This window comes from Pseudoalteromonas sp. A601 (genome assembly GCF_002165575.1).
GTDB lineage: Bacteria > Pseudomonadota > Gammaproteobacteria > Enterobacterales > Alteromonadaceae > Pseudoalteromonas.
On sequence record NZ_MXQF01000015.1, the window covers coordinates 1 to 115343 of the forward strand.

Here is a 115343-nt window from a genome sequence, read left to right on the forward strand (position 1 = left end):
GCAGAAGGGCTTGCCCCGGGGATGTTTATTGACAGCGTTGACATTTATACCTAAGAGCACATATAAAAAAATAATCGTTCTTAGGTCATCAACAGAATAATAATTATCACCAATCACGTAATTAAAATGACGTGCTGTAGCTAGCGCTGCGTGGAATGGTGGAGCAGGATGTCTTATGAAGTGGCAATTATTAATGGCCTTTTTAGGCTACTTAGGATTTATGATCTGGTTTGGCTGGTGGGTGAGTCGCAATGCTAAAGGCGGCGATAACTTTTTATTAGGCGGACGCAACTTACCTTTTTTACTCACACTAGGCACGACCGTTGCCACTATGGTGGGCACTGGCTCGTCAATGGGGGCTGTTGGTTTTGCCTATAATAACGGTTGGGCAGGGATGATCTATGGTTTAGGCGGAGCATGCGGTATTTTACTATTGGCAAAACTGTTTGCGCCAGTGCGTAATCATGAGTTTATGACCATGAGTGAAGAAATATCCTACTACGTTGGCGCTCATCCTTTGGTTAAAAACACCATTGCGGTATTTATTTTTGTTGCTAGCATTGGCTGGTTAGGTGCACATATTTTAGGCGGTGGGATGTATCTTGCGTGGTTGACTGGGTTATCACCGCTTTCGGCTAAGCTACTAATCGCTTTAGGGTTTAGTGTTTATGTGGTGATTGGTGGCTACGTAGCTGTTGTTTGGACTGACTCTATTCAAGCTATTGTCCTGTTTGTGGGCTTTTTTTTAATGGCAGGTGTAGCGCTTTATGAAGTAGGTGGCGTAGCGCAAATGGCAGATGCTCAACCAATCCTTAATCAAAGCTTCTTGTCACTTGATAAAATAGGTATTGTGCAGGGGTTATCATTATTTTTTGCCGTACTCGTTGGTGTGCTCGTTGCTCCTTCATTTCGCCAACGTATCTATTCAGGTAAACATGTAAAAAGTATAAAGCAGTCTTTTTATTTGTCGGGCGGCTTATATTTAGTGTTCGCTATTGTGCCAGCTATTATCGGAATGGCTGCCTATGCGCTTAACCCTGAACTTGAGAACAGTGCATTTTCGTTCCCCTACATGGCATTTGAACTATTGCCCTTTGGTTTAGCTGCTTTGGTTATCATCGCGGGTTTGTCAGCCACTATTTCTAGTGCCAGCTCTGATGCAATTGCTGCGGTGAGTGTTTTAATTCGAGATATCTACAGTTTAGTGTTTAAACGTATGCCCCATGCAAAAGATGTGGTTATTCTTTCGCGAATAGGATTGGTTTTAACCATAGGGACTGCACTGTTACTTGCTCTACTGACTAATGATGTTATTGGCTATATAACAAATATGATCGCAACGCTGATGTCTGGCTTGTGTGTGTGTGTTTTACTCGGTCACTTTTGGCCGCGTTTTAACTGGCAAGGTGCGATTGCTGCTTTAGTCGTGTCGTTGATTGTTTCGCTGGCCATTATTGCAATTCCAACGTGGCAAGCATTTTGGGGCAACCCGATTATTCCAGCTACTTTAGCCTCGGCCTGTATTGCATTTATTATCACTTTGCTAACCCCAATACAAATATGTGATAGTGCGCAAGCTTTGGCTATTTTAAAAGCTCAGCGTGAAGAAATGCAGCATGATTAATCATAAGAGCCACAAAAGAACAGGAATTAACTAATGAAAATAATAATGAAACTAATCTTAGCGAGTGTTTTTTTAAGTTGCTCTAGTTACATTTTCGCTGCTGCAAAAGTGCCCTTAATGCCTATGCCTACAAAGGTAGAACCACTGAGCGGCACAACAGAGCTGAACTCATCTCTCAAAGTGTATATTGCCAATAAACAAATGCCATTATTACAACCGTTGTTAGAAAATTCATTAATAAATAGCTCATTTAAAACGGTAGTGCTGACTGGATCACAGCAGGCGCAATTACATATAAATATCACAAAAGCTGTGAGTACGCTTCCTTATCTAAATATGGATGAAAGCTATAGCTTAGAGATTGCAGATAATAAAGTTAGATTAAACAGCGCTAATCAATATGGCATGTTAAGAGGACTGGCAACGCTATCTCAGCTTTTATTTAGCGCTCAACAACCGCTAAAGTTGGATAATTTTAAAATATATGATGAGCCAACCTACCCTTGGCGAGGTTTGTTATTTGATGGTGTTCGTCATTTTCTACCTATTGCTGATGTGAAACGAACATTGCGAGGTTTAGCCTCAGCTAAATTTAATGTATTCCATTGGCATTTAACTGACGACCAAGGCTGGCGAGTAGAGTTAAATAGCTACCCTAAACTACATAAAACCGCATCTGACGGGCTTTATTATACGCAAAGTCAGATCAAAGAGGTGGTTAGCTATGCAGCTAAATTAGGGATCCGAGTCGTTCCTGAGTTTGATGTGCCAGGTCATGCAAGTAGCATTGTGCTTGCTTATCCAGAGCTTGGTAGTGGAACAACATTAACTGAAATGGAAAGACATTGGGGAGTGTTTAAACCTTTGCTTGATCCTAGTAACCCAGATGTTTACACGTTTGTGGATGAGGTTGTTGCTGAGCTAGCTGGCTTATTCCCTGATCCATACCTACATATTGGCGGGGATGAAGTTGACGACAGTGATTGGCAAAAAAACGTTAAAATACAATCTTATATGGAAGATGAAAACCTGCCTGATAGTGCTGCATTACATGCTCACTTTAATCAAAAAGTGGCCACTATTTTAGCTAAGTACGATAAAAAAATGATTGGTTGGGACGAAGTACTGCACCCTAGTTTACCAAAAAGTACCTTGGTGCAATCATGGCGAGGCCATCATTCATTAGCGGCTATTCGTGAAGCTGGTTATGATGGCTTACTTTCTAGCGGTTTTTATATCGATCAACCACAATGGACAAGTTATCATTATCGTAATCACCCCAATCCACCTATTGAAAAGCGAATCACAGCAAAGCAAGTAATTAGCAGTGTTGATTTTAGCCTTAAGCGCTTAAAAGGCAGTGCAGTTAAAGGTGATGTGACGCTATTTAAAACGAGTGCAAATGAACTAGTGGCGTTAGTTAATATTGTTGGTAAAGGTGGATTTATTTCAAAACAGGTCGTGATGAACGACAGTAATACCTCTGTTTCTATAGACACTTGGATGGGGCCAACAAAATTATTACTTGGTTCAACAAATGGAGAAAATACCATTGCCATGGTAGGTAATACCCCTTACCCATTAGCGGTTAGCCCAAAAACGACATCAACAATGCAAACGCTCGAATCGGCATTATCGCGCCAGCAAGATACAGTGAAAGCGGGTAACGTGCTCGGTGGAGAAGCAACGATTTGGGCTGAACTTATCACTACAAATAACTTAGACACTCGCTTGTGGCCAAGGCTATACGCGATAGGCGAACGTTTTTGGTCATCTGCGCAATTAACGGATGAACGTGATATGTATTCACGATTAATGATAATGGAACGTTTTGCTGATCAGAAAGTAGGGCTATTGCACCAGCTGCAACTAAATAAACGTTTACAAACATTATCTAAAACTTCTGCTGATACCAACGCGTTACGAGTTTTTAGTCAGTTAATTGAACCTGCACATTATTATACTCTACATCACTTGGCGTTTTTACGTGATGAATATAATCAGTATGCTCCGCTTGATAAGCTGGTTGATGTTTTGCCAGTAGAAAGCTTGCAGTTAAAACAACTTGATTTTGCCATAGCGGATTATCAACAGTCGTGTGATCACGAGGATTTAAGTTTAGTTACCAACAAACTAAACAGCTGGCAAATGTTGTTAGAGAAAAACCAGTCTTTATTTTTATCAAATAAGGAATGGCAAGCGAGCTATTTAGAACTGATTTCAGCGTTGAACAACAAAGACCAATTGAATACGCAGCAGGCTATTAAAATCAACAATGGCAGTATAACGCAGGTGGTTCAATCAATTAACGTTTTAAAGCAAGCTAGGTTAAGCTGTGGCCGTTAATTCATTGCTTTAATCTAATATTCTTGAAAATAGAATAAAACAATAGGTTTATGAGCGCGATAGCTATATACTCGCGCGCGCTTAGCTGTGGTCAAATTTAAGTCAGTTACTTTTATCAGCCACTTGCTAAATAGTGAAGTTAAACTGGGTTGCTTTAAAGCATCGTGCCCTGTTTTATATTGTGTTGTTTTTACAGCAATTATTTACGGAAATATAACGTGAAAGATAAGCTTTTAGTCTTTTGGCAAAACCACTCAGATACCCTCATTACTTTAGGGTATAACTTAGTATTAGCATTGGTGATAATTATTGCCAGTGTGTTAATTGCGCGCTCGGTTAAAAGAGCAATCAAAAATTCTAAATCACCACTTAAAAAAGTGGACGATACCTTGCTACCTATTTTATCAAGTGTTGTTAGCTATTTGGTATATGTGATTGCAGGGCTGTTTATCTTAGATATTTTTGGTGTTAATACAGCAAGCTTAATTGCTCTGATGGGGGCTGCAGGTTTAGCTATAGGTTTGGCGCTTAAAAGTACGCTTAGCAATATAGCTGCAGGCATTATGCTATTAATACTTAGACCTTTTAAAGTAGGGGACTTTGTTGATGCAAGTGGTACAACCGGTACTGTGAGTGAAATAAATCTATTTACCACAATATTTAAAACCAGTGAGGGTCTCTATATTGCCTCGCCAAATGGCAAAGTCTGGAGCGGCAATATTAAAAACTTCACCCGTAATGGTAAAAGGCGCATGGATATTGTGGTAGGTATTTCGTTTACAGATTCAATAGATAATGGCTTAAATGTACTTAAAGCAGTCGCCGCGTCAGAGAGCCGATTATTACCAGAGCCAGCCCCAAAAGTTATGGTGACTTCAATTGGTGAAAGCGCGGTGAATATTCAATTACGTGCATGGACGGTGAATAGCGATTATTGGCAAACAGTTTGGGATCTAAATAAACGGGTGAAAGAGTCTATTGAACAAGCGGGGCTAACTATCCCATTTCCGCAGCGCACTTTGCATATCTCGGAGTCGATGGCATCGGCAGTAACCGTTAATAAAGATGTGTAAAACGTAGCTTGTAAATATACCTAAACAAAGCCAGTCAGCAAATACTGAGTGGCTTTACACTATTTGTACTAATAACTATTGGCTAACTGTTAAAGTGACGTCAACATCATCACCCGTGCTGTACCAGTTTAAGCTAGTTGATTATCACCAGCGGTGATGAAGGCAAGCTCAAACTCATATTGATTGTCGGTAATTAAGGTAAAGCAGGTTTAATAAAGTAAATAGTCTCTAAAGAATGCCGTAATGAGCCTTCACTGCAACCATACTTAAAATAGTACTGTTTTAATTTATTGGTTAGGCACGTTATACAATTGCAGTGCCACAAAACATAAAATGGCGGCGATACAGCTATCAAAGACACGCCATCTAAAAGGAGAGCTTAAAATTGTTTTTAGTTTAGGTGCAAATAACACTAAACTACTAAACCAAATAACAGAGGCAATACAGGCGCCAATGGCAAAATGCATAGGCTGTGGTTGCAATGCGCCAATACTGCCAAGCAGTAGTACGGTATCTAAATAAACATGGGGGTTTAATAAACTGATAGCAAAGGCGGCAAGAGCGGTTTGCCAGCCACTTACTTTTATTGTATGGCCAACTTTTAACCCAGAGGTTCCTTTAATTGCACTGTGCGCAGAGCCAAATGCTAAGTAAAGCAACATGGCTATACCGCCCCAAGTTAACCACGGCAATAACGCTGGTAGCCATAGTTTTAACTCATTAGCCGCAAATACCCCCACAATAATTAAAGTGGCGTCGCAAACGATGCAAACCGCAGCTAAAATAAAACGATTAGCCCCTGCCATACATTGACTTAAAATCCAAATATTTTGCGCGCCAATGGCAATAATTAAACTCAGCCCTAACATCACACCAGACAAAAACGACATACCGCAAACCCATTCAATTATTCAATGCCTTGCAGGGTAGGGGGAATTCTGCTACAAATCCAATGAATATATTTTTTGTTATATGCGTAAAAGTCATGATTGATTATCAGTTGCTCAATGCACTTAGTGTTGTAATAAGTGAAGGCGGGTTTGAAAAAGCCTCGAAAAAATTATTTATAACGCAATCGGCGGTAAGCCGGCGTATTCATCAGCTAGAGGCCAAACTAGGCGAGCCGGTATTAATAAGAACCCAGCCCCCATCGCCAACTGCACTTGGCAAGCGCTTACTTAATCATTTACAGCAAGTGTTACAGCTAGAAGTAGCGCTTAATGTGGGGGCTCTCAACGAGCATACTGATTTAAATACACCACTTAGCGTAAAAATGGTAGCCAATGCTGACTCCCTCGCAACATGGTTGCCCGAGGCACTGGCCGTGCTAGACACTGAACTAACCTGTAAACTACGTTTTGAAGTCATTAGTGAAGATCAATCAGTTGCTCATAAAAGAATGAAAGACGGCGAAGTGATGATATGTATTAGCTCATCGCCAGAGCCGGTCAATGGCGGCTTAGTTAGTCCACTTGGGGCAATACGCTATAAAGCGATTGCTAGTCCTGAGTTTATAAAACAGCATAAGTTGACTGAGCTTTCGCAATTAGCACATTTACCGTGTTTAGTGTTTAGCGATCTGGATAAATTACAGCATCAATTTTTAAACGACATTAACGCTGCAATTCCACTTTTTACACATATTTATCCGTCATCTGAAGGCTTTAAACAAGCGATGATCGCAGGGTTGGGCTATGGGTTATTACCTACCTTACAGCTAGGAGATTCATTGGAAAAAGGGGAGTTAGTTGATTTATTCCCAGACTATTACATAGATACACCTTTATACTGGCACTATTGGCAAACCGAAAGTCCGCAATTAAAAACCTTGCGTAAATTTGCACTACAAGTTGCGGCTAAACGGTTAGAGCCTATTAAGTAACCTGAACGCTGGGCAATAAATACCTTAACCAACGTTTAGGTTAAATAAAGAGCTTATCGCTGCCTTAAGTAATATTTAGCTACCGCTAGTTTAGCTATCATTACACTAATAATGGTTTTAAACGTAACTTGTTACAGCTTGGTTCTATTAACACCTAACACCTAACACCTAACACCACCTAACCCACATCAACTGATTTTTATAATCATCAGGTTTAACGCTATTAGTATTAAGGCGATATCTAATAGGGATAAGCTACTCAATTAATTTATAAAACAACACAATACTTTGTAGTTCGCCCAAAGAGTTTAGGCGAACTGCGGTATTTCTGCGACTTTTGTGAATTCTAATTTATGCTATGTATTGTACTTCACCTAGCTGAACGTAGATCATTATTGCAGCTCTAATTGAAAAGGATATACAGAGCCAAGTTCAAGAATTTGTGTGAGTTCATCAAGTGCTTGCCAACTCTCAAGCAACAGGTTTGGATCGGCAAAATCTTCACTACTTAGCTTATCGCGATAATGCTCATTCGCCCATTTACATAATTGTTGGTACTTACTATCCGTTAAAATAACCGCAGGGTTAACAGCTGCGAGTTCTTGCTGATTGAGTGCCACTCTTAGGCGTAAGCAAGCAGGACCACCGCCATTTTGCATACTTTGCTTTAAGTCAAAAAATTGCACTTGATTGACTGGGTTATCAGCGCTGATCATTTCGTTGATAAACGTGTTAACGGTACTGTTATTTTGGCACTCTTGCGGAGCAACTAAGAGCATTTTTCCGCTATTTAAACTGACTAATTGGCTATTAAATAAGTAGCTTGTAACGGCATCTTGAATACTCACTTTCGCCGTTGGCACCTCGATTATGTGTAATGTTTTTTCACCTAAGTAAGCACGTTTTATCTGCGCTAAAGCATCAGCTTGATTTAAAAAAGCTTGTTCGTGGCACAATAATACATTTGCATTGCCGACAGCGATTACGTCATTATGAAATACACCTTGATCAATTACCGCAGGGTTCTGTTGTAGTAAAATCTGGCTACTAGGCTTTAATTGGTGCAATCGACAGATTGCTTGTGAAGCTTCGAGTGTTTGTCTTGCTGGAAATTTATTAGGTTTTGTTAAAGCACTATTAAATGCACTTGCGCCATAAACAAACATTTCCAAACCGCAGCTTGCATGGTCGTCACTCAAACGGGTGTGATTTGCAGCCCCTTCATCACCAAAAAAACCTTGATCGGGTAAATGCGCATGATGACTAAAATAGTCGTTGTTATTGAACATGGCTTCGAGTAACCGGGTCGTGGTGGTAGGTTCTAAAGAGCGATGAAATTTATTATTTAAATTAGCAGCAGTGAAATGTACTTTTTTGTCGAGCGTATCAACAGAAGGAGACACAGTTGCAGCATTGGCAGTCCACATGGCAGAAGCAGAGTAGCATGCACGTAGTAAAATAGGATCAGCCTTGTAGGCTTTGCCAATAACATCACTATCGCGACCGCTAAAGCCTAAACGGCGTAATACATTAATGTCAGGTCGTGCGTGGGGGGCGAAAACACCTTGGGTCAGCCCTAAATCATGCATAGCCTTCATTTTTGCAAGGCCTTGTAGCACCGCCTCTTTGGGATTTGAGTAACTTGTTGCATTATTTAATGAGGCAACGTTACCGTATGACAATCCTGCGTAATTGTGAGTTGGGCCAACAAGGCCATCAAAGTTTACTTCTACTGCTTTATTCATTCTGTTACAACATGGTTGGAGGGTTTATTAAACTATAGCCAAAATTAAAAATATCTTTAGTTTAGATTTGCTAATTCTAGCTCGATAGTTTGTAAGTTTTGCTGCAAACGCTTTTGAGTTGCAAGCAAATAAGCTTTTTGCTGTGATATTTTTGACTGCTGTTGGCGTAATGCTTTGTAGATCACACGTTTGGGTAAATCATACTGTGTCGACGCTTCGGTAATTGTAAGTTGATGTACAGACAGTTTTTTTAGAGCTTCATCTAAATAAGGATAATCACTTAACATATCTGCGCTCCCTTTCTGCGGTGGTGTGTGTATCGTTTGCTTCGTGAACGTGCCAAACACTGATGTCTAAGCGCCACAATAAATATAAAGTGTGATAAAAGTTAGTCATAGCTCGAGCTCCCTGTAGACGAGGTAAATGAAGTTAAAACTCACCATTAATGAGTTACCTTTATCTATAAGGAAGATCTATGCCAGCCTGCATAATTATTTTTAGTTATTTTAGAACAGTGGGTTATGATTTTTTATTATTTTTACTTTATGGCGAAGCACTGATGTAGTGAAAAATACGGTGCGATTTGCACTTTTATGATGCGTATCTATAGTGCTAAGAGAAGTAGAGTCATTCATTATTTATGAACGGGTTTAGATATTGAAAACGTTTTAAAATTAAAGCTAATTCAGACATACAAAACTGTAGCAGATTAAAGTAAGTAATATGCCCTCTTTAATGAGTAGTTACTTATCGTAAGAGGGCGCATATATTAACTAAAACCCTTCGAGTACCAACTTACCCCGTGACTGGTGAGACTCTAATATGGCGTGGGCTTTTAGCAGGTTTTCGACATTAATTTTCCCAAGGTGTTGGCCTAGAGTGGTTTTAATGGTGCCGTTATCAACCAAGTCAGCTAACTCAGTCAGTAACTGATGTTGCGCTATCATATCGTCAGTTTGGAACATTGAGCGGGTATACATAAATTCCCAATGCAGTGAAATACTTTTACGCTTGAGTTTTAAAATATCAAAGCTTGCAGGGTCGTCAATTAAGGCCAGTTTACCTTGTGGCTTGATCACTTTGATTATTTCATCAAGATGTTGATCGGTATGGGTTAGACTAACCACTAAGTCGAACTCTGCAAGCTTATGCTCAATTCGTTGTGTGTCTAAGCTTTGTGAATGATCGAGCACATGATCAGCTCCTAACTCTTTTAGCCATATAACACTTTGCGGTCTAGAAGCCGTACCTACTACGGTTAAGTTAGTCAGCTGTTTTGCCAATTGCACTAAAATAGAGCCAACACCACCAGCGGCGCCAATAACGAGTAATGAAGCTGGTTTTGCATCTTTGGCGCGTGATAGTTGTAAACGATCAAAAAGTAGCTCCCACGCGGTAATACTGGTTAATGGTAAGGCAGCCGCTTCTGGGTTGCTAAGCGAGGCTGGTGCTTTACCTACTATGCGTTCGTCAACCAATTGAAACTCTGCATTACTGCCAGATCGAGTTAGATCACCTGCGTAATAAACACGGTCGCCAACATTGAATAAACTCACATCATCGCCAACGGCTTTAACAATACCAACAGCATCCCAACCAATGACTTTATGGCCGTGCTCTGGAGTCACATTTGCGCGAATTTTAGCATCAACAGGGTTCACTGAAATCGCTTTGACTTCAACTAATAAGTCGTGCCCTTGCGCAGTTGGCATGGGTAATTCGATTGCCTCGAAAGAGTTATCGCTTAGTGTTTTTGTTGCGGCTTGATATCCGATAGCTTTCATAATTAGCTCCTTGGAAGAAAGTGATACCTCACTATAACGTATATCGAATATATAAAAAGAGCAGTAATCATGAATCACTTTCAAAAATTATTTGATAGTTAAATCGTTATTGATTTTATCGAGTAAAGAGATGAGCTGTGTGGCTTCTGATTCTGAAATTGAAGGAAACTTACAGCGTATTTGAGCTGGGATACTTTCTGCTTTTAGTTGCAATTGGGTGCCCGCAGGTTGAAGCTGTATTACTCGTTTTCGTTTATCGTGCTCATCTTTAATTACATGAAGCAGTTTCTTTTCGGTCATTTTTTTTAGGATTTGCGTCATTGCTCCGCCATCAATAGCGGTTTTAGTGAGTAGCTCATTAATACTGATTTTGTCTTTTTCCCACAGTGCCATCATTACCACGTACTGTGGGTAGGTTAAATCAAGTGCCGTGAGGGCCTCGCGATAAGTGCGAACGATGCTATTTGATGCCATATATAAGCGGTGGCAAATTTGATTATCTAGTTTTAATTGTGGGAATTTCATATCTATGCACTCTTTTTCGTCATGCTTATATTTTAATTTGCACACAAAGTATTTGCAATGTTGATTTAATGCGTTTATTATTTTGCATACAAAATAAATTCATTTAATTTAAGTAATAGGAGAAGGTTATGAAAGAATTACAAGGTGTAGCATACACAGCAAATGCAACGGCGACGGGTGGCCGTGAAGGTACTGCAAAATCTGATGATGGCCGTTTAGATGTGGCTTTATCGACACCTAAAGGTCTTGGCGGTGACGATGGCCAAGGTACTAACCCTGAACAATTATTTGCAGCAGGTTATGCCGCTTGTTTTATCGGTGCGTTAAAGCTAGTTGCAGGCCAAGCAAAAGTTAAATTACCCGCTGACACTCGAATAGATTCAGAAGTATCTATTGGTCCTATCGAGGGGGGGTTTGGTATTGCCGTTAAGCTTGCGATATTTGTTGGTGATGTTGATAAAGACACTGCTAATGAATTAGTTGCCAAAGCTCATGAAGTTTGCCCGTATTCAAATGCGACTCGTGGCAATATTGCGGTTGAGCTGTCTGTTATTTAAAGTGTTTAAATACCAACTTAACAACCTGTTAAGTTGGTGTCTCTATAGCCACCTAGCATGACAGATACACTAAGTTAATCATGTTTTTTCAATAATCTACTATATCATTTTCTAATTAGGCTAAACTCTATATGTTGTTTTAATTATAGGATCGAACGAATGCGGCAATTAGCATTATCAAAAAAGTTACTTTGGCTAACTGTAGGCAGTATTTTTATTACTGTGTTTGTATTATCAAGTGTTTTATGGTGGCAGCTATCAAGTAGTAACAAAGTTCTTTCGAGTGAAGCTGAAGAGCTTATTGTTGCTGAAGTTGAAGAAAAACTCACGGCAAATGCAGCAGCCTATGGTGAACGAATTGCAGGTTTTATAAATGAAGCTTACAGAGTTCCGTTTTCATTTGCAGCCATTGTTGGAAGTCAAGATGCTGCGAGTACGCTTAGCCGTGAATCTGTCGTGCAACTTAATAAATCATTGATTGAAAGAAACAGCAATATTTCCTCTATTTACTCGCAATTTGAAGCAAATGGTTTTGACAACAAAGACGCACAATTTACTCGAGGGTATACTCACTCAGTGGCCGGAGCCGGTACTTTAGAAGTTTATTTTACTCGTAGCAGAGAAGGGGTTATAGAGCAGCAGGTTGTTGAGGATGTTGATGAAAAATATGTTACCACTTTAAATGAGTTTGGCCAGCGCGAAGCCGAGTGGTATTTATGTGCAAAAGACACCAAGACCTCTTGTATTATGGAGCCTTACCTTTACGAAATCTCTCCTGGTTACTCAGAAATGATGACGTCGCTAGTTGTGCCAGTGCTTAGAAATGACCGCTTTATCGGTGTAACAGGGGTTGATCTAACACTTCCTGTATTTCAAACCATGACAGAGCAGCTGTCAAAAGACTTATATAATGGCCAAGCCAGAGTAACACTTTTAAGCTCGCTAGACTTAGTAGTTGGCAGCAGTCACTACAAAGATAAATTGGGCCGGCCTTTGAAAGAGGCAGTATCAAATAGCTTAGTAACGAGCTTTGAACGATTAAAAGAAGAAGCGGGCATTCATAAAGTTAATAACGAGTACCTGGTTAATTATCCAATTGCAATTAAGCTGGCAGGCAAACAGTGGAATTTATTGATTGAAGTGCCCACAGAGCTTGCATTAAGTGGTCCTCAAGCATTAGCAAAAACAATGGACGATAATGCCAGCACCCTCGGCGGACTTATTTTAATTACAGGTATTGTCATCGCTGCAGTGGCCTTTTTTGTCATGTTAATCGTTATTAAGAGTATAATTGCACCGCTACAACAAATTCAAAAAAGGGTAGATAACCTGGCTAGCAGTGAAGGTGACCTAACTCAGACGCTTAGCGTAGACTCACATGCTGAATTAATTGCTTTAGCCTACGGGTTTAATGCCTTTTTAGCCAAGCTGCGTGATTTAATTGCCCAGTTAAAAGATGTGTCTGGACAAACGAAAGAGCAGGCACAAACGGCCGCGCATGTTGCATTAGATACTAAGCAAAATGTTCAGTCTCAATTTCAAGAAATTGAAAGTGTGGTAACAGCAATGAATGAAATGAGCGCCACCGCACTGGAAGTTGCGCGAGCATCAGAGCAGTCAGCACAGCAAGCTGACGAAATAAACTCTTTGGTTGTCAGCAGTGAGGCGAGCTTATCATCTGCGGTATCACAAGTTAAAACTATGTCTGATGAAATTCAACAAGCAAATCAAGCGGTCGAGAAGGTCGCCGCACGCAGTAATGACATTACTCAAATATTAGATGTAATTCGCACCATTGCAGAACAAACAAACTTGCTTGCACTTAATGCAGCCATTGAGGCCGCCCGCGCTGGAGAGCAGGGCCGTGGCTTTGCTGTTGTAGCGGATGAAGTCAGAGCGCTTGCGTCAAAAACTCGCTCTTCTACCGATGATATTAGTGGCTTGATCGATAGCCTTCAGCTTGAGGTTGGTAATGCATCTTCTGTTATTGAAAAAGGGGTAGTACGAGCCCAAACAGCCGTTGATGAAACAACCGTTGCATTTGATGCGCTTCATAGCGTAGTGACAAAAGTAGAAGACATAACAGGACAGATCACGCAAATTGCCACAGCAGCTGAAGAGCAAAGCTCGGTAACAGAAGAAATTAACCGTAACTTGACGTTGATTTCAGATGCCGCATCGCAATTAGCTGACCTTTCTACGCAAGCGGGTGATGGTAGCCAAATGCTAAATCAACTGGTTGCCCAGCAAGATGATGAGCTAAATAAACTCAAAACCTAAAATACTCAATAGTGACATGGCAGTCAGTGTTTACTGCCATTTTAACCCTGTTTAGGCTTTAAAGTTGCTTAATAGAGAGAAACATTTGATCAATCAAGGCATCAGCTAACACGTGTGTGTTTGGTCTATTTAAGTAGCTACGTAAGCCTGTAAATTGAATTTGAAAATAGCGCGCATATTCGATTGCAGCAATACGTGTATCAAGCTCTTTAGCGTACTGAGCCTTTTCAAATAGGGTTGTTAGAAATGCCTCAAATTGGTTTGCAAGGTCGTTGCTCAATAATTTTAGTGTTGGCTCATCTTCGGTAAACTCATTATTCGCTTTGACTAACATGCACAACATACTTGGCGCGCATTGAGCATCTTCAATGAGTACCTTTTTCACAAAAGCAGTTAAACCATCAAGTATGTTTTCGTGTTCATCAAGCGCAGCTAAAAGCTGGCTTTGCATAAATTGTGCATAGTCTTTAATTGCTTCACAATAGAGACCTTCTTTAGAGCCAAATGCAGCGTAAATACTGCCTGGGCGCATGTTGATAGCATTTTGCAGATCGCGAGTTGATGTGGCGTTAAAGCCTTTTTGCCAGAACAAATGACCCGCTGTACGTATTACTTCATCACGCTCGAATTTTACTTTATTGACCATTACATAAATACTCTATTTGAACACTTGCTCAATTTTAACTTGAACACTCGCTCAAAATCAAATAGTATGAACTCGAACATACTTAAACACTTTCAATTTGGAGTTAAATAATGGCTGAATTTACTTTATACACGCAAGAAAACGCCCCTGAAGCGGCAAAACCTTTAATGGAAAAGTCAGTAGCAGCGTTTGGTATGCTACCTAATTTACATGCAGTAATGGCACAAGCGCCAACATTGCTTGAAGGCTACCAGGTTCTTCATGAGTTATTTCAAAATACTTCGTTTAATGCAGAAGAGTTAACAGTAGTATGGCAAACAATCAACGTTGAGCATGAATGTCATTATTGTGTGCCTGCACACAGCGCGATTGCAGCGAGTATGAAAGTTGATGAAGGCATCGTTGATGCGCTTGTAAATAAAACACCATTGGCAGATGAAAAGCTTGAAACTCTTCGTGAAACAACACTTGCTATGACGCAAAACCGTGGTGTGATCAGCGATGAGCAAATCGAAAAGTTTTTTGCTGCAGGTTATGCGCAGCAGCAGTTGCTTGAAATTGTGTTAGGTTTATCGCAAAAAGTGATGAGCAACTACACCAATCACCTTGCAGATACACCAGTAGACGAACCGTTTAAAAAGTTCGCTAAGTAAGTATACTTGCGCGGGTGAAAGCCCGCGTTATTTAAATTTCACTTTCTTGCCACTGCGTATATAAATACGCTCTTCGGGCTTGGTCCATTCGCCTTTTTTTAAATAGGAAGTAAGCACAATAAATTTGTTATCGATGTATTCGCTGGTGGAACGAACTTTGGTTATTCCCTCTTTCGAGCCTGTGACTGTTTCGTAAGCGACAAATTTTGTGGGCGATAAGACAGTCATGGTGCCTTTAGTATAAAAGCCTGCGGTAGTGAAATAGTAAAAAACAATTGATTGCTCTTTGCTATCCCAAAAAATCATTGATTCCCCACCATACACCCCTTCATTAATTGAATGCGAAGTGCGAATGGCTTTCCCGTTTAAAGCACGCTCCCACAAACTGACATCTTGAATGGGTGGTTTTCCTGGATCTACTTTAAAGTCAGCTTGCCACGTGCCTAGGTAAGGTTTAAATACAGCAAGCTCTTTTGCTATATCAGCTGAATCATTGGCGATTGCTACGTTAGTCGCTGTTAAGTAAAGGGTTAGTAAAATAGTTTTTAAATATGACATAATTAGAGCTTGTTATTATTTATAGTCTCAGTATAGGTTAACGCTTGTTAATAAAAAAAGTATTATTGTTGTTTTCGAGCAGTTTTTTAGCTGTTTTAGCGATTGGTGGATTTTTAGAATACTGGCCGACGATGCTCTCAAGTGTCTATCTGTTTATGAGTACAATCACTCTTTTAGTTTATAAGTGGGATAAGCGTTTAGCGATAGACACTGCAAATCAAACACTCAGAGTACCAGAGCGCAGCTTGCATATTCTAGCCTTATTGTGTGGATGGCCAGGAGCATTAATAGCTCAGCAGTGGTTTCGGCATAAATCTAAAAAGCGACCATTCATTGCTGTTTTATGGTTAACGATTATTATCAACTGCAGTGTATTGGCTTACTTTTACTATTGGCAATATCACTAATTTAAGTACAGTATTAGGTAATGACGAATTTATAAGATCACCTTTATGGCTTTTTTTTATCGTTGCTACCACTTTGCTTTAAAATGTATTGTTATATTTATCGGTATTCCTAATCCACGTTTGTACACAGGATATAGTGGCTTAGCGCAATGGCTACAAACTTGGCAAACAGAAAAGCCTTTATTAGTCGTAAGCGATGCAACCTTGTTAAAGCTTGGAGTGCTTAAAAATACATTAGCATCATTAGATGAGCAGCAAATAAAGTGGCATTTATATACTGATGTAGCGCCTAATCCAAGCATTGAAAACGTAGAAAATGGCCTTAATGTATATAACGTTCACCATTGTTCAGGTATCATCGCTGTTGGCGGTGGCTCAGTGTTAGATTGCGCTAAACTAATAGCTGCCCGTTCAGTAAAACCAAACAAGTCAGTTAAGCAATTAAAGGGGTTATTTAAAGTATTAAAAAAACTCCCTCCTCTGTGCGCTATTCCAACAACGGCAGGTACAGGCTCTGAAACAACCGTTGCTGCTGTTGTGAATGATCCACAAACACAAAAAAAGTATGCAGCTACCGATTTTTCTTTGGTGCCTAGTGATGCGATTCTAATCGCCGAGCTTACTCAGTCAGTCCCTGATTTTATTACCGCAGCAACCGGTATCGATGCACTGACACATGCAATAGAGTCATACATAGGTAAAATAGGGCTAAACTTTAGTGATCAAAAATCATTGCAAGCGATTGAGCTTATAATCAACAACTTGCCAACAGCTTATAATGATGGAGATAACTTAGTGGCCAGAGAAAATATGTTGTTAGCGTCATTTTACGCAGGACAAGCATTTACTCGAGCATCGGTAGGTTATGTTCATGCCATTGCACATCAGTTTGGTGCACGTTATGGGACCGCGCATGGTTTGGCTAATAGTGTATTGCTCATGCCGGTGCTTAAATTTTATGGTCCAGTTATATACCCTAAACTTGCAGAGGTGGCCGATTACTGTAAATTGACCCAGCCAGATCAAAGCATAGAAGTTAAAGCGAACATTTTACTTACTACCATAGAGCAGTTATTAGAAGTACTCAACATCCCCAAATACCTGCCAGAAATACAATGTGGTGATATTAAAGAGCTAGCAAAAGCGGCATTAAAAGAGGCGCATCCGGATTACCCCGTGCCTGCTTTTATGAACCAAGCACAGTGTGAGGCGATTATTCGTGAAGTGTATATACAACAGCCTTCATAGGCGAAGGCTGTTTGTTAAATATATTTTAACGCTTCAGTTGGGCTTGTGGTTGATTTAATAAGCGAATAATTGGGTTATCTTGGGTTACTTTGGTTTTTAGCAAATAGCCAATCAGTAAGCCTGCAATAAAGCCGCCAATATGCGCGCCATAATCAACTCCATCAGGCGCAGATAGCATACCAAATATATTAATGCCAAGCCAAATCACAAAGAACCAAACAGCGGAGATTTTTTTCTGATATATAATGATCATAAACGTTAAGCTGGCATGTCTAAACCACATTAAATACATACCAAATAATCCGGCTATTGCACCACTGGCACCCACGCTTGGTATGGTTGAACTTGGGTGAACAATAAAACTGGCAAATGATGCAGCCAAACCACAAATCAAATACCACATTAAAAACTTTTTATGGCCGAGTACATCTTCAAGGTTATCACCAATAATATACAAAAAGTACATATTGCCTACTAAATGCATAATTGAACCGTGTAAGAAAACGCAGGTGAGCACAGTCCATAGCTGTTCCCCTTGCGATATTTTACTCGGGTTCATAGCAAATAACTCAAGTGTGGCCATGAAGGTGCCGCTATTGAAAAAATACAATGCAAAAATTATCGCATTAACGGCAATTAGGCCACGCGTTACCCAAGGTGTTTGCTTAGGCTTGAGGTTATATTCAACAGGCATCTGTGTCAAAAATTGAAACAAATACGTTTTCCAGTTAATTTTTTGGTTTAGCTCATTCAAACTTACTTTTAGTTCAGGGCTGTTTTCAACGCTTTCTAATTGATCTTTTTCAATCCAGCTGCCATCACAATGGCGACACACATCAATTTCTGTATGAAAATCTTCGAGTAGATGGAAGCGTTCAAGGTTTTTTTTACAATCAGGGCAATCCAGCTTTGAAATACCCAGTGATTCACCAAAATGAGTTTCGTATTTTTCACCTATAGGTCCTTCATTGATCTCGGCAATCATACGGTTTACTTCGTTTTTTTCAAACCATAAACCACCGCATTCGCGGCAGATATCAATTTCTTCACCGTGGTAGTGGGTTACATCTAATGGGTTATCTTTGCAGTGCGGGCAAATTTTAGTTGGCATGACTAGAGTCCTTTAGTGAGCCGATAATAATATCGTTTTGTTTTAATTCTTGTTGTAAGTGCAAAGCACTTACTTGTAGCTGCGGTAAGGTTTGTTTTTCAATGATGTCGGTAATTTTATTAAGCTCTATTGATGCTTGTCGAGCAGACATTTGTCGCTTTAGCGCAGCGTTAATTACAAACTCAGCGCGGCTATAAAAACGTCTAATTTGCGTTAAAAAGATACTTGGCGTTTCAAGCGTTGTCGGTGAATACTGCATCGTTTGCCAAATGTACTTTTCTAAAGTGGGTTTGTGATATTGCATTTCTGAGCTAGGTGGGCTTTTAGCTAAACGAGCTGCATAGGCCCTAATATTATTTGCGTTATCATTAACTTCATCATAAAGCGACGTACGTAAATAAAAGTTGTCTTCCATTTTGCTGTAGCTATCAAACTTCAAGGCTTGCTCTAAACCACTTTGTGCGGCTAGGTAAACTCCAAAAATAGTTGAAAGCACTAAAAACACTTGGTTTAACCAAAACCCTGTACTTTTAAGCTCTTTATTGTCTACAGTTTTCAAAGCTTGTGCTAGTTTGGGTTTTTTCGCAGGCGCAGCTGCTTGATTTGAGGGATCCAATATTAAGCTCCTTTTATGTTGCTTCCTTTTTGAGCACGTAAGGCTACTTTAATTTATAGATTTAGACAATAAATTATTTAGCTTCTATCGAGGGCACTTAGCATTTTTTAAAATTGGTATTTTGTATTTGAGGTGTATGTGATAGTTAAATTAAACTGCAAAATAATAAATATTGCTCTATTGGTAATTACGTTTTTAATATCAACACAGGCTTATGCAGATATGTTTGGCTTTTTAAAGAAAAAAGATTATGTTTTATCAGCTCCAGTCAAAGGAATTTTACTGAAAGGTGGCAATCCACAATCGGGGGTTGAGGTACTGAGATCACTTACATATGGTAAAGAGTATGTTGATAAGTCAGTTACGGATGAGGTTGGTCGTTTTTCATTTCCTAAAAAAATTATTCGAACGTCTAAACCTAGTAACATGTTTGATAATGACTCTATGCATCAGCATATTTATATTGATAATGGTACGCTAGAGGGAGTAATTGTATGGTATTCAATAATTTCCTTGAACCCGGATAGCCAAACGCTTGTTGAATTATTAGGTAGCCTAGAGTGTGATATCGCACAAGAACCACAGACATATGATATACCAATAGCTGAAAACAATGGTCACACCTTTACTATCTACACAACCTGTAAGCTTTGAAAAACTCATAAAAGTTAACCATTTTCCAATAAAACTGCACCACTTTGTTCTTCACCTAAGTAATCGTCTTTATTATAAATTGGGCACTTGTCCATCGATAAGCAGCCGCAGCCGATACAGCCATCAACTCGCTCACGTAGGCGTTGCATAAAGGCAATACGTTCATCAAGTTGCGTTTGCCACTGTTTAGACAGTGCCGACCAGTCTTTTTTGGTCGGCGTGCGTTCATCGGGCAGTGTGGCGAGGGTTTGTTTTATTTCCTCTAACGTTATGCCCATTGCTTGCGCTGCTTTGATGACCGCAACACGGCGTAACACATCAGGCTTATAACGGCGTTGGTTGCCGTTGTTACGCAAACTGCGGATCAGCCCTTTGGTTTCGTAAAAATGAAGGGCTGAGACTTTTACACCACTGCGCTTGGCGACAAAGCCTACGGTTAAGTTTGCTTCGGTGAGTTTTTTTTGTTGTACGGTCATCGGTATACGTCCTTTTTTCAAAAATATAGTTATTACTTATTGACCTTAACTTAACTTGAGGTTTTAAGCTTTGCTCCATCATAAAAAAAGGAGTGATACAAATGCAAGAGAAATCAACGAATACCACCGCCGTAATTTATTCAAGTGCGCGTAAATCAGGTAACACTAGTACACAAGTCAGCAATTATATAGCTAAGGAAGGCGGGCAAGGCTTTTGTATTGATGACTTTGTTATCTCGCCTTATCGGTATGACAAAAATTACCCTAAAGATGATTTTTACACTCTATTTGAACAGTTGCTGAGCTTTGAGCATTGGGTTATAGCCTCACCTATTTATTGGTATAACACCACCCCACAAATGAAGGCGTTTATGGATAGAATTACTGATTATATGGATGATGAGGCGTTAAAACCTAAGCTAAGAACCTTAAGACAAAAGCAGTTTTCAATTTTGTCTAATGCAGCTTCTCCTTCTGCGCCACATGCATTTATTGATATGTTTAAGCATACATTTAATTATTTAGGGATGACTTTTAAAACGCATTCACATGTTCAGGCTAGTTAATTACTTTAAATAGCGTTAGGGTAGGCTAAACAAAAAGTAAAAAAGGATGATGTATGAAAACGTTACTTACTGGTTTTAGCCTTCTTTTAACTAGCTTTAGTGCTCTAGCGGCAGAGCCTGCACCTGTTATTAAAGACTATGGTTATTTTTATAATGTGCCAAACCATAAATCGGATTTAAGCCAAGCCCAGTTTAAAATAGCGTTTGATGTAGGGGATGGCGCACAAAAGGGCGCGCAAAATAACCATATTAACTCGTTAGCGCGTTTTATAAATATGCATGTTGCTCATGGTGTAAAGCCGGAGAATATTCAGTTGGCTTTAGTAGTGCATGGTGGCGCGAGTGTTGATGTGCTGGAAAACAGCTTTTATAAAGCCCGTTTTGATAAAGATAACAAAACCCAATCTTTGATCAAACAGCTACTTGCTAATAATACCCAAGTGTATCTCTGTGGGCAGTCAGCAACGCATATGAAAGTAAAGCCTGAACAATTAATATCTGGAGTGCAAATGGCACTTTCAGCGATGACTGCACACGCTCAGTTACAGCAACAAGGCTATACACTGAATCCGTTTTAAAAATGAATATTCTTTGCTTTGGCGACTCTAATACTTTTGGAGTCTCCCCGCTTGATGGGAAGCGCCTGCCTGCGCATGAACGCTGGCCGGGCATACTAGCAGAGCGACTAGGATCAGAATATCTAGTTATTGAAGCGGGGCAGCCAAATCGCACATTAGTGAATAATCCACCCTTTAGTGGAGATAAATCAGGGGTTAAATATCTTAAGCCTTACCTTGAAGCGCAGCCATTGGATGTTGTTATTATTCAGCTTGGCACCAATGATTTAAAAGCACGTTTTGCACTCTCTGCTATCGATATTGGCAAAGCGCTTGAGGAGTTAATTTTAGCCATTAAAGCCTTATATCACTGTAAAAAAATACCAAAGATAATCATTATAAGCCCGCCCAAGGTTCATGAAGTGGGAAGTTATAAAAGCATTTACGCAGGTGCAGGTAAAAAAGCTGAACAATTATCCATTGAGTTCAAAGCCGCCGGTGATCGTCACACGTGTGAATTTATTGATGCCTTTTCACTTATCGGTGCTTGTGAAAGTGAGGGGGTACATTGGCCTTATAAAGCACATAAGCTGCTTGCAAAGCAGCTACTATCCTTAGTTTAAAGCAGTGTGCGATAAAGTTCTTTATATGATTTGCCAATTTTAACTTTAGCCTCCGTTGTTAGTTCAATATAGTCATGATTAACAGCAGTCACTTTGTTTTTATTGATTAAATATGACTTACTCAAAAGCAACAATCGTATTTGCTAAGTTAATAGCTGAAATAGGTGATGAAGCAATATTAAAAAGCCGCAGTGTATTAACCACCGCGGCTTTGGGTATTGATACAGGTAGATGGGGGTTAGAATTCGTAGCTGACACTTAAGCGTGTGGTACGCGGCATGATGTAACGCCCATTTGGTGCATCAGCGTTACGTGGATCGCCTTCGGTAATACCTTGTTCATCAGTCAGGTTATCAATTGCCACTTGCAACTTTATGCCTTCCATCGGTTCAAGAATAAAACCCAGATCTAACTTTTCATAACCATCAAGTGTGACGGTGTTTTCGTTATTACCAAACCGATCATCAACCGCTGATAGCGTGCCATATAAAGTGGCATACATACCCGACAGCTCAAAGTCATAACTTGGTGTTACACGCATTTGCCATTTTGGTTGACGCTGGCTTTTATTGTCCTGATTAGATGGGCTTTCTGTGATTTCAGTCTCTTGAATGGTCGAGTTTAAGTTTATTGAAAAGCCAGACGCGTGATTGTAGTTATAATCAAGTTCTACACCATAGGCTTCGTTGGTAAGAATCTCCGCGGGGACTCCTGGGCGGCGTACAAAGGTATCGCCTTTTACTTCGTTGGTAAATAAAGTTGCGAAGAAATCAGTACTTTGGGTTATTAGCTTATAGCCAAGTTCGGCTTGGGTCACTTCTTTAATGAGTTTTTCGCCACCTTGGTAAGCACTGTAGTTATCTCTAAAGTCATCAAAGTAAGGCATTTTGTAGCCGCGGTTAACACGGGCAAATACGCCCATATCATCATTTAGAGAGTAATTTAAACCGGTAGTCCATGAGGTTTTGCTTTCATCATATTGCACGGTTTGATTAATAACACCATCAAGCCCTTCGTCTACGCTGTACTCTACATCATGGCTTTCATAACGCAGACCACCATCAAGGGTGAGAGCTTGGCTTAATTTATATTGTGCTGTGCTATAAAAAGCATTAGTGCGTGCATCACCTGATGAATTAATGTCGTAGTTAAAATCACAGCCTTCGGTGCTTTCATTACAACTAATATCATTGAGCATTTCACCACCCGCTCCAAGAACATGATAGGCGGTATTGCCTAAGCTCCACCAGTCGTTGGCTGAAGTGCTGGCTGTGTAATAGCCGACTGCAACAGAGAGGTCTTCAAATTGCTTTGAAAATGCTAAATCATTAGTAAATGAGCTTATTTCTTTGAGCACGACCCAACGACCCAATTGCTGGACAGGAGTATCACTGTCATAAGTTGTGCCTGTAGCCACGCCTGTTGCAGACTGACCATTATCAGCCACTTTACCTAGTGTTGTTGCGGAGCCAGCTGGCACTAAACCCAATGTATTTGCATCGCCTTTGGTGATATTAAAGCGGTTAGAAAAACTCCAGCCATTGTCAAATTCAAGTTTAATACTCCCGCCAGATACATGGCCATTCCAACCGCGGCCATCGCCAATATCAACTTGGTGCACGTCATTATTTGGCCCGGTATAAATGGTCGCTTGGCGATTTAGCGTGCCAAGTTGGGTATATTCAGCATCAATGCCATTAACATTGAGTGGCGTGGGTAAGTACCATGCGCCATGATCGTCTGTTTGGCGAGTGTAGAAATTCATTTCACCATTATCGAGTTCTTTGGTGATATTTATCGTAAACTGACTGCCTTCCTCTGAGGTAAAGCCTGCATCACGAATACCCGGTGAGCTTTTTACATAACCGCCTACCATAAAGTAAAGGTCATCTGATATTTCTCCGCTGATCACTGCATCAACTCGTTGTAAATCGTAATCAGAGGTGGTGTATTTAAATAAGCCTTGGGTATCTTCACTGCCACGCTTTAAACGAAAGTTAGTGGTTAAGCCCGGTTGGCCGTTAGAAACCACAGGGTTTGGACCGCCACGTAATGCTTCCATGGTTTCAATGGTTTCATCGATTCTAAATAACGATGAGTTTTCTAAAAACGATAACGTTGGTGCTGGGTAAATAGGAGAACCTTCAAGGCTGAGGGTTAAAAATGGTGCGTCGCCACCACCTGGAAACCCTCGCACAAACACATTAGCACCGGATTCACCCCCAGAGCTTTCTACCCACACACCGGGAACGGCTTTAAATAAGTCCGCAGTACTTTTTGGTGATAGTTTAATTATTTGCTCAGCATCAATATTGGTTACAGCGTAACTGGCATCAATTTTACGAACGCCCATACCTGCAGGTGTACCAGAAACCACAATGCGTTCAACTTTTTTATCTGTGGTGGTTTGCGCGCTTGTTGCTGGTTGATCTGCAAGCACAGTTTGACTGGACAGCGCTAAAATAATAGCGCAAGCAAGTTTGCTTGGTGTGTGTGTTGTTGTCATGTTGGTATTCCCATTTTTTGTTCGTTATTTAAAAAAACTATAAATAACAAAGCACTAACTAATTTAATGAAATGTTAATGCTGTGTTCTTTTAAACCTTAGAACTTTATGCAAACGTTTGCAATTATTTTTTAAAACTTTCTGTATTATTTTTATACACGGTTATGTTTATGACTAAATTTAGACCTTGACGCAGCCTAATTTTAATAATGATGGTATATTGCGACTTCACGATTTAAGGAAGGCTTCGTAGTTAGCAATGAATAACAAACAACTAAAGTTAGCGGATCTCGCTAAACTTGCGGGGGTATCAACCTCGACAGTATCTCGTGCGTTAAATGATAACCCATTGATAAAAAAAGAAACCAGAGATAAGTTAAAGCAGTTAGCTAAGCAACATAACTTCAGTTTAAATACGGCTGCGAGCCGCCTTCGCTCACAAAAAACCAATGTTGTAGCAGTGATCATAAATTTCGACAGTGGCACTGAACAATCAATTAATGACCCTTTTTTACTTAAAGTGGTCGGAGAAATTAATCTCGCGTTGAATAAGCAAGGGCTAGAACTTCTGCTGTCAAACTCCTTTATGGCCGGCGATGATTGGGCTAATTACTTTATCAATAGTCGTCGGGCCGACGGCATTATTGTGGTTGGGCAAGGCAAAGATCCAGCAAACATTGAAGCCGCCGCTAATGCCGGCGTGCCCTTAGTTGTGTGGGGGGATCCAAAAACGCCCAGTAATTATCCCATTGTAGGCAGTGATAACTTTGTTGGAGGTCGCCTTGCTACTGAGCACTTATTAGCAGGGGGGGCTAGAAATATTGTATTTTTGGGAGACCCAGGACATGCTGAAATAGGTGAACGTTATCGTGGCTATTTGGCTGCTCTAAATACGGCGAAGGCTATACCGCATGTAGTGTCTATCGATATTACCAGTGGTGCAGCGTACCAAGGGATCAACCAATTGTTAGTTGCAAAAGGCTTGTGCTTTGATGGTATTATGGCCTGCAGTGATATGGTGGCATTAGGCGCTATGAAAGCGTTAAAAGAGCGCTATATTAGTATTCCTAACGATGTTGCGTTAGTGGGTTTTGATGATATTGCCATGGCCGATATTAGTCATCCTTCACTTTCTAGCATTAAACAAAACACTCAGCGAGCTTCAGTGCTACTGGTTGATAAATTATTAGCGCAGTTGCAAGGTCAAGCAGCTGAATCGCAAGTTATTGAAATAAAATTAATTAATCGTCAATCTAGCAAGGGTTAAGCCGATAATCCGTTGAGGAAGTTAGGTTAACTTTGAAATTTAAAATGCAAACGTTTGCATTTTATTTTGCGCTACACTATGCTAAAAGAAATCAACATTAGGTTAACGTGCATGAATCCAATAAGAATAACCATAGCGTTGGCGTGTAGCTATTTCGTGTTCGCTATTTTACTCAATAGTGTTGGCACCGTAATTTTACAAGCCATCAATAGTTTTGACATAACAAAAACACAAGCTTCTGTTTTAGAAGGTTATAAAGACCTTACTATAGCAATAGTGTCGTTTGCTGTTGCATCATTTATTCCTCGGCTTGGCTATAAATTGGCCATGCTTGTAGCGTTGGGATTGGTTGCCTTAATGTGCTTGTTAATGCCTTCAATTGCACAGTTTTATGCGTTCAAAATATTGTTTGCTGTGATTGGTTGCAGCTTTGCGATTATGAAAGTATCCGTTTACTCGGTTATTGGCCAAGTCACTGATAATGCCAATCAGCACTCAGCATTGCTTAACACCATTGAAGGTATTTTTATGCTTGGTGTGTTATCTGGCTATTGGGTGTTCTCATGGTTTATTGATAGCACTAATACGCAAAATACAGCATGGTTGAACGTGTATTATTTGCTGGCTGTGTTAACGAGTATAGCCTTTATTTCAGTGCTTATAGCGCCAATAAAAGCACCGCAAAAAGCAACGTTACGCGGCAGTCAATTAACTGCTTTTGTTGACATGCTAACGCTCACTTATAAACCGTTAGTGGTTATATTTATTATCAGTGCATTTTTATATGTGTTGATTGAGCAAGGGGTGGGAACTTGGCTACCTACTTTTAATAATCAAGTACTTAAGCTTCCTGTTGATGTCAGTATACAACTTGCCAGTGTGTTTGCCGCAGCCTTAGCCTTGGGTCGCTTAGTTGCGGGTCAGTTACTACGTGTCATTGGTTGGTATAGTTTATTGCTTAGTTGCTTAGTTGCTATGGGCGTGCTGGTGCTACTGGTATTACCGCTAACTCATGAAATTGATGGCAGCCAAGTGACGAGTGTATTTGATGTGCCTTTTGCTGCATACATGCTACCGCTAATTGGTTTTTTTATGGCTCCGCTTTATCCGTTACTCAATTCCGTTATGCTCAGTGCCTTAGCTGCACATCAGCAAGCTGCGATGACGGGGTTAATTGTCGTTTTTTCAGCGCTGGGCGGCACCACAGGTTCAATAATCACCGGTTTTATTTTTGATAAATTCAGTGGGCAGCATGCTTTTTATCTTACCTTGATCCCAATTAGCTTATTGTTGATCAGCGTGACTTTATTTAAAAAAATGACAGTAAACTTAGGCTCAGTGCCGGAAAAGGGAATGATATGAATTTTGTAAATAGCCAATTATTTTTAGATGTGCAACTGGCGGCTATATTTAGTGACAGTAAAACATTTGCTGATGCGATTGCTAAAGACAGTTGGCAGGCGGCATGTGAGCGTTATATAAGTATGAAGCCATTAACCGTCCGAGAATTAACAGAGTTTGTAGCGCAGCATTTTACGTTTGAATCAACACAGCTTCCTAATACGCAAAGCAACAACGAGAGTGTACACAGCTATATTGCTAATTTATGGCCGTATTTACACCGCAGTGCCGATGTACCTAAAGCCAGCTCTTTACTGCCACTTAAACACAGTTACATAGTACCAGGTGGACGCTTTCAAGAAATATATTATTGGGATAGTTATTTTACTGCGTTAGGTTTGCAAGATATTGGCGATATAGACAGTATTGAAGCCATGCTTGCTAATTTTATTGATCTGCAAAATCGTAATGGTTGTATTCCGAATGGTAACCGCAGTTACTATAGCTCTCGTTCGCAGCCTCCAATTCTAGCGCTGATGGTTGATTTAATTTGGCAAGAAAAATACCGTAAAAATAATGACTTTGCATGGTTAACGGAATGTGTTGTTGCCCTTGAGCAAGAATATACATTTTGGATGCAGGGTGCTGAGCAACTGAATGAGCAAAGCACATGCTATAGGCGCGTAGTTAAGATGGCTAATGGTGCATTACTTAATCGTTACTGGGATGATCAAGCAACACCTCGACCAGAATCACTGCGAGAAGATTTACAGGATGCATCATCACTGCCAGAGTCACAACGCGCTAATTACTATCGAAATATTCGGGCTGCCTGTGAATCTGGTTGGGATTTTAGTAGTCGTTGGTTGGCTGACAGTAATGAGCTAACAAGTATTCAAACCACGGATATTATTCCTGTTGACTTAAACAGTTTACTTTATCAGCTAGAAAAGCAGTTGAGTGATTATTATAAAATATTAAATGACACCGCTAAACAGGCATATTTTAAAGACCAAGCTAGTGATCGTATAGCGGCCATTAATAAGTACTTATTTAGTACAGAACAGGCTTTTTTTGTCGATTACAATTTTATGCAAGCAGCACAATCAAAAGTCTTATCGTTGGCAGGAGTGGTGCCATTATTTGTTAATTGCGCGAATGAACGACAAGCATTGCAAGTGAGTACAAAAGTGATGCAAGATTTTTTAAAACCCGGTGGTTTAGTAACAACTCTAAACGAAACATCGCAACAGTGGGACAGTCCCAATGGTTGGGCACCATTACAGTGGTTTGCAGTGCAGGGTTTAAGGCAATATGGCTTTGCTAGTGATGCCAATATTATTATCTCTCATTGGCTAAAAATGATTGAAAAACGTTTTAAGGTCGATGGCTGCCTACTAGAAAAATACAATGTTTGTGATTTAACAAACCAAGCGGGTGGTGGTGAATACAACGTACAGCAAGGTTTTGGTTGGACTAATGGTATTACGGCACGATTTTATAATTTAGTTAAATAGTTCATTAATAACAAAGGGTTGCATTTTTATTCTGGTTTAATGAAAAATGGTTGGCGCAAGGAATTGTTAATAACTAAACGTCTAGACGTTTAGCTATTTTTATTTCTTTATAAATCAATGGATTTGAATAAAAAACAGGTTGAATGCTGTAGTTGATTTAGGTATTGTAAACAAAATGTTTCATGGACGAGATGCAATGATTCAACCAACCTCTGTATTTATTAAAACTGTTTTTAAAATGCCAGTCCGCTCTCAGTGTTATCTCTACTTGATTAAAACGTTGGAGGCATTTTTTAGTAAAGTAAAAATGGATGATAGCTTACCCCATAGTAGCAAACGTCATGAATTTGATCTTTTTCTGATCGATAGTAACGGTTGTAATTGGCAAAACTTAATACCAGCAGATTTATTAGCCTTAGCGAAAGAAAAGCCTGTGATTGTGTTTAATGCGCATTCTGATGCTATTTGTGAAAAAAACTTGCTACTAAATAATTTTAAAGGGGTTTTTTATAACAATGATTTACCTGAAGATATCTTTACAGGATTAATGCGAGTTATTAACGATGAACTTTGGTTCAGTCGAAAAATAATTTCAGCCACATTTAATGAAGTGCTAGCTATGGTTAGTCGTTATGAGCCGCAAACAAATTGTGCTTCTGATAGTGAACATGAGGGATTAACAAAACTAACTAAACGTGAAAAGTCAGTGATTTATTTACTTGCGCAAGGTGCTAATAACCATAGTATCGCAGAGCGGTTAAATATCAGTGATCACACCGTAAAAACCCACCTATACAGCGCATTTAAAAAAACCAATTCACGAAATCGCATCGAGCTATCTAATTGGGCGCAGCGTTACATGGCGGTACGATTACCTTTGCACGATTAAATTTTTGATAGTGAGTAATTAATGCAATATTATCAGTGGTAGATATTCACACTAATTAGATTTTAAGGATCATTATGTTAGAAGCTGCAGCAGTTTTACTGTTATTTTGCGGATTTGTTCACTCATATTTGGGTGAAAAGTATATTTTGATCCGGTTATTTAAACGTGACAATTTACCTAAGTTACTCGGTAGTGACTGGTTTACAAAGCGAGTATTGCGATTTGCTTGGCACTTAACTACCATTGCTTGGTGGGGCTTTGCGGCGATCATCTACTGCATATTGCATCCAAGCGGTAATTACAGCATTGATATTCTGCATGTTATTGCAGTGGTGTTTATCTTAAGCGGCATTATGTCGCTGGTGTTTACTCGAGGTAAACACTTGTCGTGGTTATTCTTTTTCTGCATTGCAGGGTTATGTATTGCTGTTGGTAATAATTACTAACAGAGGGTATTTCTCCAAGTTAGTTATTGGGCTGAGTCTTTAGGCTATTTAATAGCACTAAACTTAGGCCAATAATTGGCAAGTTTGTCGTTACTGGATTAAATGCTTCAATTAAAAGTTGTGGTTGTAGCGCAACAACAAAGAGTAATAAGCCAATCAATGCCATGATATTTAAAACAATGATTACTTTTGATTGGTAATTTATAAAAATAAGTATGGCAAATATAACCTCACCCACACCCGCCGATTTAGTGATTAGGTAAGACATTGATTCTGAGAAGCCAAGGCTTGCCGTTATCAGTTTTTCAAGTGGGGCAATGTGAACTAACTTTGGGAATATGCCGTGATATAACCAGCTAAAACTAATGATATATCTGGCAATTTGGACTGATGGCATATACTTTCCTTTGTAAAAGTAGTTAATTGGTGCACCCAGTAGTATACAGCCTTAGTAACAGATTTAATTCTTTAATCTGAACTCTCTGATCAAGGGGGAATTAGAAAGCTTAGGTTATTACTAAGGCTGTGGCTGGGGATTAACTACGCTTGCTTGCCCAGATGCCTTTATCTATGCCTTTGATAACTAAATCACTGAGGGCTTTTTCAATTGCTTGGGTGACACAAATACTCATTGGTTCGTTATCACTAAAACCGGCTTCCGCTTCGGCTAGGCGTTTGTAACTGACATAACGAAAAAACCCTGCGCGCATTTCTTGGCTGAGTACTTTTTTGCTGGTGGCTACGGAGAGCAACACTTGGCCGGTCCTTACATCTACCGCGCGTAAGTAGATTGATATAGCATCTTCACGGTACAGTTCAGATGCGCCAATACCAAAATATTCCATACCAAAACCACCGGTTTTCACATTGGTATCGTAGCTAATTATACCGCCTTCTAAAATGATTTTTGCGGTGGTCAGTGGGGGGAGGTCTATCGCATTGGGTTGATCTGCTTGTGATGCACGAATGATTTTTCTCTCAGTTAATATATTTTGTAAACCTTCACGTTCTACAGGGATAAACCAGTCTGATTCGTGTAGTGCTTGCATTAAAATAGAGTTAGCTCCTTGGGTTACCGCGGTCGAAAATGAACTTACATTACCTTGTGGTTTATATTGCCCGGTTTGATCGCGAAAGGAGTACACAGATACGGCTATGCTGCCTGCAGGAGCAGGGAGTTGTTGTATTGCTTTAAATGTCTCAGAGGGTTCTAAACTACTTGCTAGCTCTTGTGAGGGAGGAATTAAATGGCCCATGTTACTGCAGGCAGATAAGAAAATAATCATCAATGTACTAAGTAATAATCTCATTAACTAAACCTCGGTACTTCAATAACTACAACGCTGCCATCAGTCGTATTTGTGATACGAACTGTAATCGAATCAACTGTGCTGGTAACTACTTGAATTTCGTAGTCGCCACTTAAAAAAATAGAGTCTTGGTTAAAAATACTTTCGTCGATATCTTCACCAAAGGCAATATCGGTGATCTCTCTTACCATACGATTTAGGTATGTGCGCTCAAGTGAGTCTTGAAATTTCTCCGCGTAGCTTTGCTCAATGATCGGCGCTTTATGTTTGTTCTGTGCTTGTGCTTTGTTGAGCAACATACTGGCATTGAGCGGGCTGCCACCAAAACTCGGGTTAATAGGCGTATACACGAGCTCTGTGGCAGATATTGATAAGGGAAATAACAGGGCTATTATTGTTGTTATATTTTTTATTGAGTAGGGGATCATTTTACCATCCATTTTTTGCCATATCAGGCGACGCTTTATGTAAATTAGAGCGCGCCATTGCATCCATTACACTGTATAAAGCGTGTTCCACACGCTCATCTATTGGCTCTAAACGACGGCCTAAATAGGTGATATATACAATTTGATTATTCATTACTAAGGTCAGTTGTGTGCCCGCACGAGGAAGTACTGTTTCTTTTATTTCGATATTAAAACCAGCAGTTGAAGGTAGATCGCGCCAAAGATTTGAAAATTCAAAATAAAATTGGTGACCAAAACGACTAATGCTGCGATCAAGCACTAGGCCATCTATTTCTAATTCCTCAGCACCTTGAGATAAGGCTGTGAATGTGGTTAAAAACAGTAAGCTTAGGGCTGTAATAAAGGTTTTCACTAACATCTGTTTCAATATGGGGGGGCATGCCCCCCAATATCCCTATTCTTGGGTCACAGTAGCTGTGTTGTAATCACCTACTTGGGTGATGATCACAGAGCTATTAGAATTGGTAATATAGCCTTCGACCAAGTTACCGTTACCTACTTGAGATACTTCAAAGTTGATATTGTCACCACCAACAACAAATGCACCGCCGTCAATGCCAGCAACCATATTCATATCGCCTTGTTGGGCAATATCAATTGAGTGGTTGCTACCTTCCATAACTAAATCTATCGCATTTAGGTCGCCACTTTGTACAAAATCGACCGTGTTATTATTGCTGTCGATTACACTTGCAAAGGTGATAACTGCTTCGTTAGTGTTACCCAGTTGGTTGATATTAATATCATTATCGTTTGATGTAAGTGATGTGTCAGGGTATGAAGATTGGATCAATGCGGTGTTCATATCTCCAGCTTGCGCTAAATCAACATCATTGCCGTCACCATTAAAGTTAGCAATATGGGCGCTGTTTTCGTTACCAATTTGTGTGCTTGAAAACTCATTATCAGCACCCAGTATACCTAGGTAAGTTTCGTTCATTGCACCGTTTTGCATTACCGTTAGTTCGTTGTTATCACCGAGTACATCAACACCAACTTGATTATTATCTTGTTGCTGAGCAACAGAAACCTGGTTGTCATTCCCGGCAAATAACTCTGAAGTGAACGTATTGCTGTTGCCTTCTTGATCGATAGCTAGGTCGTTATCGTTACCTTCAACAGCCGCGAATGATGCTGTATTCGAGTCACCCGCTTGCTCAATCTCTAAGCTGCTATCATCGCCACGCATAGATAAAGCGGTAACAGTATTGAAATTACCATCTTGATCGATCACAACTTCATTAGCATTACCAACGAGTTCATTGAGTGTAAAAGCGTTAAACAAGCCGTTTTGAGTCACTTCAATGGTGTTTTCGTCACCGCTGATGAGCGACAGCGTCGCTTCATTTAAAAGGCCCGCTTGTGATGCGCTAATTTGGTTACCACTGCCTTGCAAATCAAAGTTATAGAACCAATGGCCGCCATCTTGTTGGGTTACTTCAATATCGTTGCTGTCACCTTGAACTACGTTAATCGCTTCGTTATTAATACCAAAAAAACCAGTACCGTATTGCGCAACTGTTACGGTGTTATCATTGCCCGTAATATCAGATAATGCGCCATTAACCTCACCATCTTGAGTGTGACTTAATGTGTTGTTATTGCCAGTGGTGTAAGTTAACGACAAGTTTTGCAGTTGTTTTTGATCAACGCTAATGCTGTTGTTATCGCCTAAACTTGTTACGTTTGCTTCAAGGCCATCACCTTGCTGCGTGACTGTTACATCGTTACCAATACCTTGCAATGAGGTTTGTTCAATGGTGAGTATATTACCCATCGCAGTACTAGAAACTTGGCTTGCTAATACGGAGCTTGATTGATTTTTATCATCAATATTTGCGTGTGCAACAAAGCTTGAACTTAATGCAATTGCGATTGCACATGTTAATAATGATTTCTTTAACTTCATGATTTTTCCTTAACTTATAATTATTAAAGCGACTATTTCAGTGCTATTGAGCACCCAAACTAGCTGCGTTGTTGTATTTCAGCATGCCTTGCTGATTAAGTTTTGTGATATCAAGAGCAAAAAAGCTCACCCTTGCAAAAGAGAGTGAAGAGTGATGTTGATAACAGTAGCGCTGTGGTGGCAGTTGACTGCTCGCACTCGTTAGTAACCGTTATCAACGAATGATCACTGTATGGTGAATTGAAAAAGACTTAAATCATCTCTTTTTAGGGTTTTTAATTTGCTTTATTTTCAGTTGGTTATGGTTTTTATTGAGTGTATTTACCGATTTCATATAAAAAGTGGTAATAAATGATGGGATCAAGTAAACGCAGTATTTACTACTTTAACTCATAAAAATGAATGTGTTGTTAACAACTGAACCTGTAAAAATAGTGTTAATGACTGATTTTTTAGTGATTATGCGAATTTTTCTTGTGTGTTATGGCTTTTCTGTTCATTTATAAGGCTTGCCATGTGATATTTCAAAAGTAGTGAAGTTAGCAAATCTTAGTTGCATTTATGCGACAAGTTGATATTTCTAACTATGGATACAGAATATGAAAACTAAATTATCTATTTTAAGTTTGGCAATTTTGCCATGTTTAGCAGCAGCACAAGTGACGACTATGACCGCAGAGCCAACTGTTCGCGCTGCTGAAAATTCGTTGCTTGTAATGTATAAAAAAGGCACCTCGCAGGCTATGCGCAGCCAAGCTCGCAGTTTAGTAAAAGCAAAAGTGAGTGATTTAAATAAAGATGGGGTTGATGACAACTATGCGTCGATTCTATCGGGCCGCTTAGCTAAATTTGAAGTTGCAGGAATGAGCACCAAGCAAGCGATTAAATTGCTGCAAACTCATGCTGCGATAGAGTACGTTGAGCCTGATTATCGCGTAAGTATTGCAACGGCTCCTAACGATCCTGACTTTTCAAAGTTGTGGGGATTACACAATGAAGGCCAATCCGGTGGAACAAATGATGCTGATATTGATGCACTTGAAGCATGGTCGATTACAACCGGTGGCAAAGATGTTGTTGTGGGCGTTATCGATACTGGCGTAGATCACAGTCATAGTGATTTAACGGCAAACATGTGGATAAACCCGAATGAAATTGCAGGCGATGGCATTGATAATGATGGTAATGGATACATTGATGATGTGCATGGTATTAATGCTATTACTAATGTTGGTGACCCAATGGATGACCAAGGTCATGGTACGCATGTATCAGGGACAATCGGCGCAGCTGGTAATAACAATAACGGTGTTGTAGGTGTTAATCATGAAGCGGCGATTGTTGGCTGTAAGTTTTTAGATGCGTCTGGCTCAGGCTCTACATCCGATGCGATTAAGTGTATTGATTACATGGTGAGCTTAAAAAATGATGGTGTGAATGTTCGCGTACTGAATAATAGCTGGGGCGGTGGTGGTTTTAGCCAAGCACTTGCTGATGCGATCACTGAAAGTGAACAAGCCGATATTTTATTTGTTGCTGCTGCAGGTAATGATGCAGTAGATAACGACCAAAATCCAAGCTATCCGTCTAACTACGAACATGCAAGTGTATTGTCAGTCGCCAGTACGGATCGTAACGATAATATGTCAGATTTTTCTCAGTGGGGACTCGCGAGTGTTGATTTAGGCGCACCTGGCAGTGCTATTTTATCAACTGTTCCGAGTAATGGCTATGCAACCTACTCAGGCACATCAATGGCGACACCTCATGTTGCTGGGGTTGCTGCTTTAGTGCTTTCTATTAATCCGGATCTTACAACCAGCGAACTAAAACAGCTATTAATGGATAGCGGTGACGATAATGCTCAGCTGCAAGGTAAAACTGTTTCAGGTAAACGACTAAATGCGAATCAAGCATTAGAGCAAGCAGATCCAACACCAAGCTTTAAATTATCTGTCACACCAACTACTCAGCAGATCACGGCCGGTGAAACGGCAACTTATACATTCGAAATTGGCTCCATAGCAGATTGGAATGGCGTGGTTGATCTAGAGTTAGTGAGTGATTTAGCGCAGGCGAGTTTATCAGCAACAACCGCAATTCCGGGCGATACCGTAACATTAACGGTACCTACGTTAGAGTCAACCCAATGGGGAAGCTATAACTTTACTGTAAATGGCAGCTCAGGTGAACTTGCTAAGCAAAAGTCAGTAAGTTTATTGGTTGACCCGGTGGGCTTAAATGATTTCACTTACACAAATGAAACCCCTGTTGATATTCCCGATAACGATACAGCTGGTATCAGTTCAGTGATCACAGTAAATGATCCGCTGACTGTTTTTGCAACTCAAGCGAGTATTGATATTTCACATACTTACGTTGGTGATTTAATCGTTACGTTAACGTCGCCTAACGGAACAAGCTCTACATTACATAGCCAGTCAGGCGGTAGCGCTGATGATATAGTTCAAAGCTACTCTTTAGCTGATTTTAATGGTGAAGTGGCAACGGGTGATTGGGTATTACATGTTGAAGATACCTATGCAGCAGATTCAGGCACGCTGAATAATTGGTCGTTGACCTTTAGTGCCATTGGTGAAGTTAGCCCACAACCACCAGAGGCCGGTTTTGAGTTTGACACACAAGGCCTTGCAGTAAGCTTTACAGACACTAGCCGTGATGCAAATAACGATATCATGCAGTGGAGCTGGGACTTTGGGGATGGCGCTACGTCAACAGATGCAAGCCCAGCGCATACCTATGCGCAAGCAGGCAATTATGAAGTAAGCCTGATGGTCACTGATAGCGAAGGCAATACTGATACATCAATGCAAACAGTGGTTGTGAGTGATGTTGAGGTAGAGTTGAGCTTAGTACGTGCCAATAAAACACGCCTTAATACTATGCGCGTAGAGTTAAGTTGGCCACAAGTTGGCGAGCAAGCACTCAATGTATATAGAAATGGCGAGCTGCTTGGTACAACCGCAGACACAGGTCGCTATCGTGACTTTGCTCGTAATGCCACATTACCTGTATATGACTACCAACTATGTGTTACTGAAAATGTATGTTCGAACATTGTGACGGTTACATTCGAATAAGCTAGATAAATCTTAATTATCTACAAAGCTCTGCTATCCCCTGCAGGGCTTTTATTGCTCTGTTTTTATCTATTTATAAACTTGCGCCATTCAGCCTTTTAGCTGAACCCAGTGTATGGAGTGGGTGCTTGTAATGTCTTTTTAATCACTCTTAGACTTAAGTCTTATGCTTGACGCTAACTCATTCGAAACTACAGATTTTTCATCCTTTTCTTCACCAATGATATTCATTCTGGTGCATTAGATATTCACTTTTTATTGACATTTACCTATATAGAAGGGAATATGCTCGCTCTGTGGGCTAATGCCCAGATTGGTGAGTGATGGGTTTAATTGCACAAAAAGGTGGCAAATGGCCAATAAGATAGAGCTAGTTATATTTGATTGTGACGGTGTTGTTATTGATAGCGAGGTACTAAGTGCCCGAGTGTTAATAGACATGTTGAGAGATTTCAATATCAATATAGACATGCATTATGTTCAGCGTCATTTTTTAGGTTGTAGCTTTAAATCAGTTAGCGAGAAAATAGCCACCGCTTTTGAGGTTAATTTACCACATCAGTTTGAGAGCGATTACAGGCACACGCTGGTTACTATGTTTGCAGAGCATTTACAGCCAACGGCAGGTATTAAGAACATATTGTTAAACTTAAATGTGCCATTTTGTATTGCAACTAGTAGCAGTTTACAAAGAACGCAAAAAGCATTACATGCAGTTAAATTTGACTCATTATTTACAAATATTTTTACCAGTGAAGAAGTTACTTTAGGTAAACCAGCGCCAGATTTATTTCTACATGCCGCAAATAAGATGGGTGTTTTACCGCAAAACTGTTTAGTCATTGAGGATAGTAGCGCAGGCATTCAAGCTGCAATAAGCGCAAATATGCCAGTCATGCACTATTTTGGCGGTCAGCATTTAGAGAAGGGTGTTAACCATGTACATATAAACTTCCCTGAAGTTGCATTGCTTGATCATTGGCAGTCGTTTTTTATTTCCCATCCAGAGCTTAAAAGTAAGTCGTTATTATGAAACAAAAATCAAACAGCGAATTAAAAAAACTAGAAGATGCTGCACGTGCAGCGTGGCTTTATTATGTGGCAAAAAATACACAAGATGAGATAGCGCAAAAATTAGATGTATCACGTCAATCTGCGCAACGACTGATTGCACTCGCTGTAAGCGAAGGCTTAATAAAAGTTAGATTAGATCACCCAATTACTCATTGTATGGAACTTGCCGAGCAGCTAAAAACAGCATTTAATTTATTAGAATGTGAGGTTGCACCAAGTGATCCTACTGATATTAATTCTACTTACGGCCTTGCACAAAGTGGCGCAAAAATATTAGAGCGTTATTTAAAATCAAAACAGCCCAAAACACTTGCCTTTGGAACAGGGCGTTCATTAAAAGCGTGTATTGAAGAGCTGCCTAACATGGATTGCGAACAGCATAAATTAGTCTCGATTGTGGGCAATATGATGCAAGATGGCTCCGCTTCAAAATTTGATATTGTGGTCAGTATGGCTAATCGTGTTAATGCTAAGCACTTCCCGTTACCTCTGCCTTTATTTGCACAAACACAAGCGCAAAAACACTTATTACACGACTTAGCTCCCGTGAAAAATATCTTCCAACTAGCTGCGAATGCTGATGCTACTTTCGTGGGAGTAGGTCATATGACAAAAAATTCACCGTTATTGATGGATGGTTTTATTGAACCTGAACAACTGCAATCATTTCAAGACACTGGCGTGGTAGGTGAAGTTGTAAGTTGGCTTTATGACGAAAACGGTAAACTTATTAATAACGAGCTCACTCAGTGCTTATTGAGTGCGCCACTACAAATTAAGACAGATAAACCTGTTTTTGGTATTGCTGCTGGTCCGGAAAAAGTGACGGCTTTAATAAGCGCTTTGAAAGGTAAGCTGATTAATTCGTTAATTACTAATGAATATACAGCTGAACAAATTCTTAAACGTATTTCATAAAAATTAATAACACGCCTTAAATCGTTATTCGTACAAGGGTACGAACAATGGTATGGGTATAGGAAGTGATAATGACAACACATCAAAACACACCTAATTTTAGTGAGGTAAATGAGGAGCAGCTACCGGTTGCTCAACACAAGCTTCATGGCTGGAAGCACTTTGCTGGGCTATATGCCGGTGAGCATGTTGCAGCAACTGAGTTTGTAATAGGTGCAACATTTGTGGCTCTGGGTGCCTCAACAATGGATATATTACTCGGTTTACTAATTGGTAATTTACTTGCCATGTGTTCTTGGTGGTTGATCACTGCACCCATTGCAGTAGAAACTCGTCTGAGTTTATATAACTACTTAAACAAAATTGCTGGTAACTCAATGACCAAGCTCTATAACTGGGCTAACGTGGTTATTTTTAGTGTGATATCAGCGGCGATGATCACGGTATCTTCCACCGCGGTGCGGTTTTTGTTTGATATACCCGCGCAGCTTGACTGGTATCCAAATAGCTTGTCGTTTGTAGCCATTGTTTTAGCCGTTGGCTCTATCGTGGTGTTTGTCGCTATGTATGGTTTTTCTACGGTTGCTGACTTTTCAAAACTGTGCGCGCCGTGGCTATTTGTTATTTTTGTGGGTGGCTCGTTTGTGCTTTTTCCTGAGTTATCAAATCACGTATTGGGGTCAACCACATTATCAGGGTTTAGTGACTTTATTGCGATAGGCGACGCTTCAATTTGGACAGGAACAAATGCTGATGGTGAAAAAGGCATTGGTCTGTTAGAAGTGATTGGCTTTGCATGGGCTGCTAATTCAATTACCCACTTTGGTTTAATCGACATGGCTATTTTTAGATTTGCGAAACGCAAAAGCTATGGTTTGTTCTCTGGTGTGGGCATGTTTTTTGGTCATTACTTAGCGTGGATCTCTGCGGGTATTATGGGCGCAGGTGTTGCGGTATTACTAAAAACAACGATTTCATCACTGGATCCGGGCGACGTTGCATACCATGCATTAGGTTGGACTGGTTTTGTGATTGTTATTATTGCTGGTTGGACAACAGCTAACGCAAACCTTTATCGTGCAGGCCTTGCAGCGCAATCCATATTTGTTAATCAATCACGTGAACGCACAACCGCTATTGTTGGTGTGGTCACCGTGATTATTGCGTGTTTCCCATTTGTATTTTCACAAATGCTACCGCTACTTACCTACGCTGGTTTATTAGTTGTGCCTGTGGGCGGCATTGTATTTGCTGAGCATGTGTTATTTCCTAAAATTGGCTTAACACGTTATTGGGCTAAATATAAAAATATAACTCGCAGTGTACCTGCCATTGCTTCTTGGGCTGCTGCATTGGTATTTGGTTTTGGTTTAAATGCGCTTGATGTGATGTCGTTTTATTATTTATTTATTCCTACTTGGTTTTTTACCATCGTTATATACACCGCCTTAGCTAAAAAATATGGCGCTGATGAAGATTACAGCGATGCAATTATTGCAGATGAACAAGAATTAAAAGCAATTAAGGCGTATCAGCAAGATGCAGCTAAAACCCTTTCACCTGTTGTTATTGACTCATCAGTGTTTACGAAAGTATTGAATGCGATATCAACATTATCATTAATCACTATTTTTATTTTTGCCAGCCAAGTGATGTTTTTTAGCGACACTATGAGCATTTATAAAGATAACAAATCACTTTTTGAAATAGTGTGCTTCATCTGTACGCTTCTATATTTTGCAACTGCTTACTGGTCGCTCAAGCGCCATAAAGCATTGAATACCTCATCGTAAATCTGTTTAGTAAGGCAACGATATGACCAAATTACAACACACACAAGCTCATACTACTGAGCTAAATCAGCACAATATTGCTTCATTATCGAATATTGTTGATGTTCCTACTTACGATCGTAGCAAAGTTAAAGCAGGTATTGTACACATAGGTGTGGGCGGCTTTCACCGTGCGCATCAAGCAGCTTATATAAATGAGTTGCTTAAAACCTCAGGGAACGAGCAGTGGGGAATTTGTGGCGTTGGTCTGTTAGAAGCAAACCGTGGTTTGCGAGATGTTCTGGCCAAACAAGACAATCTTTATACACTTACTATTAGGCATCCAAATGGGCGTGTTGAAAACAAGGTTATAGGTTCAATGGTGGAGTTCTTGTTTGCACCTGAAAGCAAACAAACGGTTATTGATAAAATGGCTCACCCAGATACAAAAATTGTCTCGTTGACCATTACGGAAGGGGGTTATAATTTACACCCAGCTACCGGCGAATTTGATTATTCCACCCCCGATATTATTCATGATATTGCTAATCCATCAGAACCAATTACTGCCTTTGGTTATATAACTGCGGCGCTTAAACTACGCAAAGAGCAAGGCCTTGCGGCATTTACAGTGCAATCGTGCGATAACATTCAACATAACGGACACGTTACGCGAAAAATGTTATTAGCCTTTGCCCATAAACAAGATGCTGAATTAGCGCATTGGATTGAGCAAAATGTTGCATTTCCTAATGCCATGGTTGACCGTATTACGCCCATTTCAAAACAATCTGATATTGATTATGTGAGCCAAGCTTACGGTGTAACTGACGGCTGGCCAATTACCTGTGAATCTTTTACTCAATGGGTTATTGAAGATTCGTTTAGTAATGGTCGCCCTAACTGGGATACTGTTGGTGCGCAGTTTGTTAGCGATGTAACGCCTTATGAAAAAATGAAAATTCGTTTATTAAATGCGGGTCATTCAGTACTTGGGTTGTTAGGTGAACTTCATGGTTACAGTACTATTGATGAAACGGTATCCGATCCATTATTTGCTAAATACCTCCGTGCATTTATGGATTTAGAAGTAACACCTCTGCTGGATGAGCTTCCTGGTATTGATCTTGATAGCTACAAAGATACTTTAATCGAGCGTTTTGCTAACCCAAATATTAAAGACAGTCTTGCGCGTATTTGCTCACAAAGTTCAGCAAAATTACCTAAATTTTTAATCGCAACTATCAGTGACAATCTTATCCAAGAGCGAGATATATCATTGGCCACATTAGTGATTGCAAGTTGGTGTCTATACAGTGATAAGGGTGTAAATCAACAAGGTGAAACGCTTGAAATTCATGATGATATGGCTCAAGAGTTAAACGCCGCGGCTAAGTTAACTACAATAAAGCCGACGTCATTTATTGAACTTGAAAGTCTTTTTGGTGACTTAGCCGAAAATGAAGAGTTTATCAGCCAGTATACTCATTCAATAACCGCAATTTATGCACCTCAGAGCCAAATAAAAGATGTAATGGCAGCCACCTTAGCTAAAAAGGGTAAATAAAATGAGTGTATTGATAAAGCAAAAAGTAGCCAGCGATTTAACTATTAGCTGTTTTGGTGAAGTTTTATGGGATTGCTTTGACTCAGGTAAGCGATTAGGTGGTGCGCCTTTAAACATGTGCGTTCGCATAAATGCATTGGGTATTAAAGCAAATATGATAAGCGCGGTAGGTAATGATGAGCTTGGTCATGAATTGCTAGGTGAAATAGCCGCTAGGGGCGTTAGTTGTGACTACATCGCAGCAAACAGCAAGCCGACAAGTATTGTTGAAGTGACACTCGATAATAGTGGTAGTGCAAGTTATACCATTGTCGCTGATACGGCATGGGATAACATTGCTTTAACCGATAAATTGGTCAACAAAGTGTCTACGGATGATGTATTTGTATTCGGTAGTTTAATTGGCCGCAGTGCTCATTCTTACGCTACTTTACAGCAACTACTTGAGGTGGCGAACTTTAAAGTATTTGATGTTAATCTTCGTGCTCCTCATTATAAGCTTAATACTTTGATAGAGCTTATGAATAAAGCAGACTTTATAAAGCTTAACGATGATGAGCTTTATGAAATAGCAAAAGCGATGGGATGTAAGTATCACTCACTTGAACAAAATCTCGCGTATATTGCTGAGCACACCAACACTGATTATTTGTGTGTCACAAAAGGCAGCCATGGTGCTTTACTTACGATTAAAGGGGTTAATTACTACAACTCTGGCTATTTAATCAATGTGGTTGATACTGTGGGTGCTGGGGATTCATTTTTAGGTGCGCTTATATATCAACTGTGTAGTAGTAATGATCCTCAACACAGCGTTGACTTCGCATGTGCTGTAGGGGCAATGGTTGCAGAAAGTCAGGGGGCTACGCCAATTTTAAGTCATCAACAAATTAATGAGTTTATGGATCCTGTGTGATCTAGATGCTATTTAGAAAGCGGTTTTATTAACCGCTTTTTTGTTGCCTATGATTTGTGGGTACGAGTACTTTGTACCAATATATTTTGCAATATTATCTTATAGTCTTATTGTTTATCAAGCCAAGCACTGATAACGTGCGGCGATTGTTCACGGATTGAAAAGCGGAGCGGCCGACAACACGCTCTAATACACTCATACAAAAAGAGAAACGTGCTAATGATAATCTTTTTTATCTGTCTAACTATTTTAATACTGGGCTATAAGTTCTATAGTCCTTTTGTAGAAAAACAAGCAGGTATGGACTCGACTGTAGCCACACCACAAACGCGTTTTAGCGAAGGTGTTGATTATGTACCGATTCATCCAGTTCGTGCATTTTTAATTCAGTTTTTAAATATCGCCGGTGTGGGCCCCATTTTTGGTCCCATACTTGGTGCATTATACGGGCCAGTTGCCTTGGTCTGGATTGTATTGGGTAATGTACTTGGTGGTGCCGTACATGATTTTTTCTCGGGTGTAATGAGCATCAAAGAAGATGGCAAAAGTTTACCTGAGATAGCTGGTAAGTATTACAATGTGGTATTTAAAGGCTTTATGTTAATTTTCACCGCCATGCTGCTGTTTTTTGTGGGTGTGGTGTTCATCATGAGCCCTGCTGGCCTGTTGAGTAATTTGGATTTATTTAAAGATACCTTTTTAGCAAATAATACTTTTTGGGTGTTGGCTATTTTAGCGTATTACTTTTTAGCCACTTTATTACCAATTGATAAAATAATAACGCGCTTTTATCCAATCTTTGGTTTATTGATGATTGTGATGACGGTGGCGGTTGCCGTCTCATTATTAATGAATGCACCACATCTACCAGTGGCAGGTGATTTTTTAGCATACTTTGAAGCGGATCATGCGCATGATTTCTTATCACCAAACCCTGATGGCTTGCCAACTTGGCCATTGTTGTTTATTACTATTACATGTGGTGCGATTAGTGGCTTCCATTCAACGCAAGCACCTATTATCGCGCGCTGTTTAACCAACGAAAAATACGTACGTCCAGTTTATTACGGCGCAATGATGTGTGAAGGTATTGTCGGTTGTGTTTGGGCACTTGCAGGTATTGCAGCATTCCCTGAAGGCTATGAAGGCTATGAAGGCTTAAAATCAATGCTTGATTTAGGTGGCCCGGGGCTGGTGGTTAATCACATTGCCAATAGTTACTTAGGTGTGCTGGGCGGGATTATGGCTATTATCGCTGTTGCGGTATTCCCAATCACTTCAGGTGATACGGCGTTTCGCTCACTACGCTTAACTGTGGTTGATGCCTTTAATATTCCACAAAGTTTACGCAACCGCTTATTGTTAGCAGTGCCAATTTTGACGATAGCATACTTTATGACAAAGCTTGATTTCTCATTAATTTGGCGCTATTTCGCGTTTTCAAATATGTTGTTATCGACCAGTGTATTATGGCTTGCAACTAAGTATTTATTTGACCGTGGTGCGTTCCACTGGATTGCCAGTGTACCTGCAGTAATTGCCACCGCAGTGACTCTTTCATACATAATGACTGCGGCCATAGGCTTTAACTTATCAAGTGATTTTGGTAAGCCAATTGGTATCGTTGTTGCTGTAGTCGGCCTGATAGGGCTTGTTATAGTGAACTCAAAGCATAAAAAATCGTTAGCGCAGTAATTGCTAATAAATATGAAAAAGCGAGCAATCACAGCTCGCTTTTTTGTAAATTATGTGGTGAGACAATTATCATATATATCTTTAAACCAAAGTTATAATTGTATTTAAAATACGTTTATAACTGATATTAAAAGCTGATATCGTGATACGGCTAATTGAGATGCTAAACTACAATATTTTCTAACAAGATAGTTTTACTGTTCTAGTAAACCTGAAGAACCACAATAAAATTAGTTAACATGCCAAATATTCTAAACACAGACGATAATTATAAAAATACCAACAAAAACTTGGTGAGTGTTTTTAACGTTAGCTTGCCCACCTTATTCCTAGTTTGTAAATCACACCTACGCAGAGTATAGCATTTCATGCACTGAACCTGCTGTCATTGCAATTAAATTAATCAATCCAAAAGTACTGCCTTTTTGTAAAACTAGCATATTGATATGCGTTAATAATATATAAAATATATTGTATACAATGATAATTAAATGTTACAAATAAGTTTCAGGCACCCCTTTTGGGTTGAAAGATAAAAAATAATTAAAGGTATATTATGAAAATTAACACATTGATTTTGGCTCTTCCTATATTAGGTATGAGTTCTGTAACGCTGGCAAATACGTTGAGTGAACGAACTTTTAAGCCCCAGCCTGCTGTCATTGAACGAGTACACCATCATGGTGTTGAGGAGCACCACAATGAAAAGGCGCCGATTGCTCAGGTAGAAAGTCAGCCATCGCTTTTTAGCGCACGCATTATGAGTCATCAGGCTGCTGCTTTAAGCTGTGATTTAAATGCATTGGCTAGTGCAAATACATCGAGCATTATCACTGAAATAAAAAGCCAAGGTACAAGTTGTATTAATGAGTTATTTAGTGCCTCAGCGTCAATACAAAGCCAAGTGTTTACATCAGATAAAATGTTCGCTGTTGCAAATCATGCAAAGTCACTTTCGCAGACTTATGTAGGAGGTGGAGACGTTGAGCTTGAAGCGTTATTTTTATATTTACGTACAGGGTTTTATGCTGAATTTTATAATGACAATGTGAGCCTTGCTACTTGGGTAACAACCGCTGTAGTCGGTGCGATAGATGCATTTGTTGCTAATAGCCATTTTTATGATGACAACGATGGGCACGGTAAAACGTTAAATGAAGTGATAATTACAATGGACAGTTCAGAGCAGCAGCATCGCTATTTGAACGTTGTAAAACAATGGCTAACACGTTTTAATGAAAGCTATGCAACCAAATGGAATATTCGTGGTGCAGTGAATGGTATCTTTACCTTACTGTATCGTGGGCAATGGAATGATGCGTTTGTCACAGCTGTGGGCACAGACACAGATTTAGTTACAAAACTTAATGCGTTTACGCAAAAACAATGGATGATTGGCTCGGATGCACAGTTTCTTATCGTTAACGCAGCCAGTGAATTAGCTAGGCTCAAGCAATATTCAAATACCTCAATTCAAACAACGGTTGATAATGGCTTAAAAGCAATTTTTAGTACTTATAGCAGCTTTGGCTATGGAGATGCTGTTTGGCTTGCGGCGGCAGACTCTGTAAGTTATTACACTGATTGTAATGATTATGGTATTTGTGGTTTTGTGGATGATCTTATTACACAAGCTTTATCGCAAAGCTATAGCTGTAGTAGCACTATTAAAATTCGTTCGCAAAACATGACTGCTATACAGCATGCGGCAGCGTGTGATGCAATGGGCGCTGAAGAAGGATTATTTCATACTAAGTTAGCAACGAATAACACCCCCGTTGCAGATGATAATAACAACTTCTTGCAAGTTAATATTTTTGATAGCAGCGATGATTACGGTAAATATGCAGGCGCAATCTTTGGGATCAATACCGATAATGGCGGAATGTATTTAGAAGGTGACCCATCAGTAGTAGGTAATCAAGCAAACTTTATTGCCTATGAAGCAAGTTATGCCAATGCAGAGCATTATGTATGGAACTTAGAGCACGAGTATGTTCATTATCTTGATGGACGGTTTGATTTATATGGTAATTTCAATTCCCCTACTGAGGATATTGTTTGGTGGTCTGAAGGTGTTGCAGAGTATGTTGCAAATCTAGATAACAATGATGCTGCTAAAAATACTATTAGTGATGGCTCGCGTTATACCTTAGCGCAAGTGTTTGCCACCACTTACGACGGCTTTGATCAAGACCGTATTTACCGCTGGGGCTATTTAGCCGTACGCTTTATGTTTGAGCGTCATAATGATGAAGTAAATGCCATGCTAGCACATACCCGAGTGGGCGACTGGAGTGCTTATAAAGCTAAAACGGTACAGTGGGCAAATAGTTATGAAAATGAATTTGTGCAATGGTGCGATGATTTAGTGGCAGGCACGCCAACAAACAGTTTGCCTATAGCGCAAATAAATGGCCCATACTCAGGTGTACAAAATAGTGAAATGAGTTTTACGAGCAATGGTAGTATAGATAGCGATGGCTCAATTGTAAGCTACCAATGGGATTTTGGTGATGGCAGTGCATCAAATACAGCAAATCCATTTCATACATACACGAGTGCAGGCGAATACAATGTAAGCTTAACTGTTGTTGATGACGAAGGTGCCAGTACATCTGTGACGACGACTGCAAGTATCGAACAAGATAACAGCGGTGGTGATAGGGTACTGCAAAATGGTCAATCAGTTACTGTAAATGGTTTACAGGACGAGCTTCAGTATTTCACTTTTGTTGTTCCGCAAGGCGCAAGCGAACTTACATTCAGTATCGCTGGTGGTACAGGTGATGCCGATTTATATGTTAGTTATGAGGCCACACCAAGCGAAGCGATTTATGATTGTCGTCCATATGTTGGTGGTAACAATGAGCAATGTGTTATTGAACCAGCCGAGCAAGGAACATATCAAATAATGCTACGCGGATATAATGCGTTTGATAATGTAGCGCTTACGGCATCGTTTACGCAAGCAACATCAAATGTCCCCGATGTATGTTCGACTCAAGGAAGCCGTAGTAATGGGCGTTTAAATGATGGTGAAGTGATTTGCTTAGGTAACAGCGACCCAATGTGGTTTAGTATTGCCGATGTGCAAAGCCAAAATGGTATTTCAATTACAACAGCAAATGGTTCAGGCGATATCAGCTTAAGCTACGCTGCAAGTGGCTGGCCTAATGGCAGTAATGAAGTAGCGCAGTCTAATAATAGTGGCAATGCTGAATGTATTTATATCTCAGCTCAGAATGAATATTGGGGTTATCTAAAAGTGGCTGGAAATAGCAATGGCGCAAGTTTGGTGGTTGATTTTAATAGCCAAGGTTGCCGTTAATAACACTTTATTTTAAGAGGTGAAATTCCTACACAAAGCCCATGAAAATGGGCTTTGTGTTTAATGTATTTTAGCGTCTATAAACCGCCAGTGGGTGAGATGTACTTAATGACACATGTACTTTATCGCCAGGATTTACGACCACTTCATGACTTACTCGGCTGGTAACCAATGTTTTACAACCAAGCTGTACAGCGCATAAACGACTGCCGCCTTCAAAGCGTACCCATACTACAACCCCATTATTACCAGTTTCACCTTGGACTAAAACAACGTCGTCTGGGCGTAGCAGTACGTCGACATCACCAAGCTCACAATCAATGCCGTGTGCGGGAACATTTCCGATATCTGTGCGGGCTATACCTTGATTAAATTGACCACGAATAAAGCTTGCCTCACCTAAAAAGCGTGCAACAAAACGGTTGCTTGGCATACTAAAACAGTGCTCTGGGGTATCGAGTTGTTGGATTTTACCTGCTTGTAAAATACCGACACGGTCACCAATAGATAGCGCTTCTTCTTGGTCATGGGTGACCCAAATAGCAGGAACGCCAGCTTCTTTGAGTGCATTACGGATATCCCAGCGCAGCATGTCTTTTAATGCCGCATCTAGGTTAGAAAGTGGTTCATCAAGTAATACAAAATCAGGTTGGTGGGCGAGTGTACGAGCAAGAGCGACCCGTTGTTTTTGCCCTCCAGAGAGCGTTGCAGGCTTTTTATCACGAAAGTCGTCAAGGCCGAGTAATTTTATCCAGTGATCGGCAATGGCGGTGTCTTTCAATCTAAAACAGATATTTTGCACCACGGTTAGATGTGGGAATAGGGCAAAATCTTGAAACACCATACCGACACTTCGCTTTTCTGGCGGAACTGTTAGTTTAGGTGTCGCTTTCCATTTAGCGAGTTTGATTTCTCCCTCACTGATAGGTATAAGTCCTGCAAGTGCTTGCAATATAGTACTTTTACCACAGCCCGTAGGACCAACGAGCATGAGAATTTCACTGTTTTCGAGCGATAAGTCGAGCTCGCTCACTACGCGGTTAGTGCCATAATCTATAGACAACTGGCTTACAGATAGCATTTAAATTTAAATCCTCAGTGTTCGAGTTGGTTACGTTTTTCGCCAGACATCATAATAGCTAACCCGCATGCAGAAATCACCACTAATAATAGACCGGGTATCGCAGCTCGACCAAAATAGCCAGCTTCGTAAACACGCCACAAATAAGTTGATAGGGTTTCAAACCCTGTTGGTCCAAGCAGCAGGGTGGCCTCTAATTCGCGCATTGATTCTAAAAATACCAATGCAGCACCGGCAATAATACCACGCATAGTCAGCGGTAACGTGATACGTGTAAACGCTTCGCGTGGACTTGCACCAAGTACTCGGGCAGATTTAACCAAACTTGGGTCGAGGTGTTCAGTGCTAGTACGCACAGAGCCTACTGCCAATGGCAGAAAACGCAGCATATAGGCAATAATTAAAAGCCCCAGTGTTTGATATAAAAACGGTAGTTGCAGGCCGCCATACACCAACGCGGTACCCATTACTATTCCGGGAATACCAAAGCCAAAATAAGTCACACGCTCCATCACGCGGCCCGCTTTACCACTAAGCGCCGCATGAGCAACGGGAATGGCAACAATCACAGCCACTACAGCAGCGATGGCTGATGCATACGCTGAGTTCCACGCAATACTAAAATCAAATGAACTATACCCATCACGGGCGAGCCACAGAGAAAATATTGCTAAAGGTAAGCCAATTGCCAACAGTAACACGGGGGCAAAAGTGGCAAACATAGCGCCAAGTTGCCATTTATTAGGGAATAAGGTTAATGCTCTTCCATGGCGCTCGCTGGCTGTTTTAATTTGTGATTCTATTAACAGTAAAAACCCAACGATTACCAATAGTTGCAGTGACAACATGGCTGCGCGGCTCAGTGCAAAGGCATTATATTCAACGTAAATAACCCGTGTAAATGTATCAAGGCGCATCATGGCGGGAGTACCAAAGTCAGACAAGGTATAAAGCGCGACAAGTAAAGAGCCAGCTGCAATACCATTGATAACACGGGGTAAAATAACTTTAAACACACTTTGCGTCATCGACATACCCAACGTACGTGCAGCATTGACCATACTGGCATCAAGGCTAAGCAAAGAAGAGCGAGTGGTCATCATGACAAATGGGAAAGTATAAAGTGTCATAACAATGGCTGCGCCACTTAAGCCATCCATTGCGGGAAGTTCAATCCCCAAAAGGTTATGTATTTCGCCGCCAGAGCCAAAAGCAGCGTACAGTGTGAATGCGCCGATATAGCTTGGAATAGCTAAAGGGGCGGCAAAAAAGACCAGCCAAAACTTTTTAAAAGGTAGATGTACGTAGGCGCTAATAAACGCTAATGGCACGCCAATTAAAATAGAGCCAATCACGGTCAACACCATCAAAGAAAGGGTGTTACCTAAAATTTTTAAGTTATGGCTATCAAAAAAAGAGCTGGCGTCAGTTGCCAGCGTAATTAAAATAAAAATAGGAGCCAGTGTAATGAGCGCTGCAAGCAGCGCCATTGGGTAAGAAGCCGGTAGTCGCATTACAATACGCCGCTATTACGCATCAAATCTATGGTTGGCCGTAAATCAGCTAACTGAGTAAGGTCAATTTTAGGAGGAGAAACACTGGCTAAAGAAGGAAGCCCTTTTGGTTGGTCAACGCCATTAACGAGCGGGATTTCATACGCTTCACGGGCTAAGTAACCTTGTACTTCACTACTTAAAAGGTAACGCATAAAGTTAGTTGCCAGTGGGTCTTCGTTTAAAGCCAAAATGCCTGAAGCATTGACTAAGCAACCGGCATCTTGCTCTGTAAAAGCAAGATCAAGCTTCGCATCAGGCTTGCCTGATTTTAAGCGTAATGTGTAGTAATGATTAGCGAAACCAATGTCTACTTCACCGCGTTCAACAGCCATTACTACACCTAATTCACCGGCGTAGGTTTTTGAGCGTTTTTTGACTTTTTTCAGCCATTTAGCTGTTTTATCATCGCCTTCGAGTATACGCATTGCGGTAACAAAAGACTGAAACGATGCATAGGCTGGTGCCCAGCCAATACTTAGGTCGCTATCTGCAATTTCCATAATACTGGTTGGAATTTGCTCTTTAGTTAAACGTGCTGTGTTATAAGGCAGCGTACGGATGCGCCCCGTTACAGGTGCCCAATCTTTATAACGAAATTGTGGTTGCAATTGCGCTGACAAATCACTCGGTAGTGGTTGCGCTAAACCTGCATCGGACACCAAGCCAATCGCACCCGAATCAACAGCCCAAAATAAATCAGCTCTACGAACCCCAGCTTTAGCTTCAGCTACAATAGTATTAGCTAAAGCGGCTGTAGGGCCGCGGCGAATGTTTAATTTGAAGTCAGGATTCTTATTTTCAATTGCCTGTAGCACATTTTCATATAAACCGCCCTCACCACGGCCTAAATACAAGGTCAATTGACCTTTTAGCTTTGGTAAATCATCAACGGATACAGGGTTTGCTATGCTGGCAGCTAGTGCGTGAGAAAGAGGCAATGGTAAAGAACCAATCGCCCCTAACGCAGCTAGGCCTTGTATAAAGGTCCTACGCTTCACTTAAAATACATCCTTACGTGCTTTTTCCGCTTCTTCAAGCAATACTTTAGCGCGGTCTAATTTTGTTTGCATGTCAATGATAACGTCGCGTACTTGGTTTACACTTTTGTTATCTGAAATTGCTTTTGGCAATGTCACGTTAAAATCTTTTTCTAGCACTTCAACGAGTTTCGCGTCTTTGGCGATTAATGTTCCTTCAACACCTTCAAACAAGTGTAGGTATGTATCGTGAACAATGCTCGTAGCTTCATCGCTTAAACGTTCAGCATATTTAGCTACAACGCGATCAAGTTTATGTTTAATTTCATCAATGGTGGCACTTTGTGTCATGCCTTCAGTCGCGGTTGTAGTAATGTTGTCTAACAACCCTTTTTGCTGAAATTGTGCCGCAAGTTTAACAGCACCAAGGCCTTGCCACAATGCAGAATCCATCGCAGCTTGCTGTTTACGGGCTTCGCTAGCTGGTTTATTGTTATCAATGGCCATTTTTACACCATAAATACCTTGCCAGATAGATGCATAAACAGGTACGTAGTTTGTTTCAATTGCGCTGTGGAACTTAACTGATTCCCAGTATTCAATTAAATCATCACTGTTAACGGCTTTTGCGCCTTTGCTTTCGTAATCGCTAACCATAGTGTCGACTTTACCGATCATCCATTCAACTTCTTCAGAATAATCTTTAATATTCGCTTGGAGATGGTTTACGTGCTCGCCAATTGGGCCATTAGCAAATACAGGTTGTGCCACAAAAGTTGACACTAAAAGAAGGCTTACACCTAACGTTGTTGCTGATTTAAATAATGAATTCATACTGAGGATCCGAAATGGTAATTGTAAATGATAGCCATTATCATATCCGTAATAATGGTCAAAATCAATATACCTAAATTTACACTTAAAATCCTATTTTTTCTATGTTTTTAAATAGCTTAAAAAAGGTAGGTACAACACAGTAAGCTATTTATCATTCAGATTGTTACAAGGTTGGTGGTATTTTGTACGAAAGTTACAAAGTTATACATTTAATTTGGTACATCATCGAAGTTTATGTACGCTTCAAGTTGCTTGTAAACAACTTGAAGCGTTTATTATTACTGTGTTAAATCGACGTATTTGACTATTCTTATTGCTTCACCATCCACATCTAATTGTGCAGTCATGGCTAAGCGTGTCAGCTCTGTGTTTATAGGTAATTCAAAGTGATAGGTTTTGCTCTCATATGGCGCTATCTTTACTGTTTGTTGCAGTGTTTTAATCGCTAAAGGTTGTGAATCAGAAGTTGCCGAAAGTGTGAGTTTACCTTGTGTTTTTCCTGAATACGGACCTGTAAGCGTTATATCAAGCACTGCGATTTCTTTGTTGCTTTTACTATATTCATATTGCATGTCTACCCCATTAAAAGGTGTTGTAGATTCACTTAAGGTCGATTTATAGTTTAAAGACTGCCATTGCAGTTTTTGTGCAATCACAAGTTTTTTTGCGTCTGGTACGTGTTTTAAATCAAGGTTATGAATGCCAGGTTGAATGACTTTATTAATTTGCTGAGTAGCGATGACATTTTCTTTTTTATCATAAAATTGCACATCAGCTGCAATCTTTAGCGCGAAGCTAGTGGGGTTATCGATTCTTAAAAACGGTGCTTCGTTGTTGAGATAAATATTTGCATCAATACCAGAGAGAGCTTGGAAACCTGCATTGCCTAAACGCTTTATGTAATCGTTAAAAATCAAGTTAAGCTCAGTAGTGATCATTTTATGTTGACTCTGTTTCGGTATTTTTTGCATCAGGTTGCTCAGTTCAGACTCACAACCTGCAAGCTGCAATACATGTTGCTGGCATGTTTTGAATAGGCGGCTTAGTAAATTATAGTTTTTAAATAACCATGGGTTAGTTATGCCTGCGTTTGTTGATGACTTATTGTCAGGTAATTTAGAGTTATATAAATAAGGGGTGATTAAGTGGTTATTATTTTTGCTTAGTAAGCTTATTTTTCGTGGGCTCAATGCTGCCATTAACCTGTTAGCTGTTGACAGCGTTACTTGTTGCTCGATTAGGCTATTTTTTTGCGCAGTTAAAGTTATTTTTAGTTGCGTGGCTTCTAAAGATAGCTTGATACCGAGAGAGCTGTTTTCAATTAAGGCCGCTCTAATCTCAGGGGTTAAACCAACCTGTAATGAGGTAAAATCATCGATGTTTTGTGCACTAATGTGCAGGTGTTCGCCATCGACTATTAGAAACTTAAGTAATTGATCATCGTTTATTTTTTCTTTACCAATAAAGCGTGCTCGGTATTGTTGGTTGTGATTGCTGCGCTTTGCTTGTAAAGCAATACCTACTTCACTTCGGTGTATCTGTGAAGGTATAAAGTTTATTAATACCCCGACTTGGTTTTCATTTAAGGTATTTATTAGTTCACTCGGTGTTGGTGCAGGGAAGTCCATCACTGGATGCGTTGGTGTTTTTGTTGGATTAATATCTAAGCGAGATAAGCTATTTGAGTCAGTATTACGTAGCCAATACGCCGCACCATCTTGTTCCCATGGGCCAGATACTATATGAAAGCTTGGTTGAATATTTTGTACAAATTCGGCAAAGCCTTTTTCTATTGCTTGCCAATCTTTAAAGGTTTGTTTAAGTAACGAATTTGCGGTTGAGAGGGTGGCTTCACTATGAGGGTTGGCTAGTCTAAGTTGCTGTACAAAATAAGCAAAAAACTGCGCGCGTTCAGGTGAACTTAAAAGGTAGTGAACAATAAAAAAATTAAGACCGCGTTTAAGTGCAGGATCATCGTTAATTTGTTCAATAGTGGGTTTGTTTGCGCTGTAATATTGTTTTAATCCTGTTTCGATATAATTCATTGGCGCGCGATCAAATACCATCACGGTTAATTGTTTTCGCGTTGGGTCGTAAACATGATGAGCAACAGAATCAGCCAAGCCTTCGGTGATCCAATTGGGTGCCCAGGTTGAATGGCCGTTTAATGCCATATGAAATGCATGCATAGTTTCGTGGATCACGATATACCGCTGATGATGCTCTCGGTGGCTAGGAAAATTGTAACCTGCTCGGTTATAAAACATGGTTTCGCCACCGGCGGTTTTATGCACCCCACGTAAAAAACCATCATCAAGCATGGCTTCTTTTACTCTTGCGCGGCTACTGCCATATACAACAGCGATTCGTTGGCGCTCAATATTCGGTGGCTCCATGCCAAATAGCGCCACATAGTGTGGGTAAGCCATTTCTAGTAATTCTAAGTACAATTTTACTTTTTCTGATGGAAGATCACTTTTTAGCGCAAAGTGTTTGCTTATCCACCAATTATAGCCACGGCTATTACCTATTTTGCCATCGCTATATGTGTAAGGAATGGTTTTTCCTAAAAACTCAATATCCATATGGTTGAGCGTGCTGGTATAACCTTGCACTGTGATGTCAGCTTTTAAGGTTTCTGCAATTAACGGATCATTACTGTCAGTTGCAGCCTCTTTTGGTTGAGGTTGACATGCCACTAAGAAAATTACGAGTAGAACAAGAAAGATGTTTTTTATCATTATGGTTGTTTTGTTTGTATATTGTATGCAATATAAGATAAAGCGTTTAATTTAAAAAGTAAACTATGAATAATAATCAACCATTAAAATCATCATGTCAGTCACATACAGATACTTATAATAAGCCGGGCAGGCTTGGTTTTGGCTTAGCGTTTTATATAGCCAACGTCATGGAAATATTTGAACGTTTAGCTTGGTACGGCTTTTTTGCTGTGTCATCGGTTTACATGACTACGCCAGTAGAGCAGGGGGGAGTCGGGTTTAGTGATGCGCAGCGTGGCGCGGTGCAAGGGATCATTCCTTTTTTTTTATACTTGTTACCTGTGTTCACCGGGGCTTTGGCTGATAGATACGGTTATAAAAGAATGTTCATTTGTTCCTTTATACTAATGGCACCAAGCTATTACTTTTTAGGTCAAGTTACCGATTTTAATTCATTTTTTATGATTTTAATGTTGGTGGCCTTTGGCGCATCATGTTTTAAACCTGTAGTGGTTGGAACAATCAGCCAAAATACGAATGACGCTAACAGAGGATTAGGCTTTGGTATTTTTTATACCATGGTGAATTTGGGTGGTTTTATTGGTCCTCTTGTTGCGGGTTATCTTCGGGCTATTAGTTGGGATGCTGTATTTATTATGTCAGCAGGGTGGATTTTAATTAACTTTATACCGCTTGTTTTTTATCGTGATACACAAAAGGAGTCACAGCATGACACTGGGCTTGGGCATGTCCTAAAGCAAGCTCAACATGTACTGGGTAATAGTCGATTTGCGCTGTTATTGTTTGCGAGCATCATTATTTTAATGGCTGGTGGCGTGAGCTGGTTAAGTTATCCTGAGGCATTTTCATTAATCGGATGTTGGCTTGGGATTAACTGGTTATGGGATAAAAGCATATGCTCTTACGCAAAAAAACCGTGGTACTTGCAGCCAGTGCAAGTCAGCAACCGTAGTTTTGCACTGTATCTAGCAGTGCTTACTGGGTTCTGGACGGTTTACAATCAACTGTTTTACACTTTGCCGCTATTTATTCGTGATTACACGGACACGCAAGATCTCGTTGTTTTTTTGAGTTATTTTGGTCAGTCATTCGTGGATTTTTTTGCTTATGTAGACAGTCATGCATTGAGTAATAAATTGCATAGCCTAGCAACGTTGTCTTATACAGTACCTTTATCAACCGTTGATTTGGAACAAATCCGTTTAGAATTGGTCCATCTAAAAGTGAACGTGCCGCTTGAACAGATCGATTTATTTATAAAGCAAGCGAGTATGACAAACTTTTCAATCGAGCAAAGCCAGTTTCTAGCGCAGCAATGGCTTGCTTATCGGCAAATAAATCCAGAGTACCTTATAAATTTAGACTTCGCAGCGATTGTTCTGTTGCAAATAATTGTAAGTGTTCGATGTCAAAAATTTAAGGTTATATCAGTATTAATTAGTGGCTTAGTAATTACTGCAAGCGCATTTTTACTACTGTTATTAATTAGTGTCGGTTTCTTAGAAACCACATTAGGTGGTTTAGTGATGGTCACGGTGATCCTGCTCATTGCCTTTGGTGAAATGCTGACCTCACCTAAAAGCCAAGAATACGTGGCAAGTATTGCTCCAAAAGGGAACGCGGCAATGTTTATGGGTTATTATTTTGTTTCTATGGCATTAGGCTTTTTATTTGCTGGCTTTTTATCAGGATGGAGTTATGGTTATTTAGTTAAAACATTACAACAGCCTGGGCTGATGTGGCTTCTCTTTGTCATGATTGCACTGACTACCGGTCTTTGTTTTTATCTTTTGGCAAGAAACAAAAAGGGAGTTGCTAGTGATACTTAAGTGTATATTTATTTTATTCATCATTGTATATATGACGAGTGTACAAGCGATAACAAACGACGATCTTAGTTTTAAAAACTTAGTTGATAGAACTGGAAGTCCCTATTATATGCAAGATTTTGAGCAAGGCGGCCATCAACGCTTTAGCCCGTTGTTTGATTTAGGTGCTTGGCATGGGCATATGTTGCCTACCTCAGAAAATATAGGTAGCTTTACAGGGCCTGCCATTATTACAGAAGAATACTTAAATTTTTTATCTCCCTACTTCGAAAAACTTAGTGTTTATAAAGGCGATAATATTCATCGTGCTAACAAGGTAAAATTAACGATGAATGCATATAGTTTACCTGGGGCATTAGTGCAAGAGCTCAGTGGCGAAGGTGTGAGTATTACGCTAACGCTTCGTTTTGTGTCTAACCGTAGCTCACTTGTGAAGACCAAGATCACAACAACTCAGCCTTTAACGCTCTATTTTGAAGGCAAGCTGGTTCCCCATTTACGTGCCATTGATGCTAAAGCAAAGGATGCACGTTCACCTTTGGTTGTTTACCCTCAATTAAACCCTCAATGGCAAGCAACAGACACAAGTTTAACGCTACGCTTTGGAAAAGTACGCGCGTTTGGTAGCCTCCTAACATCGGGTAGTTCACAGCTCCAGTTACATAAAACTTTGCCTGTAGAGTCACGTTTGCATACAACTGGTTATGCTAGCCAAGCTTATATCACAACTAATAGAACCTTTTATACTACATATTCTTATATGTTAAATGAGGCGGAAGTGAACCGTGAGCAAGCTGTGATTAGAGCTATTTTAAAAGACCCTGAGCACTACTTAAATCAGAGTAAAAAGCGATGGCAAAACTATATTGCTCATGCAACGCAAACAATCACGGATAAAGCTCCAAAATACAAAAAATTAGCGGTTAAAAGCGTCGAAACACTTATTGGAAACTGGCGGAGTAAAGCTGGTGCGGTTGGGTTTGACACGGTCAGCCCTGCTGTTACAGGTCGGTGGTTTTCAGGTAATCAAACTTGGCCGTGGGATAGTTATAAACACGCGTATGCGCTAGCAACATTTAACTCAGGACTTGCAAAACAAAATTTAAACGCAGTGTTTGAACACCAAATCACAGCAGATGACCCGCTAAGGCCCTGGGACGCAGGGTTTATTCCTGACTTAGTTGCTTATAATAAGAGTCCTGAAAGAGGCGGAGACGGTACGAATTGGAATGAGCGTAATACAAAGCCTAGCCTTGCTGCTTGGGCTGTATGGCAGGTGTTTGAGCATACCAACGACAGTCAGTGGTTAGAAATGATTTACCCTAAATTAGTGGCTTATCGTCATTGGTGGTTAACTAATCGTGATCACAATAAAAACGGGGTGCCTGAATATGGAGCGACCGTTGATAAAGCACATAATACGGCCCAAGGTGATTTACTTTTTAAAATCAAAACAGCAACAGGCTGGCAAACTAAAAGTGGTTTAGAGAAATATCAGGCAATATTGAAAAATCAGCAAGCCAGTAAACTCCAAGTACCTGCACAAACGGCGGCATCTTGGGAGTCTGGCAGAGATGATGCGGCTGTATTTGGGTTTATTAATACAGATCAGCTTGAACAATATATTCAACGCGGTGGTAAGGCAAGCGATTGGCAGGTTGGCTTTGCTGAAAATCGTGATAATACTGGCACTCTGGTTGGGTATTCATTGTTACAAGAGTCAGTCGATCAAGCTTCTTACATGGCAGCAGATAACCGCTATTTGAGTAAAATTGCTAAGCAGCTTAACTACCCTCGCCAAGCAAGTTACTTTTTAAAGCAAGCTACTAAGCTCAGAGATTATATCAACACGTGCATGTTTGATGAAGAAAGTGGTTACTACTACGATATAAATATAGCTGATGAGGTCCTTGATAATGGCTGTGCGGGTAAACCGTTAGTTAAGCGTGGCAAAGGACCTGAAGGGTGGTCACCTTTATTTAATAAAGTGGCTAGTGTAGATCAAGCAAAGCAAGTTGTTGACGCTATGCTAGATGAGCGCCAATTCAACACAAAAGTCCCATTGGGCAGCGCTGCGCTTACTAACCCCGCATTTGGTGATGATATATATTGGCGGGGACGAGTATGGTTAGATCAAGCTTATTTCGGCCTAGTTGGTATGAGTTATTATGGGTATTGTGAAAAAGCGCAGCAGTTAAGTGAGAAGCTACTAACTAATGCAGATGGCTTATTGTCATCTGCGCCAATTCGTGAAAATTATAATCCGCTTACAGGTGAGCAACAAGGGGCGCCTAACTTTTCGTGGAGTGCAGCACACTTATTATTGATTGCCCAAAAACAAGGGCATTGGTGCCAATAGAGTACGTTGAGTTTAAAAAGTGAGTGGTTATGTCAGGGGTTAATGTTTCGCAACTAATTAAAAATAAACATCTCATCGTGTTTGATGGGCAATGTAAGTTATGTAATGCATGGAGTAACTTTATTATTAAACATGATAAAAATGTGCACTTTAAATTGTGCTCTGTGCAATCAGATAAAGGCCAAGCAATACTTAATTACTTTAATTACCCCACAGATAATGTGAAGAGCATGCTTTACATTGAACAAGATAAATATTTTTCACAAAGTGATGCTGTGCTTGAGGTTATTAGCCAACTTGGTTGGCCTTGGCGAGCAATTAAAATCATACGTTTAATACCCAAACGCCTACGCGATTGGATGTATGACCGGATTGCGATAAACCGTTATCGCCTATTTGGTAAGTATGATTACTGCCGTATTCCTGAAAGTAGATATGAACAGCATTATTTATAAATAAATGATAAAATTGACTTAGTTTAATTTAGTCGAGATCCATTATGGCCAGCACCGCACATGCGTTACATATTTTAGTTAAGCACAAAGAGCTTGCTGAAGACATCATCAAACAGTTAAAAAAAGGCGCTAAATTTCAAGTGCTCGCTAAAAAGCATTCTACTTGCCCATCAGGTAAAAAAGGGGGAGATTTAGGAGAGTTTAAACGCGGCCAAATGGTACCTCAGTTTGATAAAATCGCATTTAATGGTGAAATACTCGAGCCACATTTAGTTAAAACTAAATTTGGCTGGCATGTTGTAAAGGTACTTTATAGAACGTAGGAGTAAAGTTAGCGATAGTAAAGCTAGCGAGAGTAAAGTTAGCATGACAAACGTACAGATTTGATTTCAATCTAAAAACCACCTAGCTCAGGTGGTTTTTTAGTGTGAGTAATATAACGGTTTTAAAAAGCAGCCACGCTTGGGATTGCGGACGTGGCTTTTAATTTTATTGCTGCTGTTGTTGCGCTTCTTGCTCTGCAATTTGCTTAAATGCTTGTACAAATGCGTCGCTTGGTTGACCACCCGTTAGGGCATATTGATCATTAATAATAAAGGTTGGCACTGAGGTTATGCCCATTTGATGTAAGGCATTTTGCTCGTTGCGTACCTCTTGGAAATATTCGCCTGAATCTAATATTTCTTTTGCACGAGCCCTATCAAGCCCCACGCCTTGTACGACATTAAGTAGATTGTCTTGGTCGTTTAGAAATATTAAATCGGTAAAGTGTGCTTTAAATAAAGCGAGTTTAAGCTCGGTTTGTTTACCTTCAGTTTGAGCCCAAGTTAATAAACGGTGTAGATCAAAACTGTTGATCATGATGCGTTTACCGTCAAAATTAAAGGTAAAACCTGCTTTTTCGCCCATTTCTAAAATACGTTGACGGTTCTCGTCACCTTGCTCTTCGCTCAGGCCATATTTTTGTTGCAAATGTTCGTTTAAATCTTGGCCTTCAACAGGCATATCGGGGTTTAATTCAAATGGTTTCCAGCTGATATCAGCTGAGAATTCGTCACTTAGTTGGGCAAGTGCAGTTTCCAGATTTTTATATCCAATAATACACCATGGGCACATTACGTCTGAAACAATATCAATCTTTAGCTTTTTCATAAGTGAGCCTATTTTTACAAATGTAAGGGATATATGATGGCTAAAAGAGGCTAATTCAAGGGGCGAGTACAGTTAGAGTAAAAGTTGCACAGTACGGGCAGCCCGTGCAACTTTAGATGGGATCCATTAATTAGTTTCAGCGAATTAGATTTAATCCACTAAGCCGAATGGATTTTCAATACTGTGTGCGGGTTCGGTAAACCACCTAGGACCATGATCAGTCATATAAAAATGATCTTCTAATCGTACGCCAAATTCATCAGGTACTACTAGCATGGGTTCGTTACTAAAACACATTCCAGTGGCTAGAGGAGTTTTATCGCCGCCTACTAAATAAGGCCATTCGTGAATGTCTAAACCAATGCCGTGGCCGGTACGGTGTGGGCAGCCTGGAGTTTGATATTCAGGGCCTAATCCTTGCGCTGCTAAATAATTACGGGCGCCGGCATCTACGGCTTCACATGTTTGGCCTATTTTTGCTTCATTAAATGCAGCGATTTGTGCCGCTTTTTCATAATTCCAAAATTGGCGCTGATGATCGCTTGCTTCACCATATACGTAGGTGCGGGTGATATCTGATAAGTAATCATGCACTTTACAGCCAGTGTCAATTAATACCATATCGCCTTTTTTTAATATTTGCGCGTCTTTTACACCATGGGGGAAAGAAGTTGCAACACCAAATAATACAATGCAAAAGTAATTGCCTGGTGCGCCTACTTTTTGGTGGGCTTGCTTTATAAACGCTTCTACTTCAGTGGTACTAATGCCTTCATGTAGCATACTGGCAGTTGCTTTATGTACCGCCAGCGTCATATCCATAGCACGTTGCATTAATGCAAGTTCATTGGCAGATTTATGCATACGACAATGTGCAGTAACAGGCTGTGCATTCACTAACGTTAAGCCATTTTGGGCTTTATTAATACCATCAAAAATAAAGAACTGTGCGCTTTCGTCAATGCCAACTGTGCCATTCGCAGCAATACCCATTTCAGATAATATATTAACAAATAATGTATATGGACTTTCATGCTCTTGCCAACCACGAATCGGCCCATCAATTACTTTAAAGCCGTTTAATGAACCAATCTCAAAGTAAGGAGCGATATACTGAATATTTCCCTTTGCTGGTAAAATGGCTCCCACCAGACGCTCACTTGCATACCAACGCATTCCCGTGAAATAGGTAAGGTTTGTGCCTGCATTTAAATATATGGCATCAATACCATTGGCTTGCATGTATTGTTGAGCTTTTTTAATTCGTTCTAGGTGCTCTTGTGGTTGAATTGGGGTTAAATCGTCAGTCATATTAGTTAAACTGGCAAGTGCTTGTTCTTTGGTTTGAATACCAATACCTTTGGTTGTCATAGTGCTCTCCTCGTTAGTGGGGCTATTGTGCTAGTGGTAACTGTGAACTGCAAGCAGCTTGAGTTGAAAATCGACTAATACAATAAGGTTTAAGATCAATCTCTGCACGGCGCCTTAAACATACAGCAGTGATCAGTTCTGAGGTAATAGCGCCTTGTGTTAATCCTAGGTGCTGATGGCCAAAGGCAAAAAATAAATTGGGGTGGTAGGGCGCTTCACCTATGACTGGCAATGAATCTGGTAGCGATGGTCGACAACCCATCCAAACGCTGCTTGGCTGTAATGATATAGCTGAGTTCTTAAGCATCGCTTTAGCATTAGGTAACAATGCAAGTGCACGCTTATTATTCATCTTACGTTCTGTCCCTGCGAACTCAACAGTGCCGGCAACGCGTAAGCCTTGGCTCATCGGAGTCATGATAAAGCTACGCTCTGCAGATGCCACGGGCCTTGATAAGCCATAGTTGCTCGCCAACATACAATGATAGCCACGTTCAGTATCAAGTGGAACTTTATAACCAAAAGGCTCAACGAGAGATTTACTCCATGCTCCCGCCGCAATAACAACCTTATCTGCAGTGAATGTTTGTTCATCATTACTAAGGGCATACGTGCTCTGGGTTTGCTTAATAGATGTTATTTTTTGCTGACAAAATTTGCCACCTAAAGTACTAAATTTATCCGCTAAATTTAAACAAAAAAGATGTGGATCTACGCTGTGGGCTACATCTTTAAATAATAAAGCATGTTTTATTGTGTCAGATAAATTGGGCTCTAATATTTTTACCTCTTCAGCGTTGAGTAATTCAACAGCGATACCTTGATCTAAAAAGCTACTATACATCGCATTAATTTGGCTAAGTGGCGTTGCTTCAAATGTTAGTAAGCTGCCTTTTTTAGTGAGTAAGCTTGCTAAGTTAAACTCGTTCAGTAAGTTTTCGTATGCAGTAATCGCTCTTTTATTAAGTGCTTTGAGCGCTAACGTATTGGCTCTGAATGGTTTATGTCTCATGTTCTTAGTGAATAACCAAAACCATGGCAACGCTTGAATAATATAACGCCAATCTATCCTTAACGGACCCAATGGATTGAATAGCATACCCGGTAACTTTTTCAATAATGACGGATGTGCTAGTGGAAAAATTTGTTCGGTAGCAAAATGCCCCGCATTACCTTTTGAACAGCCTTGAGCTAATCCATTTTCGTCATATAAAGTGACGTCAAAGCCAGCTCGTTGTAGGTTAAGTGCACAACAAATGCCAATAATTCCAGCACCAACCACAGCTATTTGTTGTTTATTTTGCTCTGCCAAAATGTGTTACTCCACTTAATACTATTTGCGTTATTAGCCTGTAATAAACGGGCTTTGTTGTTTTGTGTATGGTTAATAACCGAAGCTGTAACAGCATTTAATTTGATTATTAGTTATTAACTTACAGTGCCTTAGCTGAACTTTCTTTTTTTGTGTTAAATCCATGCAACCTATGAATTAGTAAAATGTCACATTGGGATGTTGATTATTGTATACAATATACCTATTATATCAAGTCTAAACATCAATCAGGTAATAAAAATGACAGTAAATTGGCATGGAGTCTCCCCAGTGATAACTACTCTGTTCAATGCAAATAACGCCATTAATTTTGCATCAACAGTGAATGATGAACTTAATAATGAAGGCGTTCACGGCATTATTGAACGGGCTTCGGCAGAGGACACAATAGCTGTCACCTCGCTTTATAATGAAGCGACGGCAAGCCGTTTTGGTTTAACAAAATTTAAATGGGACTAAGTTATGCTCAAAGGGACCTTTTTTTGTATTGACGGCCATACCTGTGGTAACCCAGTTAGGCTCATAACCAGTGGTCATCCGCAATTGAGCGGGTTGAGCATGAGTGAGAAGCGCCAAGACTTTTTGCAAAATCACGATTGGATACGCCAAGCGCTCATGTTTGAGCCTCGTGGTCACGATATGATGTCGGGCGGGTTGTTATATCCACCCACCACAGAAGATGGCGATGCAGCTATTTTATTCGTGGAAACATCAGGGTGCTTACCTATGTGTGGGCACGGCACAATGGGCATTGTTACTTTTGCTTTGGAGCATGGCTTATTACATGCAAAAGTGCCGGGTACTTTGCTGCTAGACACGCCAGCCGGACGTGTACAGATTAACTACGAAATGACTGATGGCAAAGTGCAGTGGGTAAAAATTTATAATGTTCCAGCCTATTTAGCGCACGAATCGATAGTTATTGATATACCTGAGCTGGGCGAGCTTAAAGTAGACATTGCCTATGGAGGTAACTTCTACATTATTGTTGAACCGCAGGGTAATTATAAAGGCATTGAACACTTAACCGCAGGGCAAATTTTAAAGTATAGCCCGCAGGTACGAGATGCGATAAACGCCAAAGTTCAATGTACGCACCCGCTTGATCCAACCGTTCAAGGTGCTAGTCATGTTTTATGGACAGGCACACCTAAAAATACCAATTCAGATGCAGCCAATGCTGTTTTTTATGGCGACAAAGCCATTGACCGTTCGCCATGTGGAACAGGTACTAGTGCCCGAATGGCACAGTTATTTACCAAAGGGCAATTGGCTCAAGGGCAGAGTTTTATTCACGAGAGCTATATTGGCAGCCAGTTTATTGGTTGTATTGAACACGTAACAGAAATAGCAGGTATACCAGCCATATTACCAAGCATACAAGGCTGGTCTAGAGTGACGGGCACAAGCGCGATCACTGTGGATGACGATGACCCATATGCATTTGGGTTTCAAGTAATTTAATGAGGAGCAAAGCATGACATTATTAGGACAAAGTTTAGTAGCAGGGCAATGGCTCGGTCATTCAGCAAATGGTGAATTTCAAGCATTTTCCCCTGCACGCAATGAACCACTACCAACGCGCTTTTTTAATCTAAGCACGGTTGAATTAAACGGTGCAATAGAGGCCGCACAATCGGCGTTTTATGAGTACCGTAAAACCAGCTTTGCACAACGTGCAGATTTTTTAACGTGCATTGCAGAGCAAATATTAGCGCTTGGCGATGAGCTACTTGAACAAACACAGCAAGAAACTAACCTACCGCTTGCGCGCTTACAGGGTGAGCGCATGCGCACCGTAAATCAACTTAAAGCGTTTGCTAGTGCATTACGTGAAAATCCAGACTCACCTTTAGGTTTAAAAGTAGTGGATGAAGCTGATGCCACAAGAGCGCCTTTGCCAAAGCCACACACTGAGCTTAACTATTTACCACTAGGTCCGGTGGCTGTATTTGGCGCATCTAACTTCCCTTATGCTTTTTCTACACTAGGTGGCGATACTGCCGCAGCGCTTGCTGCAGGTTGCCCAGTGATTGTAAAAAATCACACAGCGCACCCTGGCACGGGTGAATTAATGGCACGTGCAGCGCTTGCAGCTATTAAAGAATGTGGGATGCCGCTAGGCGTGTTTGCTATGGTGCAAAGTAAAGCGTACGACATGTCGCATCAATTAGTTGCTGCGCCGGCAATTAAAGCGGTTGGTTTTACCGGCTCATTTAATGTGGCAAGTAAACTACAAGCAACGATTGCCAAGCGTGAAGAGCCGATCCCATTTTATGGCGAGCTTGGTAGTATTAATCCCCAAGTTATTTTACCCAATAAAGCGATTGAACATAGCAAAGAAATCGCACAGTCACTTTGCCAGTCAATGCTGATGGGCAACGGACAATTTTGTACCAGCCCTGGGCTTTGGTTAGTGCCAACAGGGTGTGATGAACTAGAAGCACACATTTCTGCGTGTATCAATGATGCACCATCAGACACCTTGCTAACCCCCGGGATTGTTAAAGCGTTTAAACAACAAGTTGAAGAGCGCAGCCAATTTGCTCAAGTAAGCGTGTTGGGCAAAGGTAAGCTTGAGCATGCGTTTCATGCTAATGCGCATGTCTTCGCGTGTAATGCCGATGATTATTTAACAACCCCAGCTTTGCATGAAGAAGTGTTTGGCCCTGCGGCATTGGTTGTGCGCTACGACAGTGAACAGCAGCTCATGACATTGATAAATAAACTCCAAGGGCAGCTTACTGCCAGTATTCATGGTACTGAGGCTGATTTAAATAAAGCTGATAGTGTTATTGAAGCACTGCAATACAAAGTAGGCCGCTTGATTAAAAACCAGATGCCAACAGGTGTAGAAGTATGTGGTTCAATGAATCACGGTGGGCCATTCCCAAGCTCAACGGATGTGCGCAGCACTTCTGTGGGTGCAAATGCAATGTTGCGATTTATGCGGCCAATTTGCTACCAAGCATAATTTTTATAGGCGGGATTGTAAAATTGCACTTTCCCGCTTACCCTTACCCATAGGAGGCTTAAGCAGATTCTAACTTGGCATATGAGTGAACTTAAGTATAATGTATTTTAAATGCAATATAATACCTGTCGCTATAAATGGTCAGTAACTTAACACGATTGGTATAAAAGGATCACCATGGCTATCGAACACAAAACCCGCACCCAACTAGTAGCAGAAGCAATTCGTGAAAAAATATTAACCGGTGAGATCAAAGCTGGTGATCCGCTGCGTCAAGCCGCACTCGCTGCTGAGCTTAATGTAAGTCGCATACCTGTGCGTGAGGCACTACTTCAGCTTGAAGCTGAAGGTCTTGTTAATTTTGAAGCGCACAAAGGAGCCACGGCCACAGAGCTTTCAGCATCACAAATTGATGAAATCTTTGATTTAAGGGCATTACTTGAAGCCGAGCTGTTAAGTCACTCAATTGAGGGGTTAACAGATCAAGACTTAATAGATGCTGAGCTTATCTTAACTGAACTTGAAAGCGCCATGGATGCAGGTGATACTCACCTAGCAACAGGCGACTTAAATAGCCGTTTTCATGGCAAACTATACAGCCGCGCCCAACGCCCACAAACTCGTGAGCTAGTTGATATGTATAGTAAAAACTCAGAACGCTATGTACGCATGCACATTTTACTGGCTGGTGGTTTAACCACTGCGCCCGAAGAGCACCGTATATTATTAAATCACTGTCGCGCAAAAGAGACCAAAAAAGCCTGTGACTTTTTGAAAAAACATATCTTAGGCGCTAAAAACGACATTAAAAAGCTATTACTTAAAATAGAAGACGAAAAAAGGTAGTTTTTCGTAAACTATTGCTAGCACATTCATATAATGTGCTTTAACACGTTAAATTTATTTGACAAAAATATACGGCTGTCCTTTTTACCTGTTTTATAATCTAGAGAATGGACTAATCACGCCATTTGCACCTTGTTGTAAAACATGCGTATATATCTGAGTTGTTCGCACATCACTATGGCCTAGTTGCGCTTGAACCGTTCTAATATCAGCACCACTTTGTAGTAAATGTGTTGCAAAAGAATGGCGTAAGGTATGCGGAGTAACGTGTTTATTAATTTGTGCATCACAAGCTGCTTTTTTAACCGCGCGCTGTAATTGTTTTTCATCTATATGATGTCTTCTCAATTGCTTACTTTGGGGATCAATGCTGAGTTTATAGGATGAAAATAAATACTGCCAGCCCAGTTGTTTGTTATGATTTGGATATTTTTTACGTAATAAATGTGGCATAAACACGCCACAAAATAGCGGGTTATTTAGGTCTAACTGTAAATAACTCTCTACTAATTGAATTTGTGTCCGTATTTGCGGTATGAGCTCAGTTGCAAGCGTTACAACACGGTTTTTTCCTCCTTTTCCATCCCAAATACGGATGCAGTTATAGTCAAAATCAATATCCTGCACACGCAAACGCAGTACTTTCGTTAGCCGCATTCCACTGCCATAGAGAAGCCCACAAGGTAAATAATGTTTTGCAGAGCACACTTTAAAAAAAAGGTTTATTTCTTGCTGTGTTAAAACGACGGGGAGTTTAGTTGCTCGTTTGCTCTTGATAAAATCTAAGGATAGCGATAGTGGCTTTTTAATGACCTCCTTAAATAAAAAGCTTAACGCATTTAAAGCTTGCGTTTGCGTATTAGGTGCAACATTTTGTTGGTTAACTAGATGATTTAAAAAAAGCTCTACTTCATTATCTCCCATTGTTGTTGGGTGTCGCATAGAATTAAAGCGAATAAATGCAGCTATCCAGTATAAGTAAGCTTTAATGGTACTTTTAGCATAGCGCTTTAAATACATTTGTTCCGAAATCATAGTTAAAAAAAGGTGACTTCATAGGATGAATCTCCAAAAGTAAATTGCTGTATATATAGACAGTTATTTGTATTTTGTCCAATATTACTGATCTCTACCATTTTGGGGTATTTTTGCACTTGTAAAAAGTTAGACAACGTTTACTAATTGTTTACAGGTGTTTATTTGAGGGCTAAGATAAATGCATTGTAATATATGGACATTTGTCGGTTTATAAAACGACAAATGTCATAGACAAAATTGTTAGGCTTTCAACGGAGTAACCTCATGGATAGAGCACATTTTATAGTTTGTTTATTTCTAGGTGTGTTTTTCGCATATATATCGGTACCTGTTTTTGGTTATGGTGCCGCAATCGCTATTCCAGTTGATATGCTTCTGTCTTTTGCTAAAAACTTTCCCAATGCAACACTTGCTGCCATAGATTTAATAACTCAAGCTTTACCACTTTGTCTTATCTATTGTGTTTTAGCTTTGCTTATAAAGCATTTTAAATTAGCAAATCACTGGGGCTATCTGGTATTGGGTATACCTTTCTATATTCTGCATTCATATTTTTTTTATTACAGTTACCTTCTCAAAACTTAGGGCATACACTCGGTGTTTTATTGCCTAAATATATTGCGTTGGGTCTTTTTATTTTATACTTTGCTAATCAGGCGCTTAATAAACAAAAAGCCTAACAAGAAATTAAACAAGGACAAAAAACAGTTGGTTTTGCTCCTTCGTCGCTTATTTTAACCAACTATTTTTTGCCTGTTAATTAGGCGTTGAGGCTGTAGAATTACTCTTTTTAGGAACTGGTTCTACACATTCAACTTGATTGTTTTTTAACCTTGAATCCACTGGGTTACTGTGATCTAATAGATATTATTCACCCACGGTAAATTGTTATGGCCAACTACAAGCCTGACTTATCCTGCCAAAATAAATTCATTCCGATCAATTTTTCTGAGCAAATCCTGCCAGGCACATTTGAGTATGCCCTTTGTTATATTGTCGAAAATAAACTCGACTTGTCGGGCTTTGACGCGTGGTATAACAACGACAAAACAGGCGCTGCGGCGTATCCGCCCACGGTGATGTTAAAAATTATTTTACTTGGCTATGCTCATGGGTTTATTCGTAGCCGCCGAATAGCTAAGGCCTGTGAGAACAATATTTTGTTCATGAGTGTGTCGGGCGATATTCAACCTCATTACACATCAATAGCGGGATTCGTGGCTAAAATGCATGAGCAGATTGAACCGCTGTTCACGCAAGTGCTGATGGTATGTGATGAAGAAGGCTTGATAGGGCGCAACATGTTTGCCATTGATGGTTGCAAATTAAAGTCAAATGCGAGTAAAGAATGGAGCGGCACATTCGATGAGCTAGGGCGTAAAAAAGCAAAACTAGAACGTGCGAGTAAACGTATTATTGAGCGTCATCAATCGCAAGATGGGCTGGGCGAGGAGTTAATAACACAGGATTTAAAACAAAAAGAAAAGCTGGATAAAAGTGCAGATAAAATCACCGAGTTCTTAGCGACCCATGAAGAAAAAACAGGCAGTAAAGGCAAGCCTGTTAAAAGTAATATTACCGACCCAGATAGCGCGAAAATGACCACCTCAAAAGGGACAATCCAAGGCTACAATGGGATAGCGATAAATGACGATAAACATCAAATTATACTGCAAGCACAGGCATGGGGATCCCTTAGGTGCTAACTTTATAATTGGTGCTTTTATTGGTGGCTTAACAGAAATTGTATTTTCATTGGTTATTTTCAATAAATCAAAAGGTTTAGTGTTAAAAAACGCATAACCGGGGGGCTGGAGGTTTCTAACCTCAAGCTACCACATCAAATCTTGACTTCATACATCAACAGAATTAATTGGTTAAAAATTTTTGATATAACCTCTAAAAGTGCAGCGCCTCATATCCTCTTTGAGAAAATGAAGATTGCTGGCACATTAAACTCCATTACTTTAAACGTAAAACATCGGCGAATTAGCATCTCTAATACACGCCGAGGTTTAATGCCTTAATCTGCTTTACGGTTAAGACTTATTAAACAGATTGCTAAAAGTAATGTTGCAATCATGCCTGATGCACCAGCAACGCCTGATGGCAAGAATCCATCACGGCCACAGGTAATTAAAACACCATTGGCTAACATTGCAGCTGCGCCTGCAAAGGCTGTAAGGCCGCCAATTGCTTTGCCGCCTTTAGTGATAAAAGACAGGCCAAAAACAACGGCTGCTAATCCTAATAATAATTTAGCTGCGTAGTAAATCATGAATGATAGAGACACCACGCCACCAATTAAAGGTTGTGCGCCTTCTACTGTGCCTGCAACTTTACCAAATGTAGAAAACAAAGTAAGACCAATGCTTACCTGGACTATGTTTAGGACTGCACTGAACGCGATTGCCGACCAGCCTAGTTGAGCGTTTTTTGCTTGCACCATAGCTGTGCCTGCAAAGGCAACCAGTAAAGTAAATACCAGTGCTTCTAGCCCCCAAGCCACCTGCCTTGAAAAGCTAATTTCAGCACTGTAAAGGGCTGAATAAATACCTTGTGATATTGCTAATAGCAACAATAACGATGCTGTAATTAGGGTGGTGCGTTTATGTGTAAATTCCATTATAGACCTCTTTTGATTTTATATTTGACGCTTTCAACAGTTGTTGCGGATTTAAATGTATCAAACTGCTTAGTTTCTGTATTTAAATAGCGTTTATTGCTGTAGGTATAAGACAGGTAAAGCGAGTTAATTATTTCACTTAAACCTATAAAAGAATTAATTAATAACAAACAAGCTCAAGCTAAATTTTTTAATTCCCCCTAACTTTTCAAAGCCGCTTTGGTTAAGCCATGTGTGCCTATAAAACACGGCATTTTATAACCGTTTAGTGAATTGACTTTAAATTACTAAACGGGTGTTAATTTTGAGTATGTAGTGAAATGGTTTATTACTTACTTCGTTAAGATAAAAACCTAAAATTAGACCAGTCACTTAACGCAATGATTGTTTGCTTGGTAGGGGGCGCAATATAGATTAAACCTGCAATGGCAACTATTGATGCCAACGTAATTAATTTATTATCGAAGTCGGCTATTTTTAGCGCAGTGCCAAAAGAGCGTTTAATGGTGACATTATTTAAATCGACACTGTAAACTTCATCCAGTAATAAATGAATTAACCCGCCAAATAAAATAAAACCGCCCGCTAACCAGGCAAAAGTGGCTGCCTGAGCTGTTGATTGGTCATTAAGCTTCCATGTTACTTGCGTTGTTAATAATGCGCATAGCACTAAAAATAGTAAAGAGTGGCAACTACCTCTATGCACTGTGATCCGTTCAAAAATGGGTCTAATTATGTATTTCATAAATCCGTAGACTAATAACGGCACTACTATTAATTCAACAAAGCTAATTGTAATAATGAGCTCGGTTGTTATGTAATGCAGCACCAGTAATACAGCGCTGAGTGCGAATAAGTTAAAAATAGTATCGAGTGATGTGGAGTTATCTGAATCTATGTCGGGTAATAAGCCGCCAATAGAACCTAAAAACCATAACCAAAGTGCGCCGCTTAAATCAACATGGCCTGCAGATAATAAAGCGGCTGAACCTAAACCGGTGACGATGACGGCAGTATTTAGATGAGTATTGAAATTTGCCATTGTATCTCTTGATAAAAAAATAGGTTGGCATTCTAGCAATCAAAAACTTAATTGTTCAATGTACTTTAAATAATTAAAGTGGCTGCCTTGTTTGATTTAGTGGAGAATTTTAGTCCGCTTAGCAAAGCATCATAGCGAAAGGTCATTTTCGAGTAATTTGATATTTATATTCTTGCCCCAATATCAATAGTCATTATTACAACAGGAACATGAGAAACAGGACAGGCACATTTATTTAATTTTCTCTTGTGATTATTTGATTTCGCCCTTGCTCTTTTGCGTGATATAACAATAGATCGGCTGTTTTTAACATTTTAGAGAGACTATTAGGTTCTTGTAGCGCTGTAGCAGAAAAATGAATAAACCCGCAACTAAGAGTTACATTTATATTATTTCCATTGGAACAGTTAAATATCTTATGCTCTGTTTCTGTAGATATTTCTTTTAACACTTTTAACGCTTCATCTTCACTGGCATCAAATAATAATACAAACTCTTCGCCGCCTGTACGATAAACATCTTTCTCAGATACTTTTTGCTGAAAAAGCTCTACCAGTTGCATCAATATATCATCCCCAACATCATGCCCGTAGGTATCATTAACTTTTTTAAAAAAGTCTATGTCTAGCATGGCTAAGCCAACATCTTTTTCAGCTTTCGTTCGTTGCTCAAAATCATGTCTCAATGCCAGTAAGTTGTTTGCATTGGTTAATGGATCTTTTAAAGCTAGCACTGTCAACTGAGCTTGATTTTTTAGGCGGTTTTTTTCATAAACGTGCGCGATCCCCCAAACAATAAGATACGCTAAAACAAAGTTCGCTAATGGTTTTATACTTTGTATATTATAAACACCGACTAAAATCCAAGTGTATATGAACAAATACATGATGGAAAAGATAAAGCCAGGCCGTATACTATTTAAAAAATAAAATAAAACGGGTAACGTCATTCCCCATGCACCAATCGCCGTGTTTAAATTGCTCATGTAGGTTGCATAAGTCACTAATAGCATATATATGGAAGAGGTTATTAAACTGTATGATAGCCTCAATTTATCGCTTCGAATTTTTAACAGTCAAAATAAAGAGTTCCCTGTAACGGGGAGGAATATGGACTGGTATTGGCAGTTAACCAGCAGTCTTTATGCATTTCCGGCAGGTTTGGAGCGCCAAGGAGTAGATCAAAATTTTGCAGATACAGAATATGGTAAAAACAATACCAGTATTCTAACATGTACATCAAGCTACAGAAGTCTTGTTACGGTATTAGAGTACCCGTCGTCAAAGGTTGCTTTTGCTGCCGCTGATGGCTTAAATGAAAAAGGACTGGTTATTAATGCGTTGTATGATGGTGAAACACGATTCCCTGATGAGACAAAATCAGATAAACCTCGTTTAAGTATTCTTCGTATGGTGCAATATACACTTGATACATGTGCAAGTGTTCAAGAGCCATACATAGTTAATTAACGAGTAGAGCGAGCATCAAATTGTCAAACTCTAGAGCAAAAAACTCCGTAATAACGGAGTTTTTTTGTCAACTTTTGAAGTAATCAGTCTATTAAACCCAGAGTCTCAAGTCTTTCTTTTGCTTTGATATAGCGTGTGTGAACATCATCAATTTGCTGTTGAGTTAGTTTTTTACCAAAGGTACGAAGGCCTCCAGTTGTATCACTGTGATGAATGCCAAAAGCATACTTCAGATACTCTAGAAGTAGCGGCTGTGCATCAAGGTAAGATATAGAGTTCATAGCTTGAGATATTTTATTTGCCTCAGCCCATTCGCCCTTATTTACGTGCTCTTGCATAGTGACACTTGCTTTTGGAAATATACAACCAACACCTGTGATTCCACCGCATGCGCCAGCAAGGCCTGCATGTACAGTTACGGTATCTACACCAGCTAGTACTTTTAAGTCTTTATTTTCTAGCATCATGGTTTCAATAACTGATACATCTATAGTAGATATTTTAAGCGCTGTTACTTCAGGTAAAGCAGCAAGTCTAGTAAGAAGATCAGTTGATAGCGCATGATAGCCAGCGGCGTCAGGGTTGTTATAAGGCATTATTGTTATGCCGGCCTCTTTTGCAGCTGTTGCAGAAAGTGCATAGTACTCATACATTTCTTCATCAGAAGGTGACTCTTTTGTTTTGGGTGGCATCACCATTACGGTATCTACGCCAACAGTCGCGAGCTCTGTAACGATTTTGGCAAGCTCTTCTTTTGTTTCTGCTGCTGCGCCACTGATCAATGGCACATTGTATTCTTTAGCAACACTTGAAAGGGCTTGTAGTAAAGAAAGGCGTTGCTCAGAACTTAGGTAGCTGTTCTCACCCAGAGTACCAGAGCCAACAAGGCCTCCCATACGCGTGCCTCCTTTTCCTTGCACTTTTAAAATGTCTGCAGCGTATTTTTGCGTTGCATCAAGGTCAATTTCAACAGTCCCAGATTCTGTTTTTTTTAGCCATGTAAATACGGCTGGCATAACTGTATATCGCCAATCTTTACTATTTGTTTCCATCATATTTCCTCTTTTAATTTCATATTGCATACATTATACAAATTTATTGTATCAGTAAAATTAACTTCGGCAAGGCTGGGATAAGAATAAACTATAAATCCAGCTTAAAGTTCAATCACAGATAAGAGCGTATAGACAGTAAAAACGGTTACGTTTTACAGTTATGCCAAAAGCTTACCTTGTGAATTCTGTAATTACATAGAGTTGTAGTGTTATCCAGCTTATGGTGCAGAGAATAAGCGAGCATAGACTTAATACATGCACTTTTTTAAAACTCACTCACGAAAAATCCGGCAAAGTCAAAATATTTCATGGGCTAACAGCAGAAGTCGTTGCGATAGGCAGACGGCCTCAATTTTTTATCCATTTCGAACGAAAAATTTTGATTGTAGTAGTCACTATTTGCCATATAGAAATTAATCCCCTTAATTATTTCACTTTTTAAATTTATATTTAAATATGTAATTAACTGAATATAAACATAAAAAAGCCTAATCTTGATTGTGGTTGTTTCATGTTTTTAATTTTATGTGAATTAAATGGATATTTAATATTGTATACAATATGTAATAAGTGTATATTTTTTACGTCAGAGGTACGACAGACAATAAATCAACAGGATCAAGGAACATTTACATGTTTACATATAATAAAAAGCAAACTCGGGGTGTGGGTGTAAAAACCCTATTGGCAACGGCAGTAACAGCAGCATTAATGATGACACCTGCTGCTCAGGCAGTTGATGGTAGTAGTATTGTGAAAGGCCACATTGTTGCGCAATCAGGCAGTGATTTAATTGGTGCAACAATTACGCTTAAGCATAAGAGTAAAGGTTTAGTCTACACCATCACAAGTAATGCTGAGGGCGATTACTTATTACGTAATGTACCTGTGGGTACTTATGACGTGACTATTGTAAAAGACGGTTACGAAACTATGACTGAAGAAAATGTTGATGTCACGATTGGTCAGTCAATTATCCTTGATGTACAACTTTTTAAAGCTGGCACCGACATTGAGCGTATCGCAGTAACCGGTTCAGCAATTCGTCGTGTTGATATGGCCTCTTCAACCTCTGGCTTAACGTTTAGCGATGCAGAGCTTAAAGCAATGCCAGTAAATACGGGTTTTGAGAGTATTGCGTTACTTGCACCAGGTACCGCGGCTCCAGGAGGCTCTAATTTTAAAGGTGCTTCTAGTTTTGGTGGTTCATCAGCAGCTGAAAATGGCTACTATTTTAATGGCTTGAATGTAACAAGTATTCGCACAGGGTTGGGTTCAATTCGTCTACCGTGGGAAGCTATTTCTCAAACTCAAGTTAAAACCGGTGGTGTAAGCCCTGAATTTGGTGGTGCATTAGGCGGTATCGTAAACGCTGTATCTAAATCAGGTGATAATGATTTTAAATTTGGTGCAGAGGTACGCTGGGATCCTGATAGTCTTCGTAGTCAGCATGATTCAATATTCCAAGATAGCGGTACCATCAGTACCAATACGCAACAGAGCAGTTACGATTTTAAAGAAGTACAGTTATGGGCGAGCGGTGCACTTATTGAAGATACGCTGTTCTTCTATGGCTTATTTGCTCCACGCAGAGAAGAGACTAACAGTGCTGGGCAAACCACTTTCTCTGATTTTGAGCGTGATGAAGACCGCTGGTTTACCAAAGTTGATTGGTTTATTAATGAAGATCACTCGGTTGGCTTCTCTGCGATGAATAACAAACGTACGTGGACCGATAAAACATTCGCTTATAACTGGCAAGATAATGTGGTAGGTGACCAACAAGGTGTAGATGCTCCTGGCGAAGATGGCGGTAATGTATACAGTATTAACTACAATGGCTATCTGACTGATACATTTTCAGTGTCAGCCGTTGTTGGCCGTGTTACAGAAAATGTTGAAAACGTTGTAGCATCACCTAACCCAGGTGTGTGGGATGAACGTGATGGCTTTGTAACGTTAAGTCAGCATACAAATTCCGGTATAACGGAAGAAGAATATATTCGAGACCAAGCCAGAATTGATTTTAACTGGGACTTGGATATGCATTCAATCCAGTTTGGTATTGATTACACCAACGTGAAGGTTGATTACTTTGAAGGTCAAAATGGTATTGGGGACGCTGAAGGCTGGTGGACTATAAAAATAGCTGGCGAAAACGATGTCTCTGGTGCAGCACTAGGTAGTGATTTTATCGAAAGAAGGGTACGTAGCCGTGAGGTCGATTCTGATACCACTTCATTAGCGTTTTATATTAATGATTCATGGCAAGCAACTGATAATTTAGTGCTTAATATGGGATTGCGTTATAGCCAGTTTGAAAATACGGTGACAGACGGCAGAGCATTTGTTGATATTGATAATCAAATCGCGCCACGTTTACAAGCTATTTATGATGTATCGGGTGATGGTAGCGCGAAAATATTCGCCACATACGGGCGCTATTTTCAGCCAGTATCTGCGAACATGAATATCACTCAAGGTTCCGCATCTATTGAATGGTTTGAGTATTTCGATTTAGATCAATTAGAGGGCAATGGATCACCTTCTTTATTAGCTGATGGTTCTCCGAGCAGAGGCGACATGTTACGTGATAGACGCTGGCGCCAGCGTGGTATTACAGAGCCTGGTTTAATTGCCTCGTCTTCTTTAAAACCAATGTACAGCGATGAGTTTACAATAGGTTATCAACAAGAAGTGTTTGATACGATGTCTGCGGGTGTACGTGCTATTTACCGTGATCTAGGTCGCAGTGTTGAAGATACCGATGTTGGTCCTGTGCTTGCTAAAAAGCTTGCTGAAATGGGTATCACCGATAACGTAGGGCAAGGTTCATATTATGTGCTTAATAACCCTGGTGAAGCGATTCAAATGTCGTATGACTTTGATGGTGATGGGGAAATTGATAACGTTAATTTGAGCGCTGAAGAACTTGCGTTACCAGAAGCTCAACGTAAATACCTCGCTCTTGAATTTACTTTAGATGGCAATGTTACGGATGATTTACGAATTAATACATCATACACATGGTCACATAGTTATGGTAACACTGAAGGTTTAGTTAAAACGGATAACAACCAAGCCGATCCAGGTTGGACTACCTCATATGACTACGGTGATTTAATGGATCATGGCTATGGTAATTTACCTAATGACCACCGCCATGCGATCAAATTTAGTGGCGCGTATAATATTACCGATTCACTGACTGTAGGTTTAGTGGCCAGAACAACATCGGGTCGTCCAAAGAGCTACTTCTCAGTGCATCCTGAAGGTGTTGATAGCTGTGAGCAAGGCAGCCCGTGGGATGCATGTGTGAGTAAATACTACGACCAAGCATCGCACTATGATGAAAACGGCAACCCAGCACCACGCGGAAGCAAAGGTAACTTACCTTGGTTAACTAATGTGGATATGTCACTGACTTATTATACGGACTTTTTTGGCTCTGACATGACCTTAAAAGGCACTGTATATAACTTATTTGATGGAGATAGCGCGATAAATATTAACGAAGAGCGCGCTCAGTATGGCGATAACGGCTTAGAGTTAAACCCTGATTATGGTTTAGTAACTAGCCGTCAAGGTGCTCGATATGTATCGTTAACCGCGCGTATAGAATTTTAAGTTCCCTGGTAAGTGGCTGTAAATTGTCGTTTTAGTACTTAGTATTTAACAAGCGGAAACTAAAACTGACAAAATGTTTAAGCACATTCTCATTGTGAGTAACACAGCCTTGATGCTGAGTAGGTAACTGCTCAGCATTTTTCGTATAAATTTAAAGGTTACCTATGACTAATTGTTTATATTCTCATTGGCAACAGCCAAATAATGATTGGCTAGCGATCAATACGCTCGATATGCATACCGGTGGTGAGCCTCTTCGTATAATTATTGATGGTTTTAGTAATTTGCAAGGCCAAACTATGCTCGAGAAACGAGCCGATTGTTTGGCAAGATTTGATCACTTACGCAAAGCGCTTATGTTTGAACCCCGAGGCCATGCTGATATGTACGGTGCAGTAATCACTGAGCCTGAACATAAAGATAGCCATTTTGGCGTACTGTTTTTACATAATGAAGGTTATAGCACCATGTGTGGCCATGCCATTATTGCGCTTGCTACAGCAGCAAAAGATTGCAGTATCAGCCACTTTATAGATGGGGTTAATGAGCTACGCATAGATACCCCCGCAGGGCTTATTAAGGCTTATATTACACTTAAAGATAAACAATTAACCAATGTGTGTTTTGATAACGTGGCAAGTTATGCTCCAAAGCTTGATATGCACATTGAGTTACCCATGTTTGGTGCAGTTAGTTGTGATATCGCATACGGCGGCGCTTATTACGCTTTTGTAGATGCTGACACTATTGATTTAAGTTTAGCGCCCAATAACCATGAGCAAATTATTAGTTTAGGCAAAGCGATAAAGCAGAAAATTAACGGCCAATATCAGCCAACGCACCCTACAGATGACGCATTGAGCTTTTTATATGGGGTTATATTTTATTCTAATTCACAAACAAGTCATTCAAGTTTTAGCCGACATGTGTGTATTTTTGCCGAAGGCGAACTAGACCGCAGCCCTACGGGGACGGGCGTCAGTGCAAGAGCCGCATTAGAGTTTGCAAAAGGCAGGCTGGCAATCGGTCAGCGAATAAAAATAGAGAGTATTTTGGGCTCGGTATTCACTGTTGAGCTAAAAGCGCAATGTTTATTAGCTGATATTAATACGGTTGTGCCACGGGTTAGTGGCGAAGCGTTTGTAACTGGTAAACATACATTTTTAATTGATCCAGATGATCCCCTAAAACAAGGATTTATTTTCAGATGAACAAGCAATTTATAGCTCGCCAACAATCGATGAAACAGGCTATGGCCGTTGAAGGCTTATCAGCATTATTGGTACTAGGCCATGAAAATATTCGTTATTTAAGCGGTTTTAGCGGTAACGCCGCTTATGCGTTAATAACCGCAGAGCAGTTTGTACTGATCACTGATTATCGTTACTTTGGCCGCGCGCAAGAGGAATGTACAGGCTTTGAAGTTATCTGCCGTGACCGAGACAATGAAACTTTAGGCCAATGTATAAGTCGTTTTTTAGCATCTAATAGTCAATTAGGTTTTGATTCTGCATTTATTAATGTAGCGCTTTGGCAGCAAGTAGCGAGTGAATTAACGAGCCATACACTCACACCAGTTACTGGTATGGTAGAGCGTTTACGGATGGTTAAAAGTGACTGGGAAGTTGCGCAAATAAAAGCTGCTGCTGCCATTGCTGATGAAGCACTCAAGCAAACATTACCGTACTTTAAAGCGGGTGTGAGTGAACGAGATTTAGCGTTAGAGTTAGAGTTTAGAATGCAAAAGTTAGGCTCTGAGGGTATGTCGTTTGCAACGATTTTAATGTTCGCAGAGCGTACCTCGCTGCCGCACGGTAGCCCAAGTGAGTGCACGTTAAAAGAAGGCGATTTTATTACGCTTGATTTTGGCGCAGTTGTTAATGGCTACCGCTCAGACATGACACGCAGCTATGTGCTAGGGCAAGCATCAACAAAGCAAACGGCTATTTATAATAGCGTGGCGACAGCACAACAAGCTGCGATTGATTTACTTAAGCCTGGTGTTCACTGCACCGACTTGCAAAATGCATCACAACATGTACTAGATGCTTCAGGTTTTGGGGATCATGCCGGACAGGGCTTGGGTCATGGGCTTGGACTATTTTTGCATGAGCAGCCGTTTATCAATAGCAACGTTAAGCATATATTAGAAGTTGGCAATGTGATCACCATAGAGCCAGGCATTTATATCCCTGAATATGGCGGGGTGCGTTTAGAGGAGGACATTTTGATCACCAACACGGGTTATGAAATTTTAACTCACGCTCCTAAACCTTTTGAGCTGGAACTATAATTATGCAGATTATTGAGAAATACGAAATTGATAATGTATTGAATTTTGATACATTGCTCACTGCGATGCGCCAAGGCTTTGCACAAGAATTTGGTATGCCCAAACGCAATGTCTACGAGCTTGATGAAAGTAACTTAAGCCATGATGCGTTTGCAGTCTTACCCGCGTGGAATGAGCATGTGATTGGTGTAAAGGCGTTTACGTATTTTCCTAAAAACAGTCAAGTTGGGTATGAATCTTTGTATTCTAAAATAATGCTGTTTTCACGCGATCATGGTGAACCATTAGCTTTGGTAGATGGAACTCGTATTACATTATGGCGTACGGCAACAGTATCGGCATTAGCCAGTTATTATTTATCACGGGAAAATAGCCAGCATCTTGTATTTTTTGGCAGTGGAAACCTAGCTGAGTACATGATAAGAGCGCATCTAAGTGTGCGAAACTTTACTCGTGTTACACTAATTGCGCGCAATCAAGAAAAAGTAATGGCATTACAAAACCGTTTAAAGACAGCATTCGTTAATATTGATGTTGTAATAGGAAAAAGTGATGAACCAACTATCCACAGTGCTGATGTAATTAGCTGTGCAACAGGCTCTGCGGCACCATTGTTTGACGGAAACTGGCTAAAGCCGGGTACCCATGTTGATTTAATCGGTAATCATCATAGTGAAGCAAGAGAATGTGATAGCAAAACAATTACTCGCAGCCGCGTGTATGTTGATAGTCGAGAAAATGTGTTAAGTGAAGCTGGAGAGCTACTGCTCCCGATTAAAGAAGGTGTTTTTAGTGAGCAAGATGTGTGCGCAGAGCTTGCGCAGTTAGCACAAGAAGACAGCTATGCACGCTTTAATGAAACTGATATAACTGTATTTAAATCAGTAGGTACAGCATTGAGTGATTTAATTGCAGCGAGTCATGTTTATCAATCATTACAAGGCTAGAACACCATGAGCAGTGTACTTTTAACACTTGGCATTTGTTTTATAAGTGTTGGCTTTTTACCTTTAGCTCGGTGGTTAAAATGTAAAGTTAGTAAACATCATTGGCGAGTGTGTGAAATTGAAAATATTACGACGGTCGTCAGTAATCGCATTACAGCGTTAGAGCTAGTCCAGCAGCAAACAATGTTAGTTAACTTTCGTTTTAATGGCCATTTACACAGCGTATTAGTAGGGCATGATGACACGTTATTTTCGCGTTTTAAGCAAGGTAAAGTATGTACTCTTTTGGTTGATGTAGATAACCCCACGTATGTTTACAACAATGCCCAGCTTTGGCATAACTTTGCTTTGGTGTGGTTATTGGCTGGGCTAAGTTTATTAATTGGTAGCTTCCACTTTAGCTAAAATGATTAAGAAGCGAGGTTGTGATGGCTTCGGATTATTTACACAATCAAACTCGCTGCTTTTTGGCATAAGGTAAACGTGTAATCGAGTGTGTTGTGTGATAACTGTCTAAGCCACTTACTGCCACAGTGTTGAGAGCCTCAATGTTGATATAGCCATCATCGCTAATAACATTCCCGTCTACATGTAAATCTATTATTTCGCCTATCACAAGCTCGGTGCCGTTTATTTTAAGGTGTTGATGCTCTACAAGCCTTACGGCATATTTTAAACGACTCAGTGAAACAAACGGGGCATTAAAGTCATTTAAATATTCAGGGCTTAAACCAGTTGCATCAAACTCTGACTCATCTCTATCATAGCGAGCCGAAGTTTGGTGGGCTTGACTGTAAATATCACTATTAACTTGATTAATGGTATAATAGCCAGTTTCTTTAATGTTTTCAAATGTGTGGCGTGGTACGCTGTGGGGCCGAATGATCATACCAACGAGAGGGGGGTGTGCGCCTAAGTGAAATACCGAGCTAACAATGGCTAAGTTTGTTTGCCCATTTTTACTCTGGGTGCCAATTAAATTGGCGCTTTTGAACCCAGACAGTGAATTAATTAAATGAGCGCGATAACGTGAATCAAGCTGCTCGAGTGCCTTTTTATCTAACTGCATTGTGAATCCTTTTTGAGGGCGTAAAATTCAGAAAAGTAGTAAAAGTATTACCAAGGGATTTTGTTCCCTTGATAGTCAATGTAGGCGCAATTTCCTATTTCTGTTAACTCATTTGGCCGTTGTAAAAGTGAATAAAGTGAGCGTGCTACATACTGTGGGCTAAATAATTTGCCTTGCGGAACATTTTTTTGAAATGGCTTTGATAAAAAGGTATCCGTGGTTCCTGGATGAAACAACACTAACCGTGTTTGCTTAGCCCGACGACTGAGCTCAATGGCTGCGCTTTGAAATAGCATATTAAGCGCGGATTTTGACGCTCTGTAGCTGTACCAACCTCCTAGTTTATTGTCACTTATACTGCCAACGCGAGCGCTTAGGCAGGTTATGGTGCAGGGCGTTTTGTGATCTAATAATGGGGCAATCGCCTGCAAACATAGAATAGGCGTTAACGCATTTGTGTTTAATAAGGTACTAAAATATTGTTCGTCAATATCTTCAAGCTTTTTCTCAGGCATGGCCTCTTCAAAGTGTAATTGCCCATTGAATATAATAACCTGATGAGGCTTTACGTTGTGCTTTTTAAGATGGTCCGTTAATTCATTCAGGCTTGCTTTTGAGTAGTCGCAAATGAACGACTGAATGTCGAGGCGATTATCGCTTAGATTAGTTGCATGCCTACTTACGCAAATAACGCTTGCACGGGAGTCATGATCCGCAATCGTGGCTAAGTAAGCACTTGCAATGGCACTGTTTGCGCCAAATAGAACATACACTTTCGCCATTATTTTATCCCGCATCGGGTAGTGCAAAATAAGGTCGTGACTTGTTTACGATACTTGGCAAATAGCCAATAACCTACATCTGCACAAAAACGAATGATAGGTAATTGCAGCAGTTTTAACCATGTGTGGCGACCAACGGATTGCCAAGCAGCAAAGGTTACATCAAGGCCGTACAGCATTTCACCATTATCTCGTTGGCCGTGTAAAAAAGCCATGGCGTCTTTACGTTTAATATAGCTGTAACGGCTTTCGAAGTCGTCTTTGTTAATGTCTTCAAGTTTAATTTTGTTATGTACATCAGCGCGCTTTAATGAGCGCATTTCTTTTGCGCAAAGTGGGCAGTTGCCATCGTAAAATATAATCATAACGAGTCATTGTTTATTAGGTATATTATTACTTGTTACGAAATAGAATATGCTTTGGATCTATTAAATTGGGTTTATGAATGATATTAATAGAGGTTAAGAACAAAAAAGGTAAGCGCGTGTTGGCTTTTGTTTCTACTCTCACTCCACGCTTTAAAGTCATGCACCGCTTATTACTCATACCCTTTGGGTATAACCATCAACAATGGAGTATTTGGAATGAGTGAACAATATGCCGCCTTGCGTGGGAACGTCAATTTATTAGGCCAGTTATTAGGCCAAACAATAAAAGATACCCAAGGACAAGCGATTTTAGATAAAGTAGAAGAAATTCGCGCTTTAGCAAAATCATCACGCACAGGTAACGAGCAAGACCGTCATGCCCTAATTGATGTTCTGCACGCATTAACTGACGAAGAGTTATTGCCAGTGGCTCGCGCTTTTAACCATTTTTTAAATTTAGCCAATGTAGCAGAACAATTTCATACTATTTCTCGTTTTAACGATGTTGGCTTTTGTCAATTAAGCCCTCTTACACAAACGTTAAAAGCATTATCTAGCCAAGCAAATCAGGGAAAATTAAATCCTAATGAAATTGCTGACAGCTTGTCGAAATTACATATCAATTTAGTTTTAACCGCACACCCGACAGAAGTAACACGTCGTACGATTATTAATAAACATGTTGAATTAAGTGACTGTCTAGCGGCGCTTGAGCGTACAGATAACTTAGAATATGAGCGCGAAAATATTCTTAATCGTATTGCTCAATTAATAAGTCAAGCTTGGCATACGGATGATATTCGCCGCTCTCGCCCAACCCCAATTGATGAAGCTAAATGGGGTTTTGCGGTTATTGAAAACAGCCTTTGGCATGCTGTGCCGCGCTTTTTAAGAGACTTTAGTAAAGAAGTAAAAGAGCAGTTAGATCTTGAGCTACCAAACGATTATAGCCCTATTGAGTTTACATCGTGGATGGGGGGGGATCGTGATGGTAACCCATTTGTGACTTCCCAGGTCACGCAACAAGTGCTGGATCATGGCCGTTGGATGGCACTTGATTTGTATAGCCGTGATATCGACACTTTAAGTACTGAGCTGTCAATGTCACAAGCGAGCGACGAGCTCGTTGAATTAGCAGGGCAAGATTTTGAACCTTACCGCGCAGTGTTAAAAGTATTAAAAGCACAAGTGAGTGAAACGGTTGCTCACTTAGGCGCTAAAATTATGAATAAGCGCACCGAAGCGCAAGATATCGTTACCGATATTAGTCAATTAAAACAGCCGCTAGAGGCATGTTATCGCTCACTATTGAAAGCCAATATGAGTGTGGTAGCAAATGGTTTATTACTAGATGTTCTGCGTCGTATCAATAGTTTTGGTATTCGTTTAGCTAAGCTTGACGTGCGCCAAGATTCATCACGCCACGGTGATGTATTTTCTGAGTTAACCCGTTATTTAGGGTTAGGGGATTACAACCAGTGGGAAGAAGAAGATAAACAAGCATTTTTACTGGCAGAGCTTAATTCTCGCCGGCCATTGATACCTAAACATTGGCAACCAAGTAATGACGTGCAAGAAGTACTCGACACCTTTGATGTCATCGCAAAGCAAGATGAATCGACCTTCGGTTTATACATTATCTCAATGGCACGTACAGCCTCAGATGTGTTAGCAGTGCAGTTATTGTTAAAAGAAAGTGGTTGTAGCTTTAGGCTCCCTGTCGCGCCATTATTTGAAACTCTTGATGATTTAAACGCTGGCCACAGTGTTATAACGCAATTGCTTGATAATACTTGGTATCGTGGTCAAGCTGAGGGCGTACAAAACGTAATGATCGGTTATTCTGATTCAGCCAAAGACGCAGGCATGATGGCTGCTGGTTGGGCGCAATATGAAGCAATGGATAAACTAGTACAGCTTGCCCAAGAGCGTGGTATTGAGCTTGTATTATTCCATGGCCGTGGTGGTACCGTTGGCCGTGGTGGCGCACCTGCTGCACAAGCTCTGCGTTCACAGCCTCCGGGTTCATTAAAAGGTGGTTTACGGGTAACAGAGCAAGGCGAGATGATCCGCTTTAAGTTTGGCTTACCAAATGTTGCATTAGAAAGCTTAAATATTTACGCCGGAGCCGTGCTTGAAAGTAACTTATTACCACCACCAGAGCCAAAAGAGCAATGGCGTGATGTGATGGCGTTGATCAGTGAAAAGTCATGCGAGCATTATCGTAATGTAGTGCGTTTTGATGAAAACTTTGTGCCGTACTTTAGAATGGCAACGCCAGAGCAAGAGTTGGGTAAATTGCCATTGGGCTCGCGCCCTGCGAAGCGTAATCCACATGGCGGCGTTGAAAGTCTGCGTGCTATTCCATGGATTTTTGCCTGGAGTCAAAACCGTTTAATGTTACCTGCGTGGTTGGGGGCGTTAACAGGCTTACAAGCCGCAGTTGAACAATACGGCGTTGAAACTTTAAACGAAATGAGTCAGCAGTGGCCGTTCTTTAGAGCGCGTTTAGAAATGCTCGAAATGGTATTCAGTAAGGCCGATTGCTGGCTAAGTGCTCACTATGATGATGCGCTTGTTGAACCGCAATATAAGCCACTAGGTGAAGAGTTACGTAAAGAGCTTAAACAAGCGATTGCATTAGTGCAGTCACTGAGCCCGCAGCAAAGCTTGTTGGCTGATCAGCCTTGGATCAAAGAGTCAATTGGCTTACGTAATCCGTATACCGATCCGTTAAATGTACTACAAGTAGAACTGCTTAAACGCTCTCGTGAAGCGCAAGAAGGTGCATCAGGTGATATTGATAATGCATTAATGATCACCATGACAGGTATTGCAGCAGGTATGCGCAATACAGGTTAATGGCTATGATGTATGGCTTCATTGTGCTCTTTTGCAGCTTTGGGGCCATCAATAGGTAATGTCAGTACACAGTGTGCGCCGTGTTCACAAGGCTCGGCGCATATATTGCCAAAAAGGGAGTATTTAACTGCATTAAACACCACATTTTACCCCAGTCCTAAGTGATTTATGTTTTTATATGGTCACGATTACAAATAAAAGCGCAAAGAACTAAGCTCAGAAAATTCCGTTTTCGCTCAATAAATATAGTACTTTTATCTGGAAATTACTCATGGTCTGACCTGTTTGGATGGTATTTCTTGACTCGCTCCAATAAAAAATTACAATACCCCGCTTTTTGGCACTTCATCAATTAACCGAGTCTATTGTATGTCTAATGTTTCAACTTGCATCACATTTGATGCATCCACATCATTAATAATGATGACATTAAAAGGGACTGCAAGTGCACAGGATGTGATTAATTTTTATCAGATTGCCCAGCAGTATGGCGAAATGTATAGCAGCAACAAGCTACTGGTCGACGTGTCTGAGCTCAGTCACGATTTTCCAGCCAGCGAGCTTTTAAGTATTATGCCGACTATATCGGGTTGGCTAAAAGACTACCTGATTGCCAGAATAGTCAGTTTTGATGGTTTTATGCACGACTTGTTTCTGCAAAAAGCCAAGCGGTTTAATATAGCAGCAGAAAACTTTGAGTGTTTTGCTACTGCGAAAAGTTGGTTGGAAAATCAATCTGGTAATTAGTCGCTGAACATTTTACACTGTGTAGCCATTAAATAAGTAAAATTTGTTTATGACTTCATCAACATCTTCTTCGCCTATCAATTCAATAACAGGGCACACTTTCGAATTTGCTGAACCTGCGCGTAATGCATTGTTCAATCAAGTTAAATCGCAACAGGGTCGATTAAATACAGCTGATATTAATGCACTTTGCACTGAGCACTCACTCACTCAAGCACAATTACTCAGGGCTTGTTTACCTATTGCCTCTTTATTTGCTGTGGCGCCTATATCTCAGTTTTTAGTGGGGGCAATCGTGGTAGGCTTAGATGCACAGCAACAGCCTAGTTTTTATTTTGGTGCTAATGTTGAATTTGCTCATCAGCCGCTGAGTTTAGTGGTTCACGCTGAGCAATCAGCAATAAATAATGCTTGGCTCAATGGTGCTAAGTCTGTTGTTAAAATAGCGATTAGTGATGCACCTTGTGGTTATTGCCGCCAATTTATGAATGAGTTGGCAGATGCGGAAACTTTCGATATTTTATTGCCAACTCAACAATTTAAACTCACCGAATTGTTGCCTGCTGCGTTTGGACCTAAGGATTTGGGTAATAAATATAGTTTGTTTAATCCGGATCCACAATCTGCTCATGTGGATACAAACTCTGAGGTTTGTCCTGTGCTTATTGAGCAGGCAAAGCAAGCTTATGTTCCTTACACGCAAAACTTTAGTGCGGTAAAAATAACCACATTTAACCATGGCAATTTTTATGGACGTTATGCTGAAAATGCAGCCTATAGTCCAAGTCTTGCCCCATTACAAAGTGCAGTTAGTCAGCTTTATTTGGCAGGTTTAAGTTTGGATAATAAGACGGTTGAAAAAGTAGAATTATTACAATCTGAAGGTGCAGAAAATCAACTGCAAGTGAGTGAAGCTGTGCTGGCAAGTTACGATAACTTACCAGCTTTACAAAGCTATAGTTTAAGCTTTACTCAGTAGCACTTTAGCGGCTTCAAGTACCACGGCAACTGATTTTTTCTCAATCTCGCCGTGGTCAACATTGGGTATTTCTTGGCGCGTTCTATTTACTAATACCCCTGCCACACAGGCAGCTTTTAAACCTAGTGCTGCACACATGGTGAATAACGTAGCCGATTCCATTTCGTAATTCATTACGCCAAGCTTTTGCCATTCTTCGCAGCTACCTTGGAACGCTTTTGGCACGTAACCTGAGTAGGTATCATAGCGTTCTTGACCAGGGTAAAAGGTATCGCTTGATGCTGTTATACCGATATGAAAATCAATATTTAGGTTATTACAGGCGTTAACCATGGCTTGGGTCGCAAAAAAATCAGATACGGCAGGGTAATTAAGTGGCGCAAAGTGCTGGCTTGCACCATCTAAGCGAACAGACGCTTGGCTAATTAAAATATCACCTTCATTAATATGTGGCTGAATAGCCCCTGTGGTACCAATGCGTAAAAATGTATCAACACCTAATTGAGCCAGCTCTTCTACTGCAATAGATGTTGATGGGCCGCCAATACCAGTTGAACATATCACAACAGGTTGGCCGCTAAGTAAGCCTAAATAAGCATGAAATTCTCGGGTTTGTACTAAACAACGTGGATTTTCCAAAAAACTAGAGATGCGCTCAGCTCTATCAGGATCGCCTGGCACGATTGCTAACGTTGCGCCTTGTAAATCGTCGCGAGTAAGTCCTAAATGAAAAACCTTTTCCATAATGTTGCCTTTTAAATCATATGAGTATTGTCAATCTAACATCATTACTATTATGACATTGCCTGTACAGGACGGATGTCCGCTTTAGATTATCAGCTTTATTCATTCTCTTTGAATATTCAATCACTGAAGCAAATTAATCAATTTACACAACGGTTGACTTGTTTAAACAGACACTATATCTATCCTTTAATATACTTAATTTGAATCTATGCGTTGTTTTTAATTTATAGCTAAAGCTATGTTACATAAAGATAAATTTATTTTTCTACGTGCCTTTGTAAAATTGACTTTGTTGTCATGTTTTATGAAATGACCACCATGAAGGTTTTATTAAATTTATTTTCAACAGCGTCTTTTTTGCATAACTACGCAAAAACACAGAGTAAGGAATCGTAATGAGCACACAATGGCAAACATTTAAAAGCAAAGTTGAACACTGTTTATGTCCACCGGGTGATGGAGTTTTCACTGTTAATACGGCAAAAGAGCGAAAAGCGGCGTTACGTAACAAGCTGTACGGTCAAGAAGATAACGTAGAGCCTTTGTGGCGTGACTCGTTAGAGACTTTATCACAGAGTCCTTATAAAGCGGTTACCCTTGGGATCAGCTCTGATTGTGGCGGCGGTATTTTACGTGGTGCTAACTGGGGACCTTTATTTTTGCGCTCGACCTTGATTGACCAACAACCCCAAGCGAAATCTTTTGACTTAGGTGATGTACGTGTTATCCCTCATTTACTGCATGATAAATACTTAAATGATGCAACGATTAGCAATTGTCAAAAGGCGCTCTATGATAATCCTAATAGTGATTATTACGTGAGCCCACTGTCAATTACCGAAGATGTTTGTGACAGCTTTTATGCTACGTTTAGCGATAAAGGTATTTTTGGTATCGGTGGCGACCACTCTATCAGTTACCCACTGACAAAATCGTATTTAAAAGCTAAGCGCGAACAGGGTAAACGTACTGCCATTATTCATTTCGATGCGCATACCGATTTACTTGTTGAGCGTTTAGGTATCGATTTATGCTTTGGCTCATGGTGCACGCATATTTTAGAGTTCTTACCTGCGCCGCATCACCTTATTCAATTTGGTATTCGCTCAAGTGGTAAGCCTAAAGAGCATTGGGAGTCGACCTTTGGTATTAAACAACATTGGGCGCATGAAATCATTGAACGTGGCGCGCAAGAAGTTGCTAGTGAAGTGATTGCTCAATTAAAAGCTGATAATGTAGACGAACTCTATGTAAGCTTTGATATTGACGCTCTAGATGAAGAATTTGCTTCGGCAACGGGTACTCCCGAAGGTAATGGTCTAACGCCAAAGCACGCGTTAGATATCCTAGCGGCATTGGCTGATGAGTTTCCAATAACGGGGGCTGATATGATGGAAATAGCGCCATTTACCGACAGTTCCTTAGTAGGTCAATCAAGCTCAGAAACCACGTTGAGGGAAGGTGCAAAAATTTCAGCATTTTTAATCAATGCAATGAACAGATAACCTTTTAGAGAAAAATCTCAAAAACAGGCTGTTATGGCCTGTTTTTTATTCACTTATCAGTAAATTAGCGCTATATTTAGACGACAATATAACAATTTATGCGGAGTCGATTATTATGTGCGAGAAACAAAGTGATTAAATGGAGCTTATTATTTTTGGTTATTATGAGTCAGCAATGCCTAGCTAAGCTCAATATAGTGACCGAAAATTTCCCCCCAGCGCAATACCTTGACGATAACCAGCAACTGACTGGTCATGTGGTAGAAAAAGTGCGTAAAGCCTTGGATGCATCTTCAATTGATTATGCAATTTCAGTACATAGTTGGAGTACTGCATTTAATACCGCTTTGCGCGACCCGCAAACTTGTATTTTTTCGGTAACACGTTCTAAAGAGCGCGAAGATAAGTTACTTTGGATTGCGGAGTTAGCTGAACTCACTACCAACTTTTATGCTCTAAATTCTAAAAATATTCAGTTAGATAACTTAGAGCAAGCTAAACAGTATCGTGTTGCCGTACTTAAAGATAACTATAGTCATCAGTACTTATCATCTCAAGGCTTTGAAGAAGGTAAAAACTTACTGGCTATGGATAGCTTTGATAACATATTTAATATTGTTCACAGTCGAAAAAATAATATCGATCTTGTCATCTTACCTAAACAGCGAGTTGACTTTGAGCAACAATCACAGCCCACAGCAGATAGCCTACAACCTGTATTAAAACTTAATATTAAACAGCCATCATTGTATTTTGCTTGCAATAAAGCGTTAGACAAAGTGTCTAAGTTAGAGCTGACCCGTGTGTTTTCTGCTTTATAGTCAAAAATGCCTATCTAAATAGTCAAAAATGCCTATCTAAGTGATTGTAATTTAATCTCTTTAAAGATAAGTGAAATATCAATTGCTGAGTTTAAAAAAGAGCCTATAATCCAGCTGCTTTTGCTTATAAAAGCGCTTATTGTTGGAGTGTTAAATGGGTGATTTAATCGGGATTGGGTTATTGATCTTGATCAGTGCGTTATTTGCTATGTCGGAAATTGCCATCGCAGCATCACGCAAAATTAAATTAAGAGTGATGGCCGATGAGGGCAATATAAATGCGGCCGCCGTATTAAAATTACAAGAGCAGCCCGGTGCATTCTTCGCCATGATCCAAATCGCGCTTAATGCGATTGCTATTTTAGGGGGCATTGTTGGTGAGCAAGCTCTGTCACCGTATGTAGAACGTGTATTAGTAATGGTCTATCAAGGCCCATTATTAGCTCAAGTCAGCTTTTTAATTTCGTTTTTTATCATCACCTCATTATTCATTTTATTTGCCGACTTAATGCCGAAACGCTTAGCGATGATAATGCCTGAAGCGGTCGCTGTGAGGCTCGTCACGCTGATGAGATGGGTGACCTTTGCCCTGACTCCTCTGGTGGTATTTTTTAATGGCCTGACAAATATGATTTTACGGCTATTTAAGGTGCCTGCAGAGCGTGAAGATATTGTCACCACTGAAGATATTGTTGCGATGATGGATGCTGGGGCGGAATATGGCAGTTTACAGCAACAAGAGTATGACTTAATCGGTAATGTATTTGACTTAGAAGCCCGGTTTTTATCAAGCGTGATGACGCCACGGGACCAAATTGTTTATTTTGATATAAAAGAAGCCAGTACTGACATTGCGAGTAAAATTATTGATCACCCCCATAACCACTTTTTAGTATGTAATGGTAATTTAGATAAACTCATAGGCTCTGTTGAATCAAAAGATATATTACGCCAAGTACTCAAAGGTGAGGCGGCAAACATCAATGAAGAGTTATTAGAAAAAGAAACCTTTTATTTACCCGAAACACTCAGTTTATCTGAGGCATTAAATGCATTTAAAGCAGCTGCAAAACCCTTTGCTGTGGTGGTAAATGAATACGCACTGGTTGTAGGTATCGTCACCGTTAAAGATTTGATGAAAGGCTTTATGGGCGATTTGATAACCCACACGGGTGATGAACTGATCATTGCGCGAGATGAAAACTCGTGGCTAGTGGATGGCTTAACCCCGGTGGTTGAGCTGGCTAAGGTGCTGGAAATTGATGAATTTCCGGATCAAATGCATTACGAAACCGTGGCAGGGTATTTAATTTACTCAATGAAACGCATTCCTAAACGTGCTGAGTATATTACTTTTTCTGGCTTTAAGTTTGAAGTGGTTGATGTAGAAGGTATTAGAGTCGAGCAGTTATTAGTAAGTAAAATTAACTAACATATCGATGTGTTTAAGATTTTTTAAAACCTGCTTGTTGTTGATAACGAGATCGTTAACAATACAGGCAGTGTTTTAATTAATTGCTTTAAGGTTAACCATGGCGTTGTCTTCGCTTGTATCTCGTATTACACCCAATATTCTACTATTTTTATCACTCATCAATTTTAACAGTGCAACTGCCAAGAATAATGAACAGACCTTAATTATGATGGGCAGTGCAATTGAAACCTGTACTACCTTAAGCCCACAGTTTTGTAAATTAGATGCGCCGTTAAGGGATGAAAAAAGTGCACTATATGTGCTTTCTACAGATTCTATTGAGCTAATAAAAAAAGATTGGCCAACAGTAAATAAAAGCCATCTAACAGCGACAGTCACCAATTTAAATACGTTATTAAAAACTCACCAAACATTACTTTCTAAAAGGGAGTTGTTGTGGGCATGGCGTGATATTGCAAGCCAGCAAATGAGTGAATTAACTCAACTGGAGTTTGATTATGTGATTGATATGCTGCAAGTTGCTCAACCAGATGGACAAGGGCGCGTACTCAATATCGATTTAAAAAATAGTAAAACAGATCAACTCTGGCTGGACGATAGCTATAAATTTATTGCTGCGAGTTTAAAAGTAAAAGCTAAAACCCCTAAATTGTTAGTGATCAGCGCAACTAGTCGAGACCCTTACTTTACAGCAAGTTATTATGAGACTGTATTATCGCAAATAGGTGTGGCAGTAGAGTGGCTCGCCTTAACGCCTGCATTAGCAACGGCGTTAACTCAAGGGCAATGTGGTCAACTTGAGCAGTTTCGACATAAACACATGGGGCTGTTTAACAGAAAGACTGTGTTCCCTAAGCGCGTCAATACTGAACGTAGACTCTGTGAGCAAGGGGTTGAGTCATTAATAGAGAAAATTAATAACAGTACTGGTATTGTTTTGGCGGGTAATAACAGCAATACACATAACCTTAGTGCAAGCTTTTATAACCCCGATGGTAAGGCTTACCCATGGACAAGTGCTGTTCGCGATGCTCCTGTATTAATTGCTGAAAATAAAAATGCCGAGTTTGTTGCAATACAACACATCGAAAATAAACCACAAAGTGCAGCTGATGTATTAAAAAACAAACATGTTGACACTAAGCCGGGGATTGAAAGTGTCGAATACGCATTTATTAAAAGCCAGTTTAGTGAAACAAATAGTCTTGCTTTGTTAGCAACAGCCCTTGATACAACTAATCAGCATGTGGGGCTGGGTATTGACGCTAATACCTCTTTGGTCGTGATCAAATCAAATGAAGGCGATGTGCTTACGGTATTAGGTGAGCGAGGTGTCATAGGTTTAACCTTAGAGCAGGCGCAACCATATCGTTATTCTTATTGGCCATCAGGTAGTGTTTTTAACTATAATAAACAAGGGTTTAGTTTAAATAAGCGCAGTGCTGAGAATGCTCTACCAAATATAAAGATACCGAGTTTGCCGATGCAGCGCTTCAATAATATATTAACGGATAATAAATTACGTTCATTAACGCAGGCCTTGTGTTTAAGCCAAGATACAACCGCAGTGGGCCAGCAAGGAGCGTTTTTGGTGAGTTTGAATGCGACGGATGAAACCTCATATAAGCGCATTAATGCAAGTCGATACGGCTGTGCTATTGAGCAATTAGCGCTCAAGTTCTCTGAAATCAATTAAGCTTTCTTCCCCGAAAATACTCAAAGGAGCTCAAGTACAGAGCTCCTTTTTAATTAATCGCCTGTACTCTTTTATATAGGGTTACGTTGTAGATTCCTTTTTTACATACTTCTCATGCATCTTCTCAAAACCACATTGTAAAGTTATGCAAATAATTCTTAATTAATATTGGATCTCGAAATAAATTAATTTAGAATGATCGTTCATTCTAAATTAAGGGTAGTTTTCATGCAGCGTTCTCGCGTCGTTCTTTTTGCAGTGTCAGCTTTAGCCAGTGCAGTTATTTTATCTGGTTGCGATCAGAGTCCTCAAATAAGCCAACAGGCCAAACAAGCAGTGCCGGTTGGGGTGATCACACTTAAAAGTCAGCCATTAACCTTAACCAAAGAGTTACCAGGGCGTGTTGCTGCATCGCAGGTAGCTCAAATTCGCCCGCAAGTAAATGGCATTATTCAATCTCGTTTATTTACCCAAGGGGCTGAAGTTAAAAAAGGCCAAGCTTTATATCAAATTGATGCTTCAACCTTCGAAGCGCAAGTGGCAACAAGTAAGGCGGCAATTACTAAAGCGAAAGCGAGCATTGCAAATGCTAAAGCAAAGTCTGAACGCTATGATGAACTATTAAAAATTAAGGCGGTAAGCCAGCAAGACTTTGACGAAGCCGATGCCAGTTACAAAGGTGCAGAAGCTGATTTATTAACCGCTCAAGCGCAACTTAAAACAGCGCAAATTAACTTAGACTACAGTAAAGTGAGATCACCCATTAGTGGTCAAATTGGTAAATCAAATGTGACGGCGGGTGCGTTAGTCAGTGCAAATCAAACAACAGCGCTTGCGACTGTCACCCAACTAGATCCTATTTATGTTGATTTAACCCAATCTAGTAGTGAGCTGACTCGGTTGAAAAAAGCAATTGCTAATGGTGAGCTGAATAAAGATCTTGCGATTCATTCAACTGTTGAATTAAAAATGGAAGATGGCTCAGTTTATCCGCATAAAGGAACGTTGAAGTTTTCTGAAGTAACGGTTGATCCAAGCACCGGCTCAGTCACGCTTCGCGCAGAGTTTCCAAACCCTGAAAAGCTATTACTACCGGGCATGTATGTACGTGCGGTGATTGTTGAGGGTGTAAAAGCGAATGCGATTTTAGCGCCACAGCGCGGTATTAGCCGCAATACCAAAGGTGAACCAACAGCAATGGTAGTCAGTAAAGACAACACCGTGGAGCCTCGCGTATTAAAAACAGATCGTACAGTTGGTTCTAATTGGTTGATCACAGAAGGCCTAAACGATGGTGATAAACTCATTGTGGAAGGTTTACAAAAAATAGCACCTGGCGCACCAGTTAGCGCTGTTCCCGCTGAATCTACTGCTAATACACAATAACGGAGCAATTTAATGTCACGATTTTTTATCGATAGACCCATTTTTGCATGGGTGTTAGCTATTGTAGTGATGCTTGCTGGGGTATTAGCAGTAAGGGGACTACCTGTTGCTCAATATCCGTCAATTGCACCACCTGCAATTAGTATTCAAGCAAGCTATCCGGGCGCGTCTGCACAAACACTTGAAGACACAGTAACTCAGGTTATTGAGCAAAAAATGAAAGGCTTAGATGGCTTGCTTTATATGTCATCTACATCGGAATCAAATGGTTCAGCAACTTTAACGCTAACTTTTGATGCTGATACCGACCCTGATATCGCGCAAGTTCAAGTGCAAAATAAGCTTGCTTTGGCTACGCCTTTATTACCTGAAGAAGTACAACGTCAAGGTGTATCTGTTGCAAAGTCTGCGCGTAACTTTTTAATGGTTGCGGGTTTTGTCTCTGAAGATGGCAGCATGAATAACATTGATATTGGAGATTATGTTGCGTCAAATGTGCAAGATATCGTTTCACGTGTAAACGGTGTGGGTGAAGTACAGTTATTTGGCTCGCAATATGCGATGCGTATTTGGCTTGATCCAAATCTTTTGCAAAAGTATGAACTTACACCTGCGGATATTAGCGCTTCAATTAGTGCGCAAAATGCTCAAGTTTCAGCAGGCCAGTTAGGTGCATTACCAGCTGTTGCAGGACAGCAATTAAATGCCACTGTGACAGCACAAAGCCGCTTACAAACCCCTGAACAATTTAGAAATATTTTTGTTAAAACCAATGATGATGGCTCTGTAGTACGTTTATCTGATGTGGCTAAAGTAGAGCTGGGCGGTGAAAGCTACGCCGTTGTTGCACGCTTTAACGGTAAGCCAGCCTCTGGTTTAGGTATTAAGTTGGCCAGTGGTGCAAATGCCCTTGATACAGCAGAAGGTGTTAAAGCAGCCTTGGCAGAGCTTGAGCCATTTTTCCCTGAAGGTTTGGCGGTTGTTATTCCTTACGATACTACGCCATTTGTTACCTTATCAATTGAAAAAGTAGTCAGTACATTAATAGAAGCCGTGGTGCTTGTATTTGTGGTTATGTATCTGTTTTTACAAAATTTCCGTGCAACCTTGATCCCAACCATCGCTGTGCCTGTGGTATTACTTGGTACGTTTGCTGTGCTTCAAGTGCTGGGTTATTCAATTAATACATTAACCATGTTTGCTATGGTGTTGGCTATCGGCTTGCTGGTGGATGATGCCATTGTGGTGGTTGAAAACGTAGAACGGGTCATGACTGAAGAGAAGCTCTCACCACTTGAAGCAACACGTAAATCGATGGATGAAATTAAAGGCGCACTGGTGGGTATTGCCATGGTTTTGTCAGCCGTATTTGTACCAATGGCATTCTTTGCGGGCTCTACTGGGGTTATTTACCGTCAGTTCTCAGTGACTTTAGTAACAGCGATGAGTTTATCTGTTTTAGTGGCACTGATATTAACCCCTGCATTATGTGCAACTATGTTAAAGCCAAGCCATGTACATAATAACAAGTCGCTATTTGGTCGTTTCTTTATTGGTTTTAACCGTGGTTTTGATAAAACAAATAGCGGTGCACAAAGCTTTGTAGGGCGAATGATCAAACACAGTAAACGTTACCTTTTATGCTACGGCTTAATTGTTGGCGGCATGGTGTTTATTTTCTCACAACTTCCATCTGCCTTTTTACCGGATGAAGACCAAGGTATTTTATTTAACCAGGTGAGTTTACCGGCAGGTTCAACAACTGAGCAAACGCTTAAAGTAGTTGAGAAAATGGAAAAGCATTACTTGGAAGATCAATCTGAAGCTGTGCGCTCAGTGTTTAGTGTAACAGGCTTTAGTTTTGCAGGCTCTGGACAAAATGCGGCGATTGGCTTTGTTGGTTTAAAACACTGGGATGAACGCCAACGTGATGACTTAGCCGTTGGTGCGGTTGCAGGCAAAGCAATGGGCTTTTTCTCAACGATTAAAGAAGCGTTTGTATTTGCTTTTCCACCGCCTGCGGTCGTTGAGCTTGGTACAGCAAATGGTTTTACTCTGTTTTTACAAGATCGCGTCGGATTAGGCCACGATAAATTACTTGAAGCACGTAATATGTTGTTAGGGATGGCTGCTCAAAGCCCTGTTTTAGCCGGTGTTCGCCCTAATGGGCAAGAAGATAAGCCTGAGCTAGAGCTAGACATTGATTTAGCAAAAGCTCAAGCGCTCGGTCTGACTCAGGCTGACATCAACAGTACGCTTTCAACGGCATGGGGTAGTCGTTATGTGAATGACTTTATTGACCGTGGACGGGTTAAAAAAGTTTATCTACAAGGTAGCGCTGAATCACGTATGGCTCCTGAAGACTTAGACAAATGGTATGTTCGCAATAGTAACGGTGACATGGTGCCATTCACGGCCTTCGCTCAGTCGTATTGGACTTATGGCTCACCGCGTCTTGAACGCTACAATGGCTTTTCAGCCATGGAAATTCAAGGGGCTGCAGCGCCAGGTTACAGTACAGGCCAAGCAATGGATGAAATCGAAAAGCTAGTCAAAAAACTGCCTGCGGGTATTGCCTTTGAATGGACGGGTATCTCATATGAAGAGCGTTTAAGTGGTGGTCAAGCGCCTATGCTATACGCGTTATCATTATTGGTCGTATTTTTATGCTTAGCGGCACTTTATGAAAGTTGGTCTGTGCCTGCAGCAGTTATGATGATAGTGCCACTGGGTGTATTTGGTGCTGCTATGGCTGCCTTTGTGGGGGGATTATCAAACGACATTTACTTACAAGTTGGCCTGCTGACTACTATTGGTCTTGCTTCTAAAAATGCGATATTAATCGTTGAGTTTGCTATTCATAAAATGGACGAAGGGATGGAACTCGTTGAGGCTGCTATTGCTGCGGTGAAGCTTAGACTTAGACCTATTTTAATGACTTCCATGGCATTTATTTGTGGTGTATTACCGCTGGCTATTGCTTCAAGTGCAGGCTCAGGTGCGCAAAATGCACTGGGTATATCGGTGATTGGTGGCACACTCGCTTCATCAATTATTGTGGTGATATTTGTACCGTTATTTTTTGTGTTAGTTAGACGGGTATTCCCGGGTAAACATAAAGCTGTAGCGCAGGAGCAATCAAATGAAGTTTAAAACATTGAGCCTAGCAAGTATCAGTGCACTGGTATTAAGTGCATGTCAAATGGCGCCAGAGCTTGAAGATATCAAACTACCAGTGCCAGATAGCTACGCGGTTGAAAGCGGACAAGGTAATATTGCCGATTTAAAATGGCAGCAGTTTTTTAACAATGAAAAGCTGCAAGCCTTAATTGAACAAACCTTGACCCATAATAAAGATATTAAACTTGCTGCTCTTAACGTGCAGCAAGTTAGAGCGTTATATCAAATAGAAGACTCAGCCTTGTATCCTTCGATTGACTTTTCAGCCTCAGGGACGCGCCAGCGACTCCCTGCTGATTTATCGTCAACGGGCAGTGCAAATATAAGTGAGAGTTATTCTGCGACTGTGGGCATGACGGCTTACGAATTGGACTTATGGGGAAAGGTACGCAATCAGTCAGATCAAGCATTACAAACCTTGTATGCCTCAGAGCAAGCACAAACCAGTGTTAAAATTAGTTTAATTGCAGAAATTGTGCATGCTTGGCTTAACTATGCAGCCGATAAAGAGCTGCTAGCGCTTGCTAATGAAACCCTTTCAAGTCAACAAGAGTCCCTTGAATTAATGGAAAAAACCTATGCACTGGGAGCTGCATCTAAGCTAAGTCTTGCTCAAGTGCAAAGTACGGTGGCTACAGCGAAAGTGGATATTGCTAATTATCAACGTTTATTAAAGCGCGATAAAAACGCATTAGATTTATTAGTGGGTAAAGTGGTTGCAACCAAGTTGTTGCCTGAACAAAGTTTAGATGAAGTATTTAACTTTCCAGCCGTTCCCGTGGGTTTACCGTCTGAACTGTTAGAGCAGCGCCCGGATATTAAAGCAGCTGAATATCGTTTACTCGCAGCAAATGCCAATATAGGTATAGCAAAAGCCGCGTTTTTTCCAAGTATTAGTTTAACCGCTAATGCCGGTACTGCATCAGCGGATTTAAATAACTTGTTTTCGTCCGGCTCGGGTACATGGAGTTTTGTGCCTTCGATAAACTTACCTATTTTTAATATGGGCCGAAACCAAGCCAATTTAGACGTTGCTCAAGCACAGCAAGAAATCGCTTTAACAACTTATGAACAAACAATTCAGCAAGCATTTAAGGAAGTATCTGACTCATTAGCCGATAGAGCAGGCTATATGCAGCAGTTAGCAGCGCTTGAAGAGCTTTATAACAGTAACCAAGTGACCTTTACGTTATCACAAGCACGATTTGAAAAAGGTGCCGACAGCTACTTGCAAGTACTGGATGCGCAAAGAAACTGGGTGAGTGCAGGGCAGAAGCTGATCACTGGGAAAAAGGCCTATATTGCAAGTCAAATTAGCTTATACAAAGCAGTAGGCGGTGGTTGGCAACGCCCTGAGCCTGAACAATACTCCCAATAAGCTATTTTAAACCTAGTTTACATGATTTTCGTTGTATAGCAGGAATCCTGTCGTTAAGATCGTGTAAACTAGTTTAAACTTCCTAGGTTAAAAAAGAGAAGCGTGGCTTTTCGAGGATACCATGAATACGAAAACCAAAAGAAAGACCGATCCAGCTTTAGCGCAAGCTCGTAGAGAGCAAGTTTTAGAAGCTGCTGCTGATTGCTTTAAGCGAAAAGGTTATCACGGTGCTGGTATGGCTGAAATATCAAAAACGGCGGGTATGAGTGCCGGGCATATTTACAATTATTTTGCCAGTAAAGAAGCAATTATAGAATCAATAATTGAACGTGACATGGAAGAAATGTTCTCAATTTTTCAGCAGTTTGAGGATCAGCCTGGTGATTTAGTGACGGTTCTATTAGATGGTCTTGACCATGGTGTTGAGCGCCATACAGATATAAATCAAGGTTCACTTGATCTCGAAATGCTGGCAGAGGCGGCACGTAATGAAAAAGTAGCCACCTTACTTCGTGACTCGGATGCATTAGCTAGAGCGAAAATGCGTAGCTTATTAGTTGGTGAGCGTAGTCCATTAAAAGCTGCGTCATCGACAGAAATAGATAGCCGAATCGAAATAATGTTTGCTGCGATGACTGGCTTATTATTGCGTAAAACATTGAACCCCAGTGTTAACAAAGACACACTGTTAATTGCATTACGTCCAGCGATGAAAACATTACTGACTTCTTTTGAATAATGGTCATGTTATATTTTTAATGTATGAAATAAGAACAATGATGGTGATTATTAGCTTAAGGCGCAAAAAATTCAGGTTATCTGTGCTAAAAGCCCTATTTTAGCTATGGTTAAACAGTGTGAGAATGTAATACACTGTAGGAAAAGCAGACAACATTAAGAGAGATTAAAATGGCAGCATTTGGTACCGTATTTATGCCACAAATGATCCAAGCTCGTTTTACGGATAATGCTTGGAGTGAAAGCGAAATTGTTCCTTCTGATAAAATAGAACTCCACGCAGGGGCGCACGTTCTTCACTATTCAAGTACATGTTTTGAAGGTTTAAAAGCTTTTCGTCATGAAGATGGCTCTGTATATATTTTTAGAATGGACGCGAACATTGCCCGTATGCAACAAAGTTCGCAGTTATTGAGTTTACCAAGCTTCGAAGGCGCAAAGCTTGAAAAGATGATTACTGATATCGTCAAAGAATATGCCGATGAAACACCATTGCCACCAGGTTCTATGTATATTCGCCCGACACACATTGGAACAGAAGCTGCTATCGGTAAAGCAGCTGTACCATCAGCAAGTTCATTGCTGTACGTATTGTTATCGCCGGTAGGTGATTATTTTGCGGGTGGTGCAACAGCACTAAGAGTTTTACTTGAAGAAGATGGTATGCGCTGTGCACCGCACATGGGGATGGTTAAAAGTGGTGGTAACTATGCCAGTGCGTTAGCGCCTATTTCTGCAGCGCGTGATAAGTACCAAGCAGACCAAATTTTATTTTGCCCAGGTGGTGATGTACAAGAGACCGGCGCGGCTAACTTTATCTTAATCGATGGCGATGAAATTATTACTAAAGCACTTGATAGCACGTTTTTACATGGTGTAACTCGCAATAGTATTTTAACAATTGCCAAAGACTTAGGTATGACGGTGTCTGAGCGCAACTTTACCGTTACTGAGTTATTAGAGCGTGCTGCAAAACCTGGTACCGAGGCTGCGCTTTCTGGTACTGCGGCGGTTTTAACGCCAGTTGGTACGTTTATTCATAACGATAAAGAATATCAAGTAGGCAGTGGGAAACCAGGTCCAGCTACAATCCGATTGCGCCAAGCTCTCAATGATATTCAATGGGGCAAAGCACAAGACACACATGGCTGGTTAACTAAAATCGACTTGTAAACGCCCATGCATTTGAAAAACCTAGGCTTAGATCCTAGGTTTTTTTATGCCTGTCATCTATCCTTTGACTGTAAGTTAGTCACAGTTGTGTGTAAAAACAACCTAGAAGAAAAACCAATAAAATAACTAATCTATTGAATAATATAGATTTATAACCTTTTAAAGGCGGTGTGATTTTTGCAGTTGTTTGTTGTAAGAAAAGGTTTTTGTCATTAAGTACCATTTGCTTATTAAAGACAGATAACCACAAAAAATGAATAACAAAGGAGCATGTATGTGGGCGGCAGTTAGTTATATATTGTTGGCAATTGTTTTTATTATTATGGGTTGGCAGGTTAGCCCAAGTTATTTCTCTTTTCTTTTTTATTGGACTGCTTTATCGTTGTTACTTGTAGGTGGCGCTTACGTATTTAATATCGCAAAGATATTTCGTAAACGTGAAAATGGCGTGATCCCGTTTTACATTCGCTGGGCGTTTGTGCCTTTTTTATTGGGTGCTCAGGTTTATAATGCTTGGAGCCGTAAACACGATAAAGTACCGCCACTGCAACAAATTAATGATCATCTTTTTTTAGCTTGCCGTTTATTTCCCTCTGATATCGATACCATGAAAGAGCATGGTATAACGGCTATTTTAGATGTTACTTGTGAATTTGATGGGTTAGAATGGTCATCTACGCAAGAGAACATTAATTACTTAAATATCCCTGTGCTTGATCATCGAGTACCTACTCGTTCTCAGCTTAATCAAGCAATTAACTGGATTGATCATCACGTTAAAGAAGATCGCCGTGTTGTAGTACATTGTGCGTTAGGACGTGGTCGCTCAGTCTTTGTGATGGCGGCATACCTATTGAGCCAAGATAAAGACGCTGATGTGCATAAAGTGCTGGCACAAATTAAAGAAACCAGAGAAACAGCTAATTTAAATAAGCATCAGTTACGCCACTTAGTTAAGCGCCATCGTAATGGTGAGTTACTGATAAAAAATAAAGCGGTTTTAATTGCCAACCCTGTTTCTGGTACTAAATTGTGGCAAGAAAAAGAACACCTTATCGTTGCACGTTTATCTGCTTATTATGATTTAACCGTTTTAACCACCTCAAAAGAACAAAATGGTATAGTGCTTGCCAAGCAAGCTATGCAAAACAACCCTAATTTGATAATCGCCTGTGGTGGCGACGGTACAGTTGCTGAGGTTGCGAGTGTATTAGTTAACTCAGACTGCAAGCTAGGGATTATCCCCCTTGGCACAGCCAATGCACTTGCGCACGTGTTGATGGGCATTAAATCAAAAATAATTCCGGTAGAAACTGCGTGTGATTTGATTATTGATGGGCAAACTCAATTAATGGATACCGCTTACTGTAATGATGAGCTAATGCTCTTATTGGCCGGTATTGGTTTTGAGCAAAAAATGATTGAAAAAGCAGATCGAGAAAGTAAAAATGCGGTTGGTCAATTAGCGTATTTACAAGGGTTTTGGCAGGCTTTAGGCCAGCAAAAGGCGCAAAATTTTAATGTAAAGCTAGACGATAACGAACCTCGTACGATCAATACAAATAGTTTAATTGTCGCAAATGCAGCACCATTTACAACGCTACTTGCACAAGGTGGTGGGCAGCCTGATCACAGTGATGGTTTGTTAGATGTTAATTGGCTAACGCCTAATGAAGATGCCACGACGAATGTATTTAGTATTGCAGAGCTAATGGTAAGCAGTATGACGCAAGCTCACTTAGCTATTAATTCACATCACACGAACGCGAAACGGGTTGTGATAAACGCTGAGAATGAAATAAAGTACGTACTTGATGGTGAAATTAAAACCGCAGATGAGTTAGTCATTGAAATAGAGCCTAACTCGCTTGGCGTTATTTGTGCTGAAACAGAGTAAGGTCGATGACCTTACTTTTTAATACTAGGCCAAACAAAGCCGCTAGTTTGCGGTTTCGTATCGACGCAGTTATCTAAATAGAGTTGTTCAACTTTTGCTCTTGCCCAGGGGGTTTTTCGCAAAAACTTTAGGCTTGACTTTACACTTGGATCTGATTTAAAACAGCGAATATCAACCTGTTCCCCCATCGCTTTCCAGCCAATTGTTTGCTCAAGTTTGACTACAATTTGTTCTAAAGTAATACCATGTAATGGGTTATTTGCTTGTTGATTCATAATTCACTGTAACGTTAAAAAACTCGTCGCTATTGTAGCCTAACTAGGTATTGATACCAATTAGTTGACCCGAATAGTTTTTGCTCTTGGTGGGTAAATAACTTCATTTTTATCATTGAGCATTAACCAGCTTAGCGGACTGTTATTATGGTTTGGATTTTTCACTGTGCAAATTAAGCGAACATTAGCCATGTTAATGATAGCTCCTTCGCTATAACGTTTATCTTCATACCAACAAATAGCATGTTGTGATAATGCATCTTGAGGAGTTAACAATACCCGCGCTTCTGGCGTGTTACTAAAACTATTTACTGAGTAAATTAGAGAGAGAAAACAAATACCTATAATACTTAAAAATCGCATACTCAGCCTTTGCATTAAAAAATAACTACACTAAGCTTAAAGCGTGTTAGGGTAAATAAGCAACAAAATAATAATTTTCTTAAAGCAAGGTGAACACATGCAATTTAACCAATTAATGATTGATGAATTTGAACTGCTCGCTAAGTTTCCGCGCAGTAGTAAAATGCAAGGGATAAAAATACATAGCGATGCGAACGAAAACTTGATCAATGCAGCGCAACGCTTATTTGATAAAGGAATTATAGATAGCCCAGATGGCGGTTATTTAACTGATCTGGGCTTAGATTTAATTGAGCATGTTAGTGTGCTACACAGTGCGTTGAGCTGTTAAGTTGCATCAGCTTGATTTTGTGGTGCAGCATTAATAAAAGCATCTAACTGATTACAACGTTCATAAATGGCTGCTATCTTAGGGTAAGCAGTCATATCAACGTTAAACCGCAGAGCATTAAACACTTGTGGTACTAAACACACATCAGCCAGGCTCGGTTTATCACCGACGCAGTATTCATATTTTGCATCAAGTAATAACTCTATTTTTTCAAAGCCCACCTCAACCCAGTAACGATACCAGGCATTTTTAGCTTCATCATCAATACCCAACTCAGTACTTAAATACTTTAGCACTCGTAAATTATCCACCGGGTGAATATCGCAAGCAATGGCGTAGCACAAGTTACGAATTTGCGCTTTTTGCCATGCATCACCAAACAGTAAAGGTGTTTGTGGGTAGGTTTCTTCTAAGTACTCTAAAATAGCCATTGATTGTGCGAGGACGCCTTGATTTGTCTCAAGCGCTGGTAATAAACCTTGCGGGTTTTTGTCGAGATATTCTGCACTTTGCTGCTCAGACTTTAATAAATTAACGGCAACAAGTTCATGCTCAATTTCTTTTAAATTAAGCGCAATACGCACACGATAAGCAGCAGATGAACGAAAATAAGTATACAGTTTCATAAAATAGCCTCTTTAAGCTTTAAAGTGTTTTTTAATTGTACGCCAGCAATCAGTGTAGTTTGGTTGGCGTTCTTTGCCTTCAAGGGCATACTTAGTTGGAGAAATCACATAGCGAGATTCAAACATAAACGCGAGGGTGTTCTCATAGCGTTGTGGTTCTAGCTCTGCATTTGATGCTTTTTCAAATACATCTGCTTCAGGGCCGTGAGGTGACATACAATTATGTAAACTCATACCGCCGGGAACAAAACCATGTTCTTTGGCATCGTAAACACCTTCGATCAAGCCCATAAATTCACTCATAATATTGCGGTGGTAGTAAGGTGGACGGAAGGTGTTTTCGGCCACCATCCAGCGCGGAGGGAAGATTGCAAAGTCAATATTAGCAACGCCCTCAGTAGCTGATGGCGAAGTAAGTACGGTAAATATGGATGGATCAGGGTGATCGAAGCTCACCGTATTCATTACATTAAAGCGTGCAAGGTCATATTTATAAGGCGCACTATTACCTGTCCATGCTACAACGTCAAGCGGTGAGTGGCCAATATCACAGCTGAACATATTGCCGTTAAATTTAGCGATTAGCTCAAAGTCACCTTCTTTATCTTCATAGGCGGCGACTGGGTAGTGAAAGTCACGATCATTGGCATAGCCATTTGCACCTACAGGGCCACGCTCAGGTAAAATATAGGCATGACCATAGTTTTCACAAATATAACCACGTACCGTGTCAGTTAATAGCACGACTTGGAATTTAATCCCTCGTGGAATGACTGCAATTTCTCCAGCTTTAATAGTTAAATGGCCACACTCTGTTTTGAGTAATAACTCACCTTGTTGCGGCACAAATAACATTTCACCATCGGCATTATAAAAATACCGCGTTGTCATTGATTGGTTCGCAACATACACATGGATACCAATACCAGTCTGGCCATTAGCGCTGCCATTAGCGGCCATGGTTACTAGGCCGTCGATAAAATCAGTTGCTTTAGAAGGAATATCAATTGGGTTCCAGCGCAGCATGGTCGGTGGAGTAGGGACTTCAGTGATTGGCGCTGTACGAATCAAACCATTATCAATTGCTTTGTAATCACCTTGGACCACCGATGGGCGAATACGATACATCCACGTACGACGGTTATCAGCACGTGGCGCGGTAAATGCGGTGGTACTAAATTGTTCAGCGTATAAATCGTATTTTACTTTTTGTGGGCTAAACTGACCAATAGGTAGGGCACCGGGTAACGCTTCGGTTTCAAACTCATTGCCAAACCCGGTCATGTATTTTAATTCGCTTGTCATCACTCGACTCCATTATGTTTTACTGTAAGATACTCTCAAGTGAGAGTAAATTCAAACATCCCATTTTTACTCACTGTACATATTTATGGACAAGCAATGTTACGTTGTAAACTAAGAAGGTAAACAACTATATGGCACTCGATCTAGACACTTTTTTACCTTATCGATTAGCGAATTTAGCCAGTAAAATGAGTGAAGAGTTTGCACCTGTGTATCAACAGCAAAGTGATTTAACTATTCCTCAGTGGCGCATTTTATTTAATTTAGCCCAATTTGGCCAAAGTAACGCCAAAGCTCTGTGCGAGCAAGCAGCGATGGATAAGTCCACAGTGTCACGAGCAATTAAAGCACTGATTGATAAGCAGTATGTGGTGAGTTTAGTAAATCCCGAAGATAAACGAGCAAGTTTGTTGCAACTGAGTGAGCAGGGGACGCTGTTGTATCAAAAACTAGCGCCAGATGCATTAGCATGGGAGCAACAGTTATTAGCTGTATTAGATGAAAGTGAATATCAAATACTATTAAAGTGCTTAGATAAATTAACACAGAAGCTTTGTGATTAAAGGTTAAAACGTAAAAGCCCATCAAGAGATGGGCTGTAATTATACTTAGTAAGTTATTAAACTTCTGAGATTAGAATGTGTATTTAACACCAATACGCATTTCCCATAGTGATGGTTTAACGTCAACACTTGCACCTGCAGGGTCATTAAAGCTGTTATAAACATACTGGCCATTAACGATTTCTGTAGTAACGGCACTTTGTAATGCACTACCGCTTTTCAGAACACCCCAGTCATCATTTAGCATGTTACCAATGTTTTTAATAACAAAGTAAGCAGAACCTTTTTGCCCATCGGCAAAGCCCATAAACTCTTGTTCAACTTTAAAGTCAAATGTAACCCACCAATCACCATCAATGCTGTTACGGTCTACAATTTCACCGCGAGTTAGGCCTTCGCTATCAACCCACTCATTAAATGCAGCTTGGTCAAAGTCATCGCCATAAACAACTTGTGTGTCGTCTAATGTTGGTACATACAGTAATTGACGGCTGCCATCGTTGTAACCTAAACCATCTGAACCTCTGTCGAAAGTATATGAGTATGGATTTGTTTGTTGTGCTTGGCCGAATAAATTGAACTTAGTTTCGTAGCCATCAAACACTTCATGACTATATGCTAAAGCCATAGTGAAACGGTGTGGTATTTCATAATTTGAAGTAGCAACACCAGGATCTTCAGAATCAGATACGGCAACATAATGATAGTTAGAAAAGGCTACTGAACTAGTCATTGGGTTTACATCGTTTGAATCTGTGTAAGCATATGAAAGAGCTAAATCGATACCATTATCAAACGACTTGTTCATTGCAAGTGAAAAAACATGCGAGTATGCGTCATCACCTTTGACATTAGTTAGCAAGAAGTCAGACTTGTAAGGGTGTAGTGTATCATTATAAACAGGGCGTCCATCAGGCGCTGTATCTGTTTGCACGTTTGCTATATTGCTTACAATTGCAGAATCTTGTTTATCAGTATACAAATAATCAACGTTAAATACGTAATCACTTTCAGTGATGTATGTTGCACCTAAAGAGAACTTCCACTCCGAAGGGATTTCAAAGTTTGGATCTGTAACATTAACGCTTGCATCAGCGCTGCCTTGGCCTACTTCATCATATAAGCTTTGTGGAATATCGTAACCGGGTTGTCCAGTACCGTTAAATGCAACTGCATCAGGACCCAAAATCTGGATAGAAGCTGATTCTTGGATATTACGTACACCATCATTTGAGTAGCTGTTTGAGATCCATACATTTGGGTTACCGCCTGAATATAAGCCGATACCACCGCGTAATTCTAATTGATCGTTGTAAATCCAATTTACACCTAAACGCGGTTGTAATAAGTCTACGCCATCAAGGTTTTGGCTGTTTGAATAACCATAACGATCTTCAAAGTTTTGGTTATGAGTTGGCTTATCGTTACTTGTGTACCAATCATAACGAAGACCCGCAGTGATTGTAATATCGTAATCGATTAACTCATATTTGTCTTGAGCATATAATGTATTTAACGCATAAGAAAACTCGCCAGCAGCGTCATCTGGATTGTGGCTTGCTGCATTGCCGTAGTATACTTTAGCAAAACCATTTTCAAAATTTTCCAGACCAGTAACTGTTTCTTCTACTCCATCAATAATAACTTTTGTATCTAAAAAGCGGTATTCACCTTCGTTGTGTTGTACGAAAAGATTAAAAACATCAAGCTCTTCGCGCTCATAACCAAATGAAATTTCGTGATCTTCTAGGTAATAAGTACCTGCGAGTTTTAGCGATAAATTATCATAGTTTAGAACGTTTGCTTGACGAGAGTCATCTGGGCCCATATAAATATCAATGTCACCCGTGTCTACTCTAAACTCACCAAAACCTGAGGCTGCATCAAGTGAGTTTTGACGATTATCTAATTTTGAATAACCGACACGTACTTCAGTTGAAAAGTCATCTGTCCAATCTGAATAAACTGATGCCACATAAGATTGTAGTTCAGCACCACGCTCATAAAAGTGATTTGATAGCGCAATTTCATTTGAATCGGCATCTGATTGAGCAAGACTAAAGCCATCATTATAATTATAAACAAAACTTGCACGGTGATCTTCGTTGATGTTCCAATCTAATTTCACTAAGATTTTTTCATCTTCTACAGGCATGCTTGGTACCATAGTACCAGGATCATAGTTGTACTTATCAATAGCAATTTGTGTTACTTGATCAATAGTTGCTTGGTCAATACGGCCATTTGCAAAAGGCGTGTAATTAAAAATTTGTGCGCCTTCAAGTTTTTCGTATGAAGTGAATAAAAATAGCTTGTCTTCAAGAAGGGGTAGCCCTACGTTAAAGCCATAACGTTTTTCAGAGTAATCACCTAAGTCTTGTTTTTCGCCTTCAATTGAATCACCAGACATTGAGTCATTAGTATAATCGTAGAAAAAACCACCGGTGATTTCGTTAGTTCCAGACTTTGTAACAGCGTTGATGTTGCACGATGTAAAGCCACCGTATTGAACGTCAAAAGGCGCTAGTTCAACGGCTACTTGCGCAATAGAATCAAAAGAGAATGGCATTCTCTCTGTTGGGTAACCGCTTGAGTTCAAACCGAAGTTATCGTTCATACGCATACCATCAACAGTTAAGCTGTTAAAGCGCGGGTTACCACCACCACAGTTAATTGCACCGGCATTTGTTTCATCGATATAAATACGAGGGTCGGCACGGATAATATCTTTTAGGTCACGATTAATAGCAGGTTTGTTTTCTAAATCATCTAATGTGAAATGAGAAGCTGGGCCTGTGCTGCCTGATTGCGCGCTTATCGGTGCGCCGCTAACAACAATTTGTTCCATCTGTTGTGAACGAAGTGCAACACTTACAGGATAAGATTGACCTAGTGTTAGATATATATCGTCTAATTGGGCATCTTCGTAGGTATCAGAGTCAACGATAATTTTGTATGGTCCGCCAACGCGCAGGCCTTTTGAAGAGAAATTACCTTGTGCGTTAACTGTTGTGGTTTTTGTAGAACCAGATGGAACGTGGATAATAGTAATTTGAGTGCCGGCGGCAGGATTACCATTAGGGCCTGTAATTTGACCTTTTACAGATGATGCAGTTTCATTTGCAAAAGCAGCGCCACTTGCGCCTACACATGCTGCAATAGCGAGTGAAAGTGCAGTTTTGCGTAATTGAATTTTCATTATTAATTTCCCGTGTAAGGTATTATGTATATTTTGATTTTTTAAGTTGTAAGTAGCCCAATTTTTAGGCCACTTTATTATACAGCATTATTTTATTACAAATAAGTTACATGTAGCATAAATTTGTAATAAAAATAGTTTAGAACAAAAAACAGCTTTATCTAGAGCTTCTCATCCTACGTATTAATTTAATGAGTAATTATGACAAACGTATGAAAACAACGATAATTAGATATAAAAAAACCCGTTTAAAAACGGGTTTTTAGTATAGATTGCATGATATTAACTCTAGAACTTATAGCTAATACCAATTTTAGCTTGCCAAGCAGATGAAGATGTTGTGATTTGGCTGTAGTTACGAACATCAGCACCGTTATATATATTGTTGATGATGTATTTTCCATCGTCATCAATGCCACCAAGGTCATAAATATCTTGGTTTGAATAGCTCAAACGTTTCTCAACACCCCAATCACTATTAAGTAGATTAGCAAAGTTGTCGATCATGAAGTAAACCTCACCGCTGTGACCTTTAGCAAATCCAGGAATTTCTTGTTTAACACTTATATCCATTGTTGTAACCCAAGGTTGTGTGCCTGTGTTACGGTTTAAGATAGTGCCACGCTCAGAAATACCTGCACGGTTAAGGAGTGTTTCAAGTTCAGACCAACTCATACCTGACTCTTCCCAGTTTACATTGGCATCATCAGCACCTGTAGGAATGTAAGGAAGATAAGCTGAGTCGCTATAAAATATATTCGAATCACCTAAATCATCCATTCTGTACATATCCATTGTATAGCTAAATGGACGACCAGAGCGACGCTCAAAATAAACATTAAATTTAGTATTATAACCAGCGAAGAACTCAGTGTGATAACTTACATTTACTTTAAAGCTATGTTCAACCTCGTATGCACCACGGTGTGCTAGGTCTTCATTACGATTTTGAACAACACCATATCGATAGTTACTCACAGCTTGTGACGAAGAACCTGTTGAGGCCTCGGTAACATCTTGGTGCGCGTAACTTGCAGAAACATAAAGACCATTATCCCATTCTTTAGCAAGAGCGGTTGAGAGGATAACAGAGCGTCCATCTTCTGATGAATTGGTCATCATTATATCGTAATTGTTTGCTTGGTCGCCCGAGTATATCGATTGGTTGACCACACGCTCACCGCCAGCAGTTGTTTCAAGCGGCTTAATAGCGGTATTATGCCAGACTGCCTCGTTTTCTTTTTTATGGTAAGCGATTTCAGCTTGCCATTTAAAACCGTTACCTAATAGCTCTGAATCAAAATCATATTCAAAGCCAACTTGAGTACGAATGCTTGATGGTAACTCAAAGTTAGGGTCGATGTAGTTTGTGCTACCGGCACCTTGAACTAGTGAATTTTGTATCTCGCTTGGGATTTGAGTGATGTCAGCTGGATTATTTGCATAATAGCTGTTTATTGTGCTTTCAGGCGCTGCAACATAGGTAATACCGTCATTTTGATATGAGTTATTATACCAAACATTTGGAATGCCACCTTGGAAGCGACCAATACCACCACTGATAGTCAGTGCTTCAGTTGCGTAGTACTTAAAGCCAACACGTGGAAGGATTATATCTAACCCATCTAAGTTCTCTTGATTACTGAAACGATATGTATTATAGAAATTTTCGTTGTAAGTAGGTTTGTCATCAGACGCTAAACGCTCATAACGAAGACCTGCATTAACTTCTAAATCATCACCAATGTAGAAAGTATCTTCAATATAAACTGCTAACTGGCTACGTGTTGCATCATATGCAGTGTCAGCAGAGTTATTTGTATAGGCATTACTGTAAGTAAAGTCGTAGTCACCATCGTAATTACCCACTTCACGATTTGCAAACCCTTCTAAGCTATCAAATTCCCATGAACCGAGTGAGTTAGCTGCAAATAAGTTATAGAGATTTAATGACTCATACTTAACACCAAACTCAAGCTCGTGCTCATCTAATAAGTAAGTACCGTCAAAGGTCAATGTTAAGTTTTCAGTTGATGATTTATTTGCATGGCGATATTGGTCAGTACCAAATTGATAAGCTGGACCCTTGAAGTATTCTTCAACTTTTACACTACCAATAGAAGAGTTAGTTAGGCTATTTGATGTAACGTCTTTATAGGCAATACCAATTTCACTTGAAAAGTTCTCATTCCAGTCTGAATATAACTTAGTAGAAAAGTTATTGAATTTGGTTGCGTAGGTGTAACGGTTCGAGGCCATTGAAACTGTATCGCCACCAGTACCAAAGTTACGCTCATCTTGGTCGTCTTGCCACTGGTAAGTGAAGTCTAAACGATGATCGTCATTTACATTCCAGCTAAGCTTTACAAGTAACGTTTCATTGGTGTCTTCAGAGTCACCACCTAGCGAGTCTTGCATGCCATAAACTGAGTCAAGCGTTGCTAAAAAGGCATTGTATTGCTCTTGCGAAACATTGTACTCGTTAGTAGCACCTGAGCCCTGAAAGCCATAATCTAAATCAAGTTCACTCTTCCAGCTATTGTAGTTAACAAAGTAAAAAAGTTTGTCTTCAATTAACGGGCCGCCAACATTAAAGCCAAAACGTTCTTCAGATTGAATAGGTTCAACTTGCGATACACTGTAAGTTTTATGGCCATCTTCATCAAGAGCAGGGCGACCATCAGCGTAGATCTCTGTGATTTTATCTACGTCACCAGCGATATCGGGCGTTGAAATTTCATAAAAGCCTGAGAACTTAAACTCATTAGTACCAGACTTTGTCACGGCATTAATTGTACCACCACCAAAGTTACCTTTAGATGCTGAAAACGGTGAAACATCAACTGAAATTTGCTCAATCGCGTCAAGAGCTACAGGTGGTTGGGCTGTAGGGTAGCCACCATAGTTAAGACCAAAATCATCATTTTGACCAATGCCATCAACCGTTAAACTGTTCGAACGCGGGTTGCTACCAGCAAATGTTAATTCGCCGCTACCATTAATGCTCGCTAATGGGTTTAAACGTGCAATATCCTTAATATCGCGGTTAAAACTTGGCATATTGCTAATGGTGTCTTCACCAAAAACACTACTTGAGCCACCTGACTGTTGTACTATTTTAAAGCCAGATACTTCGATCTTTTCCATGTTCAAAGGTGCAAGCTGAGAAGATAAGCGGTAAGTGTCGCCTAGCTCAAGATAAATGTTATCCAAAGTTGTATCGTTGTAAGTTTCAGAGTCAACTACTACAGTGTAAGGACCACCTACACGAAGACCGTTGGCAATGAAAGTACCACTTTCATTAGTTGTTAACTCGCTTACAGTACCTGTAGGTTGGTGGATAACTTTAATTTTAACGTTGGCTGCAGCACTACCAGAAGGAGTGGTAATTTTACCACGCATGGCTGATGAAGTATCTGCTGCCATAGCACTCGTTGAAACACCTAAAGCTAATATTACTGCTCCAGTTAATTTCGAAAGACGAAGCTTGTTCATTTTGTTGATTCCCGTGTATAGGTTATTTAAGGATTATCGTTACTTAATGTTAGTTGGCATCTTAAGTGCCTTTTCTAACGGTTTTGCTGAATTATCAAATAAACTATTCAATAATCCTGCGAGTCTTATACCTGCTTGCTGTAAGCGAGTTTTTATTATTGGTGTGTTGTTATAAATATAGCTATAGCTGATTTCATCAGAATCCATGTTGTATAATTTAGTCGCTAAATTATGGGACTCTGTTAGCCATTGTTCTGGGTTGCTGGAAAGGTAATCTGCAATTATTTCTGCATTGTTTGTATCAATAAACTGAGCAAATTCTGTAAATGACAAATTTTCATTTTCGACTAATTTTGTATCCCATAAAGAGTGCAAATTAGTTTCTTCACCAAAGAAAGTTACTTTAATTCGGTTTCCACCTCTGTCAGCTGCACGACCAGCATGAAAAGGTTGATGACTGTCTCCTACTAGGTGTACCAAAAAACGTAGACTAAAACGTTTAGCATCAAGCGAACTTTTCTCGTCTTTTAAAGTCTCTATAGCGAAGTACATACCATCTAAAATATTTTTAACATTATCTTTATTTAACTTGTGGGAATGATCGTGAGTAAAAGATGAAGAACCGGTAGGTGCATTAATATAATGCCAGCGTGAAGATTTTTTTTGCCAAAAAGGTTCTGGATTTGAGCGCATCTCATCAGCCCATGTTGATATTTGCGCAAGGCTTTCATCTTCTAAGAGCTCAGCAAGTGATTCTCTGGTTTGCATAGTTATATGGTTATCGGCAATTTGACCGACAATTCTATGGCCATTTTGGCCCCAAGCTAGGGCACTTTGTGCTGTAAAAAGAGTG

The 115343-nt window shown here is 40.1% G+C and carries 98 protein-coding genes (1 of these 98 running past the window's edge); 58 read left to right on the top strand and 40 right to left on the bottom strand.

From position 1 onward, the window contains the following. Positions 1–175: 175 nt before the first annotated feature. The 3 genes from B5G52_RS13465 (at position 176) to B5G52_RS13475 (ending at position 5043) form a co-directional block, all read left to right on the top strand. Positions 176–1624, top strand: coding sequence for a sodium:solute symporter family protein (locus B5G52_RS13465; RefSeq protein WP_087533165.1), 1449 nt, complete (start codon positions 176–178; stop codon positions 1622–1624). Positions 1625–1657: 33 nt separating this feature from the next. Further along, positions 1658–3970 carry a family 20 glycosylhydrolase gene (locus B5G52_RS13470; RefSeq protein WP_087533166.1) on the top strand — a complete coding sequence of 771 codons (2313 nt, stop codon included), beginning with the start codon at positions 1658–1660 and terminating at the stop codon, positions 3968–3970. Between the two features lie 218 nt (positions 3971–4188). Further along, positions 4189–5043 (top strand): mechanosensitive ion channel family protein, encoded by an 855-nt coding sequence (locus tag B5G52_RS13475; protein ID WP_087533167.1) that lies wholly within the window; start codon positions 4189–4191, stop codon positions 5041–5043. A gap of 287 nt (positions 5044–5330) precedes the next feature. On the opposite strand, the gene B5G52_RS13480 is transcribed toward B5G52_RS13475, so the two are convergent. After that, positions 5331–5933, bottom strand: a complete 603-nt coding sequence (locus B5G52_RS13480; protein ID WP_087533168.1) for a LysE/ArgO family amino acid transporter — start codon at positions 5931–5933, stop codon at positions 5331–5333. A 95-nt stretch (positions 5934–6028) separates the two neighbouring features. On the opposite strand from B5G52_RS13480, the gene B5G52_RS13485 reads away from it, so the two are divergent. Beyond that, positions 6029–6925, top strand: a complete 897-nt coding sequence (locus tag B5G52_RS13485) for a LysR family transcriptional regulator ArgP (protein ID WP_087533267.1) — start codon at positions 6029–6031, stop codon at positions 6923–6925. A gap of 392 nt (positions 6926–7317) precedes the next feature. On the opposite strand, the gene astB is transcribed toward B5G52_RS13485, so the two are convergent. The 4 genes from astB to B5G52_RS13505 all read right to left on the bottom strand — a co-directional run bounded on the left by astB (position 7318) and on the right by B5G52_RS13505 (position 10979). Beyond that, positions 7318–8670, bottom strand: a complete 1353-nt coding sequence (gene astB, locus B5G52_RS13490) for an N-succinylarginine dihydrolase (RefSeq protein WP_087533169.1) — start codon at positions 8668–8670, stop codon at positions 7318–7320. Positions 8671–8726: 56 nt separating this feature from the next. Further along, positions 8727–8957: a hypothetical protein gene (locus B5G52_RS13495; RefSeq protein ID WP_087533170.1), complete on the bottom strand. Its 231-nt coding sequence runs from the start codon at positions 8955–8957 to the stop codon at positions 8727–8729. Positions 8958–9443: 486 nt separating this feature from the next. Further along, positions 9444–10454 (bottom strand): zinc-binding alcohol dehydrogenase family protein, encoded by a 1011-nt coding sequence (locus B5G52_RS13500; RefSeq protein WP_087533171.1) that lies wholly within the window; start codon positions 10452–10454, stop codon positions 9444–9446. Positions 10455–10541: 87 nt separating this feature from the next. Further along, a complete protein-coding gene (locus B5G52_RS13505; protein ID WP_087533172.1) occupies positions 10542–10979 on the bottom strand; it encodes a MarR family winged helix-turn-helix transcriptional regulator in 438 nt (145 codons plus the stop codon). Between the two features lie 128 nt (positions 10980–11107). Between B5G52_RS13505 and B5G52_RS13510 the strand changes: the two genes are divergently transcribed. Both B5G52_RS13510 and B5G52_RS13515 read left to right on the top strand, forming a co-directional pair. Continuing rightward, on the top strand, positions 11108–11536 hold the full coding sequence (locus B5G52_RS13510; protein ID WP_087533173.1) for an organic hydroperoxide resistance protein: 429 nt from the start codon (positions 11108–11110) through the stop codon (positions 11534–11536). A 159-nt stretch (positions 11537–11695) separates the two neighbouring features. Beyond that, positions 11696–13816 carry a methyl-accepting chemotaxis protein gene (locus B5G52_RS13515; RefSeq protein ID WP_087533174.1) on the top strand — a complete coding sequence of 707 codons (2121 nt, stop codon included), beginning with the start codon at positions 11696–11698 and terminating at the stop codon, positions 13814–13816. Positions 13817–13874: 58 nt separating this feature from the next. Here B5G52_RS13515 and B5G52_RS13520 read toward each other — a convergent pair whose 3' ends face one another. Beyond that, positions 13875–14462: a TetR/AcrR family transcriptional regulator gene (locus B5G52_RS13520; RefSeq protein WP_087533175.1), complete on the bottom strand. Its 588-nt coding sequence runs from the start codon at positions 14460–14462 to the stop codon at positions 13875–13877. A gap of 110 nt (positions 14463–14572) precedes the next feature. On the opposite strand from B5G52_RS13520, the gene B5G52_RS13525 reads away from it, so the two are divergent. Further along, positions 14573–15115 carry a carboxymuconolactone decarboxylase family protein gene (locus B5G52_RS13525; RefSeq protein WP_087533176.1) on the top strand — a complete coding sequence of 181 codons (543 nt, stop codon included), beginning with the start codon at positions 14573–14575 and terminating at the stop codon, positions 15113–15115. Between the two features lie 27 nt (positions 15116–15142). On the opposite strand, the gene B5G52_RS13530 is transcribed toward B5G52_RS13525, so the two are convergent. Beyond that, positions 15143–15673, bottom strand: coding sequence for a hypothetical protein (locus B5G52_RS13530; protein WP_087533177.1), 531 nt, complete (start codon positions 15671–15673; stop codon positions 15143–15145). Positions 15674–15717: 44 nt separating this feature from the next. On the opposite strand from B5G52_RS13530, the gene B5G52_RS13535 reads away from it, so the two are divergent. Then, positions 15718–16080 carry a DUF1294 domain-containing protein gene (locus B5G52_RS13535; protein ID WP_087533178.1) on the top strand — a complete coding sequence of 121 codons (363 nt, stop codon included), beginning with the start codon at positions 15718–15720 and terminating at the stop codon, positions 16078–16080. Between the two features lie 45 nt (positions 16081–16125). Continuing rightward, the gene (locus B5G52_RS13540; RefSeq protein WP_087533179.1) at positions 16126–17328 is read left to right on the top strand and encodes an iron-containing alcohol dehydrogenase; all 1203 of its coding nucleotides are present in this window, start codon (positions 16126–16128) and stop codon (positions 17326–17328) included. A gap of 25 nt (positions 17329–17353) precedes the next feature. Here B5G52_RS13540 and B5G52_RS13545 read toward each other — a convergent pair whose 3' ends face one another. Continuing rightward, a complete protein-coding gene (locus tag B5G52_RS13545) occupies positions 17354–18439 on the bottom strand; it encodes a rhomboid family intramembrane serine protease (RefSeq protein ID WP_087533180.1) in 1086 nt (361 codons plus the stop codon). After that, the gene (locus tag B5G52_RS13550; protein ID WP_254911209.1) at positions 18429–19055 is read right to left on the bottom strand and encodes a hypothetical protein; all 627 of its coding nucleotides are present in this window, start codon (positions 19053–19055) and stop codon (positions 18429–18431) included. The genes B5G52_RS13545 and B5G52_RS13550 overlap by 11 nt, the downstream gene beginning before the upstream one ends. Positions 19056–19193: 138 nt before the next feature. Between B5G52_RS13550 and B5G52_RS13555 the strand changes: the two genes are divergently transcribed. Then, entirely contained in the window at positions 19194–19709 is a 516-nt protein-coding gene (locus tag B5G52_RS13555; protein WP_254911210.1) for a DUF6795 domain-containing protein, read from the top strand. Between the two features lie 14 nt (positions 19710–19723). Here the strand turns inward: B5G52_RS13555 and soxR are convergent, their stop codons facing one another. Continuing rightward, positions 19724–20185 carry a redox-sensitive transcriptional activator SoxR gene (gene soxR / locus B5G52_RS13560; RefSeq protein ID WP_087533182.1) on the bottom strand — a complete coding sequence of 154 codons (462 nt, stop codon included), beginning with the start codon at positions 20183–20185 and terminating at the stop codon, positions 19724–19726. Positions 20186–20286: 101 nt separating this feature from the next. Between soxR and B5G52_RS13565 the strand changes: the two genes are divergently transcribed. The 4 genes from B5G52_RS13565 to B5G52_RS22080 all read left to right on the top strand — a co-directional run bounded on the left by B5G52_RS13565 (position 20287) and on the right by B5G52_RS22080 (position 22193). Then, a complete protein-coding gene (locus tag B5G52_RS13565; protein WP_087533183.1) occupies positions 20287–20751 on the top strand; it encodes a flavodoxin family protein in 465 nt (154 codons plus the stop codon). 53 nt (positions 20752–20804) lie between these two features. After that, complete coding sequence (locus B5G52_RS13570) at positions 20805–21329, top strand: DsrE family protein (RefSeq protein ID WP_087533184.1); 525 nt, start codon at positions 20805–20807, stop codon at positions 21327–21329. 2 nt (positions 21330–21331) lie between these two features. Then, entirely contained in the window at positions 21332–21931 is a 600-nt protein-coding gene (locus tag B5G52_RS13575) for a GDSL-type esterase/lipase family protein (protein WP_087533185.1), read from the top strand. A gap of 112 nt (positions 21932–22043) precedes the next feature. Continuing rightward, positions 22044–22193 carry a hypothetical protein gene (locus B5G52_RS22080; protein WP_176372550.1) on the top strand — a complete coding sequence of 50 codons (150 nt, stop codon included), beginning with the start codon at positions 22044–22046 and terminating at the stop codon, positions 22191–22193. On the opposite strand, the gene B5G52_RS13580 is transcribed toward B5G52_RS22080, so the two are convergent. Further along, positions 22170–24437, bottom strand: coding sequence for a TonB-dependent receptor (locus tag B5G52_RS13580; protein WP_087533186.1), 2268 nt, complete (start codon positions 24435–24437; stop codon positions 22170–22172). The two genes, B5G52_RS22080 and B5G52_RS13580, sit on opposite strands and share 24 nt — an antisense overlap. A gap of 258 nt (positions 24438–24695) precedes the next feature. Between B5G52_RS13580 and B5G52_RS13585 the strand changes: the two genes are divergently transcribed. The 5 genes from B5G52_RS13585 to B5G52_RS13605 all read left to right on the top strand — a co-directional run bounded on the left by B5G52_RS13585 (position 24696) and on the right by B5G52_RS13605 (position 29896). After that, a complete protein-coding gene (locus B5G52_RS13585; protein ID WP_087533187.1) occupies positions 24696–25703 on the top strand; it encodes a LacI family DNA-binding transcriptional regulator in 1008 nt (335 codons plus the stop codon). Between the two features lie 111 nt (positions 25704–25814). Further along, positions 25815–27065: a sugar MFS transporter gene (locus tag B5G52_RS13590; RefSeq protein ID WP_087533188.1), complete on the top strand. Its 1251-nt coding sequence runs from the start codon at positions 25815–25817 to the stop codon at positions 27063–27065. After that, positions 27062–28561, top strand: a complete 1500-nt coding sequence (locus B5G52_RS13595) for a trehalase family glycosidase (protein ID WP_087533189.1) — start codon at positions 27062–27064, stop codon at positions 28559–28561. The genes B5G52_RS13590 and B5G52_RS13595 overlap by 4 nt, the downstream gene beginning before the upstream one ends. Positions 28562–28868: 307 nt before the next feature. Beyond that, positions 28869–29450, top strand: a complete 582-nt coding sequence (locus B5G52_RS13600) for a LuxR C-terminal-related transcriptional regulator (RefSeq protein WP_356948029.1) — start codon at positions 28869–28871, stop codon at positions 29448–29450. A gap of 74 nt (positions 29451–29524) precedes the next feature. After that, positions 29525–29896, top strand: a complete 372-nt coding sequence (locus tag B5G52_RS13605) for a hypothetical protein (RefSeq protein ID WP_087533190.1) — start codon at positions 29525–29527, stop codon at positions 29894–29896. A gap of 19 nt (positions 29897–29915) precedes the next feature. Here the strand turns inward: B5G52_RS13605 and B5G52_RS13610 are convergent, their stop codons facing one another. From B5G52_RS13610 to B5G52_RS13630, 5 genes are all read right to left on the bottom strand, one after another. Beyond that, a complete protein-coding gene (locus B5G52_RS13610; RefSeq protein WP_087533191.1) occupies positions 29916–30293 on the bottom strand; it encodes a DoxX-like family protein in 378 nt (125 codons plus the stop codon). Between the two features lie 139 nt (positions 30294–30432). Further along, positions 30433–31206 (bottom strand): CsgG/HfaB family protein, encoded by a 774-nt coding sequence (locus tag B5G52_RS13615; RefSeq protein ID WP_087533192.1) that lies wholly within the window; start codon positions 31204–31206, stop codon positions 30433–30435. Beyond that, positions 31206–31634, bottom strand: coding sequence for a curli assembly protein CsgF (locus B5G52_RS13620; protein WP_254911214.1), 429 nt, complete (start codon positions 31632–31634; stop codon positions 31206–31208). The genes B5G52_RS13615 and B5G52_RS13620 overlap by 1 nt, the downstream gene beginning before the upstream one ends. 1 nt (position 31635) lies before the next feature. Further along, positions 31636–32016 (bottom strand): curli production assembly/transport protein CsgE, encoded by a 381-nt coding sequence (locus B5G52_RS13625; protein WP_232321827.1) that lies wholly within the window; start codon positions 32014–32016, stop codon positions 31636–31638. Between the two features lie 54 nt (positions 32017–32070). Next, positions 32071–33585, bottom strand: coding sequence for a curlin (locus tag B5G52_RS13630; RefSeq protein WP_087533193.1), 1515 nt, complete (start codon positions 33583–33585; stop codon positions 32071–32073). 599 nt (positions 33586–34184) lie between these two features. Here B5G52_RS13630 and B5G52_RS13635 point away from each other — a divergent pair. The 8 genes from B5G52_RS13635 (at position 34185) to B5G52_RS13670 (ending at position 47959) form a co-directional block, all read left to right on the top strand. After that, positions 34185–36686, top strand: coding sequence for a S8 family serine peptidase (locus B5G52_RS13635; RefSeq protein ID WP_087533194.1), 2502 nt, complete (start codon positions 34185–34187; stop codon positions 36684–36686). A gap of 352 nt (positions 36687–37038) precedes the next feature. Continuing rightward, complete coding sequence (locus B5G52_RS13640) at positions 37039–37719, top strand: HAD family phosphatase (protein WP_087533195.1); 681 nt, start codon at positions 37039–37041, stop codon at positions 37717–37719. Then, complete coding sequence (locus B5G52_RS13645; RefSeq protein ID WP_087533196.1) at positions 37716–38678, top strand: sugar-binding transcriptional regulator; 963 nt, start codon at positions 37716–37718, stop codon at positions 38676–38678. Before B5G52_RS13640 ends, B5G52_RS13645 begins: the two co-directional genes overlap by 4 nt. Positions 38679–38749: 71 nt before the next feature. Next, a complete protein-coding gene (locus tag B5G52_RS13650; RefSeq protein WP_087533197.1) occupies positions 38750–40471 on the top strand; it encodes a cytosine permease in 1722 nt (573 codons plus the stop codon). A gap of 22 nt (positions 40472–40493) precedes the next feature. Next, positions 40494–42017 carry a mannitol dehydrogenase family protein gene (locus B5G52_RS13655; RefSeq protein ID WP_087533198.1) on the top strand — a complete coding sequence of 508 codons (1524 nt, stop codon included), beginning with the start codon at positions 40494–40496 and terminating at the stop codon, positions 42015–42017. 1 nt (position 42018) lies between these two features. Next, entirely contained in the window at positions 42019–42933 is a 915-nt protein-coding gene (locus tag B5G52_RS13660) for a carbohydrate kinase (RefSeq protein ID WP_087533199.1), read from the top strand. 219 nt (positions 42934–43152) lie between these two features. Next, positions 43153–44628, top strand: coding sequence for a carbon starvation protein A (locus B5G52_RS13665; protein ID WP_087533200.1), 1476 nt, complete (start codon positions 43153–43155; stop codon positions 44626–44628). Positions 44629–45184: 556 nt separating this feature from the next. Then, positions 45185–47959, top strand: a complete 2775-nt coding sequence (locus B5G52_RS13670; protein WP_087533201.1) for a collagenase — start codon at positions 45185–45187, stop codon at positions 47957–47959. 70 nt (positions 47960–48029) lie between these two features. Here B5G52_RS13670 and B5G52_RS13675 read toward each other — a convergent pair whose 3' ends face one another. The 5 genes from B5G52_RS13675 to B5G52_RS13695 all read right to left on the bottom strand — a co-directional run bounded on the left by B5G52_RS13675 (position 48030) and on the right by B5G52_RS13695 (position 55151). Further along, on the bottom strand, positions 48030–49040 hold the full coding sequence (locus B5G52_RS13675) for an ABC transporter ATP-binding protein (protein ID WP_087533202.1): 1011 nt from the start codon (positions 49038–49040) through the stop codon (positions 48030–48032). A 14-nt stretch (positions 49041–49054) separates the two neighbouring features. Further along, on the bottom strand, positions 49055–50554 hold the full coding sequence (locus tag B5G52_RS13680) for an iron ABC transporter permease (protein WP_087533203.1): 1500 nt from the start codon (positions 50552–50554) through the stop codon (positions 49055–49057). Then, the gene (locus B5G52_RS13685) at positions 50554–51594 is read right to left on the bottom strand and encodes an extracellular solute-binding protein (protein WP_087533204.1); all 1041 of its coding nucleotides are present in this window, start codon (positions 51592–51594) and stop codon (positions 50554–50556) included. Before B5G52_RS13685 ends, B5G52_RS13680 begins: the two co-directional genes overlap by 1 nt. Next, positions 51595–52407 carry a hypothetical protein gene (locus tag B5G52_RS13690; RefSeq protein ID WP_087533205.1) on the bottom strand — a complete coding sequence of 271 codons (813 nt, stop codon included), beginning with the start codon at positions 52405–52407 and terminating at the stop codon, positions 51595–51597. 281 nt (positions 52408–52688) lie between these two features. Continuing rightward, positions 52689–55151, bottom strand: coding sequence for a hypothetical protein (locus tag B5G52_RS13695; RefSeq protein ID WP_087533206.1), 2463 nt, complete (start codon positions 55149–55151; stop codon positions 52689–52691). Positions 55152–55216: 65 nt separating this feature from the next. Between B5G52_RS13695 and B5G52_RS13700 the strand changes: the two genes are divergently transcribed. Genes B5G52_RS13700 through ppiC form a run of 4 tightly spaced genes read left to right on the top strand, consistent with a single transcriptional unit; the run spans position 55217 to position 60120 of the window. Beyond that, positions 55217–56983 carry an MFS transporter gene (locus tag B5G52_RS13700; protein WP_087533207.1) on the top strand — a complete coding sequence of 589 codons (1767 nt, stop codon included), beginning with the start codon at positions 55217–55219 and terminating at the stop codon, positions 56981–56983. Continuing rightward, positions 56973–59342 (top strand): alpha-glucosidase, encoded by a 2370-nt coding sequence (gene ygjK / locus B5G52_RS13705; RefSeq protein WP_254911211.1) that lies wholly within the window; start codon positions 56973–56975, stop codon positions 59340–59342. Before B5G52_RS13700 ends, ygjK begins: the two co-directional genes overlap by 11 nt. Positions 59343–59371: 29 nt before the next feature. Further along, positions 59372–59797, top strand: coding sequence for a thiol-disulfide oxidoreductase DCC family protein (locus tag B5G52_RS13710; RefSeq protein ID WP_087533208.1), 426 nt, complete (start codon positions 59372–59374; stop codon positions 59795–59797). A gap of 44 nt (positions 59798–59841) precedes the next feature. Continuing rightward, positions 59842–60120 carry a peptidylprolyl isomerase PpiC gene (ppiC, locus tag B5G52_RS13715; protein ID WP_087533209.1) on the top strand — a complete coding sequence of 93 codons (279 nt, stop codon included), beginning with the start codon at positions 59842–59844 and terminating at the stop codon, positions 60118–60120. Positions 60121–60286: 166 nt separating this feature from the next. Here ppiC and B5G52_RS13720 read toward each other — a convergent pair whose 3' ends face one another. The 3 genes from B5G52_RS13720 to B5G52_RS13730 form a co-directional block, all read right to left on the bottom strand. Further along, a complete protein-coding gene (locus B5G52_RS13720; RefSeq protein ID WP_087533210.1) occupies positions 60287–60949 on the bottom strand; it encodes a DsbA family oxidoreductase in 663 nt (220 codons plus the stop codon). 150 nt (positions 60950–61099) lie between these two features. Beyond that, positions 61100–62320 carry a Xaa-Pro peptidase family protein gene (locus B5G52_RS13725; RefSeq protein WP_087533211.1) on the bottom strand — a complete coding sequence of 407 codons (1221 nt, stop codon included), beginning with the start codon at positions 62318–62320 and terminating at the stop codon, positions 61100–61102. Between the two features lie 22 nt (positions 62321–62342). Further along, positions 62343–63632 (bottom strand): FAD-binding oxidoreductase, encoded by a 1290-nt coding sequence (locus B5G52_RS13730; protein WP_087533212.1) that lies wholly within the window; start codon positions 63630–63632, stop codon positions 62343–62345. A gap of 261 nt (positions 63633–63893) precedes the next feature. On the opposite strand from B5G52_RS13730, the gene B5G52_RS13735 reads away from it, so the two are divergent. The 4 genes from B5G52_RS13735 to B5G52_RS13750 all read left to right on the top strand — a co-directional run bounded on the left by B5G52_RS13735 (position 63894) and on the right by B5G52_RS13750 (position 67473). Continuing rightward, positions 63894–64112 (top strand): hypothetical protein, encoded by a 219-nt coding sequence (locus B5G52_RS13735; protein ID WP_087533213.1) that lies wholly within the window; start codon positions 63894–63896, stop codon positions 64110–64112. A gap of 3 nt (positions 64113–64115) precedes the next feature. Next, positions 64116–65117 carry a 4-hydroxyproline epimerase gene (locus tag B5G52_RS13740; RefSeq protein WP_087533214.1) on the top strand — a complete coding sequence of 334 codons (1002 nt, stop codon included), beginning with the start codon at positions 64116–64118 and terminating at the stop codon, positions 65115–65117. Between the two features lie 13 nt (positions 65118–65130). Then, positions 65131–66627 carry an aldehyde dehydrogenase (NADP(+)) gene (locus tag B5G52_RS13745; RefSeq protein ID WP_087533215.1) on the top strand — a complete coding sequence of 499 codons (1497 nt, stop codon included), beginning with the start codon at positions 65131–65133 and terminating at the stop codon, positions 66625–66627. A gap of 177 nt (positions 66628–66804) precedes the next feature. Next, entirely contained in the window at positions 66805–67473 is a 669-nt protein-coding gene (locus B5G52_RS13750; RefSeq protein WP_087533216.1) for a GntR family transcriptional regulator, read from the top strand. Positions 67474–67566: 93 nt separating this feature from the next. Here the strand turns inward: B5G52_RS13750 and B5G52_RS13755 are convergent, their stop codons facing one another. Next, positions 67567–68508, bottom strand: a complete 942-nt coding sequence (locus B5G52_RS13755) for an integron integrase (protein ID WP_087533217.1) — start codon at positions 68506–68508, stop codon at positions 67567–67569. Positions 68509–68775: 267 nt separating this feature from the next. Here B5G52_RS13755 and B5G52_RS13760 point away from each other — a divergent pair, with 267 nt between their 5' ends. Then, on the top strand, positions 68776–69096 hold the full coding sequence (locus tag B5G52_RS13760; RefSeq protein WP_087533218.1) for a hypothetical protein: 321 nt from the start codon (positions 68776–68778) through the stop codon (positions 69094–69096). 305 nt (positions 69097–69401) lie between these two features. Beyond that, positions 69402–70217: a transposase gene (locus tag B5G52_RS13765; protein ID WP_087533219.1), complete on the top strand. Its 816-nt coding sequence runs from the start codon at positions 69402–69404 to the stop codon at positions 70215–70217. A 317-nt stretch (positions 70218–70534) separates the two neighbouring features. Here B5G52_RS13765 and B5G52_RS13770 read toward each other — a convergent pair whose 3' ends face one another. From B5G52_RS13770 to B5G52_RS13780, 3 genes are all read right to left on the bottom strand, one after another. Next, positions 70535–71137, bottom strand: coding sequence for a thiamine biosynthesis protein ThiC (locus B5G52_RS13770; protein WP_087533220.1), 603 nt, complete (start codon positions 71135–71137; stop codon positions 70535–70537). A 340-nt stretch (positions 71138–71477) separates the two neighbouring features. Then, positions 71478–72179: a metal-dependent hydrolase gene (locus B5G52_RS13775; protein WP_087533221.1), complete on the bottom strand. Its 702-nt coding sequence runs from the start codon at positions 72177–72179 to the stop codon at positions 71478–71480. A gap of 235 nt (positions 72180–72414) precedes the next feature. Then, positions 72415–73191: a GGDEF domain-containing protein gene (locus B5G52_RS13780; RefSeq protein WP_087533222.1), complete on the bottom strand. Its 777-nt coding sequence runs from the start codon at positions 73189–73191 to the stop codon at positions 72415–72417. Positions 73192–73195: 4 nt separating this feature from the next. On the opposite strand from B5G52_RS13780, the gene B5G52_RS13785 reads away from it, so the two are divergent. After that, positions 73196–73648, top strand: coding sequence for a linear amide C-N hydrolase (locus B5G52_RS13785; protein WP_087533223.1), 453 nt, complete (start codon positions 73196–73198; stop codon positions 73646–73648). A gap of 83 nt (positions 73649–73731) precedes the next feature. Here B5G52_RS13785 and B5G52_RS13790 read toward each other — a convergent pair whose 3' ends face one another. Further along, a complete protein-coding gene (locus B5G52_RS13790) occupies positions 73732–74700 on the bottom strand; it encodes a dihydrodipicolinate synthase family protein (protein WP_087533224.1) in 969 nt (322 codons plus the stop codon). A 636-nt stretch (positions 74701–75336) separates the two neighbouring features. Between B5G52_RS13790 and B5G52_RS13795 the strand changes: the two genes are divergently transcribed. From B5G52_RS13795 to B5G52_RS13815, 5 genes are all read left to right on the top strand, one after another. Continuing rightward, positions 75337–78330 (top strand): TonB-dependent receptor, encoded by a 2994-nt coding sequence (locus B5G52_RS13795; protein WP_087533225.1) that lies wholly within the window; start codon positions 75337–75339, stop codon positions 78328–78330. A gap of 164 nt (positions 78331–78494) precedes the next feature. After that, the gene (locus B5G52_RS13800; protein WP_087533226.1) at positions 78495–79541 is read left to right on the top strand and encodes a proline racemase family protein; all 1047 of its coding nucleotides are present in this window, start codon (positions 78495–78497) and stop codon (positions 79539–79541) included. Then, positions 79538–80623: a Xaa-Pro peptidase family protein gene (locus B5G52_RS13805; RefSeq protein ID WP_087533227.1), complete on the top strand. Its 1086-nt coding sequence runs from the start codon at positions 79538–79540 to the stop codon at positions 80621–80623. Before B5G52_RS13800 ends, B5G52_RS13805 begins: the two co-directional genes overlap by 4 nt. A gap of 2 nt (positions 80624–80625) precedes the next feature. Further along, positions 80626–81570, top strand: a complete 945-nt coding sequence (locus B5G52_RS13810; protein ID WP_087533228.1) for an ornithine cyclodeaminase family protein — start codon at positions 80626–80628, stop codon at positions 81568–81570. Positions 81571–81576: 6 nt separating this feature from the next. Then, positions 81577–81975 carry a hypothetical protein gene (locus tag B5G52_RS13815; RefSeq protein WP_087533229.1) on the top strand — a complete coding sequence of 133 codons (399 nt, stop codon included), beginning with the start codon at positions 81577–81579 and terminating at the stop codon, positions 81973–81975. 46 nt (positions 81976–82021) lie between these two features. Here the strand turns inward: B5G52_RS13815 and B5G52_RS13820 are convergent, their stop codons facing one another. The 3 genes from B5G52_RS13820 to B5G52_RS13830 are packed head-to-tail and all read right to left on the bottom strand — an operon-like array spanning position 82022 to position 83786. Next, complete coding sequence (locus B5G52_RS13820) at positions 82022–82639, bottom strand: flavin reductase family protein (RefSeq protein WP_087533230.1); 618 nt, start codon at positions 82637–82639, stop codon at positions 82022–82024. Between the two features lie 47 nt (positions 82640–82686). Continuing rightward, positions 82687–83421 carry an SDR family NAD(P)-dependent oxidoreductase gene (locus B5G52_RS13825; RefSeq protein WP_087533231.1) on the bottom strand — a complete coding sequence of 245 codons (735 nt, stop codon included), beginning with the start codon at positions 83419–83421 and terminating at the stop codon, positions 82687–82689. Then, positions 83421–83786, bottom strand: a complete 366-nt coding sequence (locus tag B5G52_RS13830) for a thiol-disulfide oxidoreductase DCC family protein (RefSeq protein ID WP_140394327.1) — start codon at positions 83784–83786, stop codon at positions 83421–83423. Before B5G52_RS13830 ends, B5G52_RS13825 begins: the two co-directional genes overlap by 1 nt. 219 nt (positions 83787–84005) lie before the next feature. On the opposite strand from B5G52_RS13830, the gene ppc reads away from it, so the two are divergent. The 3 genes from ppc to cdd all read left to right on the top strand — a co-directional run bounded on the left by ppc (position 84006) and on the right by cdd (position 88377). Further along, entirely contained in the window at positions 84006–86651 is a 2646-nt protein-coding gene (gene ppc / locus B5G52_RS13835) for a phosphoenolpyruvate carboxylase (protein WP_087533232.1), read from the top strand. Positions 86652–87020: 369 nt separating this feature from the next. Then, positions 87021–87398 (top strand): hypothetical protein, encoded by a 378-nt coding sequence (locus tag B5G52_RS13840; protein ID WP_087533233.1) that lies wholly within the window; start codon positions 87021–87023, stop codon positions 87396–87398. A 49-nt stretch (positions 87399–87447) separates the two neighbouring features. Beyond that, positions 87448–88377: a cytidine deaminase gene (gene cdd / locus B5G52_RS13845; protein WP_087533234.1), complete on the top strand. Its 930-nt coding sequence runs from the start codon at positions 87448–87450 to the stop codon at positions 88375–88377. Here cdd and udp read toward each other — a convergent pair. Next, the gene (gene udp, locus B5G52_RS13850) at positions 88360–89121 is read right to left on the bottom strand and encodes a uridine phosphorylase (RefSeq protein WP_087533235.1); all 762 of its coding nucleotides are present in this window, start codon (positions 89119–89121) and stop codon (positions 88360–88362) included. The two genes, cdd and udp, sit on opposite strands and share 18 nt — an antisense overlap. Before the next feature lie 398 nt (positions 89122–89519). On the opposite strand from udp, the gene B5G52_RS13855 reads away from it, so the two are divergent. The 10 genes from B5G52_RS13855 to B5G52_RS13900 all read left to right on the top strand — a co-directional run bounded on the left by B5G52_RS13855 (position 89520) and on the right by B5G52_RS13900 (position 104333). Next, on the top strand, positions 89520–90629 hold the full coding sequence (locus tag B5G52_RS13855) for an arginase family protein (RefSeq protein WP_087533236.1): 1110 nt from the start codon (positions 89520–89522) through the stop codon (positions 90627–90629). 164 nt (positions 90630–90793) lie between these two features. Next, positions 90794–91450 carry an ABC transporter substrate-binding protein gene (locus tag B5G52_RS13860; RefSeq protein ID WP_254911212.1) on the top strand — a complete coding sequence of 219 codons (657 nt, stop codon included), beginning with the start codon at positions 90794–90796 and terminating at the stop codon, positions 91448–91450. Positions 91451–91604: 154 nt separating this feature from the next. After that, on the top strand, positions 91605–92882 hold the full coding sequence (locus B5G52_RS13865; RefSeq protein WP_087533238.1) for a hemolysin family protein: 1278 nt from the start codon (positions 91605–91607) through the stop codon (positions 92880–92882). 100 nt (positions 92883–92982) lie between these two features. Then, positions 92983–94581 carry a hypothetical protein gene (locus B5G52_RS13870; protein WP_087533239.1) on the top strand — a complete coding sequence of 533 codons (1599 nt, stop codon included), beginning with the start codon at positions 92983–92985 and terminating at the stop codon, positions 94579–94581. A 228-nt stretch (positions 94582–94809) separates the two neighbouring features. Next, entirely contained in the window at positions 94810–95967 is a 1158-nt protein-coding gene (locus B5G52_RS13875) for an efflux RND transporter periplasmic adaptor subunit (RefSeq protein ID WP_087533240.1), read from the top strand. A gap of 12 nt (positions 95968–95979) precedes the next feature. After that, the gene (locus tag B5G52_RS13880) at positions 95980–99120 is read left to right on the top strand and encodes an efflux RND transporter permease subunit (RefSeq protein ID WP_087533241.1); all 3141 of its coding nucleotides are present in this window, start codon (positions 95980–95982) and stop codon (positions 99118–99120) included. Then, the gene (locus B5G52_RS13885; RefSeq protein WP_087533242.1) at positions 99110–100525 is read left to right on the top strand and encodes an efflux transporter outer membrane subunit; all 1416 of its coding nucleotides are present in this window, start codon (positions 99110–99112) and stop codon (positions 100523–100525) included. Before B5G52_RS13880 ends, B5G52_RS13885 begins: the two co-directional genes overlap by 11 nt. A gap of 121 nt (positions 100526–100646) precedes the next feature. Then, positions 100647–101264 carry a TetR/AcrR family transcriptional regulator gene (locus B5G52_RS13890; protein ID WP_087533243.1) on the top strand — a complete coding sequence of 206 codons (618 nt, stop codon included), beginning with the start codon at positions 100647–100649 and terminating at the stop codon, positions 101262–101264. A 164-nt stretch (positions 101265–101428) separates the two neighbouring features. Beyond that, positions 101429–102436 carry a branched-chain amino acid aminotransferase gene (locus tag B5G52_RS13895; RefSeq protein ID WP_290210972.1) on the top strand — a complete coding sequence of 336 codons (1008 nt, stop codon included), beginning with the start codon at positions 101429–101431 and terminating at the stop codon, positions 102434–102436. A 274-nt stretch (positions 102437–102710) separates the two neighbouring features. Continuing rightward, positions 102711–104333, top strand: a complete 1623-nt coding sequence (locus B5G52_RS13900; protein WP_087533245.1) for a diacylglycerol kinase family protein — start codon at positions 102711–102713, stop codon at positions 104331–104333. A gap of 11 nt (positions 104334–104344) precedes the next feature. Here the strand turns inward: B5G52_RS13900 and B5G52_RS13905 are convergent, their stop codons facing one another. Together B5G52_RS13905 and B5G52_RS13910 are read right to left on the bottom strand one after the other, a co-directional pair. After that, the gene (locus B5G52_RS13905; RefSeq protein ID WP_087533246.1) at positions 104345–104608 is read right to left on the bottom strand and encodes a VF530 family DNA-binding protein; all 264 of its coding nucleotides are present in this window, start codon (positions 104606–104608) and stop codon (positions 104345–104347) included. Positions 104609–104668: 60 nt separating this feature from the next. Continuing rightward, positions 104669–104971, bottom strand: a complete 303-nt coding sequence (locus tag B5G52_RS13910; RefSeq protein WP_087533247.1) for a DUF1496 domain-containing protein — start codon at positions 104969–104971, stop codon at positions 104669–104671. 97 nt (positions 104972–105068) lie between these two features. Here B5G52_RS13910 and B5G52_RS13915 point away from each other — a divergent pair, with 97 nt between their 5' ends. Then, positions 105069–105302, top strand: coding sequence for a TIGR02647 family protein (locus B5G52_RS13915; RefSeq protein ID WP_087533248.1), 234 nt, complete (start codon positions 105069–105071; stop codon positions 105300–105302). Here the strand turns inward: B5G52_RS13915 and maiA are convergent. Both maiA and hmgA read right to left on the bottom strand, forming a co-directional pair. After that, positions 105299–105928 (bottom strand): maleylacetoacetate isomerase, encoded by a 630-nt coding sequence (maiA, locus tag B5G52_RS13920; RefSeq protein ID WP_087533249.1) that lies wholly within the window; start codon positions 105926–105928, stop codon positions 105299–105301. The two genes, B5G52_RS13915 and maiA, sit on opposite strands and share 4 nt — an antisense overlap. A 12-nt stretch (positions 105929–105940) precedes the next feature. Further along, positions 105941–107233, bottom strand: a complete 1293-nt coding sequence (hmgA, locus tag B5G52_RS13925; RefSeq protein ID WP_087533250.1) for a homogentisate 1,2-dioxygenase — start codon at positions 107231–107233, stop codon at positions 105941–105943. Between the two features lie 131 nt (positions 107234–107364). On the opposite strand from hmgA, the gene B5G52_RS13930 reads away from it, so the two are divergent. Further along, positions 107365–107796, top strand: a complete 432-nt coding sequence (locus B5G52_RS13930) for a MarR family winged helix-turn-helix transcriptional regulator (RefSeq protein ID WP_087533251.1) — start codon at positions 107365–107367, stop codon at positions 107794–107796. 70 nt (positions 107797–107866) lie between these two features. On the opposite strand, the gene B5G52_RS13935 is transcribed toward B5G52_RS13930, so the two are convergent. The 3 genes from B5G52_RS13935 to B5G52_RS13945 all read right to left on the bottom strand — a co-directional run. Beyond that, complete coding sequence (locus B5G52_RS13935; protein WP_087533252.1) at positions 107867–110995, bottom strand: TonB-dependent receptor; 3129 nt, start codon at positions 110993–110995, stop codon at positions 107867–107869. 288 nt (positions 110996–111283) lie between these two features. Then, entirely contained in the window at positions 111284–114490 is a 3207-nt protein-coding gene (locus tag B5G52_RS13940; protein ID WP_087533253.1) for a TonB-dependent receptor, read from the bottom strand. A 39-nt stretch (positions 114491–114529) separates the two neighbouring features. Further along, positions 114530–115343, bottom strand: the 3' portion of a protein-coding gene (locus B5G52_RS13945) for a S1/P1 nuclease (RefSeq protein ID WP_087533254.1). 47 nt of this gene lie beyond the right edge of the window; 814 of the gene's 861 nt are visible here — the last part of the coding sequence; the start codon falls outside the window, past its right edge — the gene reads right to left on this strand; the stop codon is at positions 114530–114532.

Coding starts and splice junctions, on each gene's coding strand:
- B5G52_RS13465 (WP_087533165.1), top strand. CDS start 176: ATGAAGTGGCAATTATTAATGGCCTTTTTAGGCTACTTAGGATTTATG.
- B5G52_RS13470 (WP_087533166.1), top strand. CDS start 1,658: ATGAAAATAATAATGAAACTAATCTTAGCGAGTGTTTTTTTAAGTTGC.
- B5G52_RS13480 (WP_087533168.1), bottom strand. CDS start 5,933: ATGTCGTTTTTGTCTGGTGTGATGTTAGGGCTGAGTTTAATTATTGCC.
- B5G52_RS13485 (WP_087533267.1), top strand. CDS start 6,029: ATGATTGATTATCAGTTGCTCAATGCACTTAGTGTTGTAATAAGTGAA.
- astB (WP_087533169.1), bottom strand. CDS start 8,670: ATGAATAAAGCAGTAGAAGTAAACTTTGATGGCCTTGTTGGCCCAACT.
- B5G52_RS13495 (WP_087533170.1), bottom strand. CDS start 8,957: ATGTTAAGTGATTATCCTTATTTAGATGAAGCTCTAAAAAAACTGTCT.
- B5G52_RS13500 (WP_087533171.1), bottom strand. CDS start 10,454: ATGAAAGCTATCGGATATCAAGCCGCAACAAAAACACTAAGCGATAAC.
- B5G52_RS13505 (WP_087533172.1), bottom strand. CDS start 10,979: ATGAAATTCCCACAATTAAAACTAGATAATCAAATTTGCCACCGCTTA.
- B5G52_RS13510 (WP_087533173.1), top strand. CDS start 11,108: ATGAAAGAATTACAAGGTGTAGCATACACAGCAAATGCAACGGCGACG.
- B5G52_RS13515 (WP_087533174.1), top strand. CDS start 11,696: ATGCGGCAATTAGCATTATCAAAAAAGTTACTTTGGCTAACTGTAGGC.
- B5G52_RS13520 (WP_087533175.1), bottom strand. CDS start 14,462: ATGGTCAATAAAGTAAAATTCGAGCGTGATGAAGTAATACGTACAGCG.
- B5G52_RS13525 (WP_087533176.1), top strand. CDS start 14,573: ATGGCTGAATTTACTTTATACACGCAAGAAAACGCCCCTGAAGCGGCA.
- B5G52_RS13530 (WP_087533177.1), bottom strand. CDS start 15,673: ATGTCATATTTAAAAACTATTTTACTAACCCTTTACTTAACAGCGACT.
- B5G52_RS13540 (WP_087533179.1), top strand. CDS start 16,126: ATGGCTTTTTTTTATCGTTGCTACCACTTTGCTTTAAAATGTATTGTT.
- B5G52_RS13545 (WP_087533180.1), bottom strand. CDS start 18,439: ATGCCAACTAAAATTTGCCCGCACTGCAAAGATAACCCATTAGATGTA.
- soxR (WP_087533182.1), bottom strand. CDS start 20,185: ATGACCGTACAACAAAAAAAACTCACCGAAGCAAACTTAACCGTAGGC.
- B5G52_RS13565 (WP_087533183.1), top strand. CDS start 20,287: ATGCAAGAGAAATCAACGAATACCACCGCCGTAATTTATTCAAGTGCG.
- B5G52_RS13570 (WP_087533184.1), top strand. CDS start 20,805: ATGAAAACGTTACTTACTGGTTTTAGCCTTCTTTTAACTAGCTTTAGT.
- B5G52_RS13575 (WP_087533185.1), top strand. CDS start 21,332: ATGAATATTCTTTGCTTTGGCGACTCTAATACTTTTGGAGTCTCCCCG.
- B5G52_RS22080 (WP_176372550.1), top strand. CDS start 22,044: ATGACTTACTCAAAAGCAACAATCGTATTTGCTAAGTTAATAGCTGAA.
- B5G52_RS13580 (WP_087533186.1), bottom strand. CDS start 24,437: ATGACAACAACACACACACCAAGCAAACTTGCTTGCGCTATTATTTTA.
- B5G52_RS13585 (WP_087533187.1), top strand. CDS start 24,696: ATGAATAACAAACAACTAAAGTTAGCGGATCTCGCTAAACTTGCGGGG.
- B5G52_RS13590 (WP_087533188.1), top strand. CDS start 25,815: ATGAATCCAATAAGAATAACCATAGCGTTGGCGTGTAGCTATTTCGTG.
- B5G52_RS13595 (WP_087533189.1), top strand. CDS start 27,062: ATGAATTTTGTAAATAGCCAATTATTTTTAGATGTGCAACTGGCGGCT.
- B5G52_RS13600 (WP_356948029.1), top strand. CDS start 28,869: ATGGATGATAGCTTACCCCATAGTAGCAAACGTCATGAATTTGATCTT.
- B5G52_RS13605 (WP_087533190.1), top strand. CDS start 29,525: ATGTTAGAAGCTGCAGCAGTTTTACTGTTATTTTGCGGATTTGTTCAC.
- B5G52_RS13610 (WP_087533191.1), bottom strand. CDS start 30,293: ATGCCATCAGTCCAAATTGCCAGATATATCATTAGTTTTAGCTGGTTA.
- B5G52_RS13615 (WP_087533192.1), bottom strand. CDS start 31,206: ATGAGATTATTACTTAGTACATTGATGATTATTTTCTTATCTGCCTGC.
- B5G52_RS13620 (WP_254911214.1), bottom strand. CDS start 31,634: ATGATCCCCTACTCAATAAAAAATATAACAACAATAATAGCCCTGTTA.
- B5G52_RS13630 (WP_087533193.1), bottom strand. CDS start 33,585: ATGAAGTTAAAGAAATCATTATTAACATGTGCAATCGCAATTGCATTA.
- B5G52_RS13635 (WP_087533194.1), top strand. CDS start 34,185: ATGAAAACTAAATTATCTATTTTAAGTTTGGCAATTTTGCCATGTTTA.
- B5G52_RS13640 (WP_087533195.1), top strand. CDS start 37,039: ATGGCCAATAAGATAGAGCTAGTTATATTTGATTGTGACGGTGTTGTT.
- B5G52_RS13645 (WP_087533196.1), top strand. CDS start 37,716: ATGAAACAAAAATCAAACAGCGAATTAAAAAAACTAGAAGATGCTGCA.
- B5G52_RS13650 (WP_087533197.1), top strand. CDS start 38,750: ATGACAACACATCAAAACACACCTAATTTTAGTGAGGTAAATGAGGAG.
- B5G52_RS13655 (WP_087533198.1), top strand. CDS start 40,494: ATGACCAAATTACAACACACACAAGCTCATACTACTGAGCTAAATCAG.
- B5G52_RS13660 (WP_087533199.1), top strand. CDS start 42,019: ATGAGTGTATTGATAAAGCAAAAAGTAGCCAGCGATTTAACTATTAGC.
- B5G52_RS13665 (WP_087533200.1), top strand. CDS start 43,153: ATGATAATCTTTTTTATCTGTCTAACTATTTTAATACTGGGCTATAAG.
- B5G52_RS13670 (WP_087533201.1), top strand. CDS start 45,185: ATGAAAATTAACACATTGATTTTGGCTCTTCCTATATTAGGTATGAGT.
- B5G52_RS13675 (WP_087533202.1), bottom strand. CDS start 49,040: ATGCTATCTGTAAGCCAGTTGTCTATAGATTATGGCACTAACCGCGTA.
- B5G52_RS13680 (WP_087533203.1), bottom strand. CDS start 50,554: ATGCGACTACCGGCTTCTTACCCAATGGCGCTGCTTGCAGCGCTCATT.
- B5G52_RS13690 (WP_087533205.1), bottom strand. CDS start 52,407: ATGAATTCATTATTTAAATCAGCAACAACGTTAGGTGTAAGCCTTCTT.
- B5G52_RS13695 (WP_087533206.1), bottom strand. CDS start 55,151: ATGATAAAAAACATCTTTCTTGTTCTACTCGTAATTTTCTTAGTGGCA.
- B5G52_RS13700 (WP_087533207.1), top strand. CDS start 55,217: ATGAATAATAATCAACCATTAAAATCATCATGTCAGTCACATACAGAT.
- B5G52_RS13710 (WP_087533208.1), top strand. CDS start 59,372: ATGTCAGGGGTTAATGTTTCGCAACTAATTAAAAATAAACATCTCATC.
- ppiC (WP_087533209.1), top strand. CDS start 59,842: ATGGCCAGCACCGCACATGCGTTACATATTTTAGTTAAGCACAAAGAG.
- B5G52_RS13720 (WP_087533210.1), bottom strand. CDS start 60,949: ATGAAAAAGCTAAAGATTGATATTGTTTCAGACGTAATGTGCCCATGG.
- B5G52_RS13725 (WP_087533211.1), bottom strand. CDS start 62,320: ATGACAACCAAAGGTATTGGTATTCAAACCAAAGAACAAGCACTTGCC.
- B5G52_RS13735 (WP_087533213.1), top strand. CDS start 63,894: ATGACAGTAAATTGGCATGGAGTCTCCCCAGTGATAACTACTCTGTTC.
- B5G52_RS13740 (WP_087533214.1), top strand. CDS start 64,116: ATGCTCAAAGGGACCTTTTTTTGTATTGACGGCCATACCTGTGGTAAC.
- B5G52_RS13745 (WP_087533215.1), top strand. CDS start 65,131: ATGACATTATTAGGACAAAGTTTAGTAGCAGGGCAATGGCTCGGTCAT.
- B5G52_RS13750 (WP_087533216.1), top strand. CDS start 66,805: ATGGCTATCGAACACAAAACCCGCACCCAACTAGTAGCAGAAGCAATT.
- B5G52_RS13755 (WP_087533217.1), bottom strand. CDS start 68,508: ATGATTTCGGAACAAATGTATTTAAAGCGCTATGCTAAAAGTACCATT.
- B5G52_RS13760 (WP_087533218.1), top strand. CDS start 68,776: ATGGATAGAGCACATTTTATAGTTTGTTTATTTCTAGGTGTGTTTTTC.
- B5G52_RS13765 (WP_087533219.1), top strand. CDS start 69,402: ATGGCCAACTACAAGCCTGACTTATCCTGCCAAAATAAATTCATTCCG.
- B5G52_RS13770 (WP_087533220.1), bottom strand. CDS start 71,137: ATGGAATTTACACATAAACGCACCACCCTAATTACAGCATCGTTATTG.
- B5G52_RS13775 (WP_087533221.1), bottom strand. CDS start 72,179: ATGGCAAATTTCAATACTCATCTAAATACTGCCGTCATCGTCACCGGT.
- B5G52_RS13780 (WP_087533222.1), bottom strand. CDS start 73,191: ATGCTATTAGTGACTTATGCAACCTACATGAGCAATTTAAACACGGCG.
- B5G52_RS13785 (WP_087533223.1), top strand. CDS start 73,196: ATGGAAGAGGTTATTAAACTGTATGATAGCCTCAATTTATCGCTTCGA.
- B5G52_RS13790 (WP_087533224.1), bottom strand. CDS start 74,700: ATGGAAACAAATAGTAAAGATTGGCGATATACAGTTATGCCAGCCGTA.
- B5G52_RS13795 (WP_087533225.1), top strand. CDS start 75,337: ATGTTTACATATAATAAAAAGCAAACTCGGGGTGTGGGTGTAAAAACC.
- B5G52_RS13800 (WP_087533226.1), top strand. CDS start 78,495: ATGACTAATTGTTTATATTCTCATTGGCAACAGCCAAATAATGATTGG.
- B5G52_RS13805 (WP_087533227.1), top strand. CDS start 79,538: ATGAACAAGCAATTTATAGCTCGCCAACAATCGATGAAACAGGCTATG.
- B5G52_RS13810 (WP_087533228.1), top strand. CDS start 80,626: ATGCAGATTATTGAGAAATACGAAATTGATAATGTATTGAATTTTGAT.
- B5G52_RS13815 (WP_087533229.1), top strand. CDS start 81,577: ATGAGCAGTGTACTTTTAACACTTGGCATTTGTTTTATAAGTGTTGGC.
- B5G52_RS13820 (WP_087533230.1), bottom strand. CDS start 82,639: ATGCAGTTAGATAAAAAGGCACTCGAGCAGCTTGATTCACGTTATCGC.
- B5G52_RS13825 (WP_087533231.1), bottom strand. CDS start 83,421: ATGGCGAAAGTGTATGTTCTATTTGGCGCAAACAGTGCCATTGCAAGT.
- B5G52_RS13830 (WP_140394327.1), bottom strand. CDS start 83,786: ATGATTATATTTTACGATGGCAACTGCCCACTTTGCGCAAAAGAAATG.
- ppc (WP_087533232.1), top strand. CDS start 84,006: ATGAGTGAACAATATGCCGCCTTGCGTGGGAACGTCAATTTATTAGGC.
- B5G52_RS13840 (WP_087533233.1), top strand. CDS start 87,021: ATGTCTAATGTTTCAACTTGCATCACATTTGATGCATCCACATCATTA.
- cdd (WP_087533234.1), top strand. CDS start 87,448: ATGACTTCATCAACATCTTCTTCGCCTATCAATTCAATAACAGGGCAC.
- udp (WP_087533235.1), bottom strand. CDS start 89,121: ATGGAAAAGGTTTTTCATTTAGGACTTACTCGCGACGATTTACAAGGC.
- B5G52_RS13855 (WP_087533236.1), top strand. CDS start 89,520: ATGAGCACACAATGGCAAACATTTAAAAGCAAAGTTGAACACTGTTTA.
- B5G52_RS13860 (WP_254911212.1), top strand. CDS start 90,794: ATGAGTCAGCAATGCCTAGCTAAGCTCAATATAGTGACCGAAAATTTC.
- B5G52_RS13865 (WP_087533238.1), top strand. CDS start 91,605: ATGGGTGATTTAATCGGGATTGGGTTATTGATCTTGATCAGTGCGTTA.
- B5G52_RS13870 (WP_087533239.1), top strand. CDS start 92,983: ATGGCGTTGTCTTCGCTTGTATCTCGTATTACACCCAATATTCTACTA.
- B5G52_RS13875 (WP_087533240.1), top strand. CDS start 94,810: ATGCAGCGTTCTCGCGTCGTTCTTTTTGCAGTGTCAGCTTTAGCCAGT.
- B5G52_RS13880 (WP_087533241.1), top strand. CDS start 95,980: ATGTCACGATTTTTTATCGATAGACCCATTTTTGCATGGGTGTTAGCT.
- B5G52_RS13885 (WP_087533242.1), top strand. CDS start 99,110: ATGAAGTTTAAAACATTGAGCCTAGCAAGTATCAGTGCACTGGTATTA.
- B5G52_RS13890 (WP_087533243.1), top strand. CDS start 100,647: ATGAATACGAAAACCAAAAGAAAGACCGATCCAGCTTTAGCGCAAGCT.
- B5G52_RS13900 (WP_087533245.1), top strand. CDS start 102,711: ATGTGGGCGGCAGTTAGTTATATATTGTTGGCAATTGTTTTTATTATT.
- B5G52_RS13905 (WP_087533246.1), bottom strand. CDS start 104,608: ATGAATCAACAAGCAAATAACCCATTACATGGTATTACTTTAGAACAA.
- B5G52_RS13910 (WP_087533247.1), bottom strand. CDS start 104,971: ATGCGATTTTTAAGTATTATAGGTATTTGTTTTCTCTCTCTAATTTAC.
- B5G52_RS13915 (WP_087533248.1), top strand. CDS start 105,069: ATGCAATTTAACCAATTAATGATTGATGAATTTGAACTGCTCGCTAAG.
- maiA (WP_087533249.1), bottom strand. CDS start 105,928: ATGAAACTGTATACTTATTTTCGTTCATCTGCTGCTTATCGTGTGCGT.
- hmgA (WP_087533250.1), bottom strand. CDS start 107,233: ATGACAAGCGAATTAAAATACATGACCGGGTTTGGCAATGAGTTTGAA.
- B5G52_RS13930 (WP_087533251.1), top strand. CDS start 107,365: ATGGCACTCGATCTAGACACTTTTTTACCTTATCGATTAGCGAATTTA.
- B5G52_RS13935 (WP_087533252.1), bottom strand. CDS start 110,995: ATGAAAATTCAATTACGCAAAACTGCACTTTCACTCGCTATTGCAGCA.
- B5G52_RS13940 (WP_087533253.1), bottom strand. CDS start 114,490: ATGAACAAGCTTCGTCTTTCGAAATTAACTGGAGCAGTAATATTAGCT.